Genomic DNA, 90,198 nt, shown 5'->3' with positions numbered 1-90,198 from the left:
ATGGAATCCTTCTTCGGTCATATGAAAGATGAGGTTAATTTCATCGATTGCCAAACCCTCGATGAAGTAAGAGAACGCGTCGCTGATTATATACAGCAATATAATACTGAGCGATATCAATGGGGATTAAAAAAGATGACCCCCGACGAGTTCAGGGATCATCTAATTGCTTGTTAAATCAAGATGGTTGCTTTTTAAACTGTCCACAAAACGGGTCACAGTTCACTAAGGGACAGCTTCTTGTGCTATATAGCTGCAACTTTGTCATTCCAGTCCTTACGAATACGCACTCGTCCGCTAACGGTTCCCACAGCGCTTATTTACCTCAAAAACCAAGTTACAGATGTGTAACGGTTGCAGTTGAGCTTATCGAGTATAATTTCATTCCATATAAGGTCATTTCACTCTATTAACCTCTGTGGCAACCGATAACGAGCCCAATGTTCTCTTCATCGCATAATAGCCTCTATGGTAACCGCTAGCCAACCGATGTCTCGTGCTCGGATGAGTTTCATTGCTGTCGAGATTATCTATTCGTCATATTCGGCCACTGGCTCCTATTCGGACTCTCTTTCCGTCCTTTAGGCTAACTGCTCACCCAACACTAGCTCAAAAGGTACATCCTTCTCCAGCTTATGCACCTGTCCATTGATCCGCACCATGCCGCCTGCTTTATCCGAAACGACATGCAGCCAATCCGATGTCATCTCGACTGTAACCGTCCCGCCATTGACGGGCACTGTTCCTTGAATCCGTTCCAACCCGCCAAGCTGCGGCTCGACGACAAACGTTTCATAGCCAGGCGACGTCGATTGAACGCCCAGATAGTATCGTCCCAGCAAATAAATCGGACTCGCGCCCCAAGCATGGCATAAACTCTTGCCATAACGGTCGCCGTACATACCGTAATGATCAAGCCCCGACACCGATGGATTGTACTCCTCCCAGAAGGTCGTCGCCCCAAGCGCCAGCATGCCGCCCCAATACTGCTCCATTCGCTTCGTCACATGCGTGAGTTGACCCGTCTGGCACATTACCTCCAGCTCATAGAACGCGAAGTAAGGCGTGCTGATCTGTGGAATCTCATCGTTCAGCAATACGTTCTGAATGATGGACTCCCGCTGCTGGTCGTCTGCAATGCCTAATAGGATGGCGAAAATATTCGCATGCCGCGTCACATTCCTCCGGCCTGACTCGAAGCTGTCGATATACGCACCGTGTGCCTCATCCCAGAAGCGGGCGTTAATCTGCTCCTTCAACCGCTCGCTCCGCTGCAGGTAGGCAGCCTCACCTACGCCAAGCAGCTCGCCGCACGCCCATGCCGCTTTCAAGCTTTCCGCTAGCAGCATTTGCTCCGCGCATACCGCACCCGTTCGGTCATACTCCGCCCAATCGATGAATACCCAATCGCCATCGCGGCCTCGAATGAACCCGTCCTCATCTGTCCGAGAGATGCAGTAGTCCATCATCGATTTCATCCGTGGATAGATGAACGTTACGAAATCGAGGTCTTTTGTCGCTTGGTAATATGCATGCACACTCATGATCCAGTAGAACGAATAGTCCAGAATCGTATTCGTATGGGTCGCGATCGGATCTTTGCCGCGCAGCGCAATGATCGTCCGCTTCGTAATGTCGGCATCGAAGTATAGATAGTTGTTAATGAAATAACTCTGATAAGCATCCCCCGACCATACCCAGCGATCCCGCTTAATGCCATCGAGGAAAAACTCCCGGCTGTTGAGATGGAACGTATATTCCGCCGTCTCCCAGATCCGATTCAGCAGCTCATTCGAAGAGGTGAAGCTGCCAACTCGATTGAATGGCAAGTACGCATACCACGCGGACATCGCATACGTATCCTGCTCAGAACATTGGATGAACAAGTACCGGAAGGCCCGAGCCGGACAATGGTACGACGTGCTGCCCGCCGGAATCGTATCGATCAGGATGCTGTGCTCCGTATCCAATGCTTCCTCCAGCGATTCCCCATAGAACAGATGAATATCCGTAAACGCCTCAACATGCTCGAATTCGATCCGTGCGAACGTTTCACGTCCATAGTCGTATACGATGCCATCTGCCCTGCGCTCGATCGCAACCGGCTCAATCTTCTCATATTGGAAAGCAAAATGATTCGGATCGTCCTCGCGGCTGCGATAAAGTCCATTACAACCAGCAGGCAGCCAATCGCGGCCGAATTCATTAACTTCCCATGACGAATCGCTGGCACTCTCGGCACCTTCAATGTACATGCATGGCAGCCCGTCTGTACGCGCCACATGAACTTGAATGTCGTGCTGCCCTGCCGTGAGCATGATCGGATGCTTGAACGGATGCTTCTTCCCATCCACCCACACATGTCCGACGCCATGCGCGTACACCGTCATCTCTTCCGGCGCATCGCATTGCACCTTCTTCCGAAACCGTACATTGTGATAGCAATCATCGAGCCGCCAGAAGGCAGGCCATTGATAGTCTCGTTCTTCACGGCGTGTGTTTAGCTGAAGGTGATGATAGATTTCAAAATCTCCCGGGTACCAAATCCATTGCGAAGCTGAAGTTGCTGACATGCTGGCGTCATCCTCTCATCCGCTACATTGGAAGCGGGGCTATAGTTTCGTTTCCTATAGCCTCATTATATCGACTGCAGGACGAACAACTCCGGTTAATACGGACATTTCACCCCTGTCATCGGGACATCTATGATCGATTCAGTTATACTTGTTCCAATAACGATATTCAATCTAACTGCGAGGGACGAACGTATGACACAACCAAACAACCTGTTCGAGAAAGAGCATTTTCTGTCGGCCCATTCGCTCATGTTCGTCAATCGGTTCACGGAAGACTTTAACGTCCCGTATCACGCGCATGATTTTATCGAATATTGCTATGTGGCTGAAGGTACCGGCTTTCACCATGTTGAACAGGAGACGTTCCCGATTCACAAAGGGCAGCTCTATGTCATTCCCATCGGCGTATCCCATGTGTTCCGACCGACTACACCGGATCGATCGAGCAAGCCTCCTGTCGTGTATAACTGTTTGTTCGATATGCATCTTGCCACCGTATTGTCAGGCTTACAGGAGCAGCCGATCCAAGAGCATCTATCCCCGCTGGCGAACAACACTTCTTCCTACTTCTCCGTCTTCGACCGAGACGGTACCATTGAGCGGATCATGATCCAGCTTCACACGGAAATGAAGACGAATGCGATCGGCTCGCGAGCAATGCTTCATGCACTGCTCAGTCAGCTTATCATCACGGTGTATCGGCTCAAATATGGAGACAATGAACGAAGCTCAAGCGAGGATACTGCCAACTTCCTTCAGGTGATCGATTATGTGGAGCAGAATTACGATACGGCTGTCACGCTGGCAGAGCTATCCCGTATATCGGGCTGGAGCGAGCGGCATTTGCAGCGTCTGTTCACTCAATATACCGATCAAACCTTTGGCTCTTATTTGCAAAATGTTCGTATCCAACGAAGCTGCGAAATGCTGCGCAATAGCAGCCTTAAAGTGAGCTTTATCGCGGAGCAAGTCGGGTATCGGAGTATCGATTCATTTAATCAAGCATTCAAAAAAACCGTAGGGCTCACCCCTACGGCTTTTCGAAAATCGACCTAATTATTTGGTTACGACTGCCGTGCCCGGCTTACCGAAGAATGGCGTGCCATCCTCATTCCATTCGAAACGTTGTACCCGAGCATGGCGGTTCGGATCGGACAATGCGCCGCCGATAATGTCACGGTAAGGACGTGCATGATAAACGATCAGATCCGTCGTGCCGTCTTCGCTAACGGTAAAGCAGTTGTGACCCGGGCCGAAGTTTTCCGTCTCCTCATTCGTCTCGAATACCGGAAGCGGGTGCTTCGTCCAAGAGGTCGGATCAAGCAGATTGCTGTCCGCCGACGCTTCCAGCAAACCAACGCAGTAACGGTGATCCGTTGCACTTGCGGAGAACGCGACGAAGATGCGTCCGTTGCGCACGAGCACTGCCGGTCCCTCGTTCACGCGATGACCTTGAATTTCCCAATCATACTGCGGCGTTGAGAGTAGCACCTGCGGACCATCGATCGTCCATGGATTCGCCAGCTTGGCGATATACAGGTTGCTGTCATCGCCCTTGTACTGCGCCCAGATCAAATACTGTACGCCATTATGATTGAACGTCGTTGCATCAAGCGAGAAGCTTTCGAAGTCGAGCTCGATCTTTCCTTTCTCCACCCAAGTGCCCGTGATCGGATCTGCATCCGCACATTCCAGCACATACGGTCGAATCGCCCAAATTTCCTCAGCCTTACCCGCCGCGAAGTAAACATACCATTTGCCATTGATATAATGCAGCTCCGGTGCCCAAATATGATGCCCCATCTCGCCCGTGTCGTGCTTACGCCAGATGATGGTTTCTTCTGCGTCAACCAGCCCTTCGATCGTATAAGCTTTTCGCAGCACAATGCAATCATATTCAGGTACCGATGCGGTAAAATAATACGTTCCATCGTTATGCTTCCATACATAAGGGTCTGCTCGGTTCACAATCCACGGACTCGTATAGCCAGTTTCTTCACTCACTTTATCATTCCGGTTCGTCGTCATCCTGATTTCGCCTGCCTCTATTAAATCTAATGGTAGCGATTTCATTATAAATGAATCCATTAACTAGTTAATAGTTAAAATCCATTTTGGACGGCGATTATGGGGTTGGATTAGGCAAAAACGATATCCTACCGCCCGTTTCGATAGTAAAGCGGTGCTCTTCCGGTCACATTCTTAAACACGCGGCCAAAATGTGTCACGCTGCCGAAGCCGACCTTTCTTGCAATTATGCTAACCTTCATTGGCGTCTGCTCCAGCAGCTTCTTCGCTTCTTTGATCCGAACGCTGCTCAAATATTCTACGAAGGTAAAGCCCGTCGCTTCCTTGAAGAACCGGCTGAGATAATACGGGCTGATATAGAACTGATCCGCCACTCGCTGCAAGGACAAGTCATCCATGTAATGACGGTTAATGTACTGTGCAATCTCCGATATTCGCTCATGCATCGCACTCGGCGCGGCAACCGACTGCGTGCTTCCCTGCCCAGCGTATCGACAGCATAAGATGAGCAGCTGCTGCACCAGTGTCTGCGTGAATATTTCATAACCGGGCTTTTGTTCCCGCATCTCTCGTATCATACCCTCTGCCAACTCATCGATCGCCACTCGATCGTGAAGCGATAGCCGCACAATAAGATATTCGTTTTCTATCAGTGGCTGAAGCACAACTGGAATAGCTGGAATCGTTGAACCAGCCGATTCCGACGACATGCCCAGATAGCTAGGATGAATGTTGGCGATGAGCCGCTCATGCTCTGGCAGCGCCGCATTAATTGTTCGATGAACGATGTTTGGCGAGACAATAACGACGTCTCCTTCCTCCATCGCAACCGTTCGATCCCTGATGAAAAATGACCGTTGGCCGGACATCAGATAGTAGATTTCGTACGTGCTGTGAAAATGGCTGTTCGGCATGTGATGGCTCTGCGCCTTCCGGTATGACAATTGAAATGTATTATGGCCATTATCATAATGTAGATCCGCCACTGCGCCCATCTCCCCCCTTAAATGTTATGTTATATCCGATACAACCCGATCAACTCTCGCAAGATATAAGAAGAAATCATCGATTATTGCAATAAATGTACATATCTCAATGCTACGATACATCTATACGCGATTCAAGGAGGAATCTACGCGATATGAACACATCCATTAGCAGCCATGCACAAGAAACGTTAACGCCGATTCAATGGGCGGAGAAAGCTTGCGAGGCATTAATGACGAAGTTCGAGCCTGAGAATCTCCCACCGGAGCGGTTCCACTATCACCAAGGCGTCTTCCTGTCCGGCATGACGAAGACATGGGAGCAGACTGGCGATGACCGTTATTACGACTATATGAAACGATGGGTCGACAGTCACATCCTACCCGATGGCACCGTTCTGAAGGTAAAAACCGATGAGCTCGACGATATTCAGCCAGGCGTTCTGCTCTTCCCGCTCCATGCGCGGACCGGTGATGAACGCTATAAACAGGCGTTGTATAACCTCGTCCCATTGATGAAGCAGTGGAAGACGAATCCGTCCGGCGGATTCTGGCATAAAGAGCATTATCCGAACCAAATGTGGCTCGATGGCCTGTACATGGGCGGACCAATCGCAGTTCAATTCGGGAACGTCTTCAACGAGCCGGAATACTTCGATATGTGGGCACACCAAGCACTGCTTGCAGCACAGCATACGAAGGACCCCGTTACCGGTCTTCTGTACCACGGATGGGACGAGACGAAGCAAGCAAGCTGGGCTAACCCGATAACGGGACTTGCCGAGGAATTCTGGGGCCGCGCAATCGGCTGGTTCCCTGTTGCTCTGCTGGAGATGTTCGAATATATGCCAGATGACCATAAAGACAAACCAGCCCTGATCCGCATCGTACAAGACCTGCTGACTGCTCTGGTAAACTACCAGGACGAAGAAACTGGATGCTGGTATCAAGTCGTTGACAAAGGAGATCGTCCAGACAACTGGCTTGAGAATTCATGCACCTCCTTGTACGTCCATGCCATCGCAAAGGCTGTAAGATTCGGCTACCTCGATCCGAAATATTTGGAGCATGCATGGAAAGGCTATCAGGGCGTCATCGATACGCTTCGATTCGATGAGAACGGCCGCGTTGTGATCGGCAGCATTTGCATCGGCACAGGCATCGGCGATTATGCCCATTACATCGCGCGTCCAACAAGCGAGAACGATCTGCACGGCGCAGGCGCCTTCATTCTTATGTGTGCGGAGATGAACCTGGCACAGCGGGCGGATTCGCCTCAATAATAGATGAGACGGTTTCAAGTCGATCAGCTTCTTGGTCTCGGTGAGTCAACTCCTATAATGACAAAATAAAGAGATAGCGCTGTCAGGGTGGTGGTTATCCCCCTGCATCGCCATCTCTTTTTCACGTTATATAGAACGATTCCAATTGACGTAGCGCGGGTTATGCTAGATGATATTTTAATAAAGATCGAGAGTCCGAAAGGAATGGCATACATGACGTCGATTCACAAAAAGGAAGGGTTCCGCGAGCAGCGCTACTTCATCCTTCCGGAATATATGCAGAATGAGCTTGCCGCAGCGGAGCTAACCCGCCAGCTGTTCGTCAGCGATATCGGCGTCTTCTTGCAAGCGAAGCACCATCATCGTGCGCGGCCGGAAGGAGCCGATGCCCATATTTTCATCTATTGTGTAGAAGGAGAAGGGATCGTCGAACGAGATGGACAAGAAACGGTTCATCTAAGGCCGGGCAATCTGATCGTCATTCCTGCGGGCGTTCCTCATCAATATTGGGCGTCCGATCCGAATCCATGGAGTATTTACTGGTTTCATGTGAAGGGCGATCATGCCGAACAATTCATCCGCCTCTACGAGCTGGATCGTGAACCGAGACAGCTGCCTCGCAGCATCGTGTCAGAGTTCATTGCACGAATTGACCACTCGCTTGCGATGATGACGGCCAGACCTTTCTCGATTCATACGCATGTCCATATTTCGCAGACGATTCGCTGGCTGCTCAGCAGCATTGGTCATGAGCTGATGCATGTGAGTCAGGATACTAGGCGTGGCGCGCATCTCGATCATGCGATCCGTTACATGAATGAGCATATCGCAACATCGATTCGTCTTCCCGACTTGGCGAGCTATACGGGTCTATCTAAGCAGCATCTTAGCCATCTGTTCAACAAGGAGACGGGGTTCTCTCCAATTGACTACTTCTTGCGGATGAAAATGCAGCACGCGGCGATCATGCTCGATTTGACCGATCTGACTGTGAAGGAAATCGCCGCGGCAATCGGCATCAACGATCCGTACTACTTCTCCCGGATGTTCAAGAAGCTGATCGGCCATTCGCCGACCGAATATCGTAAAATCCCCAAGGGCTGATGCAGCCCTTGGGAATTTTGACTTTTACCCTTTATTCAGAATAAGCTCGTAAACGGACTCGATCGAAATACGATCCAGCTGTGCAATCGTCTCTGCCGCATTCTCGCTCCAGCCCGCCATCGTCGTATTGCTGTTCACCGTGCTGCCGCGGCGGATCGGCGATATGTAAAGGCTCAACCCCCGTTGGACCAATTGCTCACCAATCTGCTTTAAGCCAATCTCCCACGTGTTGCCGTTGCTGAAGTTGTCGTTGATCAGCTCGCTGCCCATAAAGGCGTATCCGATATCCCCTTTGTAATCGATACGCAGCAATGCTTCCTTCAGCCCGTCGAACGCACCTTCTGCAAACGAAACCATTGCGCGATCATCCGCGACCCGCTCCAGCTCGAAACGCACTTCATGCGTTGGAATACGGAACCGATAGGACGTGAACAGTCCTTGCTCCGTGCGATCCAACAACTCACCGCCTGCAACCTGTGGCAGTGCTTCTATATCAGGGAAAATACGCATTGTCGCCTCGGCGCTGCCCGTAATCTCCAGCTTCACCTGATCGTTGCCGACCAACAGATTACTGCTTGTCAGAATGATGCGCTCCTTGCCCCACAACTCCGTCTTCCAGAAACCGAGGCTCTCTTCATCCGATAATGTCACGATGTAAACCGTTTGACCGGCGGAAGAACGAAGCGTTATCGGTTGCAGATCAATCATTGACGGATAGATGACCATGACGCCGCCATGTTGATCGACTTGAGCAGCTCCTGCCTCCAATACGGTAAGTGTATCTGAAGCGAATACATACTCAGGCGGCATGCCTTTCGGAGACGTGAAGAAATAATAAATCGCTCCGGCAGCTTCAAGCCGTGTAATCGGTTGAACCGTCGCCTGCTCCAACATAATCCCGTCGAGGTCAAATCGGTATGGCAGCATCGCATAGCTGTCCTTGCCCAGCTTCAGTGGTCCTTCCAGCGGGAAACGCAGCTCTTTATCCCGCGTCACAACCGTTACGCCGTCCTCAACCGACAGGTCATGCGTTACCGCATGATCCTGATAGTTATTCATGAACAGTAAGCCCGAGCCGTCCGCAGCCCGAACCGCATACCGAAGCGTATCGGTATCGTACGGGTCCATCGTCGACGTATCGCCTGGCAGAATGGTTTTGGTCCGGCAAAGCCACTGTTCGAAAGCCCGGTAGCTGTAATGCTGAAGCCGCGTCCGATGATACGACTCGCGCACTTGGCCGAATTCGCCGATGCAGGCGTTGAAGTCGTAGGAGATTTTGGGCGTAGCCAGATCGTTCAAGTACAGCTCCCGTTTGCCCGTAGGATTGGAGCCGCCATGATACATGTAGTATCCAATTAAGTTACAGCCTTCCGCGACCTTAATGCCCGTCATCGCAGGAACGCTGTTGTAAGGGAAGTCGAAGCGATAGCGATAGAAAGGCGTCATGCCTCCACCCATCTCGCAGCACGCATACGGGTAGTCTTCAGGTACGTACAGCGGCTCGAAATTGTAGCTCTTCGGAACCGCATTGTTATGCTTGTCGCGGAATATATACTCCGGCGTTGCCGGATGTTCATTCATCTCGCCGAAACGATCATGCTCGTAATAAATCCACGGCCAGTGGGAGTATCCGCCCCACAGCGGCAGCATTTCATCGGCAGGAGCGTTTGCGCCTCCCCAAGCGGTGCATGTATACAGGGGCGTCTCGATGCCGACTTCGACGGCGATCTTTTTCAGTAGACGCATATGATCTTCGCCATCAAGCCCTGTCGTCATCCATTGATTGCTGATGCCTGTCGTCATCGCCCACTGCGCAGCCGAATGACCATGCTCGTTCTCGATCTGCGTGCCAATAATCGGACCACCCTGCTTGTAGAGAAGGCCCTGTACCTGCTCACTAATAGTGCGATAGAGCCTGCGAACATGAACGAGATAACGCTCATCGTTGGACCGTATTTCAAACGGCTGGCCATACAGCCAATCCGGCATGCCTCCGTTCCGAATTTCGCCATGGCAGAACGGACCGATCCGAATAATGACCTGCAGATCATGCTTCGCACACAGCTCGACGAATTGCCGCAGATTGCGCCGCCCGCTCCAGTCGAATTCACCTTGCACTTCCTCATGAATGTTCCAGAAAATGTACGTACACACGATATTGATGCCGCCCATTTTCATTTTGATGAGCTCGTCTTCCCACAACGATTCCTTGTACCGGCTATAATGGAATTCCCCGCAGATCCCGAAGAAAGGCCGACCGTTCTGCTCCATGTAGTAATTGGTGAAGCTGATCCGATCGCCGGAAGGATTCGTCCCCTCCAAGTAGTTCGGCTTTGGTGTAATCGCTTTCCGATCTTCGCGTGCGTCAATTCGATAACGGCTCATCGTTTGGTCGCAGTCTCCTTTGTCTGTTCTTCCAGCTTATTTGCTTGCCTATTAGGGCTTGTAACATCAATGTAACAGCTTCCATAGGGGAAGCCAATAAACGAAAAGCGGACAATGATGGACGATATTCTTCATTTGATTGATGTCGGCGACAAGAATAGGGCATTGAACCGCTAATTTTTACATTGACATCCATGTCAGTTAAAATATACACTGTTTACGACTGACAACGGTGTCAGCTGTAAACGCAAATGACCATGGCCTTATAGAAAGGAGCTGCTCCCCTATATCTCCCAGATCAAAAGAACAGCATGATCAAGTTCGCCGCGAAAGAATCGACCAGATCCGCAAAGCCTTCTCGGAGGTTTATTTAGAGAAAGGCGTGCAGGGCACCGATATCGGAGAGGTCGCCAAGAAGGCAGGCGTCTCCCGTACACTCATCTACTACTACTTCAAGGACAAAATGGAACTGATTCAAGGGATGTTCCTGGAGTATTTTGAAGCGGCAAAGCAGTTTGTGGGCGGTGCCCTGATAACAGAAGAATCTCCGCTTGTTCGGCTGGAGCGCTATGCCCGATTTTACCTCGAGACCGCTGTAACCAAGCCCCGGCGCGTGATCTTATATCGCAACATGATCAACGATATGCCGATCGTATTCGGCGGACAATCGCAGGCGTTCTACCATACCTTCCTGGATAATGTCCATGGATCGCTTATTCGAACGGTTGAGGAAGGTATCGCGGCTGGATTGCTGGCAGAGGTTGAGCCGAGGCTGCTCGCACAAACGTTTATGGGCGGCGTTACGGGTGCAATGCTTGAGCTTGCAAAAAGGCAGTTGTCCGAAGATGAAGGACGAGCGCTAGCAGACCAAGCGGTTGGCGTTATTTTGCAAGGCATCGTCAAATCACCGGCTTAACTAGTCGGTTAGGGAAAAGGATGAGATACAATGGATCATAAAAAGCGATTGTATTGGACGTTAAGCGCCCTTCTCGTTGGACTTTTCTTATCTTCACTGGATCAGACGATCGTATCGACCGCATTGCCAACCATCGTGCAGCATATCGGCGGGCTTGAGCATATCTCGTGGGTGTTCACTGCTTACATGCTCACATCGACCTCCGTCATGCCAATCGCGGGCAAGCTGTCCGATATGTATGGTCGCAAAAGGTTCTACATGATCGGGCTGCTGCTGTTCTTGGTGGGATCACTGCTATGCGGGATATCGCAAACCATGACACAACTCATCCTATTCCGAGGACTGCAAGGGATCGGCGGCGGCATGATGGCTGCGAATACGTTCGCTCTGTTATTCAGCATGATGCCAATGGGAAAAGTTGCTCGCATCCAGTCACTGTTCATGAGCGTACTAGCGATGTCGTCCATTTTGGGACCGAGTATTGGGGCGTTCATAACGAGCCAATGGGATTGGCGCTGGAACTTCTTCATTAATGCACCGATTGGGATCATCGCAATTCTCATCATTGGCATCGCGATGAAGGACAAGGAGCCAGAGGAAAACACGAAACGATTGAAGGTTGATTATTCAGGCGCTATGTTACTCGTAACCACAACCGTCTCCATCCTGCTCGCGCTCAAAATGGGAGGTGCCGATTATGCATGGCGCTCCTGGCCAATCATTGGATTGTTCGTGCTTGGGGCTGCTGCACTCATTGCATTCCTGCTCGTCGAGCGACGCGCTTCGGAACCCATTCTTCCGCTCGATATGTTCACCAATCGGACGGTAGCCGGGACGGCTGGTGTCACCTTCATACAAGGCTCCATGATGTTCGGGGCTCTGCTCTATACCCCGCTGTTCGTACAGGGCGGTCTTGGCGGCAATGTTGCGGATGCCGGGAACGCGATGACACCGATGATGGCAGCGGTAATGGCAGGCGCAACGTTGTCATCATTTATGATTCGTAGGTTCACATGGCGATCATGTGCCCTCCTATCGATGCTGCTCGCAGGCGCTGGTCTGTACATCATGACGAATCTACCGCTCGAAACGAGCAAATGGACGATCCGCGGCGATATGGCGCTGATCGGAATTGGTCTCGGCATTATGATGCCTATCGCCCAGATGGCGATCACGTCCGCAGTTGATCCCCGCTATCGAGGCGTTGCGAACTCAACCGTTACTTTTACCCGCAATATCGGTGGTGTCTTCGGCTCTGCACTCATGGCCGTCATTGTAAATCATCAACTTAACACTTCTATAGAAGAAAGTGATCAGATAAGGCTTGCCAGTGCCATCCATCTTGGGTTCTGGTTTCTCGTGAGTGCTGCAATTATAGGCGTCATTATTGCTTCATTGATGGGCCATGCACGCTATGTAAATAAACGAGAACTGCCTCATGGCGAAGCGGTTTCTTCTATTAAATAAGTATGGATGTATGATAACAGCCTCTCGAGGATTTCTCGGGAGGCTGTTCCAGCTTCTATGTATGTAAAATTGCATGACCCGAATCTCTTAATGTAGGTTTATCAATAGGATCCGACAAATCAAAGGTATAATAAATCACTGCACTCATAACGACCATCATAATAAATAACACAATGAATAGTCCGATCAATGCATTTCTCATCCTAAAGAAATTTCGATCTTCGAGCTTCACAATCATACAAGATCCTATCAGGGTGAATAGCCCAATCAAAACCGCTTCATTAATACGAACCATCAAACCGTGATAAATTGATCGATAGATCAAGTAATTCAAGACTAGCAACAATTCGATCAATGCATATCTCCTGATTAACGCAGCCTTCAATTGTTCACCCCGTCAACACCGACTTATACTCTCGCATTATTTTCCATATCATCCTCACTCTTCATCCTATCACATGATTCTCAAAATTTGTTACATCTTCTTTTCAAAACGATTACACCTATTTCATCTTCGTCAAAATGTTTTACATTCCGTTAACATGACGCATATTTTCCGTTAACGCACCCCTACTACAATAACTCTTGTAGGGAAAAACAAAAACGATAGATTTGGAAGGGGAACACATCTCAATGAAAAAGTTTCTGACAATTGCAATGGCACTTACACTGACGGTTTCGCTCGCGGCTTGCGGCAACAAGGACAAGGACAGCAGCAGCACGAGTGATTCGCAAGGCTCCTCCACTACGACGCAAAGCGCCGATCTCTCGGGCTCTATTTTAGCAGTAGGTTCCACGGCACTCCAACCACTGGTTGAGCAAGTATCCAAAGATTTCATGGACAAAAACAGCGGCGTATCGATCCAAGTACAAGGCGGCGGCAGCGGCACGGGCTTGACGCAAGCATCCGAAGGCCAAGCACAAATCGGTAACTCCGACGTATTCGCTGAAGAGAAACTTGACGCTGACAAAGCAGCAACGCTCGTTGACCACCAAGTAGCAGTAGTAGCAATGGCAGCAGTAACGAATAAAGAAGTTGGCGTCGACGGCCTGACGAAACAACAACTGGTTGACATCTTCACAGGTAAAGTAACGAACTGGAATGAAGTTGGCGGCAAAGACCAAAAGATCCAAATCGTTAACCGTCCATCGAGCTCCGGTACGCGCTCAACGTTCGAGAAATTCGCACTCGGCACGAAAACGGAAGACCTTGCAGGTTCGATCCAAGAGGATGCATCCGGTACGGTTAAGAAGCTCGTAAGCGAAACGCCTGGCGCTATCGGCTACCTGGCACTGTCCTACCTGGATGACTCCGTACAAGCTCTGAAATATGACGGCGTTGAAGCAACGGTTGACAACGTAACGAACGGTTCGTACCCAGTATGGGCATATGAGCACATGTACACGAAAGGCGAGCCAGACGCAGCAACGAAAGCATTCCTTGATTACATTGCATCCGAAGAAGTTCAAAACGGCGATGTTGTTGAACTCGGCTACATCCCAGCAAGCAAAATGGAAGTTAAACGTGACGCAGCAGGCAACGTAACGAAATGAGAAAACCACAATCGAGGTCTTTCGAAGATGAGCGACCGCGATTAGAGGTAGGTTTTATCGCCAATAGGAAATTTCATCTCACTTTAATGCTCAGTGAACTTAGAACTTTCCTATGTGGTAAGTTGTAATTAATAAACAGTAGGCCGACCAAGAGACGGGCAATCCCGTCTCTTGACCTGCCTGAGTAAGGGAGAATGCTATTATGGAGCGGTCTGTCAATATGGAGCGGTCTTACAACAAACGACAAGAAGCTAAGCCGCATATTGCTGAGGAATGGGTCGGTAAAATCTATACACTTATTTGTATCGCTTTCCTCGTCATCACGATATTCTCGATGGTTTACTTCGTCGCTTCGAAGGGACTCAGCACCTTTATTGTAAACGGCGTAAATGCATTCGATCTGCTTACTGGTCTAAAGTGGAACCCGGATATCGATGTACCTTCATTCGGTGCGCTGCCATTTATTTTCGGCTCATTCAGCACATCTATTCTTGCCGCGATTATCGCTGCACCACTGGGCTTCTGTGCAGCTGTATTTATCGTAGAATTGGCACCAAAATTCGGTCGTACTTTCCTGCAGCCGGTCATCGAGCTGCTCGCTGGTATTCCATCCGTTGTATACGGTTTTGTCGGTTTAAGTGTTATTGTTCCACTATTCCGCGATTTATTCCCTGGTCAAGGTATTGGTATCGCCGCAGGGGCACTTGTACTCTCGGTTATGATTTTACCTACAATTACGACAATAGCAACGGACGCATTGTCCGAGCTGCCAGCTGGACTTAAGGAAGGCTCCTACGCACTCGGCGCGACACGTTGGCAAACTATATATCGCGTTGTGCTTCCAACGACAATGCCGCAGCAAATGACGGGTATCGTTCTCGGTATCGCAAGAGCATTCGGTGAAGCGCTCGCCGTTCAGATGGTCATCGGTAACGCACCGCATATCCCGCATTCCTTGTTCGAATCTACATCGACACTTACGAGCGCAATTACGCTCAGCATGGGCAATACGGCAATGGGTTCTGTTCAAAATAACGTGCTCTGGTCGCTCGCATTGATTCTGATGCTTATGACCTTCGTGTTCGTATTCGTCATCCGCTTTCTTGAAGGGAGGAAGAAGCTGTGAGTGCAAGAACCGTTGATAAAATCGCTACAGGCATCATCATGGCAGTCGCCGGCTTCATCGTTCTCATTCTGCTCGGGCTGCTTGGTTATATTCTAATTCGTGGTGTTGGTCACATTAGCTGGCACTTCTTGACTTCCGCACCTGAATCGATTCGCGCAGGCGGCGGCATCGGTCCGCAGCTGTTTAACTCGGTCTTCCTGCTCGTCCTGACGCTGATCATCACGGTTCCACTTGGTATCGGTGCAGGCATTTATATGAGCGAATATGCGAAGCCTAACAGGATGACATCCTTCATTCGTCTCGTCGTGGAAGTATTGTCCTCCTTCCCTTCCATCATCGTTGGTTTGTTCGGCTTGCTCATACTCGTTAACAAATTCGGATTTGGCTTCTCGCTCTTCTCCGGCGCATTGGCACTCACGATCTTCAACCTGCCGCTTATGGTTCGGATCACAGAGCAAGGCCTGCGCGGTGTACCGCTTCAGCAGAAGGAAGCAAGCTTCGCACTCGGGATTTCGAAGTGGAAAACGATCCGCTCCGTGCTTCTCCCTATCGCAACACCGGTTATTCTTTCCGGTACCATCCTTGCTGCAGGCCGTATCTTCGGTGAAGCCGCTGCCCTGCTCTTCACAGCAGGCATGAGCAGCCCGCGTCTTGATTTCACGGATTGGAATCCATTCGACGCGCGTTCACCGCTCAACCCGTTCCGTCCAGCTGAGACGTTGGCGGTTCATATTTGGAAAATCAACTCGGAAGGTCTTGCTCCCGATGCAACGCAAATCGCAGCAGGCGCATCCGCTGTACTGATCATCATGGTTCTTGTCTTCAATCTTGGCGCTCGTGCGCTCGGCCGCTATATGCATAACAAATTCACTGCTGCAAAATAAAGGAGGGTCCAGCGTGCAACACGCATTGTCTGCTAAAAAACTAAATGTCTACTATGGAGAAAAGCACGCCGTTCATGACGTTTCTCTCGACTTCGCAGAGAAGCAGGTAACGGCATTGATCGGACCTTCCGGCTGCGGCAAATCGACTTTCCTGAGAAGCTTGAATCGAATGAACGACCTGATTCCAAGCTGCCGCGTCACAGGCGATATTATGATGAAAGAACATAACATTAACGACAGAGAGACCGACGTAGTCGCTCTTCGGAAAAAGATCGGAATGGTGTTCCAGCGTCCGAACCCCTTCCACAAATCGATCTATGAGAATATCGCCTTCGGTCCCCGCTACCACGGCATGAAGAAGAAAGCCGATTTGGACAATCTCGTTGAGCAATCGCTGCGTAAAGCGGCACTGTGGGATGAAACGAAAGATCGTCTGCACAAGTCAGCCTTCGCGCTGTCCGGCGGACAGCAGCAGCGTCTATGCATCGCACGCTCGGTTGCACTTAGGCCCGACATCATCCTGATGGATGAGCCATCTTCCGCACTTGACCCGATCTCCACCTCCCGGATCGAGGAATTGATCACGGAGCTTAAGGAAGAATTCTGTATCGTCATCGTTACGCACAACATGCATCAAGCGGCTCGCATCTCAGACAAAACGGCGTTTTTCCTCTCCGGCCGCGTAGTCGAATACGACGAAACAGACAAGCTGTTCTTGGATCCTAGCCAAAAAGAAACGAGCGACTATATCTCGGGCCGTTTTGGTTAATCGAATGAATCAGCTCATTAAAACCCTATATGTCCCGCCCCCAGGAGAATTGATCTAATGGTCGATTCTCCTTTTGTTTTGCGATTCTCCCCTAACAATCTCCATATTGTTCTACACAAAATTGGCCTATGAACTGCTGTTCCACAATAGAACATACAGCTCATAGGCCATTGTTAGGTTATAACGCTGATTACTCTGTCAATTGGAGAATGCGGTAAATCATAACCGAAGCTTCGGCTCGAGTCGCCGGAGCCAGCGGTTTTAATCGGTCTCCATCTCCCAATACGATACCGCTGCTAACCATATCTGCTGCACTTTCTTTGGCATAATTGTCTACATCGCCGCTATCCTTAAATGCTTGAATATCGGATGAGGCACCCCGCTTATATTCAATATTTGCCGCTTTAAGCGCTCTTGCAATGAAAGTCATGATTTCTTGTCTCGTTACCTCAGCCGATGGATCAAAGCGGTTCCCGCCTTTGCCTTGGACAATGCCGAGCTGGCTTGCAACCGAGACGGCTTCTGCGTAATAAGAATTCCCATTCACGTCAGCGAATGTGCTGCCGCCTTCGGCAGTCAACCCCAATGCTCGAACAAGAAGCAGGACGAAATCGGCGCGGGTGACATGTTTTCCGGGCATAAACTCGTTGTCGGAAACGCCATTGACAATACCTCTAGCCGCCAGCGCTTCAACCGAATCCTGCGCCCATCCATAGGAAGCCATATCGGCAAATGTCTTATGGACATAAGCCACAGCATAACGGCTGAAGTGAGAGGTAGTAAATAGGACTGCGCCTTGCTGCTTATCATAACGGCCGCTAGGCACAGGCATGATGCCGCCATCGTCGTTCAAATACAAGACCGTGAGGAAATTCGTGTTCCCTAATTGTTCAGTAGTCGGATTGTAAGGGATTGCTACAGTAACTTTCGCGTTAGCATTGCGCCACTTTATCACTTTTCCGTCTGAGGTCAGCGATAAATCGATGACCGGCCGGTTGCCGATCTTCTGCATTGCCTCGTCAGTCATGCTTCCGGCATCAGCCGCGCTGATTATAATCCCGATTATCTTGCTGCCCGAGATCTCAGCCGAGTTGAGCATATTGGCCGGTAAAGTCACGATCCCTTGGCTTGTATTCATTCTCAGCGAATACGATGCATGGGTCTGAGAGAGATATGCAGCAGGAATGTCGATTTCATAGCTGGATTGCCCCGCAATATTGGGTACTTGTATGGTGACGACTCTTGCGCCCGCGTTCTGTTCCCCAGTTGCTTGAATCGCCTGATCCAGCATCGATTGGGTCACCTCGGCAACCGCTCTCCCCGTATCGGGGTCAACGACAGGAACAACTGCAATAAGAGTTGTTACATCATCCTGACTTGAAGTTCCGCCCTGACTTTCAACCGTATACCCTCCAGAGTTGCCACCGGTCGAACTACCCGAATTTGCCGCCAGATACGCCTTTGCAATTTCGAATTTATCAAAGTACGGCGCGAACTGCGTAACGCCGCTGAACCGATAGGAATTATCATTATAAAGCTTGACTGTGTTTTTCCCGGCCTTCAGCGTTATGTCGACAACTGTATTGCGGACGGATTCCCAAGATAGCGTATTAATAAAATAGACCGTCTGAGGCGTTCCTTCATTGACAACGATTTGCGCATAGCGCTCCACCAGATCCGTATTGTACGGATGAATATAGCCGGTAGGATAAGCTTCCGTGACAATCGGCGGCGCCGGCTCGTTATTGACATAATCGATGGACAGCTTGTAAGCGCCCGCTTCCGGCACCGTTACGTCAAACGACATACCGTTCTGCCGGCTTTCGCCAATACCGGTTACCCATTGTCCGCCAGATGCATTCGCGTTATCCACTACCGCAGCCGTTCCGAACAGCTGCCCTTTTTCCGCCTGAATGACGATCGAGTTCGCTTTGGTCGCGGCAGTGTCTACGCTGATCTTAAGCGAATCGATTGATACAGCCGTGCTGGCTTGCAGCTTCAAAGTGTTGACTCCGGCCGTCAAATACAGCTTTGGTCCTTTAACGGATGTAAACTTGTTCGAGGATGAGAATTTCAGGCTTCCCACCTGGCTCCACTCCGTCTTGATCGCCGAATTCGTCGATGCGTCAGCCGGATGAACGGCGATTTGCTTGTAAAGATTGAGAGAGCCGGCAGTAGCTGCCGCGACATTCAGCTCGACATCATAATAGCCGTTCTCCTTCACGACAGCCGTGAACGCAACCGCTCCGCTGCCGTCAATGTAGCCGCCAGATCCAAAGCCTTCCTTGACATAAGCCTTTTGATACGAATTGCCGAAGTCGGCTTCCTCGGCTTCCAATACTAGCGCTGGTTCAACCTTGCTGCCTGTTGGACCGTTATAGGTTAAGTCGACCTTATCCAGCGTCGCATCCGTCCCCCCGCTTTTGCTGAACTGCAGCGTATGGGTACCAGCCGTTAAATCCAGCAGAAGCACTTTACTCTTGAAATAATCCCCTTTAATTGTAGAGTCATACACGAGGTTTTCGTACGGCTGTCCATCGATAGTTAAGAGCTGCATCGCAAGCTGCCCTTGAGCGCGGTTCTTGCCGTCCGTCAGTGGAGCCTGATTGCCGTAGAAAACTTCCATCCGGTAATTGCCTTGCTCCGGAACATCTACAGAGAAAGTAACCGTCTGATCCGCAGAGGACATCCCGTTCACATACTTGCCGCCCGATACTGGACTTCCACCCGTATACCCGATTGTAACCCCGGATCCAAGAGCAGCAGCCTCCGCTTCATATGTTTGCGTCCATACCCGGTTATAATCGCTAATCTGCGAAGGAGGTGCATCCGTAGCCGGTGTAACAATGGCAAAGTAGCCGTCCAGCGCATTCGCGTCCTGAACCGTAATTGATAAATTGCCTTGATCGAGGGAGACATTCCCGTCAAATTCAACGCGAGGCGATTCAAGCGTGCCGTAATAGCCGGTGAACTTCGTCCGGTACAGCTTTACGTGAACCTTCTCTGCATCCATGAACGCATCTGTACCAGCTAAATTGTGCATCGTGCTTGTCAATACGCCGTCCTGGCCTCCAAACAGCGCATAAGCCGTACGAGTGCTATTATCTATGGAAGATAATCCATACAATCCGTCGAATTTAGCATTCGTCGTCTCGATTGGGACGGTGTTCCCGGACATTTGCGCATACCATTTGTACAGCCACCACGCTCCGTTCGGCTTGTTCGCGTCAGCCGCAAGCTCGTTCAAGGAGTTTGCCAAGTGCCAATAAGCGATCGCTCCGTACACTTTCTTCTCTTCGAAACGCGACAGCCACAGAATCATGCTTCCCGCAGCGCCCGGATCTTCGAACCAGGAATATTCATTAATGACAATCTGTCTTGGCGTTATCCCATACTTCGTTTCTAGCCCGCGATAGTGGTTATAGTGGTCATCCCAACGATCTATAAAAGCATCGTTCTGGCCGTTCCCGAGTTCATGCCAGGTCATCACGTCCGGCACGCAGTTATTCTCCTTGCAATATCGCATGAATCCGTCCATTACGTCATCGTTATAACCGGATAAATTGGGACCGGCGATTCTAGCATTTGGATCTTCTTGCTTCACGGCATCATAGATGCGTTTGAAGGCCGAGAAGAACCCATCCTCGTCCATATTGCCGCCAAACCAGATACCGTCTGGTTCATTAAAAATAACATAAACATATTTATCGTGGTTTCGATCATTTTTCAGTTGTCGGACAGTATCAACTGCCAATTGTTCATACTGATCAAGCCCCTTATACTCATAAGGCCATTGATAATACATGTCTTGAATGTAGATTTGAATCTGCTCGACCCCCGCTGTCAGCACGGAATCCGATACCCGCAAGCCGTCTCCCGACGGATGCTGCAATCCGCCTGGCGCTTTCTGCACGACAACCTTCGGCTTCAGCGTCTGCAGCATATCCATTGTTGGCACGTTAGGCTCGCTTGTCCCATAGAGGAAGCCTGTGGCGCTATGCAATATAGGACCGGTCGATTGATCCATAAAGAAATTAGCAACCGCTCCCTTAGCAGGGTCCGCAAAAAGAAGGCTGTACGTCACGCTGCTCTTCCCGTTCGCCGAAGTGACTTTAATCGCATAACCGAAAATTCCGTTCTTTTCGATGCTATACGTTGCCTTGGCATTCGTTGTATGAGGTATGATCTCATTCAGCTGCGGGATTTGAGCAACCCCTGCAATCGGATAATAGATCGTCGTCTGCGATGTCGCAACGGGGATCAGCTCATCCTTAACTTTAATACCTGACAACGTTGCATTATAAGCCTCGCCGACTAGCGCTTGAATCTGATCTTGACCCAGCGCATGCTTATAGAACATAAGATCGTCAATTTTCCCTTTTAAATCGGGATCTGCGCTGAATCTCGAACGCCCGACAGCGTTCTTCACAAAACCTGATAGCTGGTCGAAAATCTTCGAATCGGCCTCCATCGTCTTGAGCGGCGACCCGTTCAAATAAAAGATCTGTTGATCCCCTTTGATCGAATACGCGATATGTACCCATTCATTTTTCGGAATCGAATACTCACCCGTATATTGTTTACCGTCCCCGGTGTTCACCTCACTGCCGTTTAATGCGGAAACATAAATAAACGGAGGCGTGTTCGAACCATAATCTGCTGATCCGGCATCAAACAATCGGGACCATCCATTGACATCGTTTGGCAGCTTAACCCACATAGCTGCGGTAAAGCCATCTTCAGCCGTAACATTCTCGAACAAAGTATCAGGCAAGCTTAGCGAGCCGCCACCGCCATTAGCACCGCCCGGTAAGTTTAGGACAGAACCTCGCTCCGCATCTATGACTGTTCCTGCTGCGCCTTCCAGCTTGGCGTCGTATAATCCGCTTTCCGTCTCATTCAACACTTGACCGTTCTCATTTGGAGCCGCATCGAAGGAATAATAATAATCAGGTGCAAGCTCGTTTGAAAGCGGAGTCTTCAAATTATCGACAGCGCCTTGCAGCTTTTCCAGTGCTGCATCGATTTCCCCTTGAGATAAGCTTTCCTCTCCAAGAAGCGCCTCAACTTCGTCAATAATAGATTGAAGATGCTCATAGGACGCGCTCGTATAGGCATCCGGATTAATGCTCTTGGCCTGATTCAGCAGCGCTGCAAGTTCATCCGTATTGCCAGCCCCGCTAATAACGGCCACATCTTCCGCTGTCAAATACCGATTATAAAACTTGAAATCGTCTATTTCCCCCGTAAAGTTGCCGTCCGACGTATACAATGAACGTCCGATCGCGATATTTTCCAGCTGATTGAGGTAGGAACGATCGAAAAATTGCGGTAAAACGGAAGCGATCGACGTGGATGCAAACCGTTTAATCATATTGCTATTAATATCTGCGATTTTCTTTCCATCCAAGTAAACCGCGTAATCATCATCCTTCATGGTCATGACAAGTTGTTGCCATTTATCGACCTTAAACGGATCCTCGAATTGAATATCGGCACCGTCCGTTGCCGACCGGTTGCCAGCTAATCCAGTAAAAAGCCTCATATTATAATCGCCGCCGCCCCGTACGACAGACAATTCAGGATCATTCCAAGAATTCACGCCGGAATATGTCTCCCCAAGTGCGTTTGGGCTCGCGGAGAAAAGTCTCGTGTAGCTTGCGTTTTGATTTGTTGGCACCTTCAGCCACATTGAAATCGCGAATCCATCCGTACCGTTAATGGCGCTGAACAAGTTATTAGGCAGTGTCAACCAGCTGCCAGCGTCCGCGCTTCCGCCTGGCAGATTGAGAACTTTCCCTCCTCTTTCAGCATCCTCCACGAGTGAGGCTGCACTTCCTAGTACCGCCCCTTCCCCGCCGGCAATATCATTGGGAACCGTTGATCCCTCAGCTTGTTCAAAAGAATAGGACGTAGAGGTAATGGCATCAAGCTCTGCATTTGCCGCTGACTGGACTTCGACTGATGTTTGTACATCGCTTACTGATACTTGCTCAGCGTATGCTCCAGGTAACAAGGAGTTAAGCGAAACTCCGATTACTAGAAGTTTTGAAACGAAGATTTTCCTCATTTTTTTCATACTGTAACCCCTTTCAAAAATATGAGTCTCATTTTGTTTCAAGCTTTAATGGAGTATCGCTTATTCCTCTCCTTTAGAATGAAAATAACAACCACCCTATTAGTTTTAATACAGCTTTATTCTAATGAACATCCGCTTTGATCAAAATGCGAGAATGTTCAGCAATATGTTGAGAAAATTCATCCTAATTCTTAGACTGCTGCCTCGTTTACACGAATTTGAAGCAAAGCGCTATTCGGGCATTTCGCATTCACAAGTACAAAAAAGGAGCAGCTGCGTATTGCAGCTGCTCCTTTCTATTTTGCCAAACATCCGATTAGATCAGGTTCTCTACCGCAGCACGCTCGATTGCGAGACCACGCTTGTAGCGCTCCATGAATACTTCGAAGCCTTCAACGTCTTTCGCGTCTGGTGCGATCGTCTCGCCCGCTTGACCTGCGAATACTTTGCTGCTGAGGTACTCTTCGAGCGTTTCGTTACCCGATTTGTTGATCATGTAGGAAGCGAGAAGCGCGATACCCCATGCGCCGCCTTCGCCTGCCGTCTCCATTACGGATACTGGAACGTTCAGCGCGCCAGCCATAATGCGTTGGCCTACGCCTTTCGTTTTGAACAGACCGCCATGGCCGAGGATCTCGTCCAGCTTGACGCCCTCTTCCTTCAGCAGGATGTCCATACCGATCTTCAGTGCGCCCAGAGCTGTCGACAGGTGGACACGCATAAAGTTCGGCAGGTTGAAGTTGCTGTCCGACGAACGAACGAACAGTGGACGTCCTTCTTCGAAGTGCGTCATGTGCTCGCCCGACAGGTAGCCGTATGCCAGCAGGCCGCCGCAGTCTGCGTCGCCTTGCAGAGCCAGGTTGTACAGCGTGCCGTACAGCGTGTTCATGTCGAAGTTCATGCCCATTGCTTTGCCGAATTGCTCGAACAAACCAACCCAAACATTCAAGTCCGAAGAGCAGTTGTTCGAGTGCGCCATTGCAACGAGGCTGCCCGTAGGCGTCGTTACAAGGTCGATTTCTTCGTAAGCTTTGGACAGCTCTTTCTCCAGAACGACCATTGCGAACACGGAAGTACCTGCGGATACGTTACCCGTACGTTGTGCAACGCTGTTCGTTGCGACCATGCCCGTACCTGCGTCGCCTTCTGGCGGGCAAAGCGGAATGCCAGCTTGCAGCTCGCCGGATACGTCCAGCAGCTTCGCGCCTTCTGCCGTCAGCGCGCCAGCGCTTTCGCCTGCAGACAGAACCGCTGGCAAAATATCTTCCAGCTTCCAAGGCAGGTTGCGGGATGCGATCAGCTCGTTGAACTGATTGATCATCGTCGTGTTGAATTGTTTGGTATGAATATCGATTGGGAATACGCCGGATGCTTCGCCAACGCCCAGAACCTTCTGGCCTGTCAGTTTCCAATGGATGTAGCCAGCCAGCGTCGTCTGGAAGCTGATGTTCGCCACATGCTCTTCACCGTTCAGAATCGCTTGATACAGGTGCGCAATGCTCCAGCGCTGCGGAATGTGGAAGTTGAACAGCTCCGTCAGTTCTGCAGAAGCTTGTGCTTGCAAATTGTTTCTCCACGTACGGAATGGAACGAGCAGCTCGTCGGATTTGTTGAATGCCACGTAACCATGCATCATACCGCTGAAGCCGATTGCGCCAATCGTGTGCAGCGTAACGCCGTATTGCTCTTTTACTTGGTTAGCCATCTTCGTATAGCTGTCTTGAATGCCCTTCCAAATCGCATCAACGCTATACGTCCAGATGTTGTTTTCAAGGCTGTTCTCCCAGTCGTGAGCGCCGGAAGCGATCGATACATGATCCTCACCGATAAGAACTGCTTTAATACGCGTCGAGCCAAGCTCGATACCCAATACTGTTTTGCCGCTTTGGATGGCATTTTTCACATCGAAACTCATGCGTTTTCCCCCATCATACAATATACATTCCTAATTTAGTTAACTAGTTAACCAAAATGTTAACCTACTTCGTAGAGCTATCATACCATAGAATATAAATCCGGAGTATTATAAATTATTTAGCTCTCAACTGTTCTATTATAAAACAAGAACGCTTCCATTTCCAAATAAGAAGATGGAAACGGAAAGGTTTTCGGCAGGTTTTTTTTCAGATAAATGTTGAATTAATACACTTGTTTATCCAACACCATCTCATGTTAAGGGGAAAACTACCCTTCGATCTTTACAAAGTCTTGTGGATTCGCACGAATGAATGAACTAATTTGTTTCAAGCTGTCATGCTCAAGTGATTGGAACCTTGCATAGAAGTGTACGACCCGATTCGTAAGTTCATTGTCATGCTCTATATTGTGAAGCGGATGAAATTCCGTACTATCGCCTGCACCTTGTTTACGCTCAACAATAAACTGCCTCATATCTTCCAGCAGCTGCAGCATCCGATCATCTCCGAAGAAACTTAAGCCTTTGGTCACACCTTGCCAGTATCCGGGCGTATGCAGCAAATAAGCAACCCAGGCATACAATTCATGGGCGGAACCACGCGCATGTCCGTAGAACACCTTAAACATGCATAACGCCTGCTGACTTGGATTTAAGCTGCGAATCACCTTCGTCTTAGTTGCCGTGTCCTTGGCTCGTATACTCATGAGGAATGGCTCTACACATGACCATCCAAGTCTCTCGTCACTCATCGAATCGAACTCCGCTTGCTTCATCTCTATTAAGTTCAATTAAACACGCTCCTTCTATCCAGATTTTTACACATAGAAGATCGAGTGTCTACAACCTTATAGAACGAAACAACGTCAGTCCGGTTATCTATCACCTATTTGTTAACGCGAGTTAACCTTCACCTTTAGAATCGAATCAAAGAAATCTACCGCACGTTGAAATACGGCCGGATCGCTAATGTTGTGCCCGCTTCCCTCAGCTGTATGAGAAACAACATTTGTGCCAACGGACTCCAGCGCCTCCACTAACATGATGCTCTGTGCAATTGGGACATTCACGTCTTGGTCGCCATGAACGATGAGGAACGGCGGCAGCTTATATGGCGCGGAATGGATATATGTGATCGGATTGATGGTGGCAGCCAAATGCTCGCTCTCATGAATCGGTACGCCTAATAACACGGAACCTGGTGTAGGTTGATTAATGCCGGAGCGGCTCCACTCACATTCCAATGCATAGATATCAACCGGTCCACAGAAATCGCATACCGCATGTACGGCATACTCCGCATCTGGATCATTGGTTACGCCGATGCACGCGGCTAAGTGACCGCCGGCAGACTCTCCCCATACGCCAACCCGATCAGGATCAATGCCATATGCATCTGCATGATTCTTCAGATGAATGATGGCATCCCTGCAATCTAACACCTGCGCTGGGAACACCGCTTCCGTGCTCAAACGGTAACTTATACTCGCAACGGCATAGCCGTGATCCACTAGAAACAGGATCGGACAGTTCTCTTTACTTCCCTCGAACCACGAACCTCCGTGGATCCATACGATGACAGGACAGTGTCCTGCCACATCATCGGGGAGAAATAAGTCCAGGTAGAGTGCTGCGTCCGATACATTTTTATAAACAATATTAACTCGCTGTTTCACGTTTCTACTCCTCTGATCGATTGTTCATCATCTCGAACGGAGTATAGCATAAATTAGTTAATCTAGTGTTAAATGAAAGAGACTGCCCCGTGGGACAGTCTCTCATGTTACTACTTCTGTTCAAAATACTTCTTCACGACCTCGAAGGCAAGCTTCGGTCTGCGATATTTATCAACGATGCCTTTGCTGTTCTGCGTGCCCGCTCGGCTAAACAGCCAGCCTAAGTCTTCGACGACACGGCAATCGCAGAACTGCCAGATGAACATGCCGGAGATATACGGTCTCGATGTATAGGCAGCTAGATTGCTTTCGATAATATCCGCTTGTCTCTCCTCCGTACCGCGAACGCGGCTCGCATCGCGCATTCCATAGAACCCGTCGCCGCCGAATTCGCTCATAATGATAGGCTTGCCCGACCCGCCGAGCTCTTCCGCCCAGCCTCTCGCTCGATCGACGAGTTCGCCTGGATCTTCATCCGTATACCACTGCGGATACAGGTTGAACGAAATAATATCCGCTAGATCAAAGCAAATGTCATGCTCCCGATGATGTGTTGCATATGTCAGCGGCCGCGACTGGTCCATGCCTCTAATCTGTTCCAGCTGCTCCCGATACATCTCTCTGCCTTCAGGCGTGTTGCTGGCGCATTCGTTCAGAATCCCCCAGATAATAATGCATGGATGGTTGACGTGATTCTCGACCATCTCCCGATTGCAGACCAAACACTGCTCTTGGAACTTCGGATCGCGCATATGCTCGATATCGAGTCCCCTCGCATGATTTTCTTCCCATACGTAGATGCCCCGCTCATCACACAGATCGAGGAACCGCTCATCGTTTGGATAATGACTTGTCCGCACCGCATTCGAGCCAGCCTCCAGCATAAGCTCCATGTCCTGCACCATTAACTGATACGGGAACGATGCACCGACCATCGGATGGTCTTCGTGCCGATTGAAGCCTTTGAGCACAATATCTTCACCGTTTACTTGGATGCGACCATTAGCTGTTGTGACGGTACGAAAACCAACGCGCTCGATCAGATCGTCTGACGCAGTCTGTTCTCCATCCTTGAACAATTGAACTTGAAGCTTGTACAAGTTAGGCGAACCATTAGACCAAGCTTGTGCATCAGGGAAAGCTCCTCTCGTCTGAATCAATGCCGTTTCTCCGGCCTGAATGTCGACCGCATCGAAGCGGATCGGAGTTTCGCCCAACGCTCCCTGAAGACGGACCTGTGCCGAAGCCGAACTTGTATTCGTAACAACTGCCGCAATCGAAGCCTGCCATTGGCCATTCTCATAGGAAGGCGTGAATTGCAGGCGCTCGATGTAGACGGGTTGCATGTATTCAATCGCAACTGGGCGGATCAAGCCGCCATACGTATAGTAATCATTGGCGATATGCAGCTTCGAGTCCGAATGGAAGGAGTTATCGACCATGACAACGATCTCATGCTCACCTGCTTGAACGTCCGTAATCAACCTCGACGTGAAAGGCGTATAGGCATTGTAATGCTGTGCGACTTCTGCACCGTCGAAGAACACGCGAGCTGTATGGCTCACACCTTTGAAGATTAGACGAACAGCTGTCTGCTCCGTTATATGGATCGTTCTACGATATACCCCTTTGCCGCGATAGGTATGCAGCTTCGGATGCATCTCCCAGCAGCCTGGCACCGGCATCCGGTAGTGATAGGTGGCAGGAATATGATCATCTTGATCCGTCGGCTCGAAATCCCAATCGCCTTCCAGCTCTACAACTTGTCGTATCTCATTCGTTTGAAAAAGACGCAGCATCGCATATGCACTCCTTATTCATGATCTCTACCTCTTCATTATAAAAAAGCTGTCCGAAACGAGAATATGCGATAGTTTCACCTTCATGTTAAAAAGTACGATCATTGGCGAATGATTAAGCCAGTGATATACTAGGTCTAATAATTAGATGTCTACAAGTAGAGGAATATTTAATGGATAAGCAAGCTGCGAATATGGGGATTTTGAGTGATTTGTCCGAGCTGATCTCGCTTCGAATGAAATCATATCTAGCACTTCAACATGGCAGCACGTGGATCGAACATCGTGCTCATGTCGATTATGATCTCTGGTTCATCCAAGAAGGAACGGTAGCCATCACGATTAAAGGCGTGGAGCATCGCGCTTATCCCGGCGATGTTGTTTTCTTCTATCCGGACATTCCTTACAAAGCAACGACTGTCGATCAACAAGGATGCCGCTTTACTTACATTCATTTTGACTTCGAAATCGGGAAGCAGCAGCGGATATTGAATGATTTTCAGCTGTCGGGCATTGTTCCGCATGAACTGCTGCGAGAAGAGGTTGACTTGTTCAACAAAGCGTTAGCGCAAGCCGAACAATCTCCCTCCGGCAACCGACTCTACCTGAAGGCTTGTCTGACAGCGGTTGTTGCGAAGATCATCGAACGTTACGGGCAAGGCCAGTATACAGGTGCATTTATAGGTGAGAAAGAAGCTCGGACATCTAGCGGGAGCTTGGAGCTGCTGCATCCGGTGTTTGATCACATCCATCATCATATCCACCAGCCTATTCGAATGAATGAGCTTGCGGCGCTTGTAGGGATATCGGAGAAATATTTTATTACAAGCTTCAAGAAAGCGTTAGGCATAACCCCGGGGCAATATATCTATCAGATTCGAATGAACCGGGCAAGAGATTATCTCAATGAGCGAAAATATTCGGTTCAGCAAATCGCCAGCCTGCTCGGTTATCCGGACCCTTTCACGTTCTCGAAGGCATTCAAGAAGTATTATCAGGTTGCGCCTTCTAAGTTTGAGTAATAGAGAAGCCCCATCGAGATCGATGGGGCTTCCTTCATGAAACTGCACGCCAAGCAGCCGGAACCAGCTAATAGATACTGGTCCCTGCAATACTAGATAGACATCGCGGCGCCCACACGCGTTCGTCAGTCCACAGGAGAAGCACCGCCAAGACTGACCTTCCCTATCCGTTGCAAACGACGTCCCGTTGAACACGGTCAGAATCGTCACGTCTTCTGTGCTTAAGAAGTCCCGGCTGTCGATCATGGAAGTGTCGCTAGCGAGCGGGTTTAACGACAGCAATTATTTCACGCGCCAATTCACGAAAGCGATGGGGTTGTCGCCGAAGAAATTCCGCCAGCAGCAGTGACTTTTTGAGCGGATAACAAGTTTGTATATTGCGAATCCGAAATCGTCACACTATAATGATCGTACATTGACTGGTTTCGAAAACGTTTTCGATTTATCAAACTGAGGTGAACTAGCTTGAAATTTAACAATCCTGTCGTCAAAGGCTTTTATCCCGATCCAAGTGTTTGCAAGGTCGGCGACACGTACTACCTAGCGTGCAGCTCGTTTCAATTTTTCCCTGGCGTCCCCCTGTTCGAGAGTAAAGATCTGATCAATTGGGAGCCTATCGGCCATGCGCTGACTCGGCCAAGCCAGATCATGCTGGAGAAAGTGAACAGCTCCGGCGGCGTCTTCGCCCCTACCATTCGGCACAATAACGGTCGTTTCTATATGACCACGACGAATGATACGACGCGTCAAAATTTCTATGTCTGGACCGACGATATCTACGGCGAATGGTCGGAACCGATTTACATCGAGCAAGGCGGCATCGATCCGGATCTCTATTTCGAAGGCGACCGTGCTTACTTCATGAGCAATGGCAGCGACGAGGATGGCCGCGGCGTTATTTTGCAATGCGAGATCGATATTGCAACGGGCAACAAGCTGACGCCAAGCCGTCCGCTCTGGAAAGGGACAGGCGGTCGTTATCTGGAAAGCCCGCATATGTATCACATCAATGGCTGGTACTACTTGATGGCGGCAGAAGGCGGCACAGAGTTCGGACATATGATTACGTATGCACGCAGCAAGTCGCTCCACGGACCATTCGAAGCGTACCCGCACAATCCTGTGCTGACTAACCGGAACTTGGGCGGTTACGAGATTCAAGCGATCGGTCACGGCGATCTGATTCAGGACAACGAGGGCAACTGGTGGATCTTCCACCTCGGATTCCGCCAGATCGGTCAATGGATTGCGTACCATCACCTGGGTCGAGAAGTGTTCCTGGCGCCGGTTACGTTCGATGAGGATGGTTGGTTCACAGCTGGTCACAATGGTACGACTCGCAGCGTCATTGAGACGGTTCGAATTGCGGAGCATGTTGTCCAACAAGAGAAGAAGCTGTATACGATGAGCAATACGAAGTGGGATCTCGAATGGGTTTATCTGCGTCACCCACGAGTCGAGAACTATAAGCTTCAAGATGACTGTCTCACACTGACTGGAACGGAGGTTACGCTTGATCAAGCTGATACGCCTACTTTCCTGGCCATCCGTCAAAGAGATTTCAATGCTGCTATCTCGTCTGATGTCGCGTTAAAGAATAACGGCGAGGCGGGCATTACGCTCTATATGGATGAGAGTCATCACTACGATCTGGCGATTCGCCAGCGCGGTGCTCAGCTCGAAGCCGTACTTCGTTTGAACATTGGCGATATTAAACACGAGCAGCAGGTTGTGACGCTCGATGCGGCTCAAAGTGCGAAGCTGCACATTGAAGCAACCCACGAACGTTATAGCTTCTCGATCCAAGTCGGCGAACAGAGCATCCAGCTCGGCACGGCTCAGACCAAATACCTCTCTTCCGAGGTGGCTGGAGGCTTCACAGGCGTACTTATCGGTTTGTATGCAGTGGGTGAAGGTGCGACGGCGGAGTTTTCGGAGTTTGTGTGCGAATATCAATAAGAGGAATGGAGAAAAGCCGCGGATGATGTCCGCGGCTTTCTTATGTTTCTCGATGAGGATGCGCAATGAAAACTATCGCAGAATCCGCTTCTGCTTCGCTTCACGAATCCACTGCGGGAACTCGTTAAGAAGCTTGTCGTACAGCTCTTCGTCCGACACATGCTCGATCCGATCCCAATGAATGAAGTTCGCATTGTCGACGATTCTGCCCTGCATCGTGTCCAGCTTCTTCAGCACCTCGAAGCTTGAGTCACCGATGCCAACGAACTGCCAGAAGATCGGGAGCACAGCGGACCGTGTAATAACCTTCTGTATAGACCTTTGCACACCGCCATCATTGATGAAAATAATATAAACCGGCGTATCCGAATCCTCTTCCACCGTATACTTCCGAATGATATCCTCCATCACCGGAGGCTCGTTATTTCGGCCGAATTTATGTACGAACGGATTGTCTAAGATTTGCTTCGTCACGTAACCCTGCAGGCTGTGCTCTGTCACTGACGGCATTCGAGAAAACTCGTTGTCGTAAATCCAAACATCCAGCGTGGCATTATCGTCGAACTGGCAGGCAATGGCGAGCACTCGCTCCACGACATCTTGCACAATGCCGCTGCGATATTGCTGCTGCATCGACCCCGATATGTCCAGTACAACACCGACACGAGCAACGACATCGGTCAGCTGCTTCTTCTTTAGTACAATCTCCACCGTTTTCTTACGCAAATCGATCGTTGATCGAATCGGTGTCTCTTCCACGACCGGGATTGGCTTTTGTTCAACAACTTCCTCTACAGCTGCAGCAACCTCCGCCATCCCCTCGGATTGTTCGAGCTCAAGCCCATAGTGAGTCACGAGTGCTTCAAGCCCGCCATAGAAGCCGCTGCCAATTGCACTGAACTTCCACTCGCCTTGGTAACGATATAACTCGCCCACGACGATCGCCGTTTCATTGTTCACATCTGCGCCGCACTCATAGCTCGCTATGACCTCACCACTAGCATCATCCATGAGCTTCACGTATAGCGACGTCACGTCATTCATCGTATGTCCACGTTTCACGCTTTCATAGATAGATACCGTAACAGCTAATCTATCTATTCGTTCGGGCAAGCTGCTCAGTGCGACTTTCAATGTTCCGTGTTTCCCAGAGCCATCTTGTGCATAGACGACAGTGCCATCACTGGAATGAGGATTGCCATAAAAGATTAAGTCCTCGTCCCGCATACAACGGTTATCCTTGGACAACAGAAACACTGACGCATCCACACTAACGTCTGCCTGGCGAACCTCCCAGCCAAATGAGAGCGTTAAGCGATTGATGGTACGGCCTTTTGTTATGTCGATTTTCTGCCCCTTACTGAGCTTCATACGAAGTGCTCCTCTCAACATGATTGTTTATTTGTAAGAGTATAAGTATTAGCCTCATTATAGTATTTTTTTAAGTAATTTAATAATGCTGCTCCCCTTTGTGCATATCCATTTTTCTTATATTAGCTTATATTCTCTGCATGAGAATTTCAGATAAATTTACATGAACTCCACTCTAAATTTACATAAAATAGATATAAGGCATGAAATATATATGTTATATTCTTCATTATCATAAATAACCACATGAAATTTCGTATCTAACACATGCGAAATCGGTTACTTTGAAGGAATAATTCATTATGGAATGCAAAGGTGGGTAAACATTGAAAAGTTTTATCAAAATTCTATTGATAATAATCGGGATATTGTTAGTTTGTAACGCATTAATTGTGTCATTAATAATTAGTTTTAATACAGGTCATGTTGCAACATTTATAATTGGTTGTGTCTATTTATTTTATGGTTTGTATTATGAAAAGATTCAAAACAGCCTTCTTAAGTGGACAAGAAATATATTCATAATAGGTAACATCATTATGATTTCAGTTATTACATTTATTGCGGTCTTTGGTAATAAAGACACTGCAACTTATAAAGAGGATGCTGTAATTGTCCTGGGTACAGGACTTAATGGCGAAACTATTACGTTACCGCTTCAATATAGACTGGAGAAAACCATAGAGTATTATACTAAAAATCCAAATGTCATTATCGTTCTATCTGGAGGACAAGGTCCAGATGAAACCATAACTGAAGCACTTGCAATGGAAAGGTTCTTGCTTTCAAAAGGAGTTCCTGAAAACAAAATGATTAAAGAAGATCGATCTACAAGCACCTATGAAAACTTTATTTTCTCAAAAAAATTATTAGATAATTATTTTAAAAATGATTACAAGACGATTTTTATAACAAATGATTTTCATATATTTAGAGCAAATGAGATATCTAAAGTCGCAGGAATGAATAGTAACCATATGCATGCAAAAATGGAATGGTATCTAGTTCCGATAACATATACAAGGGAATTTTTAGCGATCATAAAGTTTTTAATACTGAAAGAGTAGAGGAAGTTACTATAATGGATTTTATGCTGGATATTCTGAAATGGATTCAAACGATAAGAACAACCTTTTTGACCGAGGTATTTACCTCGATTACGATTCTGGCAGAGGAATATGTTGCAATCGCGGTTTTTTGTATCGTGTTCTGGTGCCTGAATAAAAAATGGGGTTACCGGATTGGCTTCGCCTATTTGCTCTCCGGTGTCACCAACAATGCTATAAAAGAAGTGTTTCAGGTTGAACGTCCTTTTGTTAGAGACAATGAGCTGGTTCCAATCCGGGTGGAAACGGCCACAGGCTATTCTTTTCCGAGCGGACATACCCAAGGAATCTCAGCACTAAGCACAGCACTTGCAACTATCATACGTAAGAAATGGTTCACTGCCCTAAGTATTATCCTAGTTCTACTAGTGGCCTTCTCCAGAATGTATCTCGGGGTTCATACAATTGCGGATGTTTCTGTTGGAGCTATCTTTGGATTTGTATGCGTGATTGACGCCAATTGGATGTTCGATTATGTAGAAAAAAAGCAAAAAGCAGAATGGCTTTTATTCTTGTTTATCCCGATTGCGCTGGGTCTAATCTGGTTGCCTTCTGATGATTATATCAAGGCGGCAGGAACCATCATCAGCTTTTTAATTGGATATGTATTGGATCAAAAGTACATAAAATACGAGGCTAAGAGTCCGATCGGGAAGCAAATCATCAAATTTGTTGTTGGTATGACGATCTTGATCGGAATCAAAATACTAGGACAGAAGCTGCTGGGTGAAACGATGGTAGCCGATTTTATTCGGTATTTCTTAATCGGAGCTTGGATGACGATCGGAGCGCCACTACTTTTCCGTGCGATGCCTTCGCGAAAATAGAACAAGCGAAAGGTGCTTGCCGCTTCTCATTGCACCCACATGAAGATAGTTGGTAAACGTTTGAAGATGTGTGAATAGGTTTATATATCAGAGGGGACTCCATTTGTCGGGGTCTCTTCTCTTGTGATGAAACGATTCTTCCATTCAAGAATCTGTCAAACATCGTCTTCATATCTATACGATTCATTGCTATACTTACCAATAAAAAGCCTAATTCAGGCTTACTGATTAAATTGATTCAAGGAAGTGTGTCGCACATTGAATACGATCCAACGAACGATCATGATTTTATCTACTCTATTTCTGCTAATGATTCCATCTGTTCATGCGGCTGCATCCAACTCCGAATATGATGACAAAGTTGCTGTTCTCATGTATCATCACATGACCGATAGCGACAATAAGCCAAACCCTGATATTATCTCGACCGATCAATTCAACGAACAACTGACCTACTTGCAGCAAAAAGGCTATAATTTCATCTCGCTCAGGCAATTTATCGATTACTTGAACGGCGGAAGCGTGCCTTCGAATGCGGTCCTCGTGACCTTCGACGATGGCTATGAGAGCTACATTAATCTCGCCTATCCGATTATGAAATCGAAAAGCATTCCATCCGTTGCTTTCATCATTACTAGCGCTACCGATAATAAGAAATACGGTTATATTCCTCACATGACCCTTGAACAATTGAAACAAGTCACAGTCGACAACCTGGCCGAGGTGCAGTGCCATACGAACAACCTGCATTATCAAATTGATAATCGGCATGATGCCCTGACCGCTCGTCTTGAAGTAGATGGTGTTAAAGAAACAGACGCGGAATATCAGAAACGGATACTCGAAGATTTCACCGCTTGCAAGGATCAATTAGCGCCAATCAATAACAATCCGATAGATACGTTCGCCTATCCGTATGGTATGTTTGATCGCGAGTCAGAAGATCTGCTGCATCAAGCCGACATCCAATACGCGTTCACCGTCAGAGAAGGTATCGCCACTAGGAAATCGGATGCGATGGAAATTCCGAGGATCAATGGAGGCAGTCCTTCCATTACCCCTGCTGACCTTGAAGCTGCAATACTAAGAACCGCTCATCCTTATAGCAAGGAAGCAATTATTCATAAAACTAAGAAATTCATCGAACAAGCACCTCATCGCAAAAGATATTGGGCAATTGGTTTCGTTATCTTGATAGCAATTGGTTATATGGGATATCGAACCGTTCGTAAGCGTCAAAGTTAACTTCATACATCACACAAGCAGCCGCCTCAGATCAGATCTGGGACGGCTGCTTGTGTTAGATGCATCATAATCATCGTTACTCTTATCCGAACAATCGACGGATGTCTTCTGCTCGCAGCACAGTATTTGGCTGGAAGGCTTCAGACGCTGCATAGCTGTATATACTCCCCAGGAACTGCTTCCCTTCCGGCGTTTCCGCTAGACGCTCATCGTCCACCGAGCATACGAGAAGCTTGCCCTGACCAACACTGCATTCCCACAGCAGGCCCAGCTTATGGTTGCGCTCGAAGTTATCGATGGTCTGTACGATCGGCGACAACCCTTGAGGCGCTTCATCCAGAATGATAGAACGCGAGTTGGATACGATCGACCACCAAGGGTACGTCGAATACGTTTCGGAGGAGAACTGACTCAATGCCGGGTGCTCGTTATGGATCAGAAGCCCCATCGTACCGACTGGCACAGGCTTGTTCATGCTCTCCGAGATCGAGCGGAACATCGGATAACACCAAAAGTCGGTGCAGTAGAAGCCCTCGATCGAGTTCGACAATCGATCCAAGCTCGGAAGCAAGACGACCTTCTCCCCTCTTGCCAACCGCTCCTCCGTATCTTCGTTCCATTCCCGTGCGACATGGAAGTCAATCGGCTTAGTCTCAGGGATTTCATTTGGATACAGCCACACATCATACTTCTTCTTAATATTCGTTTGATCGATCTGTAGAGAAAGAACCAGCTTCGTCATTGCGGATACTTCAGGAAGCGCCACCTCTAGGTTGGCGATATGAAGCACACCACTTGCGCCACTTGTCGAAATGGACTCTAACCCGGATGCGTGCACCTGTTGGCCATCCTCAGCAGATAGCTCCCAGCGTAAAGTTTCCGCATGAAGCGGTATACTACGGTAATAGGCTAGCTCGATACGCGCTTGGAAGCACTCGCCAGCCGTGTATTGATACTTAGGGAACCGTGCCAGCAGAACCGCATCTGAACAGAAGGTCCTCCACTCCTCTGGGGAGATGAACCCCTTCGAATCCATGAAGGCATCTAGAATACCGACAAGCGCCGTCCCTTGTCCGCTGAAGTCCTGCAGATCGAGAATCTGGAATCCCGCCAATCGTTTGGTTCGAAAGGCAGCCTCCAGTTCCTCCTTATAGCAAGCGACAGCAAGCTGACCTGAGTTATGGAAGAAAGCATCCGCTAGATGCGCCATTCCTTTGTCCGCCAGCCGTTGCTGGAACACCTCGAAGTTTCTAGCCTTCAGCGAACCGGTGTACTTCTCAATCTCCTTAAAGTTCGGGTACGAAGCAAACTGGCCGATCTCGTGCGAAACAACCGGAATATGCGGCACAAGCTCTTCCTTCGTATTCTCTGCCCGCACTGTCCGTGCTTCCGTTCCATATTGAATTTGGATGATCCCGCCTTCACTAGCTTCTTCTTGAGACCGCTCCGCAGAAGAGGATGGCATAATCGCTTCATCGTAATCCTTCATCGTACTTGGGATATCCGTCTGGATATGACCAAGTGGAGCGTCGCACATCGCATACGATCCGCGGAACAGTCGATCCCGATCGAAGCGGACGCCGCAGTAGAAGTCCTCTTCCTCCAGAATATCCGGTACAAACTGATAATTGTTCGATCCCTGCGTGTACAAGCGGCGGTTGTCGTAGGTTTTGTATGCCTTCAGGATGCTGTTCAGCTTATCTTTGCTTCCCCACAGCTCGTTCCCCAGCGACATCATGACGAAGGATGGATGATTGCCGAACGCATCCAGCATCGCGAATCCTTCACGGATCAGATACTGCTGCTCCTGCTCAGCCTGTTCATTGTGACGCTCGTCTCCTTCGTCTGTTACCGTCCCCCAGAAGGGAAGCTCCGGCTCCATGTAGATGCCGAGCAGATCTGCGGCTGTAAAAGCAGCTTCAGGTGGGCAGCACGTATGGAAGCGGTAATGGTTGATCCCATACGACTGGGCGATGCTTAGAATTCGCAGCCATTCCTCTACCGTTGTTGGTGCGTAACCCGTCAGCGGGAACAAGAGACCGTCATGCTTGCCGCGCAAGAATGTATCTCTTCCATTAATCGCAAACTTATCACCCGCAGCGACAAAGTCGCGTAAGCCCGTTGTCAGTTCATGCCTGTCGAGCACATTGCCTTCTGCGTCACAAAGTCGTAAGTCGAGCCGATACAGCGCTGGACTCTCCTCGTCCCACAGATGAGCATCGTCTCCAAGCTCATAGCTTATCGTCAAGTCGTCGATGGAGCCGACCGCAAATTCCTTCTCCGAGACGATGTGCTGGCGATCGACGTTAAAGCTGTGGGCAGCCGCCTTGAGCTTCATGCCTGTAGTCAAACCAATCACCTCCGCACGAATCGTGACGGATCGCTCTACCACATTCGGGAATAACTTAACGTTCTTCAAATGTGCGGCGTTGAAAAATTGCAGCTCCAACCTCCCCGTAATCCCGTTCCAATTCGTTTGCGTATCTGGCGAGGTGAGATGGCCACCTTTGGTTGGGTAGTGAATGTTATCGACCCGAATCGTGATTTGGTGCTTGCCATCACTGATGAAGGGAGTTAAATCATATAGATGCGGAGCAGACAAACTGTTCTGAGTCCCTGCCTCTTGCCCATCGACCCACACCGTTGTCACTCTTGTGCGCTCTAGGAATAGGAAACAGGCCTTTCCTTGCAGCTCTTCTGGAATGTCGATCTCACGGGAGAACCACGCATAACCTTCAAACGCATACTCATCGGTCAAATGGTTCACATAGACGGCGTCGCTTCTCGTCCCCTTCTTCGCATAGGATGTCGTACCCGGCAGTTGAATCGTATCGTTAAAAGGCAGCTGGAGCTCCTTGTTCTGTCCATCCATTCGGAAGCTCCACGTTCCTGCCAAATCCATGCTTGCCAGCATTCCATCACGCCCTATCGCTTATATTCGTTCCGACCGCACGAACGCTAAACCATCCGCTCTCGTAATCCTTCTGTTTGTACGGAAGATGCAGTCCCAACTGCATCAGTCTGTCTCCTCCCCATGTCGAAGTCGTCTCACTGTCACTCGACTGAACCTCGTATTCGAGCTCCGGGTTCAGTCCGGCAAGCCGCAAGCTTCTCCGCGGGGCATGAGGAACAGCCATCACCTGGAAGTAATAAACGAGTGCTTCCTCTTGGTCCTCGGATACGAACATCCAAGCCGACTCGTTCCCTTCGAATGGACTCTTCAATCGGTACAGATCACCCTGCTGCACCAATCCGCGAATCTGCTTGTACGCTGCCGCCTGCTCCTTAACGAGCTCTTTCTCTTCATCCGTAAACTTCGTCAGATCAAGCTCATAGCCGAAATTGCCGGACATGGCAACATTTCCTCGGAATTCAAGCGACGTTATCCGTCCAACCTGATGGTTCGGAACCGCCGAGACATGCGCGCCGATTGCGCTTATCGGATACACAAGGCTGGTGCCGTATTGGATCTTTAGCCGCTCCACTGCGTCGGTGTTGTCACTTGTCCACGTCTGAGGCATGTAATAAAGCATGCCCGGATCGAATCGTCCGCCACCGCTGGAGCAGCTTTCGAACAAAATGTGCGGGAATGCCTTGGTTATCCGCTCCAGAAGTTCATACAACCCGAGCACATAGCGATGGGCCGTCTCAGATTGGCGTTCAGGCGGCAGCTCAGCAGAACCAATCTCCGTCAGCGCGCGGTTCATGTCCCATTTGACATAGGAGACGGGAACGGTTGTGAAAATAGCTGTAAGCGAGTCATAAATGTAATCGCGCACTTCTTGGCGGGTATAGTCCAGCACCAGCTGCCATCTAGCCTCCGTGCGGCGCCGGCCCGGTACATGCAGGCACCAATCCGGATGCTTCCGATACAGCTCGCTGTCCGGCGAGATCATCTCCGGCTCGAACCAGAGCCCGAATTGAAGCCCTAATTTATTGATGCGCTCTGCCACATCGGCAAGTCCACCCGGCAGCTTTCGGCGATCCTCGTACCAATCTCCGAGCGATGAATTATCGGCATCCCGCTTGCCGAACCAACCATCATCCAAGACGAACAGCTCGATGCCCAGCTTCGCTCCCTCTTCCGCGATGGACACCAGCTTGTCCGCATCGAAGTTGAAATAAGTCGCTTCCCAATTGTTAACGAGAATCGGTCTTTCACGATCACGATACTCGCCTCGACACAACCGTGTCCGATACAAGCGATGATACGTGCGCGACATCTCTCCCAGCCCCTGCCCGGAATACACCATGACGACCTCCGGCGTCTGGAAGCTCTCTCCCTGACTCAGCTGCCATGCAAAATCAAAGGCGTTCACGCCCATGCCTAGCCGCGTCGATCCGAAGGAATCGACCTCCGCTACCGCTTCAAAGCTGCCGCTGTACACAAGGCTGAAGCCGTATGCCTCACCGTGGCTCTCTGACGTTTCCGGCGTGACAAGTGCAGCGAACGGATTGAATTGATGGCTGCTCATGCCCCGCTTGCTATCGATCCGAGTTTCCCCTTGAAGCAGCGGTCTGCGTGTGATGTTGCCTTCACGTGCCCAAGCCCCAGATAGGTAGGTGATCTCCATATCACGTTTCTCTGCAAAATCCACACTAGCGCTAAGCGCACGGCGAAGACGAAGCTGGTTCAAACCTTCATTAACCAAGCGAACCGAGCGAACAATGACGTTCCGATCCGCGAAGATGGTGTACAGCAGGTCCACCTTCAATCCCGAATAACTGTCCTTCAGTTCAAGTACCAGCGTGTCCGCTTCGGCGTCATCCTCCGTATAAACAGCCGGAAGTCCAGACAGAGCAGGCTTGCCCTTCATCGTGCGGCAGCCGACATATTTGAGCTCTGTAATCCGTGTCCCGTCTGCAAGTTCAGCTTGATACGCTGGATTGCGGAAGTCCCCGCTTCCATACTGCGGATATTCCTGCGGCAGTCGGTCTAATCCCGCTCCATTAGGCGTGTGGAGGAGCAGATCCTCCATCCGTTCCCGATGCTTGAGCTTGCCGCCCCAATACACATGAACCGGATAGCCATTCACGATCTGAATAAGATAGCTCATACCGGAAGATTGCAGGTGAAACAACCCTGCCTGTTCTTGCACCATAATACCCATCGAATACGTTCCCCTCTCTGCCGTTTAAGTGCTTATTGAATAAAAGAATAGTTACATTACACATGGTTTTAGGCTTGATTTTGATAGTATAAGACGATTAATTATTCCTACGAAAATCATATATGATTCATTTCAACGAAGTACATGGCACAGTACTCAATAAATATGTCATAATGCTAGATAACTCATGATAAGGAGAATGACTGTGATTGAGTATTTACCACGAAGCAAACAGCACACTGAATTGTATGTCACACAGTATGGCATCGAAGCGTGTTCACATGGTCATTACCACGGACCGGCGGTAAGGGATTATTATCTGCTGCATTATATTGTGGACGGAGAAGGGATCTTCGAGGTTGGCGGAACCCGCTATGAGCTTCGGAAGGGGCAAGGGTTTCTCATTTGCCCGGATGTGGTCACTTATTACGAAGCGGATTCGACGAATCCTTGGACGTATTGCTGGTTTGGTTTCGATGGACAGCTAGCCGAATCGCTGCTGAAGCAAGCAGGCCTTACGATGGACCACCCCATTCTTCACTATGATCGCGACGATAGCATTTATCAATATTTTACATTTATGAACGAATCCAAAGGTTATCATAAAGCAAGAGAGACCCGATTAACCGGATTGCTCTACTCCTTGTTGTCGCTTCTTGTTGAGTTTGGACCAGCAATGACGACTTATGAGCATAAAGAAAGCCGAGCCGCAATATACGTCGAGAAGGTAAAGGATTTCGTCGAGACCAATTTCGCCCAAAAAATCACGATCGAGCATATCGCCCAGTTCATTGGTCTCAACCGAAGCTACCTCTGCTCGCTGTTCCAGCTGCAAATGAGCACGAGTATCCAAGATTACTTAATTCGCTATCGCATCCAAAGAGCGTGCGAGATGATGGGTAACGCGGAGCTGACGATCGGCGACATCTCCCGCTCGGTTGGTTATCAAGACCCTCTGCTCTTCTCCAAGATTTTCAAGAAGGTCATGGGAGCCTCGCCCAAGCTGTATCGAAGCGAAGCACGTAAGATATAGGCACGTGTACAGCTTCCCCGCATATAGTAATAAAGCATCAAGTCAGGCGCTTACATGGTTTAGCGCAACTAAAGCGAAAATGAGGTGGGAGAATGCCAAACGGTGGTGTGGCGTATTTCTCAGCAGAGTTCGGACTTGACGAATCGTTACCGATCTATTCGGGCGGCCTTGGCATCTTAGCTGGCGATCATATTAAAGCAGCCGCAGACTTGAACATTCCGCTTACGGGCGTAGGCATTTTTTATAAGAAAGGCTATTTCCAGCAGCAAATTAATGAGAGCGGCTGGCAGCAGCAGCGATATCCGGATGTAAATCTGGAAGCTAGCGTATACCCCGTTCAGCTGGCAAAGGACTCCGATGGCCAGCCTATTGTCGTCGAGGTAACTATTGCGGGCAGGCCGGTGTATGCCAAGGCATGGTACGTTTCTTTAGGCTCCGTTACGCTCTATCTGCTTAGCACGGATGTTGAAAGCAATAACGAGGCCGATCGGCATCTGACCGACAACCTGTATCCGAGCCAACCAGATGCCCGCATCAGTCAGGAGATGATTCTCGGCATCGGCGGCGCAAGACTGCTCGCTGCGCTTGGGGTGAAGCCAGACGTCTGGCATTTGAACGAAGGACATTCTGCTTTTCTTACATTCGAGCGCATCCGTATGCTGTCCGCGGATGGCGTATCGTTCGAGACGGCGCTCGAAGCCGTTAAGGCAAGCACGGTCTTCACGACGCATACACCTGTCCCTGCCGGACACGACGTCTTCTCCATCGATATGATCGACCGTTATCTCGGCGACTACTATTGGCAGATGGGAACCGACCGAGATCACGTACTCGCGCTTGGCCAATTAGATGGCGCATTCAACATGACGCGGCTTGCGGTCAGTTCATCCTCCAAGGTGAACGGCGTAAGCAAGCTTCACGGCGAAGTGACCCGTGAGCTGTTTCACCGCTGGATGCCGCATATCCCGATTCAAGATATACCGGTGGATTCTGTTACCAATGGCGTTCATATCGGGACATGGCTGGCAGACGGGATGAAGAAGCTGTACGATCAGCACCTTGTGTCCGATTGGGCGATCCGTACGCAGGAAGTGGATATTTGGGCATCCGTGCGTGAAATCCCTGCCACAGACTTGTGGAAGGAGCATAAGAAGTCGAAGTCGGAGATGGTTCAGGAGTTGGGATTGCCGCTGGCTGCATTCGGCGAAGAGCCTCTGATTATTGGCTTCGCAAGGCGGTTCGCCACGTATAAACGGGCGCTGCTCATTTTCAGCGATCTGGATCGACTTGCGCGCATTCTGGGGGATTCGCAGCGACCGGTCTGTCTGATCTTCGCCGGCAAAGCGCATCCTGCGGATGAACCAGGCAAAGATCTGATCCGAAGAATTGTGGAGCTGTCGCGAGAGGATCGGTTCAAGGGCCGCGTTCATATCGTGGAGAATTACGCGATGGATAAGGCGAAGAAGCTTGTCCAAGGCGTCGATGTATGGCTCAATACGCCAGTGAAGCCTATGGAAGCAAGCGGTACGAGTGGGCAAAAAGCAGCCATGAACGGTGTGCTCAACTGCAGCGTGCTCGACGGCTGGTGGGTAGAAGGCTACAACGGCCGCAATGGCTGGGCCATCGATGGCGCGACAGACGGCAGCTCGGATTATCAAGCGCAGCAGGACAGCGAAACGCTGTATCGTCTGCTGGAAGAAGAAATTGTTCCGCTCTACTATAAGCGCGGCGAACGTGCGATTCCGACGGAATGGGTCAACATGATGAAGGAGTCGATCGTCTCTCTCACCCCAGTCTATAACACCCACCGGATGGTAAGCGATTACTGGAATCGGATCTATGTTCCCGCGACCGAGAGAGGCAGACGATTCCGCGCCGACAACTTCGAGGTTGCTTCAAGAGTTGGCGCCTACAAGCGGTTCATCCGTGACAACTGGTCTTCCGTTCGTGTCAATAAAGTCGAGATTCTCGACAACCACAGCAGCCGAATCGGACTCAATAAGACTGCCTTCATCGCCAAGATTGATCTTGGCCCTATCTGGCATAAGGACGTACGCGTGGAAGCGGTCGGCTCCGACGGCCGCCGCGGCATCTGGCGGGCGAAGCTGGAACTGGTGCAGCAGCTGTCGAAAGGTCTGTATGTGTACGAGGGCGTCTCGCCCGACATTCCGATCAACGTATGGCGGGATCACATGAACGTACGCGTTACGCCGATCAGTCCGGATTTCGCGAATGATTTCGAGATGGAGCTGGCGGCTTGGGGATAAAAAGACGAATTGCAAACGAGGCTGCCGAATTCAATCGGCAGCCTCGTTTGTGTACCATTGGCGAGCGTTAGACGACGCTGAGTTGTGCGATCTCCGATCAAGAGCAGATTGGGAGAGTTGATGCCCCTCCATCATAGTCAGTGGATGCGACGGAAACGACGGAAACGACACGTCTAGCGGTTGCCGCGGAGGTAATTTCGTTAATAATGGAGCATTTGAGATTCTAACGGTTGCGAAAGTGGCTACTATGATAAATTGCAACGATTTCAACTTGATTGGCGGCCAATAGCTTCTGCTACAACCTTTAGATTTTGAAACGATGTGTTACATCCCCGATAAGCTTTGCTGCAATTGTTAGATTGCAAGCATGGATTAAAAATTTCGAATAAAGCCGCGATGCTGCTCTCTAGTGGCATTCATCTTTATTTCCCTTTCAAGCAGTCGCATGATTGGCTAGGTTCAGCTAAGCATTTACTTATCATTTATGAATGGATGATCTCTTTTAGATGCTCCTAGGGGTATAATAGTAGGTACTACTATCGATTGGAGAGTGCCGACATGAAATCAATCGCTGTATTCTGCGGCTCTAGCGAGGGAATCTCACCTGTCTACAAAGAAGCCGCCATTCAGCTAGGACAAGCACTTGCCAACAACCAAATCACCCTTATTTACGGTGGAGCCAATGTTGGGCTGATGGGAGCTGTAGCCGATGCTGTGTTGGAACAAGGCGGCAGCGTAATCGGGATACTTCCCCACTTCTTGCAAAGCCGGGAAATTGCGCACACGGGGCTGACAGAGCTCATTATGGTCGATTCCATGCACGAACGCAAAGCGAAGATGGCTGAGCTCGCAGATGGATTCATTGCGATGCCGGGCGGTCCGGGAACAATGGAAGAATACTTCGAAATCTTTACATGGGGCCAATTGGGCTTGCATGAGAAGCCTTGCGGACTGCTCAATGTAAATCATTATTTCGACCCTCTCTTGTCGATGTTTGATGTTATGGAACGTGAGCGCTTCATGCAGCCCAAATATCGCTCGATGGTCCTCACTGACGATACGCCAGAAGGCATGTTGGCGAAGTTCGCAAGCTATTCGGCTCCTTCGGTGAAAACTTATCTTACCGAGAAGCGTACTTAAATTCATATTGAATCTTGTCCAAGGACCGCTGCTATCAGTGGTCCTTTTTTTTATAGATAGGTTCAATCAAGGATTTTATTTAGGCATAAACGGAAATTTCTAGGGAACAACAAACCAGACTGATAAAATTCAAACGAATTGGTGGATAGATAATGACGGCTAACGATCGTTTATCGATTATACCGCTTGGCGGGGTGAATGAAATTGGAAAAAACATGTATGTCATTCAGTGCGGAGATGACCTTGTAGTTGTCGATTGCGGTTCGAAATTCCCAGACGAAAGCCTGCTAGGCATTGATGTCATTATTCCAGATATCACTTATCTGATCGAAAATGAGAGCAGCGTAAGAGGTCTCGTCGTTACGCATGGCCATGAGGATCATATCGGCGGCATTCCTTATATTATCAAGCAATTGAACATGCCGATTTATGCGACGCGATTGACGCTGGGCTTAATTAAAGCAAAGCTGAAGGAGCATGGGCTGCTAAGCTCAACTAAGCTTCATCAAATAGACGCGCAATCCGAAATCGCACTCGGCCAATTGCCCGTCAGCTTCTTCAGCACTAACCACAGTATCCCGGATTGCTTGGGGGTTGTGTTCCATACACCGCAAGGAACAATCGTTCATACCGGGGATTTCAAGTTCGATCTGACGCCGGTCAATAATCAATATGCCGATATTCACAAAATGGCGGAAATCGGAAAAAACGGCGTTCTTGCTTTATTATCGGAGAGCACGAACGCAGAGCGTCCCGGCTTCACCCCTTCCGAGCGGCTTGTTGGAGCCAACATTCACGATGCCTTCACGCGTGCGGAGGGAATGATTTACATCACAACCTTCGCTTCCAATGTGCATCGACTGCAGCAAATCATCGATGCAGCGGCCAAGACGAACCGGAAAGTCACACTGGCGGGCAGAAGCATGGTTAACGTTGTTGATATTGCTTCCAGATTAGGTTATTTGACGGTGCCGCAATCCATTCTCGTCGAAGCAGATGAAGCCAACAAATATAAAAGAGACGAAATGGTCGTGCTATGCACCGGAAGTCAAGGGGAGCCAATGGCAGCCCTCGGCCGGATTGCCAGCGGCAATCATCGACAGTTCGGTGTTAGCCCTGGAGATACGGTTATTTTTGCGTCTTCTCCAATTCCCGGCAACGAACGGAATGTCGCCCGCATCGTAGACAACTTGTTCGAGAAGAAAGCCCGTGTGATTTATGGAGCCGGCTCGAATACCGGCATGCATGTCTCCGGTCATGCCAGCCAAGAAGAACTGAAATTGATGCTTACCTTAATGAAGCCGCAATATTTTATTCCCATTCACGGTGAATACCGCATGCTTCATCTGCATCAATTATTGGCGGAGTCCGTCGGCGTCGAAGCGAGCAATATTTTCATCCTGAACAATGGTGATGTTGTCGATTTCGCAGGGTCGGAAGCCTTCCAGGAACGAAATGTACCTAATGGCGATACTTATGTGGATGGTCTTGGCATCGGCGATGTCGGGAATATCGTGCTGCGCGACCGCAAAGTGCTGTCTGCAGATGGCATTCTCATTATCGTGATCACGTTCGGGAAGGGAGAGAACAAGATCATATCCGGACCCGACATCATCTCGCGCGGCTTCGTTTTCGCCAAAGAATCAGAAGGATTGATGGATGAGGTTAGCCGGATTACGCTGCAGGTCATGGAACAACGTCTAGAAACGAAGCTGCATCGGCCTTGGGGACTCTATAAACGCGAAGTGAAGGAAGCTGTCGGCAACTTCTTATATGCCAAGACGAAGAGAAGACCGATGATTCTGCCCATTATTATTCAGGTATAGCCTCATAAGCCTGATGGAATTAGAAACTCGTGGATATACTATTCACGTCGATTCCCCCATCGGCAGTGTACTATGAAAGAAGGTGGACAACAATGAGTTCAAGCAAAGGCCATCAAGGCGCAACCGGCATTGGACAAGCAGAGAAGCAGTTGAATCGCCAAGCGCAAGCAGCAGAGCAGATTCAAGGCACCAACGCAACGGACCAAGCAATAATTGCCGCCAGCCAAGAGCATTCATCTGCATTGGATGATATCGTCGATACGCAGAACGAGTAAACGCTATAAGAAGCATGAACAGGGCCGCTCCTGCCGGAGGGCCCTATTTCAATTGTAACGATGATGATTACAACAATATTAGACGATCAGCCAGTCCACGATAACAGCAGCAGGCAGCAGCACATACAGTATTTTCGTCATCCAGCCATTCTTCTTGAATGGCACCGCAGACAACATGAGCAGCCCACAGATCACATAAATTACAGCTAATACCGCTTCGTGCCCTGGAAAATCACCTGCCAGAAAGAGCGGACTTAAAACCAGCAGCCAGCTTGCCGCAATTGTCGTAGGAATGCCCGTGTAATAGGAGTGCTGCCCCGCTCCCTCCAATCCATTGACATTGAAGTAAGCAAGACGCCACAACCCTGTTACTGCGTATAGTAGAAGTGCTGCGATACCAAGCGGCGACGTCACGCCTAACGCATAGCCAGCAAATGCAGGAAGCACGCAGAAGCTGATCGCATCAGCCAAGCTGTCCAGCTCTTGACCAAAGGTCGAAGTCTGCTTCAGCTTGCGGGCAATGATTCCGTCTACATAATCACCTAGAATGGCCGCTCCATATAACGTAAAAGCTATAGCATTGTGCCCTTGTACGAAGAGCAGCATAGCGAGCATCCCACACACAACTCCGCAAGTCGTGATGGCATTCGCCAGATTCCAATATTTTAATGCCGGAAACCATTTGACCATCAAAGTCCCTCACTCTCATCTTTCACGGCAGCATTCCCCAAATCACAGCAAAGAGCGGAGCGCCAAACAAAATATTATCGTATCGGTCAAGAATGCCCCCGTGCCCAGGCAGCAGACGACCAAAATCCTTAATTCCTAGCTTTCGCTTAAGCGCTGAGAACAACAAATCCCCCATGTTGCCGAACACCAGAATGAAACAGACAATGATCGCTTGCTTGCCCAGCGAAGTGTCCGACAATGCCGGAATCCAAGTATTAAGCATCAGCACACCAGCGAGTACGCCAGCCGCTCCTCCGATATAGCCTTCAAGCGATTTGCCCGGACTGATCCGAGGAAACAGCTTCGTCCGCCCAAACTTCTTGCCAGCAAGCAGCCCGAAAGCATCATTCATCTGAAGCAGCAGCAAGAAGGTGATGATGGCGCTTGCATCATGGTTAGACAATAACGCAAGACAGCCTGCTCCCAGTGCAAGAACACCTATAGCGAACAGCGAGCCAAACGTCTGGCTCCTCACTTGGCTTGCGGGAGCTAAAAATGCGAAACCGGCAAGAATAAGCCCTGCTGGGATTACGTATACACCGATTCGCTCGGTCACGATGAATAATGCAGCCGAAGCCCCAATCACGACAACTTGAATCGGCACTGCCCAAGCAGCGCGTATTCGGCCTTCATCGACGGCCCGGTAATGACGAGCTAGCTCAATCAAGCCCGCCAATAGAACGAGGGCAGCATATAAGCGGAAGATCGGGTAGCCCGCCCACAAAGCGAGACAGGTGAGATTTTGCAGCCCGATTAATGTTAATCCTCGAACCGCCACCTCCCGTTTCTTCCCCAGCCACGCTGTTAAGGTGAAGAAGCCGATCATCGCTAACGTTACGATATAGAAAGCTAATAGCAATTCATTCACCTCCGATTAAAGCTGAAACATCCGCGGCTTATAATCAAAGGCTTGAGCTGGGACCGGTAATCCGTAGCTCCGAAGCTGCTGCGCTCTCGTGATAACAGCTGCCCCCTCCAGGAGATTGCAGGCAATCTGTACAACCGTGCGGTTCTGCGGCTGTTCGAGGAAGGAGCCTGCTGCCCAGGCATTAAACGAGCCCATGGCTGGACCACACCAGATCTGGTAATCGAGCTTCCTTTCTTGCGTGCCGTCAATAGCCCAGCGGCTGGCTTTGCCTAGATACCACCGGAAGATCAATGCCATCTTATGCTTCGGTTCGCGTGCAGCCCGCTCCAGCTGTCCTGGCTCCCGCTTCTCGAAGAAGCGGACGGTATCCGCCCAAATTTGCTCAAGCGAGGCTTGGAATACTTCCTTCTCCAGCTTAAGTCGAACATTCTCCGGCAGATCCTCAATTCGGTTATAGCTGCGATATAAGTCCAGAAGCTGGAATCCACGAGAACTAAATAAGGTTCCGTGTTTAAGTACCTGCACCTTCACGCCTTGTTCGAACATATCTGCAGCTGGCGCCATAATAACATCCGCTAATCCGGCAGTGGCCAGCATCGCACGACCTTCATCTGACAAGCCCGACTCGATAGCGGATTGATTGACGGAACCCGTCATGACATACGCAGCACCAAGCGCGAAAGCAGCTGCTACCGCAGCTGGCGTACCCAGCCCGCCTGATGCGCCTACGCGAATCGGAGATGCATAACGATATTGCTGCTGCAAATCGTCGCGCAAGCGCATGATGATCGGGAATAACGCCGTCAGCGGACGGTTGTCGGTATGGCCGCCTGAGTCTGCCTCGACCGTAATATCCTCGGCAAGCGGGACATATGCGGCAAGCCTTGCTTCCTCAGCGGTCAGCAGGCCGCGTTTGACTAGATCCGCTAGTATTTTCTCTGGAGCCGGCGACATGAACGGTCTGGCAACTTCGGGACGTGAAATCTTCGCGAACAGATGATTTCGTCTGCGGATCATCCCGGAGGCATCCAGTGTAAGCCCGCTGCATGCGTAACGGACAATACTCGGCGTAAGGCCCATGAACGCGGATGCTGATACCCTTTTGACGCCGCGTCCGAGATACAGATCAACGATATGTTCCTCCATTGCAGGCTCGTTCGGCGTATGAATCAGGTTAATGCCCCATGGCAGTCCTAGTGGGTCTAGCTCAGCTTGAATAACATCCAGATTCGCTTGAACGCGGTCGAGCGGAAGACCCGCTGCTCCGAAGAAGCCGAGCATGCCTGCCTTCGCCATCGCGATCACCATCCGCGCCGTGGCAATGCCGTTCGCCATCTCGCCGGCGATATAAGCGAAGCGCACGCCATGCGCTTGTGTGAATGCGCCGCCCCCCAACCATTCGGGATAGAGGGCTGGAAGCATGGCCGCAAGCGGATTGCCTGAGACATCCCCGTTAACTGCGGGCACGACGCTCCCTCCCAATCCGAGACCAAAAGCTCCATTGTCGCCGGAGCGAATAATATATGCAGGCTCACGTACCCGAGCAGCCAGTAATGTAAGCTCCTCCTGCCCGAAAGCAGGCCCCTCGCTGCCTGGTATCCATCTAAGCGTTGTCTGCATGCTTTTGTTTCCTCACTTTCATCTCATGTGCCTGTGTTCCTTCTTGTCCATACAGCCAATCGGCGAATGCTAAGAGCCATCGGCCTGCAGCATCTTCCTTGACATGAAGCTTCTCAGCCGCGAGTCCTTGCAGCACCTCTTCGCTTTCTTCGCTGCGTGCCGCAAGTCGTTCGAGCGATGCGAGAAGCACAGCCTGTTCATATGGCACTTGATTGCGATCTATTAACACCTGAACCGCTTCTGCTAGTTCCGGATTACCACAAGCCTGTGTCGTTCCATCGGTATCCTTCGCAGCCATTCTTCCCGTTCCGTTCAGTGCATCGAGAATCAGCTGCTTACGTGCCGGAAGCGGCAGCGCCTTCAGTTCATCTGGGAAAATCGGACGGCCGATCCTATAATGCTGCTTCCCGAAGCCAATAGGAAACTCCAACCGCGCGTCTGATTCTTCCCCTGGAAGTCCTCCTATAAAGCGTACCGGTACGATTGGAATGCCGCCCTTTATTGCTAGGTCCATCCATATGCCGCTTACGACAGCAACCTCTTTATGCTCGCTGCGCGCACGGGTTCCCTCCACATGCACGAGGATCGATTCACCACCGTCTCGCATTCGTACGGCAAGCTCCTGCAGCGTGTGCAGCATCGAGCTTTGATCTTCACGATCTACGTGAACGATCGGAATCGTGAACGGTCGATCTGGATTCGCCCCCATGTGCGCCAGCAGCTGGCCGATCCAAGAATCACGATGCTCCTTCTTGGCAATTGCCGCCACGGGACTGTGTGTCAGACCTTCAGCGAGGCAAGCAAACAACAGCGACTCCACAGCTGTCTGATGATTGGCAAGATACAATACCGGTCCTTGGCTTGCTTGATAGAATCGCGCTGGATCTTCAACGACGAAATGACCAACGAATTGGCCGATTAATGCCCTGTACAGATCCTCTCCGAGCCATCCCTCGCTGCCGAGCTTATGTCTCCAATAGCTCATCGCCCCTTCGATGTCACGGACAACGGCTTGAGAAGCAGCTTGGATTTCGCCGTCCGACTCGTGAATCGTAATCGGGTAGCGGTCATACGGATAGACGGAACTATAGGCTGTCGTTAAGTGTTGATCAACAATAACCGTAGAAGGATGTACGCCTGCAAGCTGTGCTACATGGTCCTTCACCGCTGCAAGACGGGTCAACTCCTTGTAACTGACCGAAGCTTCAACACCATATACCGCTGCTATCGTGCCAGGGAACCAATCCGATCCACGTACCTCAGCCTCCGTGAGCTTCGTAGCTCCCTCTTCACGGCGAGACAACGCCATTCCTTCGACATATACACGATCCTGCAGAAAAGCTCTCCGTTCCCGTCCATCGCCACTCCCAATCGGCCCCTTAGGCATCAACACCTCGACGAGCCGCAGTTCCGCCCATAATCGATCGTCTTGATAGAATCGGATACGGAAGGCTGGGTACCGTTCGCTATTCTCGAATCCATCGAAGCGAATCTCGCAGCGCACTTCGCCCGTCGTCGGCGTGCTCTCATAGAAGCGGCAAGAAGTGATACGGTGCGGGTAACCTACAAGTCCTTCCGTTATATCTCGTGACCAGAGCGTCAGCTCATCATGCGGGATGGCATGAGTGGCACCATCCAACATGAGCGGATTCAAGCAGCCGATTGGAGCAGTGATGCCGCTGGATATGTTTCCTTCTGCCGCAAGAAGGGCACAAGCTCCATTCGTCCCAAGCCTAATTGTACATGCGATCTGGAAGGCTGGTCCGTGGAAGACTCGACCGGATTCGTAAGGGTCGTCGACTGACGACGGATCATTAAGCGGCTCAAACGGTCGATTATGTGCTTCATCCGACGCCAGATAGCGATGCGCCAGCTCGAATCGTCCCGAGGCGATTTCCTCGAATCGGGATAATCGGGGATCCGCTGCTTCACGCCAAGCATAAAGGCTTGCCGCGTACCACACGCTTCCCTCGCGTCCCTCTTCGTCCGTTAGTAGACGAACCTCGGTCCGCAGCTGTCGGGGGCGATCGCAGATCAGCCAACGCTTGAACTGAACCTCTGATGCTCCAACAAGGGATCGACTAGGGTCGCAGCTGCGCACAGCTGCAGCCATTTTGTCCAAAATGAATGTCGATGGCATCGCGGGAGCGGTATAAGTCGGGCAGTGATCCCAGACCCACGGCTGCTCCTTAGGGTCAAATACCGATTCTTCTACCACTATCTCCTGCTCGGCGTCCCTCTTCTCCGTCTCGTTCACTCTATCGTCTACCAGACGCATCCCCATGCGCGGTACGTAGTAAATCTGCAGCCCATCTACCCAGAGTGAGGCTTCGGCTACTGCGTATACGCCGCGTTCATCCCGCCCGGTCTCGATCACATCGAGGTCCACGACGATTGTATCCTTCTGTGGTGTAACCTGCCCCCGATATTTCCATACGATCTCTACACCAGCCCCAAGTGACTCAAAGCGCGGCTGCTTCATCTCCAAATCCATGCCTGCTTGAAGCATATGGAATTGCAGCAGCTGCACCATCGCTTCAACGCCCAATGAGCCGGGCTGCACAGGGTCCTGATAGAAGTGCGCCTTGAAGAACCAATCGCTTGGATCAACCTTTTTCTCCGCTCTTGATCGGCCCAAGCCATGCTTGCCGCCTTGGTGCCAATAACCTGTCACGCGATCAAGCATCAGCAATTTACCGCCAGCCAGCTTCGCCCGTTGCGAACCGCTGCTCGAAAGGAATGGCTTATCGTTATTACGCAGATCAACCAAGAAATCGGACGGCTCCTGCATTCGCTCGATCTCGGCAGCTCCTGCTCCAAGGCCGACCTGTTTGGACAAATCCTCGAGCGTGAAGTGGCCGAACACGGTCGACATCGTAAACACCGGTGCATCCGGCTCGTTCGCTAGGAAGCAATCCACCTGGAACGATTCGATATAGGTATGGCCCATCCGCGATAAGCTGGTCAAGCTTACTCGTGTACGAAGTGTACCATCATGCGGCAGTACTTCCCGATGCATCGTTGCTTTACCGTCCAGATTGCGGAAATAAGCATCTCTCTCGGGCGATTCCGGAATGCCAAGATAAGAGACCAGCCAGCCGCAAGGCTGGAGCGCCGCCTCTAGCAGAACACAGAAGGGCATTGTAGGACTGCCATTTTCGGCAAAATACCATGCATCCGGCGGAATATCATATTCAGCCGTTATAACGGCACCTGTCTTCGGTACGCCAAGCTGTCCGTCAATCTCTGCAACCCGCGTCATGAAATGATACGGAATGCCCGGAAGACGCGGCACATGCTTGCCATTGTCATAAATGGCATAGCGACTGCCGAATGCATGCGATGGTTTGCCGATCGCACAAGCGAGCAGAGAATAATAATCGAACGTGATGCCATCCGAAGAGGCCGCTCTCGGGTCACCAGCCGCGCCTTCTGCCAGATATCGCAATTCCGTATGCAGCGGAAAATCGGGCACCAGCCGAATCGCCAGTCGGCTGCAGTGGAACGCCTTACGACCATCGACGGTCAGCAGGACGTCCGCAACGAGTGTAGGCTCTGGCCCTTCCATTACTTCTTGAACGAACACCTCGTAAACGAGGCTTCGTGATTCTGGTGTTACCTGACCGCGACAGATCATCTTATATGGCAAATCCGGCACAGGCTCGAAGCGCCATCCGTCCTTGCGCAGCGTGTACCCAAGCCCTGCCAAGTAGAAGGACATGGCCTGTACGCAGCCTTCCAGCATAAGCGTACCCGGCATGGCAGGGTCATTCTTGAAGTGTCCGGCAAAAAACCACTCGGATCCGCTCAAAGCCGTTTCCGCTCGCAGGTACCCGCGACCAGTCGGTCCACCATTCGTCTCGAATGCCGTTACTTCATCCAGCAGCAGCATGCGTCCACTCTGGATCGAAGGCGAGCACGTATGGGTTTGCGCGAAGGCGAAACCATCGCCGAAGCAGCCGTACGTATCGCCAGCGGCGAATGCACGAACATCGTCTGGTGAAAATCGTGATTTCACGCAGCGGACTGCCGGCTGGTCAAGCCGCGCATTCATAGGAATCTCAACCTTAGCCGGGTCCCAAATGACTCCAGCCGACTCATGCAATTCCTCACGTGTGAAGAAGCCGGCTTGTCCTTGCCGCATCGTCATCCTGCGGCGCCCTTGATTATCCGTACAATCATAACGGAAGAAGAATAGACGAATATCTCCGTGCTTGGCGTGCGAATCGACACGAATGTCGTAGCTCAGCATCTCGCCCGGTGCAGGCAGCGAGCCGTGGAACGTCAATTCACAGCCGAGCAGCCGGTATGCACGCTCGCCCCGGTTCAGCTGGTCGATTCCAAGCCATGAAATGAGCAGCAAATCCGCTTGTCCGGATTCGATCATAATGCCGAACGGCATCCGTCCCTTGTGCAAATACCAGGAGTCAGAACGTACGTCGGTTTCAGTCCGAATGGAACCAAGCCCCATCGAGAGCGGCACGCCCTCCAGCTGTACCACTCGATCTGCCAGCAGCAGCGGCGGTTCCGGCATGCGTACCTGAATGGCGTATTGGTCTTGCCCGATGAATGCAGGACCGAATACATCCGATATCCGGCCAGCTGCCAGTATTTCGAGCTGCTCCCTAGTGAAGCTGATTCGTTCAACGGTTGCAGGATGCGCCACTTGAAGGGTTGAGATCGCCGGTCGTTCCTGCGCTGCTTCGAAAGTCGTATGTTGTACATATGTTTCGACTGCAGGTTGTGATATTGCATTTGCTGGTGTTGGCTGCGCAGCTGCCCGCGTTCCTTGCATCGGCTGCGGGCTGCGCTGGGTCAACATCCGCATCAGCTGCTGCTGCATATTGCTTTGCAACCCGATGTAATGCCGATGTGCTTCTGCCAGCTGGTCATACGCACCGACAAGCGAAGCCGCTGGCGCAGATGCTCTGACATTCCTAGCAATTACGTTAGTCACAGGAACCGCTGCTGCCGGAATTGGCACCGTTTCATGCATGTTGTTCAATGGTTTGACCTCTTCCTGTCCAATTGGATATGCGGCTGGATGTGCGATATCCCGCTTTCGGGTTGGTATGCGAGGCAGGATGACTGGCGGCAGGTGGGCCGGGAACGTCATCCCCTTGGTTGCTGCATTCAAGGTGCAGCCCGAAGATTCCAGCTCAACAAGTCTCGCTTGCAAACGATCAATATCCAGATCTAATCCCGCTGTAAAAAGACGAGCTGCCGCAGTTACGGATTGCTCGAGCGAATCGACACTCGGCTGGTCAAGCGCAATGCACAGATGCTCGCGGTCTGCTAGAATCTGGCCAATCCAGTCCGAGCACAAGCTGCGAGGGCCATGCTCGACGAAGACTCTAGCGCCGTCCTCCCAAGCTTGACGAATGACGCGCGGGAAATCGATCACGCCAACGCCCATATCGAGCAGCGCGTCTGCCACTCGCTCCGTATCTGGCGTATAGTGCGATGCGGAGACGCCAGAGTAATAGCGTATGCCAGGCACAGGCCGTGTCTCACGACGATGAATCTCACGCCACATCGGCGCTATCGCTGCCACCTCCGCGCAATGCACGACCATATCGTAGCCAAGCGGATAAGCAGGAGCAGGCTTAAGCCTGTCCAGCACTCTCCTGCAGGCAGTAGGCTCGCCGCCGATGATGCAATCCCCTGGCGCATTGATCATCGTAAGCCGAACAGGTTCGTCAGCATCGATTGCTTCGAGGATGACTTCCGGTGAAGCTTTCACACGCCAATTCGTCCACTGCGGGTTTGGCTCTCCCCAAGCTTCCTTAAGAACACGATAATCGCCAGCAAGCTCTCGGCTGTAGATGCCGTGCTGCTGCAAATCACGGAATAACCCGTCCAGATCGTCCCAAGCACCAGTCGCAACAATCGCATTCGTCTCGCCCGAGGACAGTCCAATAACAGCCTGCGGCCTCAAGCCTAGCCAGTTCTGCGTATATGCTGCATGGATCTGCGTTAAGAAAGAGGCGCCTCCCAACATTGATAGCGGATCGGGAACTTGATTGATCCGTTCCTCATATAGCCAGCCTGCAGCTTCCGCCGCCGTGGTGAACCGTTCATGAATCAGATCGCCCAATTCGGGGATTGCAGCAATCAAGCTGCTGCCCATACCAGCATAAGCAGAGGCCGCGCCAGTGAATACGAATGCCAGCTCACCGTTAACAGGCCTTTCCGTATAATAAATGCCTGGGCGTGAACGGAACGGTTCTGTTTCTGGCAACCTTATTAGCCGCTCTAGTTCCGAAGCCGCTTCCTCTCTCGCCGCCGATAGTTCCTCGGCTCCGCGTGCAACGATTGCCAAACGACAGCTGCCGAGCGTTGATTGTTCACCAGCTCGCAACGATTGAAGAAGCGTGCGTCGATCAGGAGCCGCATAGGTATGCAATGTTAATCTCGTCCGACGAGATTGTTGAAGTGCAAACGGCGCTCCGCCCTCTCCTTCCGTTAGGAGGACAGCGGCTGCAGCGCCACCAAGCCCATGAATCTCAACCTGAACCGAGCGTGCAATATCTCCGCGCAGCCACGGCCGAGGTTTCCTGTAGCTGCCGCTAGGCTTAAGCCGATAATGCAGAGCAAGTGCACCTGCGGCTACATGCAGGAGGCCGGATGCTGCATGCGAATGGCCGAATCGCGATGCAAGCTCCAATGCATCCTTATCTGTCGATCCAAGCACAAGCGCAGACTTGTCCGCTGCAGCCGTGGCTGCGGACAATACAGCATAAACGGTGTTGCCATCCCGCTGAGCATCCTCAAGCCGCTTGACCGCCAGCACAACAGCGGCATCGCCTGCCTTCTGGCGCTCTTTCTCAAGCAAAGTCGATGCGGCCGTTTGATGTACGATCTCGTTGCTGAGATCTACTGCTCCGACCAGTGCGGCATCCAGCTCTCCGCTTCTCAAGGCGCGGGAGGCCAGCTCAAGTGCTGTAATGCCTGATAGCTCTTCGCTGGAGACGGTAAAGCCCGGTCCTGCTATTTTCAAATGTTTATTAAGCCGATTAGCTGGCACATTGGGCAGCAGCCCTATTACGGTCGAAGACTCCAATGGTCCGTAGAATGCATGCTGAAGCGAGGCAGCAGCAGCGCCCGCATCCTGTGGTTCCAATAAATCCTGATGCTTACGTGCCCAATCACCGATTCGTACCCGCGCGATATGGCGGGCGATCTCGGCATCGCACTGCATCCCTACATATACGCCAACGCGATCACCCGTCAGACCGCCGACTTTCCCCGCAGCTTCAACGGCCTTGCTTAGGAGCATCACCTGCTGCGGCAAGGCTTGCTTCAGATCAACAGGCGGTACTGAGATGTCCCGCAGCGCGAGTTCTACTTCTACTGCGCGGCAAGCATCGACTTCCGTCTTCTCTCCGCTGCCTCCGAATAAAGCAGCTGCCCATTCCTCCGTTGACCTATAGCTGCCAGCGCTAACGCCAATGCCAACGATGGCGAGCTCCGCATCCATGCGAGCCGCCTCTTCTCCCCCGCTGATAGACGTAGTTGACGAACCTGCTGCGGGCTCATAACGTTCTACGATCAAATGCGCATTGTTTCCGCCAAAACCAAAGCTGCTTAGCGCGGCACGCCGCGGCGCATCGGCCCTCCACATCTCACCTGGCTCGGGCAGCCGGAAAGGCGTTCCGTTCAGTAGATTAACCGAACCGTCAACATGCAAAGTCGAAGGGTAGATGCCCTCCTTCATTGCACGAAGTACTTTGATCAAGCCTGCCATTCCCGCTGCTGTTACGGGATGCCCAATATTGCCTTTGATCGAACTGATCGGGACGCCGCTCAGCCCTGCGAACACTTCACTCATGCTCTGAATCTCTACTGCATCGCCAAGCGATGTCCCCGTGGCATGGCATTCGATTAGCGAGATATGCTGTGGCGCAAGCCCTGACATCTCATAGGCTTGCCGCATCGCTCGAACCTGCCCCTCTCGTGCAGGAGCCAGCATGCCGCCTTGTCCACCGTCGTTCGACAGACCGATTCCTCGAATGACACCGAGTATATTGTCTCCAGCCTCCTCGGCATCCGCCAATCGCTTCAGGGCAACGAAGCCGCAGCCTTCTGATGGCACAAGGCCGTCCGCCTCCGGATGGAAGGGACGACTTTGTCCCGTACGGCTGATAGCCTTCAGGGCACGAAATCCAGTATGTAAAAATAGCGGGTCTGTACCGTTCACAGCCCCAGCCAACATGAGGTCTGCACTGCCGTCATGCAGACGATCGCATGCCAGCTTGATCGCATAGAGCGATGAAGCACAAGCGGCATCCAAGCAGAAGGCACCTGCTCCGAGTCCCAACGCTTTCGCCAGAAAATGGGCCGGATAACCCGACATGAACCGGTTGATCGCAGCAGGAGGTTCGCCAACCTCCCGTGCAAGTAACGCTTCAGGTAATTCCCCCTGCTGTGCGCCCAGCCATACATGCTCTGCGTAGCGCGACATCGATTCCGTCGGCAGCGACAAGTTCCCAATCACTGCACCTGTGCGCTTATGGACCTCGGGACCAGCTTCAGGGCTGGGAAGAGCTTCTACAGCAGCATGAAGCATCCAATGGACCATTCGATCCATCGTGCTTATCTGCTCAGCATCAACCTGCAGGCTTACACGCTCCGAAGCTGACTTGAATCCTCTGATGTATCCGCCGCGAATGGACCATTCCGTCTCGTCCGAGCCGAGGCGGGAAGCCTCCCGAGACAATCGCCATTCGTCTTCCTCCGGCTCCGTCAGCGTCTCTCGGCGCTCGGCGACGATGCGCCATAATTCATCCGGGTTCGCTGCGCCGGGAAACACACATCCTTGCCCGACGATCGCGATCGGCTCGAATTTCATGCTGCAACATTCCTCTCATTCAAGTGCTTCCTTCTATTTCTGGCTCGCGACAATATGCATCTCGACGTCCCGAAGCTCGGCAAATACGCTGCCTTGATCATTCATCCAAGCGATATGCGATACCGTCTTATAGCTGCCTCTACGCTCAATTCGAACTCGGCAGACGACAGGCTGATGCTGTGGTATCCATCCATAACCCTTATAGGAGCCAATCGTGGTGGGAAGCGTTTGTTCACCGAGTATTCGAATACCCCACAGCCTCGCAAGCTGAAGACCGCCATCGATCATAGCCGGATCGATTCCACCATCGTGATGTGACCATGTCGTCGCCTCAGCATGCTTGAAGATGGCTTCCGCATCTTGATCGCCTAATAGCTTCAGTTCATGAATGACCTGGAAGGCCGGGCCGTGAAAAAGGTTGTCGCCGTCATATACTTCTGCTAGCTCCCAGTTCCAAGGTTCGCCGCTTACGTCAGGCAGTTGAATCGTATCGACCTGATCATTATCGCTTTCGATGCCCATATCAACTTCGGCTGTATAATGAATGCAGCCGTCCTCTCCCCTTAGCTTGAAGCTTAAGCTCGCTTGCGCAAGGCCATCCGTCCGATCGTTGCACGTCAACGTCAACCGTTTGGGTCTACCGTTCGTCGATGCGACCACGATGCCTTTTTTGACGGATAGGTTCGAGCACCGTTTCACGACAAGATGAGGATGAGCGGCCGAAGCAGCGCGAACGAACCAATCCATGACCATCACAGCCGGTACAACCGGATTGCCGCCGATCCGATGATCATTCAGCCATGGCGTATGCGATGGTTCAGGCAAGAACAGCTCGGCTGACCAGCGCTTCTCCGTCGCACCTTCGATTAACGTTGGCCTATCCGCTGAACAGCCCCCGATAACGACCTCAACAGGTCCAATCGTATCCAACGCTTCTGCTACGAAAGCCGCTGTCCCCTCTTCCAACGGAATCAGATTGACACCGCGCTGTTCAAAATGCTTCTTAAGCAACGGACTAACCATCCCGCCGTCCCAAGGTCCCCAGTTGATCGACTTCACGATACAGCCAGGTCCGCGTCGCAGCGCTTCCGCTTGGGCACATTTGTTGAGCACCTCGTTCGCCATCGCATAGTCGGCTTGTCCCGCATTGCCGCTTCGTGCAGAAACGGACGAGAATAAACAAATAAGCGTTAAAGGATCTTCCTCTGTTACAGACAGCAAGGCACGCAGACCGCCAACCTTCGTATCGAATACATAATCGAATTGATCCATCGTCTTGTCCGCGATCGACTTGTCTGCCAGCACGCCTGCGCCGTGAATGATGCCGGTAATCGGTCCCCACTGTGCACGAACCGGCTGCAGCGCTTCACGCAGTGCTTCTTCATCTTGTACATCAACGGGTACATAAACGACCTCGGAGCCAAGCTCCTGCAGCGTCTGTAGATTGCCGGCAATTTCTCGATTCATCTGGATGCGCTGCACTCGTCTCCCTAGCTCGGGAAGCCCCAACGCCACGCCTTCCGCTTTCGCTTGCTCAAGCAGTACACGTTTCAATCCCGCATCGTCGGCAATCCCCTTGCACACGGCGGGCTCTTCCTCAAGTGATGTTCGGCCAAGCAAAATGAAGCGCGTCTGCTTCGTCTTCGCCATCGCTGCAACGGCCGCAGCTGTAACCCCTCTTGCTCCACCGGATACGAGCAGTACGGCAGGCTCTTGCGCGTTTGCATCGCCGCTCGTCCGTGCAGCCATTGGAGAATCCAAATCCAATACTGGCGTCATTCGCTCTCCGTCTGCTTTCAAGCCAACTTCGTATTCAGGTCCCCCCGCGATCAACTCCTGGAAAATACGTTCTGCTGCATCTTCAGCAGTGAGGCCCGTCCGATCGAGATCAATCGCCTTAACTGCAGCCTGCGGCCATTCTCTTGCAGCTGTCTTGACGAGCCCCGTCAAGCCAGCTGTCCATACGCTAAGTGATCCCGGCGAATCCGCTAGCCCGAATGAGCCCCCCGTATCCTGTACCGTAACAAAGACGCCACCCTGCCTTGCAAACCTCGCAGCGACCGTCTTCGCTGCTCCGAATGCTCGGCGGTTAACCGCAAGCGCTTCTTCATCGCTTGTCAGTGGCTTGAGCGCGTCCAACAAGAGCACAGCATCCGCGTCTTCGGTTATAGTGTTTACTACTTGAGCCTGTGCGCCAGCAGCCTGCAAACGATTAGCTAGGGCTGATGCGATCCCGCTTCCGTCATCCATGATTTCAATAGCCGCACCATCCCATAGGCCGGGCAGTGCCAAGCCAGCCGCTGGCGAAGAGGCAGCCCGCAGCCCGTAACGTGCAATGGCAGGCCGATTGCGATCATGGGCATCTACTTTTTTCCCGCAGACTCTCCGCCCTTGCCGAGCGCACGGTTCATATAATCAACGATTTCGCCCAGCGTATTGAGCGCCGCCAGCTCGCCTGGCTGTATGTCTGGCAGATTCGGCAGTTGGTCCTGAACAGCAGACAAAATCTCAACGCGCTTGATCGAATCGATTCCGAGTCCCGCCTCAAGCTCAATATCGAAATCGAGCATCTCGACGGGGTAGCCCGTTTTCTCGGCTACGACCTCAAGCATGACCGAGCGCACATCGCTTGACTGTGTTTGAGGCGCAGCAGCAGGTACAGCTTGTACCTGAACAGGTGCTGGTGCTTGTGGTTGGATCGCTGGTGCCGCGGTTGGTTGAACTACTGCAGCGGTTGGAGCTGCTGGCACATTGACTGGTGCGGGCGGCATATATGCTGGCGTTGCTGCAACCGGCGGTGCAGGCGGCATGTAGGCTGGCGCTGCTGCAACCGGCGGTGCGGGCGGCATGTAGGCTGGCACTGCTGCAACCGGCGGTGCGGGCGGCATGTAGGTTGGCACTGCTGCAACCGGCGGTGCGGGCGGCATGTAGGCTGGCGCTGCTGCAACCGGCGGTGCGGGCGGCATGTAAGCTTGTGGCGCTGCCACAGGCGGAGCTGTATAAACGAATGGAGCCGGAGCAGCTGCAGCCGCAACCTCAGGCAGAGCTGCGAATGCGCCCGGGCCTCCAGCTGCCAATGTACTTAGACCGGCAAGCGCAAGCTCAGCCGTTCGCATATAGGCGATATGGCTGTCAGCCATCGCACGCTGATAGGCAGCATGAGATTCGACCGTTTGGCGCTGCAGCTCCATGATGGCGCCTAAAAGGACAGATTGGGGAGTGTTCGAATAATTAGACATCGTATATTCCTCCTGAGTGGGGTTAATGGGGTAAACCGTTGTATTAGAAACCGCGTACGGTTGATTCGTTATCGAATGGTCTGCGAATGTCGCGCCAACCCCAGCATCATACTGCGTGGTTGAATGGATGAAAACCGGACTCGAGACATCCTGTTCTACCTGTATGGCTGGCGTTGCCGTCTCCAATATGGGAGATTCCGAAGCTCCGACTGGCGCAGCGCTGCTCTGTCTTGCTTCATTCGGCTTCGGAAGCGCCGACGTACCGCCTTTAGGCGGATAAGGACGTCCGCTGTTGACGCCGCTGATCGGAATCGTGAAGGCCGGCTTGACGCGGCTTCGCGGGTCCTCCTCCTGCTTGTACTCGTCCCAGAATGCTCGGAGATCGATTGGGACGCCAGCTGCCGCTAACCGCCCTAGTGCATGCCACAACGTATGTACGCTGTGCTGTCCTTTTCGATCGGTCGCAACTGCGACAATATCCTTGCCTGCCAGGCATTGTTCAACGAGTCCTGTGAGCACGGCACTAGGGCCGACCTCAACGAACGTGCGGACACCGCGTGCATACAGCTCTTGCACGGTTTCGGCGAATAGGACCGGCTGTGCAATCTGTGCTGCAAGCCGATTCCGCAGCTCGTCCGGTGAGGATGGGAACGGCTGGCCGTCTGCATTTGATAGAACAACAGCTTCCCCTTCTTCAACCGAGCACCCCGCCAGATAGGATTGGAATTCCGGTACAGAGGAGGCAACAAGCGGCGAATGGAATGCGGTCGATACAAGGAGCCGTTTATAGCGAATGCCTTCAGTGGTCAATCTCTCTTCTAGTCTTGTGACAGCCTCCGTCTCCCCGGAGACGACCACCTGACTCGGACTGTTATGGTTGGCGCAGGATACCGCTAGTCCGCACTTCTCCATCAGCCCACGAACCTGCTCAAGAGAGGCGAACACCGCGCTCATTGCTCCGCTGCCTGCCGATGCGGCGGAGGCTGCTGCCATCAGTTCGCCGCGTTTTCTAGCCGCTTGAAGCATGTCTGACTCATCAAACACGCCCGCTGCGCATAATGCGGCAAGCTCGCCAAAACTATGGCCGGCTAGAAGCTCTGCTTGAACGCCAGCTTTACGCAGCGTATGCAGAAGAGACATGCTCATCGCGCCTATAGCCGGCTGTGCCCATTCTGTCGCCTGCAGATGGCCGCGTTGTGCATCAAGTTCTTCTTGGGTAAATACAGGTCTGGGATAAACAACCTCATGCAGACTGCTGCTCTCATCCATCTCCAGATCAGCGGCACGGTCCCACACGCCTCGGGCTTCATCGAACGCGAGCAGCAGCTCCGCGCCCATGTTCAAATATTGGCTTCCTTGCCCAGGGAACAGCATGGCAACCTGACCGGGATTCGCGTCAAAAGCATAATAGATTCCAGCACGCTCATCGATTCGCCGTTCTGGGTGCAGACGAAGCGCTGCAATCGACTTCTCCAGCTTGCTTCGCAGCTCATTCGAGTCTGCTGTTACGAGAGCTAGCCTTGCCGGCAGCTTCGGATCGTAATTCGATTGGTAGTGTCGTGCTAGATAGGTATGCAGCCCGTCATCCTCAGTCAGCCCATCAAGCAGTTGTTCGCCTTGTGCCACCAGCGTTGCCGGGTCCTTCGCGCTGAGGAGAATCAGCTCAGATGGCATTGAACGCAGCTTCCATGCCTGACGGCCCGGACCGTTATACTCTTCTAACGTGACATGAAAGTTGCTGCCGCCGAAGCCAAATGCACTGACGGATGCACGTCTTGGATGTGATGCTCCTCTGATCCAAGGACGAGCTGCTGTATTCAAATAGAACGGACTGTTCGCGATATCGAGATTCGGGTTTGGCCTCTCAATCTTGATCGTAGGCGGCAGCGCTTTATGCCGAAGCGCCATTACAGCCTTAAACATGCCTGCCGCGCCTGCCGTTCCCTTCGTATGGCCAATTTGCGATTTGACAGAGCCAAGCGCGCACCATTGCCGATCTTCCCGCGCGCCATCATCGAATACCGAGGCAAGCCCGGCGAACTCTGCCGCATCCCCGGCCTTCGTACCGGTTCCGTGCGCTTCCATAAGCTCTACCGTAGCTGGCGAATAACCTGCCATCTCGTAGGCACGCCGAAGCGCCTTCGCTTGTCCTTTGGAGACTGGCGCATACACGCTCTTGGACTTCCCGTCGGAGGAAGTGCCGAAGCCTCTTAGCACCGCATAGATTCGATCGCCGTCCCGCTCGGCATCCTCCAAGCGCCGGAGCGCAAACATGCAAAGCCCTTCGCCAAGCATCGTACCGTCCGCTTGATCCGAGAAAGGTCGGCAGTCGCCTGTCGGCGAGAGCGCAGGCGTCTGACTGAAGCACATGAACATGAAAATATCGTTCAGCGTGTCGACTCCGCCCGTAATGACGAGATCGGATTTACCGCTCAGCAGCTCCATAGCTCCCATCGAGATGGAGGTAAGTGAGCTGGCGCATGCCGCATCCACGATGCAATTCGTCCCGCCAAGGTTAAAATGGTTCGCGATTCGTCCTGCGATGACGTTCCCAAGCAGCCCGGGAAAGGAGCTTTCCTTCCAAGGGACATACTCGGCTGCAATCCGATCGCTAATCTCCTGCACCTGATCCTCGGGCACGCCGCTTTCCCGCAGCGCTTTAACCCAGACAGGCCGCTGGATACGGCTGCCGAGCTCAACGGTGAGTTCAGAAGCAGACGCCGTGCCGAGGATGACACTGATCCGATCCTTGTCGATAGTGCTAAACTGCCCCTGCGCTGCATCTTCCAGCACGCTCTTCGCTACCATTAAACCAAGGAGTTGACTGGTATCCGTCGCCGGAATGTTGCTTGGCGGCATAGAAAATTCCTTCGGGTCGAAATCGACCTGCGAGAGGAAAGCCCCCCGCTTTGAATACGTTTTGTCCGGTGTCATCGGAGTTGGATCATAATAATCCTCGATGAGCCAATGCGAAGTCGGGATGTCGGTCATCAGGTCTCGTCCCGCCATGATGTCGTTCCAGAATCCCTTGTTGTCTGTCGATCCGGGCAGCAATGCGCTAACGCCAACGATTGCGATCGCTCCGGATCGTTGTGAATCGTTCACTTGCACTCCTCCTATAAGGTATTTGCAACTTCATCACTAGGTCATAAGAATGGGAACATGCCATCATGAAGGCGCATTCAATATGCGCAAATTAGAAGTTTTGAAACCAAGATTAATGCGTGGGAAATATCGTCAGCCAAGCTGATGACCAACCTCTGTTCAGCTATTTTCACAGCCCGACTCCAACAGTACTTCTTACCTATGTTGGTTCCTATTTCCTAATTATAAATGAACGATACTTCCTAGTGAATGCACTATATGTCGAAAACAAAGGCATTTTGTCGGGTTTTCTAGTTAAAAAGCACAAATAGGGTCAGCTCACTGATAAGCTAGATCCATTTATTGAAAAAAGAAAGAAATGACGGTTCAGGGAGGTCCATCCTGAACCGTCATTTCTATTGTTCTATCCACTGCTATCTTCTTGAGCAAATTATGGGCAAGCGAAAGCCACCCGACCTCAAGGCTTACTTTTTTGCACCGATGAACACGTCTTCCAGCACATTCTTCATCCGCTCGGACAACAGCGATCGTAAGAACATTCGCTCTGCGCAGCTGCCTTTGCAGTTCATTGAAACACAAGAGGCCGTCCCAAAGTCTAATGACTTTTGGGACAGCCCCTTTGCCTTTTACTTCACAACCTTTGTTTAAATCCCGTCTCTTCGGTTGATCCTGATCGCATACACTTCACTCGCTGCAGCGACTGATAGGAGACGCGCTCATGGATATCATCGAAGAACCGTTCCTTCGTAAAGCCTTATCCGTTCCTAGCCTACGACAAAATCTATTGAATGCAGGAACGTTGTTCCTTTACTGCGATTACGCCGGCTTCGCTTCTCTCAACGTATACGGTGCAGCGTGCTGCATGGTACATAATCGAACCGTAAGCGTATCGGCCAAGAAGCTCCCGATTGAACGCGATCAAGGATCGATCTACGGCGAAATGATGGCCATAGAACTTAGCCTAGAAACGCTTGCAGCAGCAATAGTAGATCGTCAGCCGAAAGTCGCTGTCATCTATACCGACTGCAGCCGCATTGCGCGCCTATTGGTTCAAGAACGCTTTGCACATCCACATGATGAGGAGGGGAGAAATATACTAGTATCGGCTCTTGCCGATCTCCGTCAACGCTTCCCCTCTCTCGACGTTCAGATCAAATACATGAGCAAACATAAGAAGAACAACCACTTCCATATGCTAGCTCACCATGCGGCCAGAGAAGCCGCGCTTAGCTAAGTACGCCTTGAGAATCGCTCATGACGATTTGATTTCTACCGGCCAATTTGGCTTGATAAAGCGCTCGGTCCGCCTGCTCGATTAGCTCCTCCCGCTTCAAGCCCGGGGCTGCTATCATGGTGGCGACTCCAATACTTACGGTTACACGATCACTGACCTTCGATCCTGCATGACGGATTCGTAATGCTGCTACTTGTTGTTCGATTCGTTCGGCGAGGTGTAGAGACTCGTGCGCATTGGTTCTCGGCAGCAAGATGACGAATTCCTCGCCTCCGTAGCGGGCAAATACGCCACCGGTCCGTTTAACGAGTCGTTTAATACTCGAAGCGATATCTTTCAGGCAAGCATCTCCACCCTGATGCCCATATGTATCGTTATAACGCTTGAAATAATCGATATCAAACATAATAACGGAACATGGTTTCGAATAAGTGGACGAAGCTTCCCATTCCTTCTCTAGTGCCTCCTCAAAGTGTCTACGATTCGAAATACCCGTAAGACCATCGATCGTAGATAACTTTTTGAGCAAACGATTCGTCTCTTGCAGCTGCTCTTCTTCTTCCTTCCGCTGCGAAATGTCTTGAATATGAGCGAGTACAACGATTTCTCCTTCATACTGTACGCAGGTTACGGAGATCTCAGCAATGAATGGATTGCCATGAAGCGTTACGAAATGATTCTCATACGTAAGCCCCGAAAAATCCCGCCTAATGATGGATTGGAATCGTGCTTTACTTTCCTCTTGGTACGCTGGCGAAATGATATCCATTTGATTAATTCCAACTAGAGACGAATAAGAATCTGCTTCAAAGAGTTCAACGGCTTTGTCATTAACGAACACAATTTTACCATTCATATTTAATAAGCAAATCGCGTACGGAGACAACTCGAACATTCTCCTATATTGCTCTTCACTCTCTTGCAGCGTTTGCTCCGTAAGCTTCCTCTGGGTAATGTCATGGACTACGACAAGCACAGATGGCTTTCCTCTATATATAATCGGCGTAGACTGAACCATTCCATAAAACATAGAACCATCCAGCCGGTATAAATTAATTTCAAGAGGTTCCGACGGGAGTTGATCCGCCAGAATGTCATTCACTCTTCCGCAGACCATGGTATGGTATTCCGGATGGACAAAATCTAAAAATGACATTCCGATGATTACACTGGGACTGTCAGCACCAAACATCCGGGCTCCTGAACGGTTGAGGAAGACGACCGCGCCATCCGCAATGACGCCAACTGCGTCCGGGAGCAGCTCGATCAGACGCCTGTAACGCTCCTCGCTCTCTGATAGAGCCAGCTCCGTTGCATAGCTTTCGGAAATATCGCGGAGTATCGTAATGACGACCCGTTTACCATTCCATTCAATAAGCTTCGCGTTGGCGTCCACAGGAATGACCTTACCATCTTTACTTTGCAGTTTGGTTGTGTAATGTACAAAACCCGTCTTAGCCAGTTGTTTTCGATGCAGCATAAAGCGCTTCAACAATAAAGGATCTTGGACGCACAGATCAATAGGCGACATGGAGTCTAACTCTTGACGCGAGTACCCAAGCAAACGATAAACAAGCTCATTCACTTCTATAAAAGGCATACGTTCCCTATCAAACTCATTAACAAAAAACATATCGACGGCATGCTCGACTAAAGCACGGTATTTTCTTTCGGATTCGATAAGAAGCTGTTCGGAATGCTTCTTGCGATTGTGTATTTTGACGGCATATAGGATAGCTGATACTAGTCCAATGAATAATACGACAGCGGCGCTGATGAATATCGGATGAGGCATATGACTTACACTCCTTATGTATAGGTCACGAGGTATATTTCATAAGAATATCGATACAGTTATTCAACTTTGCTCCTATTATGATTTGTTTCAGTAAATATAATCGGTATTTACCTATCCTTATCATAATCTAGACAACGATGATTATTGTCAATAAGGAAAATAGACTACCATAATTAATCAGAGCTGGTTTCAATAAAAATAAAACGACCGTTCTCCCTTGGATAATCGGGAAACGGTCGTACGATTGCATTTCAATGCGAGCGGAGTACCGCCCGATCAAAGGCTATAAACAGCACTCCTGCGCTAAGTACTGCGCAAAGCAGATACATGTAAGAATAAGAGAAATGATCAGCAACCGGCCCCATGACGATTCCGCCAATAGCGACTCCAAGATCAGCTATCGCAATGAATAAACCGATGAGAACGCTTCGTTCATTACGCGGCAATACAAAGCTCAAATAACTTGTAAGCGTAGGATAGAGCAGCGCTTGAGCGCTCCCCATCAGCAAGGCTCCAGCATATAAGACAGCTACGCCTAAACTTGCTGCCAACCCGATGCAAAGCGCAGCTGACATCTGCAGCAGCAATATCCCTGCTATGAACAACGAATGCCACTTCCCATCGGATGGCATTTTGCTTTTGAACAGAAATCGAATCACAACGACGACCGCTGCCTGAATCATCAAATAGATTGCCGCACTGCCACCATGAATACGAGGTGCATATAAAGGCATGAATGCCGTAACAGCACCAAATATAACCGATGCAATCAACATCAGGATACTCGAGCGAGCCATATTCGGATTATGTACAAGCTGCCTCATGGATCGAAGCATCGTTATCCCCGCATTCGAACTGCTATTCACGTTATCGACGACCGGCTGTGTTCGAATACGAACCGTGTAGCCGACAACACCTGTCATGCATGCAATGACAATCATCGAAGCGGCGAACAGGCTCCCTTCTCCATTGTTCCACATGCCAATTGCTAATAAAGGTCCAATAATTCCTGGCAAATAAGAGCATAACGAATACATAGAGATGCCTTGTGACCGTTCCTCATCAGGCAGTGCATCGATCAGACTTAGCTGAAGCGCCATGGAGAAGAATGCCGTACATATCCCCTGCACGATTCTAGCAGCGAAGTAGCCATTCATATCAGTGAAGGCATACAGCAGCAGAGCCAAACCATTCAAGGTCAGTATGATGCGAAGTACCTGTATCGGGCCATACCTCGCAATCAAATACCCGGCCCAAGGCCGGCATACCATGGTTGTCAGCAGATATACCCCCATAATGATTCCAATCCTTGTGTTGGATACGCCAAGCGATTCGCCTTTAAGCGGAATGACGACGTTCAAGATGGCATTGGCGCTAAAGTAAAACAACGTCAGTAGATATAATCGAAGGAAAGGCCCTGACATGATCATGCCATCACCTTGCGCAGCAGCTCCTTTGCATAGGGCGACTGTACATCCTTAAGCTGCTTCGTCTCCACCATTTCGACGATCCGGCCATCCTGAATAATCATCATTCGATTACACAAATAAGCTGCTGCCGCTATATCATGTGTGATGAAAATGTAACCTACGCCCAGCGAATCGCTTAGGTTTCTTAGCAGCTCCAGCACCTGCATCTGCACCGATCCATCCAGTGAGCTTATAGCTTCATCTAGAACGATACATGCCGGCCCTGTCGATAAGGCTCTGGCGATGCACACTCTTTGTGCTTCGCCTCCAGACAGCTTATGCGGATATTTGTCGAGATAGGACTCATCCATGCCGACTTGCTGAAGCAGCTTGCCCGCATAACTCTCCATGAAGGATGGAGGAGAACCGCCTGCCAGCTTCAAAGGCTCCATGATCGCCTGTCTGACGGTATAGAATGGATTAATGGATGACGTATAATCTTGAAATACGGCGCTGATATTCCCTTGCCGTACATTGCGGTCCGTTATCGGCTGTCCATCCCATGCAATGATGCCATGATCCGGCTTTTCTATTCCAAGCAGAAGCCGGCCAAGGGTAGACTTGCCGCTGCCGCTCTCGCCAATAATGCCAAGACATTCCCCTCGGTCCCATTCGAAGCTGATAGCATGAAGAACCTGCTTCCGATGTGCTTTGTTCAACCATCCCTTGGGTCGATACGATTTGCTTATCCTGTCAACCTTGAGCAACGCTCGCACCTCCCATGAGCTGGTTGAATTGACGACTCAGGCTCTGCTTCGCTGTTATCAGCTGGCGGGTGTACGGATGACGAGCTCTAGTAAAAAAGTCAGCTGCTGTACCTCGCTCAATAATCTCCCCATCCTTCATGACTAGCACATCGTTTGCAATACGTTTAACTGCATGCAAGTCATGAGATACGAAAATCATGGCGCAATCCAAACGATTCCTCAGTTTCGCAAGCTGCTCCATGACCTCAAATTGCGTAACGGCATCCAGCGCAGTTGTCGGCTCATCGGCAATAATGACATCAGGCTCCATCACGATGGAAAGTGCAATCATAACCCTTTGCAGCATGCCGCCAGACAATTCATAGGGGTAAGACCTCATCACGCTTGCCGGATCCTTCAGCCCAACGCTAGTCATCGCAGCACCTATACGAGTTAGTTTCTCTTCCTTGCTCCAATCGTAATGTCGGGCCAGTACCTCACCAAGATAAGCCCCAACTGGTCTGGAAGGATTAAAGGCACGCATGCCGTTCTGCATGATCATGCAGATTCTCTTGCCTCTATAGCCGCGCATGGCACGCTTATTCAACAACGACAGATCAACCCCATCCAGTACAATGGAGCCGGACTGCTGCACTTTCGCCTGATTAAGCCGCATGATCGCCTTGCAGGTGAGCGATTTGCCGCTGCCGCTCTCCCCCACAATCGCAAGACAATGCCCCTTGGCTAGTTGAAAAGAACTATTGGCCACCAGCACCTGCTCTGTGCTGCTATCCCATACCTTCAATTGTTTGACTTCAAGCAAGCTCATTGTTGCAGGGCCGCCTCCTTCCTCTGGTACCGGTGTTTCATACCGTTCGTTGATCTAATAACCATTAGCTTCGGATCGAGCGCTTTCTGTAAGGAATCAGAGAGAAAGTTGACGGATGATACAACAACCATGATTACGATCCCTGGCGCTAACATCAGTTCGGGTCTAGTGAACATCACCGTTCTCGCTTCATTCATCATCATGCCCCACTCTGCATGCGGCGCCTGAATACCAAGTCCGAGGAATGACAGGCCTGAGATTTGAAGAATCATGGATCCGAACGCACTGCTAGCAATGACAGCCACCTCGGGCAGTGCGATAGGCAGGACATGCCTTACTATGATCCAAAGCTGGCTGGCTCCAAGCACCTTAGCGAATTTGACATAATCCGCCTCCGCAATTGGCAAGATGACGGTTCGGATAACACGTGCGAACCACGCCCATTTGAGACACACAAACGCAATCAGAATATTCGTGAGTCCCGGGCCAAGCATACCGACGACTGCAAGCGTCATTACATAACCCGGGAAGGAGAGCATGATGTCGCATAGTCGCATCAAGACCGCGTCCACCCTGCCTCTCCAGTATCCTGCGGCTATGCCAACAGCTGTCCCAACGAATACGGATGCGATCAGAGCCGCGAGCACCCATAATACACTTGGACGAATACCGTAGATCAGCCTGGAAAGCACACAGCGGCCAAGATGATCGTTGCCCAGCCAATACTGCCAAGACGCTCCGGCATAACGAAGCTCCATGTTGACTTCATTCGGAGGATGCGGGGCAATAAGCGGCGCGCATATTCCGATAAGCAGCATTGCTCCCACGATTGTAAGCGAAAGGGCAGCCAGTCTGTCATTCCATATCCGCTTAAGCAGCATAGACTAATGCTCCCTCCTCATTCGTGGATTCATCGCTGCGTGAATGACATCAGCAAGTGTGTTGAACAACACAAAGGCGACCGCAAGTACAAGAACATAAGCTTGGATTATAGGAAAATCTCTGCTGAGAATCGCGTTTATCGTCATCGTGCCAAGACCCGGCCATGCGAAAATATTTTCCACAACGACCGTACTGCCCAGCAAAGTGGGTATAGCAAGACTGAATACCGTGATGGCAACCTGCATCGCATTGCGAAGCACATGCAGCGTTACAATGGATTCCGGTATACCGCATGCTCGTTCGTAGAGCACATAATCTTCATTCAGATGACTGAGCATCGAGCTTCGGATGATACGAAAATATAGACCTGCATAACCAATGACGAGGACGGCAACTGGCAAAACATAACTGGCCCCGTCACTCATCCCGCTGGTAGGCAGCCAATCAAGCTTAACGGCAAAATACCATGCCAGCAGAGCCGCCAGCCAATAGGCTGGCATAGCTGTCAGCAAGAAGGACAGGCTGCGAACCGACAGATCCAGCCATCGGCCTTCCCTTATCGCACAGATCACGCCAAGAACAATCGATAGACCAAATATGCAAATGGAAGATACCAGCACCAGCTTTAGAGTATGCAGCAAAGCCGGCCCAAGCATAGACCAGACCGGTATACCCGTTACATAAGAATGACCGAAATCGAAATGAAGGGAAGCGATGAGCCAATCCATATATTGAATAAGCAGCGGCGAATCCATCCCAAGCTTTGCTTTCGTCTCCGCAATTAACTCTTCCGTTATGGTCGGAACACCTTGCGCATGAAGAATGACCTTCACAGGCTCCATCGGAGACAGATGATTGAGAACAAACGTAAGAAATGAAATCACGATAAGCAAAGGCACCGTCATTCCTATACGTTTGAGAATATACAGGCTCATCGGAAACTCATCTTCTCAAACGGGATTTCGAATTGTGTTTGCTTGAATCCGATTCCTTGCAAGTTCGCAGGTGCTACTACCGTCACACTGCCGTTAGTAAGCGGGATAAAGACCGCCTCTTCATGGACGATGGTTAAAATATCAGCGTAAAGCTGCTGGCGTGTCTTCTCGTCGGACGACACGAGAACGTCATCGATCTTGTGGTACAGCTCCTCTGCCTGCGGTATTCCGCTCGTCGTATGGCGATAAGAGGATTCCGCAGCAAATGCCGCAATGGTGCTCTGCGGATCGTAAGCCAATCCCCACGTTTGATTGAAGAGCAAATCGTATTCGCCGGTTGATCTGCGATTGGCTATGGCAGAAGATTCTTCGCCAACCAGCTCCAGCCTCATGCCAATGGCTAACACCTCGCTTTGGATCAGCTCCGCCTCTGTTTTCTGTGAAAGGGAATTCACGTCATAATACAACTTCATCGCAAGCTGCTGACCGTCCTTAGCGCGAATGTCGCTGCCTTGCGCCAGAGCCCAGCCCGACTCCTCGAGCAGCGCCTTGGCCGCTTCTGGGTTGTAATCCCGTTTCTTCAGGCTAATATCCGCATAATTGACATTGGAAGAGAACAACGTCTCTGCTGGCGTCTCCGTCCCACTGAATATTGCGGAGCTAATCGTCTCGCGATCGATGGCTTGCCAGATCGCTTCCCGTACTGCCTTCTCCCGGACGGGACTGCCAGCCTTACTGCTATTGGCAGCAATCATCTTCGTGTTCATCGGCTCACTGCGCACAATCCGGTAGTCGCCTGATTGCTCCAAGCGCTGCATCGCTTCCACATCAATTCCGTCGGTGCCGCGATCGTCCGTGAATAAGAAGTTCACTTCACCTTTCTGCAGCGCCAGCATCGTTGTCTCCCCTGCGGGCAATACTTTGGCAGTAATCGTCTTCACGGTAGGCGCACCGCCCCAATATTGATCATTGGCCGCGAAAGTGGCGTATTGATCCACCACTTGTTTCTCCAGCTTATAAGGCCCGGTACCGTTATAGCCTGCAACGCCGTCCTTCGTCTCGCCATTCTGAAAATCTTTCGGTGAAAGAAACACATACGGGCGCGTCATCGACAGCTCCAGAAGGGTTGGATAATAAGCTTCCTTCAGCTTGAATTGCACCGTGTACTCGTCGATTACGTTGACTTCCTCCAGCTTCGTAGACAGCTTAATCCAGGCATGCTTGCTGGCATTGTGCTGCACCGCTTCGATATTTTGCTTGACCGCCTCCGCATTAAAAGGCTCGCCATCATGAAATTTCACATCTTGTCGCAAGTGAAAGGTGTATACCTTGCCGTCATCTGAGATGTCCCATGATTCCGCCAGGAGGGGCTTGATACCGTCCTTCGTGTTCTCCACAAGCGATTCATAGACAAGACCTTGCGCAGCCATTGAACCTGTATAGAGATGAGGGTTCATATCATTGATATCCTTCGCTGTCGCATAGACCAGCTCTTGTGTTTCACTTCGTTCACTTGAATCACTAGACACGCTGCTGCATCCAGCCAGCCATACCATCGCCAGCATGGATACGATGAGCCATCCTTTTCGTTGTCTCTTCATCTCTCGAACACTCCCTTAATCGTAATTATTACTATCTGAAATACCACCTAATTGTAATTATTACGATTAGACGTGTCAATCTTTTCTTAATCATCCAATAAAATAAAACCCAGCCATTCAACGTCATGGCTGGGCGGGTCATACGCTAGCTATTCTATTGCTTCTCCAATTCCGTAATGTTGCCAAAGTACGGATATACGTACGGATCTTTAGGTGCTTCGATCTTCGTCACCTTATCGGCATTTAACACAATAATATCAGCGTCCCTGTATTTCTTAATTTCCAATTTACCGCGTAACGTAATCCAGGTGTCTTTATTGAAATCTGCCGCTTGGCTCCATTCCGCCATCAATCCATAGGGCTCTGCATCCGCCGTACAGCATGACATGGCCATACGGGACACGGCGAATTGATTCGGCGCCATGTCATCCTCCCGATAAACAAAGCCACTGATCTCGATCGTCTTGCCAACGAAATTGTCGCGATAGAGATCTATGGTTGAAATATATTCTAGAAAAGCTTCTTCCCTCATCGTTATGACATCTTGGCCGTATAGGATTTTACCGAGGTCTGCATACTCCCTAGAGAATTCATCATACGGAAACAAAGCATCCAGCTCGGATGAAGGCGATGCTTCAGAAGCTGGCAGTTCGGTCTTACTCTCTTCCAGAACGGACTGGGGCACGTCGGTTACGGCCTCCTCTACTTGCGTCGGCAATGGGCCGCTTGGCTGCTGAACGACATTCTTAACCGTCAGCTTCATGCCCTTCACCGACGCTGCATCGCTCCCCATGATCTTGTCAGGGAATGCGAAACCGAGCAGCAGCGGAAGCAGAAACAACCCGTAAATGAATATATGCTTGGGCAGCGAACGAGCTGGCTCATGCCCGCAATCGCATGCAGCTCCGTGATGCTTATGATCCGAGCCTTGCAAAGCCAGATACAGATAGTAGGTGGCTAATAGAAACATGGCGACAGCCGAATATTTAATATATGGCATCATTCTCGGCGCAATGTAATATTGCAGCTTATCGATTTTGACCAAATGAACAACGTAGAACGCGAATCCGGCCAATATCACGGCACGAATAAGATGATGCACCGTTAATGGACGATGCTCCTCCATTCGATAACCCCCTTTCTGATTCTGCGTGTTGCAAGCACTTACCAGATAAACGTTCCTACGAGGAGTGATCCCAAGGGTACTAGAATAGCGACTAATGCGATAATGAGTACGACGAACTTCGCCTTGAATACAGAAAGCAGCATCAATGTTCCCTTCATATCGATCATTGGCCCAAATACCATAAACGTAAGCAGCGAGCTTGCAGAGAACGTGCCAAGAAACGAGGAAGCGACGAAGGCATCGGAGGTCGAACATAAAGAGAGAATGTAAGCAAAGCCCATCATAAACAGGTGCGATGTATACGCTCCTTGTCCTATTGCAAGCAGCTCCGAGCGCGGTACGAAGGTTTGGATGAGCGCCGCCAGGATCGAGCCGACAATGAGATATTTGCCCATATCAAAAAACTCGCTCCCTGCATGCTGCATCGCCTCATTAAATTTACTAGTTCTCGATGGCGTCCGAAGTACATTGAATGTCACGCGCATCGATTCTCGCGACTCTCTTATCGGGTTACGCTTAACAACGAAATAGACAATAAGTCCAATGGCCAGCGCAACCGCCACAGCCAGTCCCATCCGGGCATATACCATCTCCTGCCTGCTCCGAAAGGCGACATAGGTAGCGGAATAGACAACGGGATTGACGACTGGTCCTGAGAGCATGAATACAACGCCCGCATATAACGGCATGCCTTTAGCCATCAGTCTTCTAACGACCGGAATGAGACCGCACTCGCATACAGGAAACAAGATCCCTAAAAGGCTGGCGGTCACGATTCCCAGTAACGGGTTCTTCGGAATAAGGCGGCGAATCCACGCTTCAGGTATATAGACATGCATCAAGGAGGATACGGCCACGCCAAGCAAAAGGAACGGGATAGTTTCCAATACAATGCTGATGAGCATCGTTTTGAACGTACTTAGTCTCGCCGCACTGACGATGACATCTGTGCTCAGCCATTCAGGATGGAGCGCCATGGCCACCACGAATGCTAGAACAGCGATAAAGGTATATTCGGGTTTCCAGTGTAAAATAGATTTCGGATTCAAGCGCGCCTCCCCCTAATCGTAATTATTACGTAATATGATTATAAAAAGAATGCCAGGGAATTACAATTTACTTTTCATAATTATGCTGATTAGGACCCAAATAAAAACAACACCGCGGGTGATTGCGGTGTTGTCCTTTTCTCACAACCACTATTCATCTGTTCACAGCTTCATGTTCAACAAACAAGGTCGAATTAATGACCAAACCTTGCTCAGGACTCGTTCGCCCTACAATCCGCCATTGGTGCCGATCCAATTCGGACTCATCAATCGCTTCATACATGAGCTGCTTCATTCCCTCCGCTGTACGAACAGCCACCAGAGGGTTCGCGGATGTTCGACGAATCCGCTCAAGCACTTCCCGCTTGTTGCGAACGAGACTAGCCATAAAGATATAGCTATAAGGGCTGTAATCGTAATCCGCTCCATTCACCAAGACGACCGATACTTTATTCTGGAGACCAAAGTGAGCGAGTAAAGAACAGGATGCCTCATACGCCACTGCATTCATCTCTAAGCAAATAACTTCGACATCACCGAAGAGATGGAGAATGATCGGACTAATCGGCAGCGGCCCGCTTCCGACAAAGACAATCGGAGATTTCTCCGCTTGTCTCTCCTCGGGAATGAATGGGCGGAGCATGGCGAGCTCCTGACTCACCAGTGCCCTATAAACGTTCCAGCTAGGCAGCCTTGTCATCATATCCATCACTGTACCTTCTGTTTGGCACATATGTTCCGCATTCCTTAGCTCGACTAGAAACTCAGCCTCTGACAATTTCTCCTGCAATGAAAGCTGGTTCATTCGTATATACGCATGGTTGAGAACGGCTTGCACCTCTTCAGCCAAATAAGGTAATCGCAGCAAGCGTGACAGTTGACCAATCCTCTCTGTAACGGTGAGATTAGCTGGGGACAAATCCGCTTCCTTCTGAAGAAGCTCGTTCAATTCGCGTATAAACGCAATAAAGCGGTCAACCGCTCCCGCTCTCGACGCGTCGCCTGTATCTATCAATGAGCCCGTACAATTAGCTTCCATTCCCAGATCCTCCCTCATCCATCCCATTGCCTACTTCCTACTATATTCATAAGCCCAAGGATGTAGACGAGTATTGGAGGTGGAGGAGCTTTGCTAATATACAAAATAAACCCCAACGGATAAACCGTTGGGGTTGCGAATCAGTCTGCTGCGATTAAGGTTTTCTCTTGCTGCGGATTGAGCGCTCTAGCGAGTGCTTGGATGTACTCATGCTGTACTCGCTTGCTAATCTCCGCATCAGGATTGAGGAACTCGAAGGCATGATAGCCCCCAGGATAGATATGGAATTCCACTGGAACTCCGGCTTCAGCCAAACGCGCGCTGTATTCAATGATTTCGCTGCGGAAAGGATCCAATTGCCCTACACAAGAGTAGGCTGGCGGAAGTCCGGATAGATTTTTGGCCCGGGCAGGTGCCGCATAAGGAGAAATTTCTCCGTTGGCATGCTCACCCAGATACATTCTCCACGCTGCTAGATTGCTACCCCGATTCCAAATCGCGTGTTTATCGGTAATTTCAAGACTGGACGGCGTCACGTTACGATCGTCGATCATCGGGTACAACGGCATCTGGAACACGATTGCTGGGCCTCCACGATCCCGAGCGAGCAAGGCCAATGCGGCAGTCAACCCGCCCCCTGCGCTCATTCCGGCAACCGCAACCCGCGATACATCGATATTCAGCTCTTCCGCGCTGTTCGTCATCCATACGAGGGCGGCGTAGCAATCTTCGATCGGTGCAGGATAAGGATGCTCCGGAGCAAGGCGATAATCGACGGAAACGACTACACAGCCCGCTTCCTCTACGAATGTCTGGCACAAGCCATCATCGCTATCGGGGTGACCCATGATATATCCGCCACCGTGAATCCACAGCACAGCTGGCAGCAGCGTGCCGTCTTGCTTGATCGGCTCATAAATCTTCACGAGCATTTCTTGTGCATCTCCGCCTTCGATGATACGAGAGGAGTTGCGCACATGCTCCGATGGCGGTATGGGGAAAGCAGGCGCAGACCTTGCGGCTTCCAAGCCTTCAGGGAGAGCAAGCGGCGGGAACAACGATAACAGCGGTCTTAATTCGGGTGCTACTCGGCTCATAAAATCCATGATTATTGCCTCCTCGAATTGTCTTATTCTAAACGGCCGCAGACGTTTTTAAAGAGAACCCTTCGTAGCCTTTGGCAGCGATATCTGTAATCTTCTGGTTATAAGGGCCATAGCCACCGAGGTAAATGTTGAAACCGCGCGGCTTGCCCTCAATATTCGCTCCCGTATACCAAGAGTCGGCTTTGGAATAGAGGGTATGATCAGCGAGCTCCCGGCAATGGCTGCTCCATTGAGCTTGCGCATCGGCCTGTGCCTCGATGGTCTCGACGCCATGATCATGAAGATGCTGGATGCAATTCGAGATCCATTCCACATGCTGTTCGATCGCTACAGGAACATTGCCGAGTACGGACGGACTCTGAGGTCCTGTGATCATGAACATATTCGGGAAGTCAGCCATCGCTATGCCGAGATAGGTTTTCACATCCGCGCCGTCCGCCCATTTCTCTCGCAGCGACACATTACCCTTTCCACGCAGATCGAGCTTCAATAGCGGGCCCGTCATCCCGTCATATCCGGTGGCAAATACAAGAATGTCCAGCTCATGCTCGCCGCCATCAGTGGTACGAATGCCCTTCGCCGTTACCTCTTGAATCGGAGTTCTCCTGACATCAACCAACGTGACGTTGTCCCGATTGAACGTCTCGTAATAATGGGTGTCGATGATGGCGCGTTTCGTACCAAAATAGTAGGTCGGCATCAGCTTCTCAGCTACTTCGGAATCCTGTACCGTATCGCGTATTTTCGTTCGGATGAACTCGGATACCGTTTCATTCGCTTCTTCGTTTATCATCAGGTCATTGTAGGCGTTGAGCATATAAAATCCGCCTTTGCCCCAACCTGATTCGTATATCCGCTCACGTTCTTCTGTGGTGTCATCCAGCGCTGAACGATTGTTGGTCTCTACCGGAATGCCGCCCATGGATTCATGCATTTGCCGTCTTAAATCCGAGAAATTCTCCTTCGCTTGCTGGATGAAGGCCGGATCATAAGGATGATTCCCGGCCGGCACTGAATATTGCGGCGTCCGTTGGAAGACGGTGAGGTGCTCTGCTTCCTGCGCAATGACCGGGATCGACTGCACGCCGCTTGAACCCGTGCCTATGACGCCGACGCGTTTCCCTGTAAAATCCACCTTGTCATGCGGCCAAGCGCCGGTATGATACCAAGCGCCTTCGAAGCTGTCCAACCCTTTGATTTGCGGGATGTTGGTAGCATTAACGGAGATGCAGCCCATTCCTGTAATCAAATATTTGGCGGTTACGCTCGTTCCATCCTTCAAATCAATTCGCCAATGATTATTCGCCTCATCATAGGCGGCGCCTGCGATTTCGCTATCGAACTGGATGTCCCGGCGCAGATCAAGCTTATCCGCTACAAAATTGAGATAACGTAAGATCTCCGCCTGCTCCGGGTATCGGGAAGACCATGACCATTCCTGATAGATCTCTTCTGAGAACGTGTAATTATAATAGATACTTTCCGAATCGCAGCGTGCGCCCGGGTAACGGCTCCAATACCATGCACCGCCGACGCCGCCGCCTTTTTCATACACGCGTGTTGAGAAACCTGCATTGCGAAGTCGATGGAGCATATACATCCCTGCAAATCCAGCACCGATAACAACCGCATCGAATGTGTTCTGATTTGACATTGCTGCATTCCTCCTAGCAAGTTTTATGTGGCATCAATCTCGCTTCATTCGTTGTGAACGCTTACAAATTGACGGTCTAGGAGATTATTGCAAACTCTCGACTTCCCCGTTTCACACCCTTTCTTGATGGCATGTAAGGTATCGCTCTATTAAAATTGTAAAGACCTTGGCTCAATAAAGGTATTCCTCATTTTGAAGAGGCAAATGCATGAAAGAAACCAAAAAGGAGGTGGTTTTCAAGTCTTTCCTTCTTCCTTTTCGCTTTTGAATTGAATTCCTAAATTAGTTAATTTATAATTTTGTACATAGAGTCCTCCGTAACTATTTGTTCGACAAGGGAGTTGAAAGCGTTGTCAATTGCTGATTTTGACATGCATTATAACCTCCAGAAACTAGCTGATGCAGCCTCCTCAGAAGAGCAAATGGAACTCATACTAACCCTATTCATGGATCTATTCCCCGTCAGAAACTGCTACTTATTCAGGTATTCGCCATTAGGACACATAGCCGAAGGCATCGTTTACTACGATCAGCATGGACTAGACCATATTCGAACGATCCGCGATGATGTACGGTCGCTGCCCGGCATCTATTCCGCAATAGTCGAGTTAAAGGCGAAATACATTCCTAAGCGATATTTCCTGAAAGAATTAGGCAGCAAATATATTCCCTCTCCAACCTCTACCAATTCCCTTCTCGTCATACCTATCTGTACAGGCCTTGTCGTTACCGGCTATATCCTAAGCGACGAATTTGATGATGGCTCGATCTTCAATGAAGAAATGCTTGCTATACTGACGCGGTATGGGAATTTAGTAGGCAAATGCATGGAAGTAACCGCAAAGCCAGCCAAGCACCAAGGGCTAAGCAAACGCGAGCTGGAAGTCATGAGCAAAATCGCCAATGGCGATAGCATCAAAGAAATGGTCGATACGATGAGCATCAGCGAAGTGACGATCAAACAATACGTGAAATCGGTCATCAAGAAACTAGGAGCTCAGAATCGGACGCAGGCCATTGCGGAGTTGGTAAGGAAGGGGATTATATTCTGAACAACCGGTTGAGTTACTGCGAGCTAGAATCGCACGCTAACGGATGCGACAACGCTTATTTGTCTTAAGGTGCTGCATCCCGGATTGTTATGGTTGCTGCGGAGCTTATTGGGTTGGATGAAGAGCATATGAAGACCGATCAGTCCTGATAACCCCTGCAGCAACCATTAAACTCCGAAACACCCCCTTTATAGCAAAATAGCCTCAATGGCAACCGTTAGGCGGCGGACGGCGCATCAACAACCAGTCGATGTTATTGAATGACCAGCCTTACAACCAACCTACTAGACACCTGGATTGTGTTCAACCTGTTCAACAAAGCAAAAAGCGGTGCAGGGATTATCACCCCGCAACCGCCTTATTGTGCTGCTTTTCATGTTTGATGTACCTCGAAGCTCTTATTTTTTGCTTTGCTTCTCCGCGATCGCGTTGCCTGATTTGGATATTTCATTATAAGCGTCTTCGATCGATTTCTGACCGAACATCACGGCATCCATCGTTTTCTTGTAGTTGTCTACCCACTCCGTCCATCCAGCCGCAGCCGGGTAGAACGGCAGCGCCTTATCCTTCGCCGTATCGTACAACTTGTTGCCCAGTTTATCTTTCGGCTGCAAGGTAGGCTCTAGCGCCTTGTAGACCTCGTCATAGATCGGAATGCCGAAGTTCATGCCATACGTTTCGCCGGCTTGTTTGTCCGTGACGAACCATTTGATGAAAGCCTTCGCTTCATCCTTATGCTTGGAATCGGTGCTGACGCTCAGGAAGATCGTCGGCTGCGCCCAACCGCCTCCCTCAGGCCCGACCGGAATGTTGACGACATCCACTTTCCCCGGCATTAGCTGCTCAAGCGCGCCTACCGAACCAACCGTTGCGCCTCTCGTCATGACTTTGCCGCTTGCCATCGGGTCCGCTTGCGGATCGTTTTCCTTGAAGGAGCTGACCATGTCCGCAGGAGGAACGATTTTCTTCTCGCGGAATTCCGCGTAGATGCCGTAGAACTTCATGAACAGCTCTTTGTCCAGATTGAACTTTGTGCCATTCTCTTGAATAATCGGTCCTTTGCCGTTCGACGTTTGATAGTACTGGTAGAAGTCCCACGTATCCGAGTCGCTGATCGGGTAGACGCCGTCCGGAAGCTTCGTGCGCGCATTTCGCGCAAAATCGAAGAACTCGTCCCAAGTCCAGTCCTTCTTCGGCAGCTCGATGCCGGCGGACGCTAGCGCTTCCGTATTAAACGCGATGCCTTGCGCGTTACGGCTGATCGGAATGCCGTACAGCTTGCCGTCTATTTTCAAGTTTTCTAACGTTTTGGCGTCGATGACGCCGCTGAGATCCATATCCGATAAATCCTCGAGCGTCCCTCTCGTCGCATATTCTTGAATGTACGCCCCGTCCATATGAAGGACATCCGGCATCGAATGAGAAGCGGCAAGCGTCGGCAGCTTCTTCCAATAGTCGTCCCATGCCATGTATTCAGGCGAGAAGGTGATCGATGGATTGAGACTCGTATACACTTCTTGTGTTTTCAGCATCGCTTGATGTCTCGTATCCGGTCCTTGCCACATGATTTTGAGCTTCACCGCGTCGCCGCTGCCGCTATCCTTCGACTCTCCGCTGCCGCAAGCCGTCAATGCCAGCATCGCCGCAAGCGTTAATACCGTCATTCCTTTGGTCAACCTCTTGTTCTCCATTCTCTTTTCCCCTTTACCTTGTATTGTGAGGCGGAACCTGCCATGGAGCTATCCTTTTAAGCCGGTCGTTGCTATTCCTTCGACGAAATGCTTCTGAGCGATGAAGAACAAAATGGTGGACGGCACAACCGAGAGCAGCGACATCGCGAGCAGCCTGCCCCATTGGATTTCAAACTGATCCACGTACATGCGCAGCGCCAGACTGACCGTAAATTTGCTGACCGAGTTCAAATACAGCACTTGCGCGAAGAAATCGTCCCAGCTCCATAAGAACGTGAAGATCGCCACCGTCACCAAAGCAGGCTTGATAAGAGGGAGAACAATTCGGTAGAAAATACTGTATACGGTCGCACCGTCGATCTTCGCCGCTTCATCGAGCTCTCGCGGAATGCCTCTTATGAACTGGACAAGAAGGAAGATGAAAAATGCGCCGCCGCCGAAGAAATGCGGAAGAATCAATGGAATGTAGCTGTCCATGAGGTGCAGCTTATTGTAGAGAATATATTGCGGAACGATCGTTACCTGCCCCGGCAGCATCATCGTTAGCAATAGAATCGAGAACAACACGCCGCGGAACTTGAAGTTCAGACGGGCAAAGCCGTATGCGACGACCGCGCTTGTGAGAACGCCGCCCAGCACGTTCCAGAACTCCATCATGAGCGTATTGCCGAAGAACCGTGCAAACGTGAACTCTGGTGAGAACTGCCAGCCCTTCGTGTAATTGTCCCAGATCGGCTTGGCCGGCCAGATGGAAGGCGAGCTCATCTCGGCCGTCGTTTTGAGCGAAGCGCCAATCCACCAGATGACCGGATACAGCATGAGAAGGGAAAACACAATTAGCAGCAGATGGCCGGTGACGGGATTTCGTTTAAGCGATTTGATCACTTCGACTTCCCTCCATCCGTCTCATAGAATACCCAGTAGCGTGATACTAGGAAGTTAATGGCCGTCATGAGCGCGACGATAACCAGAAGAATCCAAGCGAGCGCGGATGCGTATCCCATCTGGTAATGCTTAAACGCCTTATCATACAGGAACAGTGCGTACATGTACGTTGAATTGATTGGTCCGCCCTGCGTAATGATGAATGCGGAGGTGAACATTTGAAAGGAACCGATAATGCCGAGCACCAAGTTGAAGAACATGACCGGCGACAGCATCGGCAGCGTGATATGGAAAAACTTCCGTATCCCCGTAGCGCCATCGACCGAAGCCGATTCATACAGCTCACCCGGGATCTGCTTCAGACCCGCCAGGAAGATGACCATCGTAGAACCGAACTGCCAGGTGTTAAGCAAAATCAACGTTCCGAGCGAGGTGTGCGGATTCGTAATCCATCCGACGCCCTCGATGCCGAACCAAGCAAGCACATGATTGAAGTAACCGTTCAGGTTGAACATATTGCGCCATAATGCCGATACGGCAATACTCCCGCCAATGAGCGAAGGGAAATAGATCGCCGTCCGATACAGGTTCATGCCCTTCACATTTTTGTTCAGCATGATCGCGACCATCAAGGAGAAGAACAGCTTGAGCGGGACAGAGAACAACACGAATATAAAGGTGACCTTCAGCGACGTTGTAAAATCGGTATCGTTCGTGAAAATGTTGGTGTAGTTGTCCATTCCGGTCCAGGTCGGAGCTTCGAGCAGCGAATACTCCGTAAAGGACAAATAGAACGATTGGATGATCGGCCATACCGTCAGCAGCAAGAATCCGATCAGCCATGGCGATATGAATATGTAGCCTGCCAGATTATCGTTTGAGCCTTTGAGCTTCTTCTTCGTCAAGCGCAGCTTGGTCGCTGCTCGCTTATTCACAACGGCTTCAGCATTCATCTCACGTTCATCCCCCCTCACAGCATTTATAAGGCTAATCTTATTGAAATCGCTTACACGTGTACATGCGATAGAATTATGAATTGGTTTGTTTTTTTACACTCTTGATCGACGCTGCAAAGGCTCTTCTATGCACAAAAAAAGCTATGCAGCGCAGCCTGCATAGCTTCTTATTCTCCCTTATTGAGCGGCTATACCGTCAAGGTTCACGGCAAACGACTTCTTCCGTTCCGCCGCCGCAGCCTCCATCAACCCTTTGATATAACCGACGCCATACAGACGTCCTAGCGTTTCATAACCGGGGTTCGTATTGTCTTCGCCTTCCATCGTCGGCACATGGTCGGGCCTTGCCGGACCGTCGAATCCGACCTCATAATACACCTTCATCGCCTCATACATATCAGTCTGCCCATCATCATGGAACGTCTCGTGGAATTTGTCCGGCGTTCCGACAACGTCGCGGAAATGCACGAAGAACAGCTTGTCCTGACGCGCGAAATGTCGGATAACATCCGGAATATGCTCGCCTGCGGTCGCCAGCGTGCCTTGGCATAGTGTTATCCCGCTGTATTCGCTTGGCACGAGATCGATCGCGCGCTGCAGTGCCTCCGCATTACGCAGAATGCGCGATACGCCGCGAATCGGGCTTATCGGCGGATCGTCGGGATGCAGGGCAAGCTTGACCTTCGCTTTCTCGGCGATCGGCACGATTCTCTCCATGTAATATTGCAGATTGTCCCACAATTGATCCTCCGTCACAACACCCGCTTCCGTTAGCGGCGCATTGTGCATCAAGGAATGGTCGTAGCTGGACACGAGCGCACCGCCGCGGGTACGCGTCGTCGTCGACGTGCGGAACCAGTTGAATTGCGCCATGAAATTGTAGCATAAGACGGGAATGCCAAGGGCCCCCATATTCGATATGAGCTGCCCCATCCATTCGATTTCTTCGTCGCGGCCCGGCAGGCCCAGCTTGATCTTATTCGTCGGCGGCGCCGATTCGATGACCAGCAGCTCGATCCCATGATTCTCATAGCGCTGTTTCATATGGAGCAGATTCATATAGTCCCAAGGCCTCATGCCGTTCTCTTCTCTCGCCAGCGGACCAACGGCGTAATCGACGCCCATCTGCTTCGCAAGATGCCATAGCTGGTTCGGATGAGAGGTGAAAAACTCGGCTAGCTTCATAACGGAACACACTCCTCTATCGTCGTAAATAACCCCCATTGCGTATGTGTATCTCTCATTAATTCGCGTCACGGAATCCGCTTGGCGACAAGCCTACCATCTTCTTGAATATTTGACTGAAGTAACGGGAGTCGTTATAGCCGACGCGTTCGGCGACCTCATAGTTTTTCAGACGGGTTTGCTTGAGCAGCTTCTTGGCATTGGCAATGCGTATGCGAGTCAGATGCTCGATAAACGTGATGCCCATTTTGGACTTGAATAAGGAGCTTAGGTAGGCGGGTGTAATGAATACTTTATCGGCGACGTAATGGAGCGATACGCGATCATACTCTTCTTCCATTAACGTAATGGCTTTCTTAATGACGTTGTGGTCGAGGCAGTCGGAGGCGTAAGATGTCCCTCCTATCCCTTTAAGCGACTGACATACCGCATCTTTCAATTCCTCTAACGTGCGCAGGTACATGAGCGATGTAATATCAGGCGTGCTGCATAGATGAGGCTGGCCAAGTGCGGATTTGACCCGCAGCTGCAGACTGACCAGAAGCTGAAGCGTTACGTCGACGACTTTAGTGACCGGCAGCGGACCGTTCCGAGTTAATGACTCATAGAAGCGATCTACTGCTATTCGGGTTGCTGCGTATTCCGAGATCGAGTCGCTGGTTAGGAGATGCAGGAGTTCATCCTCCATAGATAAGGGATATTCGGCATCACTTGCGTAATCGATCAGGCTGCTAAAGTAAATCGGCTGTGAATGGTCAAGGTAAAATCGGTGCTTCATCGCGAGGACGGCTTGTTCATAACCCTGATGCAGATCAGATAAATGAGGATAAGGATTGCTAATGCCAAGCGAGATCATTGGAGGATTGAGGCTATGTTCTTGGCTGCAAATAGTGTTGTGCAGCGCCGTGATGGATTCACGGTCATCCCAAGAGAAGATGACGGCGACATGCCCTTTGTCATCTGGAAGAATAGCGGTGTTGCCGGGCGCATGACGCCGGATAACGGCATACAGTTCATCGATTGCATGTCTGCGGGACCATAAATCCACCTCTGCGGTACTAACGCTGAACAGAGCAAGAGCCGGGTAAACGTAATAAGCGTGAAGCCCGCTCTCTTCTAGGCTCCTCTTCATATCTCCAGCGGCAAAGCTTCTGCCGGGGAGCAGATCGTTCAGCGTTCGGGCACGAACCACCCCTTGCATCATAATCGGCACTCCTCTCTTGAGAAAGGATGAATAACGAATGACGACTCCCGTGCTATTCTCCGGTGTAATTTTTATAGAAATCCAATCCCCTTATCAGGTTCTCTTCCGTACGATCGACGTCACCTGATTTGATAAGATCCAATATTTCGGAATGGGAGTCAGGAATCGAGTAGCCTGGGTGATCTTGGTTCGTGATCGAGATAAAGCGCATAATTTTCGTTTTGATGCTGTTCCAAATGTCATATAACAGCGCGTTGCCGCTCCGCAAATAGAAGTAGCCGTGAAAGAGCATATCCAGCTCGACCAGACGATAAGGGTCCTCCTTATCGATCGCTTCCCGCATGCCGGCAATGACGCCTTCGAGGTAAGCAATATCCTTATCCTCCAGCACCTTCATCGTTGCGCGGAGCGCGCTGCCCTCGACCAGTTGCCGGAGCTCGTAAATGTCTCGTATTTCCTGGGCGGTAATCTCCGAAACGGCTGAACCTTTATTCATTTTGCCGACGATGAGACCTTCCTGCTTCAGCCTCTCCAACGCTTCTCTTACCGGCGCTTGGCTGACGCTGAATTGTTTGGTGATATCCAGAACGATCATACGGTGTCCGGGCAGCAGTTCACCCTTCATAATCTGCCTCTTTAAGGTGATATAGACATGCTCACTTAGCGAGATTGGACTTACAGCTGAACTTGCTGTTTCGATGGACACGAGCTCCCACCACCTTGTGTTTTGGAAGTTTTTGTGGATTATCGATAATCGATAATTCGATGCTAGACTCTTCGATCAGGAATGTCAAGACAAAATTTAACCGCTTACATTCAGCCTCATCAATCGCAAAAAAACAAACAAAATCATAATTTTACGGCATCGCTTTTCGCTTCAATCGCTCGGTAAGATGGTCATGTAACGAGAAACCAGGACCGTAGGAATCCATCATTCATGAGGGGGTGTACACGGTTTGCCCAGGAAAGTAGTCTTCATCGCGGATGCCGATAGCTGGTCCGGCGAGGGCCTTATCGCACGATTCGGCCAAGGTGGTTGGGATTTGATTCTGAACAGTACGCAAGACGACAACGAATGGGAAGACGTGATCCTGTTCTGCAAAGTCGCAGGCGCCAAGGTACTCATTACCCACGCCGATCTGTGCAGCAGCCGCGACTTAACGACTATGCTTGATCAGGCCGAGGAGCAGCTTGGCACGGTCGATGTTTTGATTCACAATTGCTGCCTCATAAAACCCACCGACGTAGAGCATTGCGACGAAACGGATTTTGTCGAAATCATGCAGCGAAATGCCAAGTCCGCCTTCTTCTGTACGCAGACGTTCGGCAGACGGATGGCGGCTAGAGGCAGCGGCAGCGTGATCTTCGTCAGCTCCGTTCACAACGAGAAGCCGACCGGATCGTCATTCGCATACAGCGCCTCGCAAGGCGCGGTGAAGATGCTCGCCCATGAGGCGGCATTGTTCCTCGGCAGGTCCGGCATTCGCGTTAATCTAATTGAAATGGGCCCTATCGAGGGCTCGGATGTTTCGTTTCAAAGCGATATTTCGGGACTTTATAACGATTACCGATACAAGATTCCCAGCACGAAGCTTGGAACGGCCAACGATTTGGCCAACCTTGCCTTCTTCCTTGCCGGGGAGGAGTCTGGCTATCTCAACGGATCAGACATTCGA

Annotated in this window: 61 protein-coding genes (1 of these 61 cut by a window edge); 24 read left to right on the top strand and 37 right to left on the bottom strand. The window is 50.7% G+C overall.

The annotated features are described in order from the left end of the window. Positions 1-177, top strand: coding sequence for an IS3 family transposase (locus DFQ01_RS18545; RefSeq protein WP_146216897.1), 177 nt, complete (start codon positions 1-3; stop codon positions 175-177). A gap of 404 nt (positions 178-581) precedes the next feature. Here the strand turns inward: DFQ01_RS18545 and DFQ01_RS18540 are convergent, their stop codons facing one another. Further along, the gene (locus DFQ01_RS18540) at positions 582-2,573 is read right to left on the bottom strand and encodes an alpha-L-rhamnosidase-related protein (protein WP_110045394.1); all 1,992 of its coding nucleotides are present in this window, start codon (positions 2,571-2,573) and stop codon (positions 582-584) included. Positions 2,574-2,768: 195 nt separating this feature from the next. Here DFQ01_RS18540 and DFQ01_RS18535 point away from each other — a divergent pair, with 195 nt between their 5' ends. Next, entirely contained in the window at positions 2,769-3,632 is an 864-nt protein-coding gene (locus tag DFQ01_RS18535; RefSeq protein WP_174812634.1) for an AraC family transcriptional regulator, read from the top strand. Here DFQ01_RS18535 and DFQ01_RS18530 read toward each other — a convergent pair whose 3' ends face one another. Both DFQ01_RS18530 and DFQ01_RS18525 read right to left on the bottom strand, forming a co-directional pair. Then, the gene (locus tag DFQ01_RS18530) at positions 3,633-4,604 is read right to left on the bottom strand and encodes a glycoside hydrolase family 43 protein (RefSeq protein ID WP_110045392.1); all 972 of its coding nucleotides are present in this window, start codon (positions 4,602-4,604) and stop codon (positions 3,633-3,635) included. Positions 4,605-4,732: 128 nt separating this feature from the next. Then, positions 4,733-5,599, bottom strand: coding sequence for a helix-turn-helix transcriptional regulator (locus DFQ01_RS18525; protein ID WP_342770002.1), 867 nt, complete (start codon positions 5,597-5,599; stop codon positions 4,733-4,735). Positions 5,600-5,745: 146 nt separating this feature from the next. On the opposite strand from DFQ01_RS18525, the gene DFQ01_RS18520 reads away from it, so the two are divergent. Continuing rightward, on the top strand, positions 5,746-6,873 hold the full coding sequence (locus DFQ01_RS18520) for a glycoside hydrolase family 88/105 protein (RefSeq protein WP_110045391.1): 1,128 nt from the start codon (positions 5,746-5,748) through the stop codon (positions 6,871-6,873). Between the two features lie 204 nt (positions 6,874-7,077). Then, a complete protein-coding gene (locus DFQ01_RS18515; protein ID WP_245946782.1) occupies positions 7,078-7,977 on the top strand; it encodes an AraC family transcriptional regulator in 900 nt (299 codons plus the stop codon). A gap of 24 nt (positions 7,978-8,001) precedes the next feature. Here DFQ01_RS18515 and DFQ01_RS18510 read toward each other — a convergent pair whose 3' ends face one another. Then, complete coding sequence (locus DFQ01_RS18510; RefSeq protein WP_110045390.1) at positions 8,002-10,362, bottom strand: beta-galactosidase; 2,361 nt, start codon at positions 10,360-10,362, stop codon at positions 8,002-8,004. Positions 10,363-10,594: 232 nt separating this feature from the next. On the opposite strand from DFQ01_RS18510, the gene DFQ01_RS18505 reads away from it, so the two are divergent. The 6 genes from DFQ01_RS18505 (at position 10,595) to pstB (ending at position 17,078) form a co-directional block, all read left to right on the top strand. Next, a complete protein-coding gene (locus DFQ01_RS18505) occupies positions 10,595-11,278 on the top strand; it encodes a TetR/AcrR family transcriptional regulator (protein ID WP_281272024.1) in 684 nt (227 codons plus the stop codon). Positions 11,279-11,308: 30 nt separating this feature from the next. Then, positions 11,309-12,745 carry a DHA2 family efflux MFS transporter permease subunit gene (locus DFQ01_RS18500; protein WP_110045388.1) on the top strand — a complete coding sequence of 479 codons (1,437 nt, stop codon included), beginning with the start codon at positions 11,309-11,311 and terminating at the stop codon, positions 12,743-12,745. A 633-nt stretch (positions 12,746-13,378) separates the two neighbouring features. Beyond that, positions 13,379-14,299, top strand: coding sequence for a phosphate ABC transporter substrate-binding protein (locus DFQ01_RS18490; protein ID WP_110045386.1), 921 nt, complete (start codon positions 13,379-13,381; stop codon positions 14,297-14,299). Between the two features lie 202 nt (positions 14,300-14,501). Beyond that, positions 14,502-15,425 carry a phosphate ABC transporter permease subunit PstC gene (pstC, locus tag DFQ01_RS18485; protein ID WP_425452419.1) on the top strand — a complete coding sequence of 308 codons (924 nt, stop codon included), beginning with the start codon at positions 14,502-14,504 and terminating at the stop codon, positions 15,423-15,425. Further along, positions 15,422-16,309: a phosphate ABC transporter permease PstA gene (gene pstA / locus DFQ01_RS18480; protein WP_110045385.1), complete on the top strand. Its 888-nt coding sequence runs from the start codon at positions 15,422-15,424 to the stop codon at positions 16,307-16,309. The genes pstC and pstA overlap by 4 nt, the downstream gene beginning before the upstream one ends. Positions 16,310-16,322: 13 nt before the next feature. Further along, positions 16,323-17,078, top strand: a complete 756-nt coding sequence (gene pstB / locus DFQ01_RS18475) for a phosphate ABC transporter ATP-binding protein PstB (RefSeq protein ID WP_281272023.1) — start codon at positions 16,323-16,325, stop codon at positions 17,076-17,078. Positions 17,079-17,268: 190 nt separating this feature from the next. On the opposite strand, the gene DFQ01_RS18470 is transcribed toward pstB, so the two are convergent. From DFQ01_RS18470 to DFQ01_RS18450, 5 genes are all read right to left on the bottom strand, one after another. Next, positions 17,269-23,094: a LamG-like jellyroll fold domain-containing protein gene (locus tag DFQ01_RS18470; protein WP_181394746.1), complete on the bottom strand. Its 5,826-nt coding sequence runs from the start codon at positions 23,092-23,094 to the stop codon at positions 17,269-17,271. Between the two features lie 379 nt (positions 23,095-23,473). Further along, the gene (locus tag DFQ01_RS18465; RefSeq protein ID WP_110045383.1) at positions 23,474-25,072 is read right to left on the bottom strand and encodes a xylulokinase; all 1,599 of its coding nucleotides are present in this window, start codon (positions 25,070-25,072) and stop codon (positions 23,474-23,476) included. 269 nt (positions 25,073-25,341) lie between these two features. Continuing rightward, on the bottom strand, positions 25,342-25,863 hold the full coding sequence (locus tag DFQ01_RS18460) for a hypothetical protein (RefSeq protein ID WP_110045382.1): 522 nt from the start codon (positions 25,861-25,863) through the stop codon (positions 25,342-25,344). Positions 25,864-25,965: 102 nt separating this feature from the next. Next, positions 25,966-26,748 carry an alpha/beta hydrolase gene (locus tag DFQ01_RS18455; protein ID WP_174812632.1) on the bottom strand — a complete coding sequence of 261 codons (783 nt, stop codon included), beginning with the start codon at positions 26,746-26,748 and terminating at the stop codon, positions 25,966-25,968. Between the two features lie 110 nt (positions 26,749-26,858). After that, a complete protein-coding gene (locus tag DFQ01_RS18450; RefSeq protein ID WP_110045380.1) occupies positions 26,859-28,547 on the bottom strand; it encodes a glycoside hydrolase family 2 protein in 1,689 nt (562 codons plus the stop codon). A gap of 173 nt (positions 28,548-28,720) precedes the next feature. Between DFQ01_RS18450 and DFQ01_RS18445 the strand changes: the two genes are divergently transcribed. The 3 genes from DFQ01_RS18445 to DFQ01_RS18435 all read left to right on the top strand — a co-directional run bounded on the left by DFQ01_RS18445 (position 28,721) and on the right by DFQ01_RS18435 (position 31,528). Further along, positions 28,721-29,569, top strand: a complete 849-nt coding sequence (locus tag DFQ01_RS18445) for an AraC family transcriptional regulator (RefSeq protein WP_110045379.1) — start codon at positions 28,721-28,723, stop codon at positions 29,567-29,569. Between the two features lie 187 nt (positions 29,570-29,756). Then, a complete protein-coding gene (locus DFQ01_RS31715; RefSeq protein WP_245946781.1) occupies positions 29,757-29,918 on the top strand; it encodes a helix-turn-helix domain-containing protein in 162 nt (53 codons plus the stop codon). 116 nt (positions 29,919-30,034) lie between these two features. After that, positions 30,035-31,528: a glycoside hydrolase family 43 protein gene (locus tag DFQ01_RS18435; protein ID WP_110045377.1), complete on the top strand. Its 1,494-nt coding sequence runs from the start codon at positions 30,035-30,037 to the stop codon at positions 31,526-31,528. Between the two features lie 72 nt (positions 31,529-31,600). On the opposite strand, the gene DFQ01_RS32215 is transcribed toward DFQ01_RS18435, so the two are convergent. Further along, the gene (locus DFQ01_RS32215) at positions 31,601-32,899 is read right to left on the bottom strand and encodes a VWA domain-containing protein (protein ID WP_110045376.1); all 1,299 of its coding nucleotides are present in this window, start codon (positions 32,897-32,899) and stop codon (positions 31,601-31,603) included. 326 nt (positions 32,900-33,225) lie between these two features. Between DFQ01_RS32215 and DFQ01_RS18425 the strand changes: the two genes are divergently transcribed. The 3 genes from DFQ01_RS18425 (at position 33,226) to DFQ01_RS18415 (ending at position 36,077) form a co-directional block, all read left to right on the top strand. Next, positions 33,226-33,966, top strand: coding sequence for a YdcF family protein (locus DFQ01_RS18425; RefSeq protein ID WP_110045375.1), 741 nt, complete (start codon positions 33,226-33,228; stop codon positions 33,964-33,966). Between the two features lie 14 nt (positions 33,967-33,980). Further along, positions 33,981-34,832 (top strand): phosphatase PAP2 family protein, encoded by an 852-nt coding sequence (locus tag DFQ01_RS18420; protein ID WP_110045374.1) that lies wholly within the window; start codon positions 33,981-33,983, stop codon positions 34,830-34,832. A 258-nt stretch (positions 34,833-35,090) separates the two neighbouring features. Next, positions 35,091-36,077, top strand: a complete 987-nt coding sequence (locus tag DFQ01_RS18415; RefSeq protein ID WP_110045373.1) for a polysaccharide deacetylase family protein — start codon at positions 35,091-35,093, stop codon at positions 36,075-36,077. An 82-nt stretch (positions 36,078-36,159) separates the two neighbouring features. Here DFQ01_RS18415 and DFQ01_RS18410 read toward each other — a convergent pair whose 3' ends face one another. Next, positions 36,160-38,991, bottom strand: a complete 2,832-nt coding sequence (locus tag DFQ01_RS18410) for a glycoside hydrolase family 2 TIM barrel-domain containing protein (protein ID WP_110045372.1) — start codon at positions 38,989-38,991, stop codon at positions 36,160-36,162. A gap of 4 nt (positions 38,992-38,995) precedes the next feature. Next, positions 38,996-41,188: an alpha-galactosidase gene (locus DFQ01_RS18405; protein ID WP_110045371.1), complete on the bottom strand. Its 2,193-nt coding sequence runs from the start codon at positions 41,186-41,188 to the stop codon at positions 38,996-38,998. Positions 41,189-41,393: 205 nt separating this feature from the next. On the opposite strand from DFQ01_RS18405, the gene DFQ01_RS18400 reads away from it, so the two are divergent. The 5 genes from DFQ01_RS18400 to DFQ01_RS18380 all read left to right on the top strand — a co-directional run bounded on the left by DFQ01_RS18400 (position 41,394) and on the right by DFQ01_RS18380 (position 47,729). Continuing rightward, positions 41,394-42,221, top strand: a complete 828-nt coding sequence (locus tag DFQ01_RS18400; RefSeq protein ID WP_110045370.1) for an AraC family transcriptional regulator — start codon at positions 41,394-41,396, stop codon at positions 42,219-42,221. A 92-nt stretch (positions 42,222-42,313) separates the two neighbouring features. Beyond that, positions 42,314-44,488 (top strand): alpha-glucan family phosphorylase, encoded by a 2,175-nt coding sequence (gene glgP, locus DFQ01_RS18395; RefSeq protein WP_110045369.1) that lies wholly within the window; start codon positions 42,314-42,316, stop codon positions 44,486-44,488. Positions 44,489-45,046: 558 nt separating this feature from the next. Next, on the top strand, positions 45,047-45,628 hold the full coding sequence (locus DFQ01_RS18390) for an LOG family protein (protein ID WP_110045368.1): 582 nt from the start codon (positions 45,047-45,049) through the stop codon (positions 45,626-45,628). Between the two features lie 149 nt (positions 45,629-45,777). Continuing rightward, the gene (locus tag DFQ01_RS18385; protein ID WP_425452420.1) at positions 45,778-47,454 is read left to right on the top strand and encodes a ribonuclease J; all 1,677 of its coding nucleotides are present in this window, start codon (positions 45,778-45,780) and stop codon (positions 47,452-47,454) included. 92 nt (positions 47,455-47,546) lie between these two features. Continuing rightward, positions 47,547-47,729: a hypothetical protein gene (locus DFQ01_RS18380; protein ID WP_110045366.1), complete on the top strand. Its 183-nt coding sequence runs from the start codon at positions 47,547-47,549 to the stop codon at positions 47,727-47,729. 78 nt (positions 47,730-47,807) lie between these two features. Here DFQ01_RS18380 and DFQ01_RS18375 read toward each other — a convergent pair whose 3' ends face one another. Genes DFQ01_RS18375 through DFQ01_RS18350 form a run of 7 tightly spaced genes read right to left on the bottom strand, consistent with a single transcriptional unit; the run spans position 47,808 to position 66,141 of the window. Beyond that, on the bottom strand, positions 47,808-48,419 hold the full coding sequence (locus DFQ01_RS18375) for a CDP-alcohol phosphatidyltransferase family protein (RefSeq protein ID WP_110045365.1): 612 nt from the start codon (positions 48,417-48,419) through the stop codon (positions 47,808-47,810). Positions 48,420-48,441: 22 nt separating this feature from the next. Beyond that, positions 48,442-49,317, bottom strand: a complete 876-nt coding sequence (locus DFQ01_RS18370) for a phosphatidate cytidylyltransferase (protein ID WP_110045364.1) — start codon at positions 49,315-49,317, stop codon at positions 48,442-48,444. Between the two features lie 15 nt (positions 49,318-49,332). Then, entirely contained in the window at positions 49,333-50,946 is a 1,614-nt protein-coding gene (locus DFQ01_RS18365) for a PfaD family polyunsaturated fatty acid/polyketide biosynthesis protein (protein WP_110045363.1), read from the bottom strand. Beyond that, a complete protein-coding gene (locus DFQ01_RS18360) occupies positions 50,930-59,797 on the bottom strand; it encodes a beta-ketoacyl synthase N-terminal-like domain-containing protein (protein ID WP_110045362.1) in 8,868 nt (2,955 codons plus the stop codon). The genes DFQ01_RS18365 and DFQ01_RS18360 overlap by 17 nt, the downstream gene beginning before the upstream one ends. A gap of 33 nt (positions 59,798-59,830) precedes the next feature. Next, a complete protein-coding gene (locus DFQ01_RS18355) occupies positions 59,831-62,047 on the bottom strand; it encodes an SDR family oxidoreductase (RefSeq protein WP_110045361.1) in 2,217 nt (738 codons plus the stop codon). Continuing rightward, positions 62,014-62,160: a hypothetical protein gene (locus tag DFQ01_RS31175; RefSeq protein ID WP_174812631.1), complete on the bottom strand. Its 147-nt coding sequence runs from the start codon at positions 62,158-62,160 to the stop codon at positions 62,014-62,016. The genes DFQ01_RS18355 and DFQ01_RS31175 overlap by 34 nt, the downstream gene beginning before the upstream one ends. After that, the gene (locus DFQ01_RS18350) at positions 62,161-66,141 is read right to left on the bottom strand and encodes a type I polyketide synthase (RefSeq protein ID WP_146216896.1); all 3,981 of its coding nucleotides are present in this window, start codon (positions 66,139-66,141) and stop codon (positions 62,161-62,163) included. A gap of 718 nt (positions 66,142-66,859) precedes the next feature. Between DFQ01_RS18350 and DFQ01_RS18340 the strand changes: the two genes are divergently transcribed. Then, the gene (locus tag DFQ01_RS18340) at positions 66,860-67,375 is read left to right on the top strand and encodes a hypothetical protein (protein ID WP_110045358.1); all 516 of its coding nucleotides are present in this window, start codon (positions 66,860-66,862) and stop codon (positions 67,373-67,375) included. Here DFQ01_RS18340 and DFQ01_RS18335 read toward each other — a convergent pair. The 12 genes from DFQ01_RS18335 to DFQ01_RS18280 all read right to left on the bottom strand — a co-directional run bounded on the left by DFQ01_RS18335 (position 67,368) and on the right by DFQ01_RS18280 (position 81,549). Beyond that, positions 67,368-69,170 (bottom strand): sensor domain-containing diguanylate cyclase, encoded by a 1,803-nt coding sequence (locus tag DFQ01_RS18335; protein WP_110045357.1) that lies wholly within the window; start codon positions 69,168-69,170, stop codon positions 67,368-67,370. The two genes, DFQ01_RS18340 and DFQ01_RS18335, sit on opposite strands and share 8 nt — an antisense overlap. Positions 69,171-69,424: 254 nt before the next feature. Then, positions 69,425-70,597 carry a staphylopine family metallophore export MFS transporter CntE gene (cntE, locus tag DFQ01_RS18330; protein WP_110045356.1) on the bottom strand — a complete coding sequence of 391 codons (1,173 nt, stop codon included), beginning with the start codon at positions 70,595-70,597 and terminating at the stop codon, positions 69,425-69,427. 2 nt (positions 70,598-70,599) lie between these two features. Then, positions 70,600-71,349, bottom strand: a complete 750-nt coding sequence (locus tag DFQ01_RS18325) for an ABC transporter ATP-binding protein (RefSeq protein WP_110045355.1) — start codon at positions 71,347-71,349, stop codon at positions 70,600-70,602. Further along, entirely contained in the window at positions 71,336-72,157 is an 822-nt protein-coding gene (gene cntD / locus DFQ01_RS18320) for a staphylopine uptake ABC transporter ATP-binding protein CntD (RefSeq protein ID WP_110045354.1), read from the bottom strand. Before cntD ends, DFQ01_RS18325 begins: the two co-directional genes overlap by 14 nt. Further along, positions 72,154-73,038: a staphylopine uptake ABC transporter permease subunit CntC gene (cntC, locus tag DFQ01_RS18315; protein ID WP_110045353.1), complete on the bottom strand. Its 885-nt coding sequence runs from the start codon at positions 73,036-73,038 to the stop codon at positions 72,154-72,156. Before cntC ends, cntD begins: the two co-directional genes overlap by 4 nt. 3 nt (positions 73,039-73,041) lie before the next feature. Beyond that, a complete protein-coding gene (gene opp1B, locus DFQ01_RS18310; protein ID WP_110045352.1) occupies positions 73,042-73,974 on the bottom strand; it encodes a nickel/cobalt ABC transporter permease in 933 nt (310 codons plus the stop codon). Beyond that, the gene (cntA, locus tag DFQ01_RS18305) at positions 73,971-75,575 is read right to left on the bottom strand and encodes a staphylopine-dependent metal ABC transporter substrate-binding lipoprotein (RefSeq protein WP_110045351.1); all 1,605 of its coding nucleotides are present in this window, start codon (positions 75,573-75,575) and stop codon (positions 73,971-73,973) included. Before cntA ends, opp1B begins: the two co-directional genes overlap by 4 nt. Positions 75,576-75,729: 154 nt before the next feature. Continuing rightward, a complete protein-coding gene (locus DFQ01_RS18300; RefSeq protein WP_110045350.1) occupies positions 75,730-76,701 on the bottom strand; it encodes a TIGR03943 family putative permease subunit in 972 nt (323 codons plus the stop codon). Between the two features lie 38 nt (positions 76,702-76,739). Beyond that, complete coding sequence (locus tag DFQ01_RS18295; protein ID WP_342770001.1) at positions 76,740-77,750, bottom strand: permease; 1,011 nt, start codon at positions 77,748-77,750, stop codon at positions 76,740-76,742. 154 nt (positions 77,751-77,904) lie between these two features. Beyond that, entirely contained in the window at positions 77,905-78,789 is an 885-nt protein-coding gene (locus DFQ01_RS18290; RefSeq protein WP_174812630.1) for a nicotianamine synthase family protein, read from the bottom strand. A 140-nt stretch (positions 78,790-78,929) separates the two neighbouring features. Then, on the bottom strand, positions 78,930-79,895 hold the full coding sequence (locus DFQ01_RS18285; protein ID WP_110045348.1) for an alpha/beta hydrolase: 966 nt from the start codon (positions 79,893-79,895) through the stop codon (positions 78,930-78,932). 28 nt (positions 79,896-79,923) lie between these two features. Then, positions 79,924-81,549 (bottom strand): flavin-containing monooxygenase, encoded by a 1,626-nt coding sequence (locus tag DFQ01_RS18280; RefSeq protein WP_110045347.1) that lies wholly within the window; start codon positions 81,547-81,549, stop codon positions 79,924-79,926. 350 nt (positions 81,550-81,899) lie between these two features. Between DFQ01_RS18280 and DFQ01_RS18275 the strand changes: the two genes are divergently transcribed. Then, positions 81,900-82,601, top strand: coding sequence for a helix-turn-helix domain-containing protein (locus DFQ01_RS18275; protein ID WP_245946780.1), 702 nt, complete (start codon positions 81,900-81,902; stop codon positions 82,599-82,601). Between the two features lie 398 nt (positions 82,602-82,999). Here the strand turns inward: DFQ01_RS18275 and DFQ01_RS18270 are convergent, their stop codons facing one another. From DFQ01_RS18270 to DFQ01_RS18245, 6 genes are all read right to left on the bottom strand, one after another. Beyond that, on the bottom strand, positions 83,000-84,292 hold the full coding sequence (locus tag DFQ01_RS18270; protein ID WP_110045345.1) for an ABC transporter substrate-binding protein: 1,293 nt from the start codon (positions 84,290-84,292) through the stop codon (positions 83,000-83,002). A gap of 48 nt (positions 84,293-84,340) precedes the next feature. Continuing rightward, entirely contained in the window at positions 84,341-85,174 is an 834-nt protein-coding gene (locus DFQ01_RS18265) for a carbohydrate ABC transporter permease (protein ID WP_110045395.1), read from the bottom strand. Beyond that, positions 85,174-86,130, bottom strand: coding sequence for a carbohydrate ABC transporter permease (locus DFQ01_RS18260; RefSeq protein ID WP_110045344.1), 957 nt, complete (start codon positions 86,128-86,130; stop codon positions 85,174-85,176). The genes DFQ01_RS18265 and DFQ01_RS18260 overlap by 1 nt, the downstream gene beginning before the upstream one ends. 180 nt (positions 86,131-86,310) lie before the next feature. Further along, entirely contained in the window at positions 86,311-87,318 is a 1,008-nt protein-coding gene (locus tag DFQ01_RS18255; RefSeq protein WP_110045343.1) for a mannonate dehydratase, read from the bottom strand. Between the two features lie 58 nt (positions 87,319-87,376). Next, the gene (locus DFQ01_RS18250; RefSeq protein ID WP_110045342.1) at positions 87,377-88,522 is read right to left on the bottom strand and encodes a helix-turn-helix domain-containing protein; all 1,146 of its coding nucleotides are present in this window, start codon (positions 88,520-88,522) and stop codon (positions 87,377-87,379) included. A gap of 52 nt (positions 88,523-88,574) precedes the next feature. Beyond that, a complete protein-coding gene (locus DFQ01_RS18245; protein WP_110045341.1) occupies positions 88,575-89,228 on the bottom strand; it encodes a GntR family transcriptional regulator in 654 nt (217 codons plus the stop codon). A 250-nt stretch (positions 89,229-89,478) separates the two neighbouring features. Between DFQ01_RS18245 and DFQ01_RS18240 the strand changes: the two genes are divergently transcribed. Continuing rightward, on the top strand, positions 89,479-90,198 hold the 5' portion of the coding sequence (locus DFQ01_RS18240) for an SDR family NAD(P)-dependent oxidoreductase (protein WP_110045340.1). 78 nt of this gene lie beyond the right edge of the window; 720 of the gene's 798 nt are visible here — the first part of the coding sequence; its start codon is at positions 89,479-89,481; its stop codon lies beyond the right edge, outside the window.

Source organism: Paenibacillus cellulosilyticus (assembly GCF_003182255.1).
GTDB classification, from domain to species: Bacteria; Bacillota; Bacilli; order Paenibacillales; family Paenibacillaceae; genus Paenibacillus_T; species Paenibacillus_T cellulosilyticus.
This window is presented reverse-complemented; position numbering and strand designations above follow the sequence as displayed.

Excerpts from the sequence above, each read along its gene's own strand:
- DFQ01_RS18545 (WP_146216897.1), top strand. The coding sequence starts at position 1 with ATGGAATCCTTCTTCGGTCATATGAAAGATGAGGTTAATTTCATCGAT.
- DFQ01_RS18540 (WP_110045394.1), bottom strand. The coding sequence starts at position 2,573 with ATGTCAGCAACTTCAGCTTCGCAATGGATTTGGTACCCGGGAGATTTT.
- DFQ01_RS18535 (WP_174812634.1), top strand. The coding sequence starts at position 2,769 with ATGACACAACCAAACAACCTGTTCGAGAAAGAGCATTTTCTGTCGGCC.
- DFQ01_RS18530 (WP_110045392.1), bottom strand. The coding sequence starts at position 4,604 with ATGACGACGAACCGGAATGATAAAGTGAGTGAAGAAACTGGCTATACG.
- DFQ01_RS18525 (WP_342770002.1), bottom strand. The coding sequence starts at position 5,599 with ATGGGCGCAGTGGCGGATCTACATTATGATAATGGCCATAATACATTT.
- DFQ01_RS18520 (WP_110045391.1), top strand. The coding sequence starts at position 5,746 with ATGAACACATCCATTAGCAGCCATGCACAAGAAACGTTAACGCCGATT.
- DFQ01_RS18515 (WP_245946782.1), top strand. The coding sequence starts at position 7,078 with ATGGCATACATGACGTCGATTCACAAAAAGGAAGGGTTCCGCGAGCAG.
- DFQ01_RS18510 (WP_110045390.1), bottom strand. The coding sequence starts at position 10,362 with ATGAGCCGTTATCGAATTGACGCACGCGAAGATCGGAAAGCGATTACA.
- DFQ01_RS18500 (WP_110045388.1), top strand. The coding sequence starts at position 11,309 with ATGGATCATAAAAAGCGATTGTATTGGACGTTAAGCGCCCTTCTCGTT.
- DFQ01_RS18490 (WP_110045386.1), top strand. The coding sequence starts at position 13,379 with ATGAAAAAGTTTCTGACAATTGCAATGGCACTTACACTGACGGTTTCG.
- pstC (WP_425452419.1), top strand. The coding sequence starts at position 14,502 with ATGGAGCGGTCTGTCAATATGGAGCGGTCTTACAACAAACGACAAGAA.
- DFQ01_RS18465 (WP_110045383.1), bottom strand. The coding sequence starts at position 25,072 with ATGAGTTTCGATGTGAAAAATGCCATCCAAAGCGGCAAAACAGTATTG.
- DFQ01_RS18450 (WP_110045380.1), bottom strand. The coding sequence starts at position 28,547 with ATGCTGCGTCTTTTTCAAACGAATGAGATACGACAAGTTGTAGAGCTG.
- DFQ01_RS18445 (WP_110045379.1), top strand. The coding sequence starts at position 28,721 with ATGGATAAGCAAGCTGCGAATATGGGGATTTTGAGTGATTTGTCCGAG.
- DFQ01_RS32215 (WP_110045376.1), bottom strand. The coding sequence starts at position 32,899 with ATGAAGCTCAGTAAGGGGCAGAAAATCGACATAACAAAAGGCCGTACC.
- DFQ01_RS18420 (WP_110045374.1), top strand. The coding sequence starts at position 33,981 with ATGGATTTTATGCTGGATATTCTGAAATGGATTCAAACGATAAGAACA.
- DFQ01_RS18410 (WP_110045372.1), bottom strand. The coding sequence starts at position 38,991 with ATGCTGGCAAGCATGGATTTGGCAGGAACGTGGAGCTTCCGAATGGAT.
- DFQ01_RS18405 (WP_110045371.1), bottom strand. The coding sequence starts at position 41,188 with ATGGGTATTATGGTGCAAGAACAGGCAGGGTTGTTTCACCTGCAATCT.
- glgP (WP_110045369.1), top strand. The coding sequence starts at position 42,314 with ATGCCAAACGGTGGTGTGGCGTATTTCTCAGCAGAGTTCGGACTTGAC.
- DFQ01_RS18390 (WP_110045368.1), top strand. The coding sequence starts at position 45,047 with ATGAAATCAATCGCTGTATTCTGCGGCTCTAGCGAGGGAATCTCACCT.
- DFQ01_RS18380 (WP_110045366.1), top strand. The coding sequence starts at position 47,547 with ATGAGTTCAAGCAAAGGCCATCAAGGCGCAACCGGCATTGGACAAGCA.
- DFQ01_RS18375 (WP_110045365.1), bottom strand. The coding sequence starts at position 48,419 with ATGGTCAAATGGTTTCCGGCATTAAAATATTGGAATCTGGCGAATGCC.
- DFQ01_RS18365 (WP_110045363.1), bottom strand. The coding sequence starts at position 50,946 with ATGCAGACAACGCTTAGATGGATACCAGGCAGCGAGGGGCCTGCTTTC.
- DFQ01_RS18360 (WP_110045362.1), bottom strand. The coding sequence starts at position 59,797 with ATGAAATTCGAGCCGATCGCGATCGTCGGGCAAGGATGTGTGTTTCCC.
- DFQ01_RS18355 (WP_110045361.1), bottom strand. The coding sequence starts at position 62,047 with ATGGATGACGGAAGCGGGATCGCATCAGCCCTAGCTAATCGTTTGCAG.
- DFQ01_RS31175 (WP_174812631.1), bottom strand. The coding sequence starts at position 62,160 with ATGCCCATGATCGCAATCGGCCTGCCATTGCACGTTACGGGCTGCGGG.
- DFQ01_RS18340 (WP_110045358.1), top strand. The coding sequence starts at position 66,860 with ATGGATATCATCGAAGAACCGTTCCTTCGTAAAGCCTTATCCGTTCCT.
- DFQ01_RS18335 (WP_110045357.1), bottom strand. The coding sequence starts at position 69,170 with ATGCCTCATCCGATATTCATCAGCGCCGCTGTCGTATTATTCATTGGA.
- cntE (WP_110045356.1), bottom strand. The coding sequence starts at position 70,597 with ATGTCAGGGCCTTTCCTTCGATTATATCTACTGACGTTGTTTTACTTT.
- cntD (WP_110045354.1), bottom strand. The coding sequence starts at position 72,157 with ATGAGCTTGCTTGAAGTCAAACAATTGAAGGTATGGGATAGCAGCACA.
- cntC (WP_110045353.1), bottom strand. The coding sequence starts at position 73,038 with ATGCTGCTTAAGCGGATATGGAATGACAGACTGGCTGCCCTTTCGCTT.
- opp1B (WP_110045352.1), bottom strand. The coding sequence starts at position 73,974 with ATGAGCCTGTATATTCTCAAACGTATAGGAATGACGGTGCCTTTGCTT.
- cntA (WP_110045351.1), bottom strand. The coding sequence starts at position 75,575 with ATGAAGAGACAACGAAAAGGATGGCTCATCGTATCCATGCTGGCGATG.
- DFQ01_RS18300 (WP_110045350.1), bottom strand. The coding sequence starts at position 76,701 with ATGGAGGAGCATCGTCCATTAACGGTGCATCATCTTATTCGTGCCGTG.
- DFQ01_RS18290 (WP_174812630.1), bottom strand. The coding sequence starts at position 78,789 with ATGGAAGCTAATTGTACGGGCTCATTGATAGATACAGGCGACGCGTCG.
- DFQ01_RS18285 (WP_110045348.1), bottom strand. The coding sequence starts at position 79,895 with ATGGATTTTATGAGCCGAGTAGCACCCGAATTAAGACCGCTGTTATCG.
- DFQ01_RS18280 (WP_110045347.1), bottom strand. The coding sequence starts at position 81,549 with ATGTCAAATCAGAACACATTCGATGCGGTTGTTATCGGTGCTGGATTT.
- DFQ01_RS18270 (WP_110045345.1), bottom strand. The coding sequence starts at position 84,292 with ATGGAGAACAAGAGGTTGACCAAAGGAATGACGGTATTAACGCTTGCG.
- DFQ01_RS18260 (WP_110045344.1), bottom strand. The coding sequence starts at position 86,130 with ATGAATGCTGAAGCCGTTGTGAATAAGCGAGCAGCGACCAAGCTGCGC.
- DFQ01_RS18255 (WP_110045343.1), bottom strand. The coding sequence starts at position 87,318 with ATGAAGCTAGCCGAGTTTTTCACCTCTCATCCGAACCAGCTATGGCAT.
- DFQ01_RS18250 (WP_110045342.1), bottom strand. The coding sequence starts at position 88,522 with ATGATGCAAGGGGTGGTTCGTGCCCGAACGCTGAACGATCTGCTCCCC.